This window comes from Acinetobacter sp. YH12227 (assembly GCF_013417785.1).
Classification (GTDB): Bacteria; Pseudomonadota; Gammaproteobacteria; order Pseudomonadales; family Moraxellaceae; genus Acinetobacter; species Acinetobacter gandensis.
On sequence record NZ_VPDH01000002.1, the window covers coordinates 1 to 97,985 of the forward strand.

General features: G+C 41.0%; 87 protein-coding genes, 4 tRNA genes and 1 pseudogene. 42 read left to right on the forward strand and 50 right to left on the reverse strand.

Annotated elements, in window-relative coordinates:
* The first annotated feature begins 259 nt into the window (after nt 1–259).
* Both FTV09_RS00480 and FTV09_RS00485 read left to right on the forward strand, forming a co-directional pair.
* Nucleotides 260–811 (forward strand): hypothetical protein, encoded by a 552-nt coding sequence (locus FTV09_RS00480; protein ID WP_180056242.1) that lies wholly within the window; start codon nt 260–262, stop codon nt 809–811.
* A gap of 133 nt (nt 812–944) precedes the next feature.
* Nucleotides 945–1,301, forward strand: coding sequence for a DNA transfer protein p32 (locus FTV09_RS00485; protein WP_180056243.1), 357 nt, complete (start codon nt 945–947; stop codon nt 1,299–1,301).
* A 48-nt stretch (nt 1,302–1,349) separates the two neighbouring features.
* Here FTV09_RS00485 and FTV09_RS00490 read toward each other — a convergent pair whose 3' ends face one another.
* Nucleotides 1,350–1,832: a DUF4442 domain-containing protein gene (locus FTV09_RS00490; protein ID WP_067761339.1), complete on the reverse strand. Its 483-nt coding sequence runs from the start codon at nt 1,830–1,832 to the stop codon at nt 1,350–1,352.
* Between the two features lie 127 nt (nt 1,833–1,959).
* Here FTV09_RS00490 and FTV09_RS00495 point away from each other — a divergent pair, with 127 nt between their 5' ends.
* The 6 genes from FTV09_RS00495 to FTV09_RS00520 all read left to right on the forward strand — a co-directional run bounded on the left by FTV09_RS00495 (nt 1,960) and on the right by FTV09_RS00520 (nt 8,226).
* Nucleotides 1,960–2,841: an alpha/beta fold hydrolase gene (locus FTV09_RS00495; RefSeq protein ID WP_067761336.1), complete on the forward strand. Its 882-nt coding sequence runs from the start codon at nt 1,960–1,962 to the stop codon at nt 2,839–2,841.
* Between the two features lie 98 nt (nt 2,842–2,939).
* Nucleotides 2,940–4,307, forward strand: coding sequence for a Na+/H+ antiporter family protein (locus FTV09_RS00500; RefSeq protein ID WP_180056293.1), 1,368 nt, complete (start codon nt 2,940–2,942; stop codon nt 4,305–4,307).
* 332 nt (nt 4,308–4,639) lie between these two features.
* Nucleotides 4,640–5,239, forward strand: coding sequence for an OmpW family protein (locus FTV09_RS00505; RefSeq protein WP_180056244.1), 600 nt, complete (start codon nt 4,640–4,642; stop codon nt 5,237–5,239).
* 169 nt (nt 5,240–5,408) lie between these two features.
* On the forward strand, nt 5,409–5,756 hold the full coding sequence (locus tag FTV09_RS00510) for a lysozyme inhibitor LprI family protein (protein WP_180056245.1): 348 nt from the start codon (nt 5,409–5,411) through the stop codon (nt 5,754–5,756).
* 111 nt (nt 5,757–5,867) lie between these two features.
* Nucleotides 5,868–7,787: a molecular chaperone HtpG gene (htpG, locus tag FTV09_RS00515; protein ID WP_180056246.1), complete on the forward strand. Its 1,920-nt coding sequence runs from the start codon at nt 5,868–5,870 to the stop codon at nt 7,785–7,787.
* A gap of 250 nt (nt 7,788–8,037) precedes the next feature.
* Nucleotides 8,038–8,226, forward strand: a complete 189-nt coding sequence (locus tag FTV09_RS00520; protein WP_067761329.1) for a hypothetical protein — start codon at nt 8,038–8,040, stop codon at nt 8,224–8,226.
* A gap of 62 nt (nt 8,227–8,288) precedes the next feature.
* On the opposite strand, the gene FTV09_RS00525 is transcribed toward FTV09_RS00520, so the two are convergent.
* From FTV09_RS00525 to FTV09_RS17965, 5 genes are all read right to left on the reverse strand, one after another.
* The gene (locus FTV09_RS00525; protein WP_180056247.1) at nt 8,289–9,443 is read right to left on the reverse strand and encodes a hypothetical protein; all 1,155 of its coding nucleotides are present in this window, start codon (nt 9,441–9,443) and stop codon (nt 8,289–8,291) included.
* A gap of 88 nt (nt 9,444–9,531) precedes the next feature.
* Nucleotides 9,532–10,962 (reverse strand): hypothetical protein, encoded by a 1,431-nt coding sequence (locus FTV09_RS00530; RefSeq protein WP_180056248.1) that lies wholly within the window; start codon nt 10,960–10,962, stop codon nt 9,532–9,534.
* 11 nt (nt 10,963–10,973) lie between these two features.
* A complete protein-coding gene (locus FTV09_RS00535; RefSeq protein WP_067761320.1) occupies nt 10,974–11,153 on the reverse strand; it encodes a hypothetical protein in 180 nt (59 codons plus the stop codon).
* A gap of 351 nt (nt 11,154–11,504) precedes the next feature.
* Entirely contained in the window at nt 11,505–11,696 is a 192-nt protein-coding gene (locus FTV09_RS00540) for a hypothetical protein (protein WP_067761317.1), read from the reverse strand.
* Between the two features lie 234 nt (nt 11,697–11,930).
* On the reverse strand, nt 11,931–12,179 hold the full coding sequence (locus tag FTV09_RS17965; RefSeq protein ID WP_067761314.1) for a hypothetical protein: 249 nt from the start codon (nt 12,177–12,179) through the stop codon (nt 11,931–11,933).
* Nucleotides 12,180–12,406: 227 nt separating this feature from the next.
* Here FTV09_RS17965 and FTV09_RS00550 point away from each other — a divergent pair, with 227 nt between their 5' ends.
* Nucleotides 12,407–12,607 (forward strand): dodecin family protein, encoded by a 201-nt coding sequence (locus FTV09_RS00550; RefSeq protein WP_067761311.1) that lies wholly within the window; start codon nt 12,407–12,409, stop codon nt 12,605–12,607.
* A gap of 83 nt (nt 12,608–12,690) precedes the next feature.
* Here the strand turns inward: FTV09_RS00550 and FTV09_RS00555 are convergent, their stop codons facing one another.
* From FTV09_RS00555 to ompR, 5 genes are all read right to left on the reverse strand, one after another.
* On the reverse strand, nt 12,691–13,377 hold the full coding sequence (locus FTV09_RS00555) for a DsbA family oxidoreductase (protein WP_067761306.1): 687 nt from the start codon (nt 13,375–13,377) through the stop codon (nt 12,691–12,693).
* A 199-nt stretch (nt 13,378–13,576) separates the two neighbouring features.
* The gene (locus FTV09_RS00560) at nt 13,577–13,996 is read right to left on the reverse strand and encodes a GNAT family acetyltransferase (RefSeq protein WP_180056249.1); all 420 of its coding nucleotides are present in this window, start codon (nt 13,994–13,996) and stop codon (nt 13,577–13,579) included.
* A 126-nt stretch (nt 13,997–14,122) separates the two neighbouring features.
* Nucleotides 14,123–15,640 carry an acetyl-CoA hydrolase/transferase family protein gene (locus tag FTV09_RS00565; RefSeq protein WP_067761300.1) on the reverse strand — a complete coding sequence of 506 codons (1,518 nt, stop codon included), beginning with the start codon at nt 15,638–15,640 and terminating at the stop codon, nt 14,123–14,125.
* 206 nt (nt 15,641–15,846) lie between these two features.
* Nucleotides 15,847–17,307 carry an ATP-binding protein gene (locus FTV09_RS00570; protein WP_180056250.1) on the reverse strand — a complete coding sequence of 487 codons (1,461 nt, stop codon included), beginning with the start codon at nt 17,305–17,307 and terminating at the stop codon, nt 15,847–15,849.
* Between the two features lie 275 nt (nt 17,308–17,582).
* Nucleotides 17,583–18,347 (reverse strand): two-component system response regulator OmpR, encoded by a 765-nt coding sequence (ompR, locus tag FTV09_RS00575; protein WP_067761296.1) that lies wholly within the window; start codon nt 18,345–18,347, stop codon nt 17,583–17,585.
* A 329-nt stretch (nt 18,348–18,676) separates the two neighbouring features.
* On the opposite strand from ompR, the gene FTV09_RS00580 reads away from it, so the two are divergent.
* Nucleotides 18,677–21,034 carry a Tex family protein gene (locus FTV09_RS00580; RefSeq protein ID WP_180056251.1) on the forward strand — a complete coding sequence of 786 codons (2,358 nt, stop codon included), beginning with the start codon at nt 18,677–18,679 and terminating at the stop codon, nt 21,032–21,034.
* Nucleotides 21,035–21,342: 308 nt separating this feature from the next.
* On the opposite strand, the gene FTV09_RS00585 is transcribed toward FTV09_RS00580, so the two are convergent.
* The 7 genes from FTV09_RS00585 to FTV09_RS00615 form a co-directional block, all read right to left on the reverse strand.
* Nucleotides 21,343–21,657 (reverse strand): hypothetical protein, encoded by a 315-nt coding sequence (locus FTV09_RS00585; RefSeq protein WP_067761284.1) that lies wholly within the window; start codon nt 21,655–21,657, stop codon nt 21,343–21,345.
* A gap of 74 nt (nt 21,658–21,731) precedes the next feature.
* Entirely contained in the window at nt 21,732–22,811 is a 1,080-nt protein-coding gene (locus FTV09_RS00590; protein ID WP_180056252.1) for a patatin-like phospholipase family protein, read from the reverse strand.
* Nucleotides 22,812–22,915: 104 nt separating this feature from the next.
* The gene (locus FTV09_RS00595; protein ID WP_180056253.1) at nt 22,916–23,326 is read right to left on the reverse strand and encodes a hypothetical protein; all 411 of its coding nucleotides are present in this window, start codon (nt 23,324–23,326) and stop codon (nt 22,916–22,918) included.
* A 190-nt stretch (nt 23,327–23,516) separates the two neighbouring features.
* A complete protein-coding gene (locus FTV09_RS00600; protein ID WP_180056254.1) occupies nt 23,517–25,136 on the reverse strand; it encodes an AarF/ABC1/UbiB kinase family protein in 1,620 nt (539 codons plus the stop codon).
* Between the two features lie 18 nt (nt 25,137–25,154).
* Entirely contained in the window at nt 25,155–25,823 is a 669-nt protein-coding gene (locus FTV09_RS00605) for an SCP2 domain-containing protein (protein WP_067761269.1), read from the reverse strand.
* Nucleotides 25,824–25,839: 16 nt separating this feature from the next.
* Nucleotides 25,840–26,784: a bifunctional demethylmenaquinone methyltransferase/2-methoxy-6-polyprenyl-1,4-benzoquinol methylase UbiE gene (gene ubiE, locus FTV09_RS00610; RefSeq protein ID WP_180056255.1), complete on the reverse strand. Its 945-nt coding sequence runs from the start codon at nt 26,782–26,784 to the stop codon at nt 25,840–25,842.
* Nucleotides 26,785–27,011: 227 nt separating this feature from the next.
* The gene (locus FTV09_RS00615; RefSeq protein ID WP_067761263.1) at nt 27,012–27,725 is read right to left on the reverse strand and encodes a hypothetical protein; all 714 of its coding nucleotides are present in this window, start codon (nt 27,723–27,725) and stop codon (nt 27,012–27,014) included.
* A 209-nt stretch (nt 27,726–27,934) separates the two neighbouring features.
* On the opposite strand from FTV09_RS00615, the gene FTV09_RS00620 reads away from it, so the two are divergent.
* Nucleotides 27,935–29,353, forward strand: coding sequence for a phosphate--AMP phosphotransferase (locus tag FTV09_RS00620; RefSeq protein ID WP_067761260.1), 1,419 nt, complete (start codon nt 27,935–27,937; stop codon nt 29,351–29,353).
* Between the two features lie 71 nt (nt 29,354–29,424).
* On the opposite strand, the gene FTV09_RS00625 is transcribed toward FTV09_RS00620, so the two are convergent.
* A complete protein-coding gene (locus FTV09_RS00625; RefSeq protein ID WP_180056256.1) occupies nt 29,425–29,946 on the reverse strand; it encodes a hypothetical protein in 522 nt (173 codons plus the stop codon).
* Nucleotides 29,947–30,125: 179 nt separating this feature from the next.
* Between FTV09_RS00625 and FTV09_RS00630 the strand changes: the two genes are divergently transcribed.
* From FTV09_RS00630 to FTV09_RS00655, 6 genes are all read left to right on the forward strand, one after another.
* The gene (locus FTV09_RS00630; protein ID WP_180056257.1) at nt 30,126–33,923 is read left to right on the forward strand and encodes an exodeoxyribonuclease V subunit gamma; all 3,798 of its coding nucleotides are present in this window, start codon (nt 30,126–30,128) and stop codon (nt 33,921–33,923) included.
* The gene (locus FTV09_RS00635) at nt 33,920–37,690 is read left to right on the forward strand and encodes a UvrD-helicase domain-containing protein (protein ID WP_257222750.1); all 3,771 of its coding nucleotides are present in this window, start codon (nt 33,920–33,922) and stop codon (nt 37,688–37,690) included. Before FTV09_RS00630 ends, FTV09_RS00635 begins: the two co-directional genes overlap by 4 nt.
* 194 nt (nt 37,691–37,884) lie before the next feature.
* The gene (gene recD / locus FTV09_RS00640; RefSeq protein ID WP_180056295.1) at nt 37,885–39,600 is read left to right on the forward strand and encodes an exodeoxyribonuclease V subunit alpha; all 1,716 of its coding nucleotides are present in this window, start codon (nt 37,885–37,887) and stop codon (nt 39,598–39,600) included.
* Between the two features lie 859 nt (nt 39,601–40,459).
* Nucleotides 40,460–40,729, forward strand: coding sequence for a 30S ribosomal protein S15 (gene rpsO, locus FTV09_RS00645; protein ID WP_067761248.1), 270 nt, complete (start codon nt 40,460–40,462; stop codon nt 40,727–40,729).
* A gap of 274 nt (nt 40,730–41,003) precedes the next feature.
* Nucleotides 41,004–43,091: a polyribonucleotide nucleotidyltransferase gene (gene pnp / locus FTV09_RS00650; protein WP_171256641.1), complete on the forward strand. Its 2,088-nt coding sequence runs from the start codon at nt 41,004–41,006 to the stop codon at nt 43,089–43,091.
* A 94-nt stretch (nt 43,092–43,185) separates the two neighbouring features.
* Nucleotides 43,186–44,454, forward strand: coding sequence for a magnesium transporter CorA family protein (locus FTV09_RS00655; RefSeq protein ID WP_180056258.1), 1,269 nt, complete (start codon nt 43,186–43,188; stop codon nt 44,452–44,454).
* Nucleotides 44,455–44,497: 43 nt separating this feature from the next.
* Here FTV09_RS00655 and FTV09_RS00660 read toward each other — a convergent pair whose 3' ends face one another.
* The 10 genes from FTV09_RS00660 to FTV09_RS00705 all read right to left on the reverse strand — a co-directional run bounded on the left by FTV09_RS00660 (nt 44,498) and on the right by FTV09_RS00705 (nt 54,062).
* Nucleotides 44,498–44,947 carry a DUF2147 domain-containing protein gene (locus FTV09_RS00660; protein ID WP_180056259.1) on the reverse strand — a complete coding sequence of 150 codons (450 nt, stop codon included), beginning with the start codon at nt 44,945–44,947 and terminating at the stop codon, nt 44,498–44,500.
* 170 nt (nt 44,948–45,117) lie between these two features.
* Nucleotides 45,118–45,381: a YdcH family protein gene (locus FTV09_RS00665; RefSeq protein WP_180056260.1), complete on the reverse strand. Its 264-nt coding sequence runs from the start codon at nt 45,379–45,381 to the stop codon at nt 45,118–45,120.
* Between the two features lie 71 nt (nt 45,382–45,452).
* A complete protein-coding gene (locus FTV09_RS00670; protein ID WP_180056261.1) occupies nt 45,453–45,791 on the reverse strand; it encodes a chaperone modulator CbpM in 339 nt (112 codons plus the stop codon).
* Between the two features lie 10 nt (nt 45,792–45,801).
* Nucleotides 45,802–46,752, reverse strand: a complete 951-nt coding sequence (locus FTV09_RS00675; RefSeq protein ID WP_180056262.1) for a DnaJ C-terminal domain-containing protein — start codon at nt 46,750–46,752, stop codon at nt 45,802–45,804.
* 142 nt (nt 46,753–46,894) lie between these two features.
* Nucleotides 46,895–47,359 (reverse strand): DUF2147 domain-containing protein, encoded by a 465-nt coding sequence (locus FTV09_RS00680; protein ID WP_180056263.1) that lies wholly within the window; start codon nt 47,357–47,359, stop codon nt 46,895–46,897.
* Between the two features lie 187 nt (nt 47,360–47,546).
* On the reverse strand, nt 47,547–48,008 hold the full coding sequence (locus tag FTV09_RS00685; protein WP_180056264.1) for a DUF2147 domain-containing protein: 462 nt from the start codon (nt 48,006–48,008) through the stop codon (nt 47,547–47,549).
* Nucleotides 48,009–48,292: 284 nt separating this feature from the next.
* Nucleotides 48,293–48,748 (reverse strand): DUF2147 domain-containing protein, encoded by a 456-nt coding sequence (locus FTV09_RS00690; RefSeq protein ID WP_180056265.1) that lies wholly within the window; start codon nt 48,746–48,748, stop codon nt 48,293–48,295.
* Nucleotides 48,749–48,994: 246 nt separating this feature from the next.
* Nucleotides 48,995–49,870 carry an Hsp33 family molecular chaperone HslO gene (gene hslO / locus FTV09_RS00695; RefSeq protein ID WP_180056266.1) on the reverse strand — a complete coding sequence of 292 codons (876 nt, stop codon included), beginning with the start codon at nt 49,868–49,870 and terminating at the stop codon, nt 48,995–48,997.
* Between the two features lie 50 nt (nt 49,871–49,920).
* Nucleotides 49,921–51,762 (reverse strand): monovalent cation:proton antiporter-2 (CPA2) family protein, encoded by a 1,842-nt coding sequence (locus FTV09_RS00700; protein ID WP_180056267.1) that lies wholly within the window; start codon nt 51,760–51,762, stop codon nt 49,921–49,923.
* A 77-nt stretch (nt 51,763–51,839) separates the two neighbouring features.
* Nucleotides 51,840–54,062, reverse strand: coding sequence for a primosomal protein N' (locus FTV09_RS00705; RefSeq protein ID WP_180056268.1), 2,223 nt, complete (start codon nt 54,060–54,062; stop codon nt 51,840–51,842).
* A gap of 150 nt (nt 54,063–54,212) precedes the next feature.
* Between FTV09_RS00705 and gspF the strand changes: the two genes are divergently transcribed.
* The 4 genes from gspF to FTV09_RS00725 all read left to right on the forward strand — a co-directional run bounded on the left by gspF (nt 54,213) and on the right by FTV09_RS00725 (nt 57,069).
* Complete coding sequence (gene gspF / locus FTV09_RS00710; protein ID WP_067761214.1) at nt 54,213–55,418, forward strand: type II secretion system inner membrane protein GspF; 1,206 nt, start codon at nt 54,213–54,215, stop codon at nt 55,416–55,418.
* Nucleotides 55,419–55,444: 26 nt separating this feature from the next.
* Nucleotides 55,445–55,882, forward strand: coding sequence for a type II secretion system major pseudopilin GspG (gene gspG, locus FTV09_RS00715; RefSeq protein WP_067761211.1), 438 nt, complete (start codon nt 55,445–55,447; stop codon nt 55,880–55,882).
* A gap of 283 nt (nt 55,883–56,165) precedes the next feature.
* Nucleotides 56,166–56,501, forward strand: coding sequence for a hypothetical protein (locus FTV09_RS00720; RefSeq protein WP_067761210.1), 336 nt, complete (start codon nt 56,166–56,168; stop codon nt 56,499–56,501).
* A 229-nt stretch (nt 56,502–56,730) separates the two neighbouring features.
* Nucleotides 56,731–57,069 (forward strand): tRNA-binding protein, encoded by a 339-nt coding sequence (locus tag FTV09_RS00725; RefSeq protein ID WP_067761208.1) that lies wholly within the window; start codon nt 56,731–56,733, stop codon nt 57,067–57,069.
* A gap of 98 nt (nt 57,070–57,167) precedes the next feature.
* On the opposite strand, the gene lnt is transcribed toward FTV09_RS00725, so the two are convergent.
* A complete protein-coding gene (lnt, locus tag FTV09_RS00730; protein ID WP_180056269.1) occupies nt 57,168–58,727 on the reverse strand; it encodes an apolipoprotein N-acyltransferase in 1,560 nt (519 codons plus the stop codon).
* The gene (locus FTV09_RS00735; protein ID WP_067761204.1) at nt 58,724–59,563 is read right to left on the reverse strand and encodes an HlyC/CorC family transporter; all 840 of its coding nucleotides are present in this window, start codon (nt 59,561–59,563) and stop codon (nt 58,724–58,726) included. The genes lnt and FTV09_RS00735 overlap by 4 nt, the downstream gene beginning before the upstream one ends.
* Nucleotides 59,564–59,797: 234 nt before the next feature.
* Between FTV09_RS00735 and tusA the strand changes: the two genes are divergently transcribed.
* From tusA to FTV09_RS00755, 4 genes and pseudogenes are all read left to right on the forward strand, one after another.
* The gene (gene tusA / locus FTV09_RS00740) at nt 59,798–60,052 is read left to right on the forward strand and encodes a sulfurtransferase TusA (RefSeq protein ID WP_067761197.1); all 255 of its coding nucleotides are present in this window, start codon (nt 59,798–59,800) and stop codon (nt 60,050–60,052) included.
* Between the two features lie 148 nt (nt 60,053–60,200).
* Nucleotides 60,201–62,956, forward strand: a pseudogene (locus tag FTV09_RS00745) (type VI secretion system Vgr family protein).
* A complete protein-coding gene (locus tag FTV09_RS00750) occupies nt 62,956–63,741 on the forward strand; it encodes a lipase family protein (protein ID WP_180056270.1) in 786 nt (261 codons plus the stop codon). Before FTV09_RS00745 ends, FTV09_RS00750 begins: the two are co-directional and overlap by 1 nt.
* Entirely contained in the window at nt 63,738–64,253 is a 516-nt protein-coding gene (locus FTV09_RS00755) for a hypothetical protein (protein WP_180056271.1), read from the forward strand. The genes FTV09_RS00750 and FTV09_RS00755 overlap by 4 nt, the downstream gene beginning before the upstream one ends.
* 198 nt (nt 64,254–64,451) lie before the next feature.
* On the opposite strand, the gene FTV09_RS00760 is transcribed toward FTV09_RS00755, so the two are convergent.
* Nucleotides 64,452–66,164 carry an electron transfer flavoprotein-ubiquinone oxidoreductase gene (locus tag FTV09_RS00760; protein ID WP_180026642.1) on the reverse strand — a complete coding sequence of 571 codons (1,713 nt, stop codon included), beginning with the start codon at nt 66,162–66,164 and terminating at the stop codon, nt 64,452–64,454.
* Between the two features lie 194 nt (nt 66,165–66,358).
* Between FTV09_RS00760 and FTV09_RS00765 the strand changes: the two genes are divergently transcribed.
* The 5 genes from FTV09_RS00765 (at nt 66,359) to FTV09_RS00785 (ending at nt 70,794) form a co-directional block, all read left to right on the forward strand.
* A complete protein-coding gene (locus FTV09_RS00765) occupies nt 66,359–66,967 on the forward strand; it encodes a DUF1285 domain-containing protein (protein ID WP_180056272.1) in 609 nt (202 codons plus the stop codon).
* Between the two features lie 48 nt (nt 66,968–67,015).
* Nucleotides 67,016–67,900: a glutamate racemase gene (gene murI, locus FTV09_RS00770; protein WP_067764041.1), complete on the forward strand. Its 885-nt coding sequence runs from the start codon at nt 67,016–67,018 to the stop codon at nt 67,898–67,900.
* 121 nt (nt 67,901–68,021) lie between these two features.
* The gene (locus tag FTV09_RS00775) at nt 68,022–69,050 is read left to right on the forward strand and encodes a DUF4062 domain-containing protein (protein ID WP_180056296.1); all 1,029 of its coding nucleotides are present in this window, start codon (nt 68,022–68,024) and stop codon (nt 69,048–69,050) included.
* A gap of 65 nt (nt 69,051–69,115) precedes the next feature.
* On the forward strand, nt 69,116–70,129 hold the full coding sequence (gene hemH / locus FTV09_RS00780) for a ferrochelatase (protein ID WP_180056273.1): 1,014 nt from the start codon (nt 69,116–69,118) through the stop codon (nt 70,127–70,129).
* A gap of 20 nt (nt 70,130–70,149) precedes the next feature.
* Nucleotides 70,150–70,794 (forward strand): MBL fold metallo-hydrolase, encoded by a 645-nt coding sequence (locus FTV09_RS00785; RefSeq protein WP_180056274.1) that lies wholly within the window; start codon nt 70,150–70,152, stop codon nt 70,792–70,794.
* 102 nt (nt 70,795–70,896) lie between these two features.
* On the opposite strand, the gene FTV09_RS00790 is transcribed toward FTV09_RS00785, so the two are convergent.
* A complete protein-coding gene (locus tag FTV09_RS00790; RefSeq protein WP_067764029.1) occupies nt 70,897–71,082 on the reverse strand; it encodes a DNA gyrase inhibitor YacG in 186 nt (61 codons plus the stop codon).
* Between the two features lie 84 nt (nt 71,083–71,166).
* On the opposite strand from FTV09_RS00790, the gene FTV09_RS00795 reads away from it, so the two are divergent.
* From FTV09_RS00795 to FTV09_RS00805, 3 genes are all read left to right on the forward strand, one after another.
* On the forward strand, nt 71,167–71,817 hold the full coding sequence (locus tag FTV09_RS00795; protein WP_180056297.1) for an SAM-dependent methyltransferase: 651 nt from the start codon (nt 71,167–71,169) through the stop codon (nt 71,815–71,817).
* A gap of 6 nt (nt 71,818–71,823) precedes the next feature.
* The gene (locus FTV09_RS00800) at nt 71,824–73,029 is read left to right on the forward strand and encodes a TIGR03862 family flavoprotein (protein WP_180056275.1); all 1,206 of its coding nucleotides are present in this window, start codon (nt 71,824–71,826) and stop codon (nt 73,027–73,029) included.
* Between the two features lie 116 nt (nt 73,030–73,145).
* Nucleotides 73,146–73,556: a GFA family protein gene (locus FTV09_RS00805; protein ID WP_180056276.1), complete on the forward strand. Its 411-nt coding sequence runs from the start codon at nt 73,146–73,148 to the stop codon at nt 73,554–73,556.
* Between the two features lie 158 nt (nt 73,557–73,714).
* Here FTV09_RS00805 and FTV09_RS00810 read toward each other — a convergent pair whose 3' ends face one another.
* Nucleotides 73,715–74,290, reverse strand: a complete 576-nt coding sequence (locus FTV09_RS00810; protein ID WP_180056277.1) for a hypothetical protein — start codon at nt 74,288–74,290, stop codon at nt 73,715–73,717.
* A 19-nt stretch (nt 74,291–74,309) separates the two neighbouring features.
* The gene (locus FTV09_RS00815) at nt 74,310–75,086 is read right to left on the reverse strand and encodes a class I SAM-dependent methyltransferase (protein WP_180056278.1); all 777 of its coding nucleotides are present in this window, start codon (nt 75,084–75,086) and stop codon (nt 74,310–74,312) included.
* A gap of 84 nt (nt 75,087–75,170) precedes the next feature.
* On the opposite strand from FTV09_RS00815, the gene FTV09_RS00820 reads away from it, so the two are divergent.
* The 4 genes from FTV09_RS00820 to FTV09_RS00835 all read left to right on the forward strand — a co-directional run bounded on the left by FTV09_RS00820 (nt 75,171) and on the right by FTV09_RS00835 (nt 78,332).
* Nucleotides 75,171–76,478: a hypothetical protein gene (locus FTV09_RS00820; RefSeq protein ID WP_180056279.1), complete on the forward strand. Its 1,308-nt coding sequence runs from the start codon at nt 75,171–75,173 to the stop codon at nt 76,476–76,478.
* 118 nt (nt 76,479–76,596) lie between these two features.
* A complete protein-coding gene (locus tag FTV09_RS00825) occupies nt 76,597–76,788 on the forward strand; it encodes a hypothetical protein (RefSeq protein ID WP_245668218.1) in 192 nt (63 codons plus the stop codon).
* A 109-nt stretch (nt 76,789–76,897) separates the two neighbouring features.
* Nucleotides 76,898–77,851 (forward strand): 2-hydroxyacid dehydrogenase, encoded by a 954-nt coding sequence (locus tag FTV09_RS00830; RefSeq protein WP_180056280.1) that lies wholly within the window; start codon nt 76,898–76,900, stop codon nt 77,849–77,851.
* A 100-nt stretch (nt 77,852–77,951) separates the two neighbouring features.
* Nucleotides 77,952–78,332 (forward strand): hypothetical protein, encoded by a 381-nt coding sequence (locus FTV09_RS00835; RefSeq protein WP_180056281.1) that lies wholly within the window; start codon nt 77,952–77,954, stop codon nt 78,330–78,332.
* 82 nt (nt 78,333–78,414) lie between these two features.
* Here the strand turns inward: FTV09_RS00835 and FTV09_RS00840 are convergent, their stop codons facing one another.
* From FTV09_RS00840 to glyQ, 8 genes are all read right to left on the reverse strand, one after another.
* Complete coding sequence (locus FTV09_RS00840; RefSeq protein WP_180056282.1) at nt 78,415–78,924, reverse strand: hypothetical protein; 510 nt, start codon at nt 78,922–78,924, stop codon at nt 78,415–78,417.
* A gap of 112 nt (nt 78,925–79,036) precedes the next feature.
* On the reverse strand, nt 79,037–79,579 hold the full coding sequence (locus FTV09_RS00845; RefSeq protein ID WP_180056283.1) for a hypothetical protein: 543 nt from the start codon (nt 79,577–79,579) through the stop codon (nt 79,037–79,039).
* 210 nt (nt 79,580–79,789) lie between these two features.
* Nucleotides 79,790–80,437, reverse strand: a complete 648-nt coding sequence (locus tag FTV09_RS00850) for a hypothetical protein (protein WP_180056284.1) — start codon at nt 80,435–80,437, stop codon at nt 79,790–79,792.
* A 352-nt stretch (nt 80,438–80,789) separates the two neighbouring features.
* Nucleotides 80,790–81,179, reverse strand: coding sequence for a hypothetical protein (locus FTV09_RS00855; protein WP_180056285.1), 390 nt, complete (start codon nt 81,177–81,179; stop codon nt 80,790–80,792).
* A gap of 72 nt (nt 81,180–81,251) precedes the next feature.
* Nucleotides 81,252–81,689 carry a hypothetical protein gene (locus FTV09_RS17970; protein WP_005102960.1) on the reverse strand — a complete coding sequence of 146 codons (438 nt, stop codon included), beginning with the start codon at nt 81,687–81,689 and terminating at the stop codon, nt 81,252–81,254.
* Nucleotides 81,690–81,710: 21 nt separating this feature from the next.
* Nucleotides 81,711–82,202 (reverse strand): hypothetical protein, encoded by a 492-nt coding sequence (locus FTV09_RS17975; RefSeq protein ID WP_257222751.1) that lies wholly within the window; start codon nt 82,200–82,202, stop codon nt 81,711–81,713.
* Nucleotides 82,203–82,270: 68 nt separating this feature from the next.
* A complete protein-coding gene (glyS, locus tag FTV09_RS00865; protein WP_180056286.1) occupies nt 82,271–84,340 on the reverse strand; it encodes a glycine--tRNA ligase subunit beta in 2,070 nt (689 codons plus the stop codon).
* Nucleotides 84,340–85,323: a glycine--tRNA ligase subunit alpha gene (gene glyQ / locus FTV09_RS00870; protein WP_067666981.1), complete on the reverse strand. Its 984-nt coding sequence runs from the start codon at nt 85,321–85,323 to the stop codon at nt 84,340–84,342. The genes glyS and glyQ overlap by 1 nt, the downstream gene beginning before the upstream one ends.
* Before the next feature lie 200 nt (nt 85,324–85,523).
* Here glyQ and FTV09_RS00875 point away from each other — a divergent pair, with 200 nt between their 5' ends.
* Entirely contained in the window at nt 85,524–86,036 is a 513-nt protein-coding gene (locus tag FTV09_RS00875) for a hypothetical protein (RefSeq protein ID WP_180056287.1), read from the forward strand.
* 258 nt (nt 86,037–86,294) lie between these two features.
* Nucleotides 86,295–87,407, forward strand: a complete 1,113-nt coding sequence (locus tag FTV09_RS00880; protein ID WP_180056288.1) for an HPP family protein — start codon at nt 86,295–86,297, stop codon at nt 87,405–87,407.
* Nucleotides 87,408–87,513: 106 nt separating this feature from the next.
* Here FTV09_RS00880 and FTV09_RS00885 read toward each other — a convergent pair whose 3' ends face one another.
* On the reverse strand, nt 87,514–87,771 hold the full coding sequence (locus FTV09_RS00885; RefSeq protein ID WP_067763974.1) for a PspC domain-containing protein: 258 nt from the start codon (nt 87,769–87,771) through the stop codon (nt 87,514–87,516).
* A 316-nt stretch (nt 87,772–88,087) separates the two neighbouring features.
* Here FTV09_RS00885 and FTV09_RS00890 point away from each other — a divergent pair, with 316 nt between their 5' ends.
* Nucleotides 88,088–88,750, forward strand: a complete 663-nt coding sequence (locus tag FTV09_RS00890; protein ID WP_180056289.1) for a hypothetical protein — start codon at nt 88,088–88,090, stop codon at nt 88,748–88,750.
* 91 nt (nt 88,751–88,841) lie between these two features.
* Here the strand turns inward: FTV09_RS00890 and FTV09_RS00895 are convergent.
* The 6 genes from FTV09_RS00895 to FTV09_RS00920 all read right to left on the reverse strand — a co-directional run bounded on the left by FTV09_RS00895 (nt 88,842) and on the right by FTV09_RS00920 (nt 95,140).
* Nucleotides 88,842–88,917 (reverse strand) — tRNA-Lys (locus tag FTV09_RS00895).
* Nucleotides 88,918–89,175: 258 nt separating this feature from the next.
* Nucleotides 89,176–89,251 (reverse strand) — tRNA-Lys (locus FTV09_RS00900).
* 49 nt (nt 89,252–89,300) lie between these two features.
* Nucleotides 89,301–89,376, reverse strand: a tRNA-Lys gene (locus FTV09_RS00905).
* A gap of 21 nt (nt 89,377–89,397) precedes the next feature.
* A tRNA-Lys gene (locus FTV09_RS00910) sits at nt 89,398–89,473 on the reverse strand.
* A gap of 140 nt (nt 89,474–89,613) precedes the next feature.
* Entirely contained in the window at nt 89,614–91,455 is a 1,842-nt protein-coding gene (locus FTV09_RS00915) for a long-chain-acyl-CoA synthetase (protein WP_180056290.1), read from the reverse strand.
* Between the two features lie 187 nt (nt 91,456–91,642).
* Nucleotides 91,643–95,140: an Rne/Rng family ribonuclease gene (locus tag FTV09_RS00920; RefSeq protein ID WP_180056291.1), complete on the reverse strand. Its 3,498-nt coding sequence runs from the start codon at nt 95,138–95,140 to the stop codon at nt 91,643–91,645.
* 759 nt (nt 95,141–95,899) lie between these two features.
* On the opposite strand from FTV09_RS00920, the gene FTV09_RS00925 reads away from it, so the two are divergent.
* Entirely contained in the window at nt 95,900–96,868 is a 969-nt protein-coding gene (locus FTV09_RS00925) for an RluA family pseudouridine synthase (RefSeq protein ID WP_180056292.1), read from the forward strand.
* 183 nt (nt 96,869–97,051) lie between these two features.
* A complete protein-coding gene (locus FTV09_RS00930; RefSeq protein ID WP_067763964.1) occupies nt 97,052–97,720 on the forward strand; it encodes an HAD-IA family hydrolase in 669 nt (222 codons plus the stop codon).
* The last annotated feature ends 265 nt before the right edge of the window (nt 97,721–97,985 follow it).

A 97,985-nucleotide genomic window follows, 5' to 3' on the forward strand; every position in this document is an offset into this window, starting at 1 on the left:
GAAAGTGAAGGTAGGGTTTGTTTTAATGTTAAATCTAGATTCTGAGATAAATTCATAAAAAAAGAGCGTATTTACATACGCTCTTTTTACAGCATTTTAACTTTTTTTGCTTAACTGACTGGCATTACACCTTCGGGTGGCTTTTTTTATGCTGATTATTTGAAAATTAAAGCTTTCCTAATATCGTTTAATTTCCTATAGTAAAAAAGTACATAACAAATTTATTGATATTTAAACTTAAACAATATGGGGTCTTTAAATGAAACTAACCTATAAATTTTTAGCTGTTTCTGCTTTGTTCACGTCTTTTGCAGCGATTGCTGCACCGATGCCCAATTCAATTGTTGTGCAGGATAAAGCAATTGTGCCGGTACTAAAAACAGAGGTTATTCGTCGTGTTGCTGGGCAAGAGCCTGTGCGTCAGGTGACTGCTACCGTATTGGAAATGAGCAATAAAGGCCAAGACATTGTGGCACGTGAAATAGAGCTTTCAGATCACCAAGGCGAGTTTTCCGAAAAGCAATTGTCGATTCCTGTGGTACAACGTGGTGGTGTCATTGTGCCAACCTCTAAAATTGAAACCAAAACAACAGTGAAGCAAGAAGGGCAAGTGATTCGCCAAACGACCAATATTGATGCTGAAGGCGTGGAGTTTAAAAAAGGCCAAGCGCCTATTAAACGTACGCTTCAATTGGAGCAAGCAACCCAGCCTGAAACCAAAGCTAAAATTTCACATGCAGTTTTGACTGAAAATGGCGAAACAACCAAAGATTTGTTGATTGTAGATGAAAATCCAGAAAGTGCTGAATAGTTTCTAAGCTAGAATATCTGTACGCATTTTACAAAATGCAGCATTTATGTCTAGAGACTTAACAAGCTCTTTGGAATTGTTTCATACAATGAAATTAGACTGAAGTGAATTAAAGAAGACAAGGATCATCGCAATGAAAAAACTAATGAGCGTATTTGCAGTAGCGACTATGTCGACCATGATGCTTGCTGGTTGTGAGAGCATGAGCCCAAATGAACAGCGTATTGGTGCAGCAGCACTTGGTGGTGCTATTGGTGGTGGCGTTGGTAACAATGTTGGTGGTGGTACAGGCGCGGCGATTGGTGGTGGTGCAGGTGCTGCCGTGGGAAGTAAAACCCAAAATGGTTCAAACCGAAATGCAACCTATAGTGGCGTAGGTGGTGCGATTGGTTCAGCTGTCGGTAAAAGCATTTTTGGTGGTAATACCGGTGCTGCAATTGGTGGCGCAATCGGTGGCGGTGCAGGTGCTGCGATTGAACAAAACCGTTAATTCAACGTTATTATTTTAAAAAAAGGCGCTTATGGATTAAGCGCCTTTTTATTTGCGCGGCCGTGGCTGTTTACGACGGATATATAATGTTTTTTGCACTTCAGCAATACGCACGCCAGCCTCATCAAAAATATTTAAGGTGTAATTTCGTAGAACCGGAGCATGATTTTCCGCCAAGTTTTTTATGTGTGAGACTTCATTTGGATCAAGTTGAATATCGGCATAAACCATACCGCGACCAGGTGATAAAAACTGAATAGTTGCAGCTTTGTCCCAAACAATATAACGAGAACCTAAATGATGCATAAGCAAGAGCATATAAAATGGGTCGACCATCGAATATAGGCTGCCACCAAAATGGACACCAACGATATTTTGGTTTTTTCGTGTTAGTGGCATTTTGACGCGGATATGATGATTTGCTAGGTCAATTTTATCAATCGAAATCCCTGCACCTTTATATGGGGCATAATGATTCAATAAAAATTTAGAGACAATTGGCATTGTCATTATTTTCTGGATTATGCTCATAGCGGTCAATTTCTTTTTATGTTGAGCTCATCATACTAAATGAGTTTTAAAAATGTGGCATTGATCACATTGCCCGCAATCCTAAATAAAACGTCAATGCGAAAGTCACAATAAAAGGACAACAAAAATGCAAGTACAAACTCAGTGGGTCAATACGACCGATCAACAGCGGCTTTTTGTAAAGTTATGGGGCAATGAGGCTAACCCTGCACTCGTCCTGGTTCATGGCTATCCGGACAATCAGGAAGTGTGGGAGCCTGTGATTCAGCATCTGATTCATGATTTTTATGTCATTAGCTATGATGTGCGTGGCGCAGGGCAATCTTCCGTGCCTCGAAACATTCGAGATTATCGTTTGGAGCAATTATCACTTGATTTGGATAGCGTCACTCACGCTGTATTAGGTGAACGTTGTTTTCATTTGGCTGCGCATGATTGGGGTTCTATCCAATCTTGGGAATCGGTGACTGAGCCAAAATTTCGCTCACGTATTTTGTCTTATTCAACTATTTCTGGTCCATGTCTGGATCATGCGGCTTTCTGGATGCGTGAACAGTTTAAACAGCATAAGACCAAGTTCTTTAAACAGATGACCAGGTCCTGGTATATCGCGGTATTCCAGTTGCCTTTTATAGCGCCTACCGCATGGAATTTCTTTAATGCAGAACGTTGGGGCAAAATGATCAGTCAGCTGGAACAGCAGGAAAATCTGCCGCTAAACCAGAATATTGTCAAAGACGGAAAATATGGCGTTAATCTGTATCGGGCGAACTTTTTACCGCGTTTATCTCGACCTAGACAGCGTTTTGCAGTCTGTCCGGTACAGGCAATTGTGCTCAAGAAGGACCAGTTTGTTGGCCCAGATCTGATTGATGAAATGCCAAAATGGGTAAAAGATTTTTCCCGGGTAGAATTAAATGCCAATCACTGGGCGATTTTGAGCCAGCCGGAACAGGTGGCTCATCTAATCCATAATTTTATTCAGCAGAAATTAACAGCGACCACTTAATACGGAGATTGGGAACGTGACTCGGCAAGGGATAAGTGGAAGAATTTTTATCCGGATTTTCTGATAAAATAGCCGTTTTCTCTCATTCCCAATTCATTATGTTCGCAATTCTTGCTGCTATTGGAGTCATGTTTGGACTCTCATTGGCACGTGTACCTGTGGTTTTTGCCCTGGTCATTGGTGCTGTTACGGGTGGTTTGCTGGCAGGTCTTGGCCTCCAGGGAACTTTAGACGCATTTAACAATGGTCTGGGCGGTGGCGCTAAAATTGCCTTGGCTTATGGCATCTTGGGTGCCTTTGCTTTGGCCTTGGCACGTTCCGGTTTGCCTGACTTGCTGGCCTATAAAATGATCACTACCTTAAAAGGTGAGGCATCAGAAAAGGCACAGAGCAAGGTTAAATATCTGATCTTCTGTACAGTCGCATTGGCTGCCGTTTTCTCGCAAAACGTGATTCCAGTGCACATCGCCTTTATTCCGGTTCTGATTCCACCGTTATTGCTGGTATTTAACCATCTGAAGCTGGATCGCCGTTTGGTGGCCTGTCTGCTGACCTTTGGTCTGGTGGGAACATATATGCTGGTTCCAGTCGGTTTTGGTGCCATCTTCCTGAATGATATTCTGGGCCATAACATCAATACCTTTGGTAAACCTTATGGCTTTGAGATTACTTATGACCAGATTCCCGCTGCGATGGCAATTCCGGTCTCAGGTATGTTCGTGGGTTTGCTGGTAGCCATGTTTATCAGCTACCGTAAGCCACGTCTTTATAAAGATATCCATGTGGAACAGCAGCAAAGTATCTCTGCTGAACTGGGTGTAGAACAAAAATCAGCGAAACCACAAATTGCCAAACTGACCATCTGGATGGCAGCGATCGCGGTGATTGCAACTCTTGTGGTACAGCTCTATTCAGATTCGATGATTCTTGCCGGTCTGGTCGGTGTCGCAATCTTGAGTTGTGCCGGAATCTTTAAATGGAAAGAAGCAGATGATGTGATCATCACCGGTATGCGTATGATGGCTCTGGTTGGCTTTATCATGATTGCCGCGCAAGGTTTTGCTGCCGTGATTGAGGCAACAGGACAGGTTCCTGCGCTGGTTGAAGCGTCGGTTGACTGGATTGGTAATAGCCAGGCACTTGCAGCCTTTTTAATGTTGTTGATTGGTCTGCTGATTACTCTGGGTATCGGTTCATCCTTCTCTACCATTCCGATTCTGGCGATTATTTATGTACCGCTCTGCATTCAATTTGGTTTTAGTCCTGCAGCAACTATTGCGATCATCGGGACTGCGGCTGCTTTGGGCGATGCCGGTTCTCCAGCATCAGATTCAACTTTAGGCCCAACATCCGGTCTGAATATGGATGGCCAGCATGACCATATGAAGGACAGTGTGGTTCCAACCTTCATTCATTTTAATATTCCGCTTATCATTTTTGGCTGGATTGCAGCCATGGTTCTGTAAGTTCTTTTTAATCTGCTCTGATATAAATCGGAGCAGATTTGCCTAGATTTAAAATAAATTATAAGATGTATTTAAAATATATATTTAAATAAAAAATTAATATAAACCTGATTATTTTACTCTGAATATTATTATTTTAATCTGATTAATTTACTGGGTATTTAAAACCAACCAATATGGTTGATTTAAAATAAATGTATAATAATTACATATACTTAAATAATAAATAAAAATTAGTTTTAAAACCTCTATTGCATATTAATTTAAGCCATGTTTATTATTAATTAAGGTTTATTTTTCTTGATAATTATTCTTCCCATGGGGTATTCAAAATGTTAAAGCAAGTTGCTCTAATTGCATTAATGGGTCTTTCAGCATCTGCAATGGCAGGTGAGTGGCAAGTTAAAGTTGGTGCATCAGCATTAGCTCCGACTGAATCAGTTTCATTAGGTGATTTAAAAGTTGAAGCTGATAATGAATTAGCATTTACACCATCTGTTGAATATTTCTTTAATGACAATATTTCTACCGAATTACTTCTTGCTGCTCCAATCAAACATGATGTACTTGTGAATGGTGGAGAAGCTGTAAGTATTAAACACTTGCCACCAACATTGACTGCTAAATATCACTTTAAAAACTCAACTCGCTTTACGCCATATATTGGTGTAGGTGGCACAGCATTTATTGCTTGGGATGAGTCAGGTATTGCTAAAGATGTGAAAGAAGACTTTGGTTTTGCAGGTCAAGTAGGCTTCAACTACCAGCCAGCAGATGCAAAAAATTGGGGTATATTCTTTGATGCTCGTTATGCTCAGTTAAGCCCAGAGGTAACTCTAAATGCTGATACCGCTGCAGCATTAGGAGTTGAAAAATTTGATCTTGATATTGATCCAGTGATTTACACTTTGGGTTATAGCTACAAATTCTAATTTTTAGTTTGTGCTTAAAACCCTGCTTTAAAGCAGGGTTTTTTTGTAAAAAAAAACATGTAAACACAAAATATAATTGAGCTGATTGGGAATACTCAACTAAAGTAGATTTGTGAGATTGCAATGAATAATCAATAATTTTTAAACTTTAGAACTTAGGATGAATAAAATGAAACGGATGATTCAATGGGGAATACTACTGAGTTCTGCTTATCTTGTGTTTCCTGCACAGGCAGCAAGTTTTGATTGTGCTAAAGCAAAAACTATAACTGAACATGCGATTTGTGAACATCGTGTGATTAATGATGCGGATGTCAAAATGGCAACCACCTATAATATTATCCGTCATTTGGTGCCAATGGGGACGCGCGGTGCCATTCAAGATCAGCAGATCAAATGGATACAATTGCGCGATCAATGTCGAGACAACCTGAGTTGCTTAACGGATGTTTATAAAATGCGTCAACAAAAGCTCGATCTATATATGAATCGAGTGTATAAACAGGGGCCTTTTTAAATTCATTTGAATTTCAATATAAAAAAATCTTTCAACCCCATTGAAAAAAAATCAAGTCACTCCATTCATATAGGCAGTTAATAATTTTACTCAGTATGAACGGAGAGACTGATGAGCGAACAACAATCTCAAAAACATAGCTTCCAAGCGGAAGTGGCTCAGTTACTGCATTTAGTAACACATTCTTTATATTCAAACCCTGAAATTTTCCTTCGCGAGTTGGTATCAAATGCATCTGATGCCTGTGATAAATTACGTTTTGAAGGCATTAACCACCCTGAATATTATGAAAATGATCCAGATTTACATGTCCGCATTCATTTAAATAAAGAGCAGAAGACGATTACCATTTCTGATAATGGTATTGGTATGACACAACAAGAAGCGATTGATCATTTGGGAACGATTGCCAAGTCAGGCACTAAAGACTTTATGTCGAAGCTGACGGGTGATCAGAAATCAGATGCACAATTAATTGGCCAATTTGGTGTGGGTTTCTATTCGGGCTTTATTGTTGCTGAAAAGATTACGGTGGAATCACGTCGTGCTGGGGTTAGTGCCGCTGAAGGGGTACGTTGGGTTAGTAATGGTACAGGTGAGTTTGATGTAGAACCAATTGATAAGGCTTCACGTGGAACCGACATCATTTTGCATTTACGTGAAGATGCTTTGGATTATTTAGATCGTAACAAAGTAAAGCAGATCATTAATAAATATTCTGATCATATTAGTTTGCCAATTGAAATGCAGAAAGAAGTTTGGCAACAAGAGGAAGCTGCCGAAGGCGAAGAAGCAAAACCGGGTCAATATGTACTAACAGATGAATGGGAAGCGATTAACTCAGCAAGTGCATTATGGACGCGTAATAAAAATGAAATCAGTGAAGAACAATATACTGAATTCTATAAGAATCTAAGTCATGACTATGAAGCACCACTTGCATGGGCACATAACCGTGTAGAGGGAAGTACGGAATATACGCAATTACTGTATATTCCTGCACGCGCACCAAGCAATATTTTCACTCGTGAAGCTAAAGCAGGTATTAAGCTGTATGTGAAACGTGTATTTATTATGGATGATGCGGATAATTTAATTCCGAATTATTTACGTTTTGTGCAGGGTGTTGTGGATAGTGCAGATTTACCTTTAAACGTGAGTCGTGAGTTATTACAAGAAAGTCGTGACGTGAAAACGATTCGTGAAGGTAATGCACGCCGTATTTTAACGGTGCTAGATGGTTTAGCGAAATCTGAAGATGTTGCTGACCAAGAGAAGTTTGCAAAATTCTACGCCGAGTTTGGTTCAGTCTTGAAAGAAGGCTTAGGCGAAGACATGGCGAATCGTGAGCGTATTCTAAAATTATTACGCTTTGCGTCGTCGAATAATGATGAAGTGAAAACATCATTTGCAGACTATAAAGCCAATATGAAAGAAGGCCAAAAGGCGATCTACTATGTGACGGCTGATAGTTTAAATGCTGCGAAAAACTCACCACAACTTGAACTGTTTAAGAAAAAGGGCATTGACGTACTGCTCATGACCGAACGTGTTGATGAATGGGCAATGGAATTCGTTTTTGAATTTGATGGCACACCATTACAGAACGTATCGAAAGGTGCAGTTGATTTGGGTGATCTACAAGATGCTGAAGAGAAGAAAGCACTTGAGCAAGCTGCTGAGCAGTTTAAACCTGTTGTTGAAAAACTTTCGGATGCGTTAAAAGATAAGACCTCTGAAGTCCGTGTAACAACACGTTTGGTAGACTCTCCTGCGTGTTTGGTGGTGGCTGAAGGTGAGTTGTCACCGCAACTGGTTCGTATGCTGAAACAAGCAGGCCAAGCGGTACCTGAATCAAAACCTGTTTTAGAAATTAATCCATCACATCCATTGGTACAAAAATTAGAAGGTTCAGCGCAATTTGATGATTTGGCAAATGTGATCTTCGATCAAGCGTTGATTGCTGAAGGCGGCTTACCTGAAGATCCGGCACAGTATATTAAACGCATTAACAGCTTATTATTAAAATAAGCAAGTCAAAATGAGAAAGCCTCCTATAGGAGGCTTTCTTTTTATCGAGATTAAATTTTTCGATGAAAACGATAAATAAATACGTCCAAGTTTTAATTCTAAAAACAAATTAAAAAAATAAAAACAATCTATAATAGCGATTATTAAATATTGGGAATTTTTTTGATGAAAACTTTTGTATCTCTCGTTGTCGTATCAATGTTATCTGTCGTTATGATGCAATCGGCTTTGGCTGAGAGCAGTAAAAAAAATGATGCGTAATGATCGTGTACAAGTGACAAAACATGTCGCACATTATGACATCAATCCATTTGTGGATAGCCGTCGTGTCATTCGTAATGATCGTGTTCAGTACAATATGCCGAAAGTAGAAAAAGTGGCTGAAAAGAAACAGCGTATTATGCGTAATGATCGCGTGAGTGTAATTAAGGCGATTTAATGTGTTGCAGTTAAATGTGTATTCAAGCCCATCTCTAAGTGATGGGCTTTTTTATGGGGCAATTAAAACAAGGCTTCTAAACGAACTAGGGCACCGAGGTAGTGACTCTTGTCTTCACGATGGTCATTTAAATAATTGAGATCACCTTGTATATAGAACCATTCACGCAAAAATGGTTGGCGCCACGATATGTAAGGTCCCCAGCTATTTAGACGCAGTTGATCATTATTATAAAATCCACCTGTATACAGGCCGTAGTTGAAGCGATTGCCTTTAAAAAACTGGTGTTGGCGATAACTGAAATTGTCCCATTTTAAATCATCATCCTGAGTATCGGCATAGGTCAGATTGAACTGATTTGAAATGAAAGGTTCACCTGGGCGAGTATGGGTCAATTCAAGATTGGTACGTAGATAATTTTCACTATCAATACCATAACGATAAATTTGTTCGGCTAGAAAACTATAATCATTATCTAATTGCCATTTTTTAGCTGCTTTTAAGCGGACATATAAATCATCACCAGAACGTAAACCTAGATCAGCGTCAGTTTCGAAGGGTAGTCGATCTGAAATTTCTGACCAACGTAAAGCCAGTGAACTGTTATCTTCACGGGTTTGCTTATTGTCATAATTTTTATCACTACGCCCCGCAGGGTTTTCATTGGTAATTGCAGTATTATTTTCTAATTCATTATCAAGTGAGTCATCACCAAAGACCACACTCAATTTTTTTTCTAAAGTGGGAAGCTTAATTTTACCGCGAATACGTGGCTTAATTTCGTATTCATCGTGCTTATTCCAACTGTTGTCTAAAATCACCCTAAGGGTAGCATTGGCTGGTTTATCAGGCTCACTTTGACCAAACCAGTTATCCATACGAACGGCCGTTCGATCTGCCCAATTTCGGACTTTTTTCTGTTGTCGATCTGTCCAGCTATTATTTTCAGTTTGGTTTGTATTCGGTACGATTGCGTGATCAGATTGGCCTGGCAAGAACGTTGGTGAGGCATCAATCCAACGTGGAATTTGGTCGAGTAAATCGTAATTCTTCGGTGTATTTATGCTGTCTGTGTCAGCACTATCCTTAGATTCAGCATCCGTCACAGGTAGCGTCGCTGTGCTGATTGATTCATTTGCCCAAATACTTTGGTAAGTAAGACCCAGAGAAACTGTCAGTAAAAAAGTCCTAACAAAGTGCTGTTGTTTTTTGTGCATATGTTTTGGCTCTTATTAAGTGAATCTGCTTCTGTAGTTTTGTAAAATTTGTATAAAAAAAGCAAGTTAAACTACAAAACCACTGCAATTATTCCTGAATATGCGCCTTTAATGCGGTATAGAGCTGTGTGACCTGGATGGGCGGCGTTAATTGTTGAATGACATGCTGAATTGTTTGCCAGTTGATACCTTGTTGACGGTTTAGCAACAAATAAGGATAAGCGTGTTCAACCTGCGATAAAGTCATGCGCTTTTCACCATGGATAAGCCGAATTTTATTACGTTCTTGAAGCAGTAAGACAGGCGTTTCAAAATCTGCGTCCATTTCATCAAAATGCAGAAATTTTTGAGTGTGAATATAAGCCGCTGGAATAAAAGGAAAATAATGATCTTTGTTCCATAGCAATTCTGCATTTTGATAATGCTGATACAGCTGCTCGGTTTGATCGATAAAAATATCCAACTCTGTATTCGAAATGACTTTCAAAGAAGCTATGTAGTGACTATTTTGCTCAGCAAACAACGATGCGAGACGGATCGCTTCCATTTGGTTCTCTGCCCCTAAAAGAACGAGATATTTTATAAATTGTGACTGTTTATCTAATTGTTCCGCAATATAGCAGGGGCATGCTTCCCATGAATTGAACTCAGAAAGATGCAAGACGAAATCTATATATGTCCCTAATTCATTTTGTGATGATACATCTAACGCAAAAATTTGCTGTGTATTTAAAACATCATGAACAGGGGGGATTAGCTGCGCGTGTAAAGCACCAATATGAATGAACTCAGGGAAAGTCTGTGTTGTGTGGGCTAATGGGGTGAGTGCTAAGTTATCAAAGGCAGTCTGTTCTTCGATATGATGATTCTCTCTTGCAACGTGTACTTGTTGTTTTTGAGCTAAGGTTTCATTAGCAAGATTGTACTGCGTTTCAATTTCGTCTTTTATAAGGATAGCGGGCTGCATAGACCTTAATTCAAGTTCATTTTGTTGCTCAATTAGACGATCATGCTTCAGTGTTTGTTGATCAATTCGAAGCGGTACAGCAAGGCTACTGATCTCGTTATCCGTGGCCAGACAACGATAGATTTGCTGCTGTTCCAGCAACCAGTCATAGCATCTGCTGAAATCGCCCCATTCACTGATTAATGCTGTACGTGAGGGTGCCGGTATCAGCCAAATTTGCCAGCCTAGATTTTCTTCATGCATGAAAGCCCAGCCCGCGTCTGCTTGCGCATAAAGTGCATTTTCAAGCATTTCATGCTCTAAGAAATAGCCTCGGAAAGAGAGTGCAAAAGGGGTCTGTAGGGCAAATGTTTGTGCTGCAACTTCAGGTTGTGTCAGAGCTTTATATTCAAGTATTTGCTTTTGAAAAATGGGTTCATCACAGCAAGCAAAAATGTCATGTATGCGCTTTTTAGAAATCGCAGTTTCATACAAACTCAATGAACGATGCTCGAGTTTGTAAGTCAGATCATGAATTTCTTTGATCAATTGCGCTTTTATGAGTGCATCCATTTTATATCGTCCTAAATGACTTTTTTTGCTTTTTCTAAATATTTAGCCAACACAATATTGGTGGCAAGATCCACTAATTTATATTCTGAAGAATTGGGATCATTATATTTTTTAGCCAAAGCTAATAGCTGGTCAATATCTATGGCCTGAGCTGAAATTTTTCCTTGTATAAGTGCTTGAAGTTCTTGCATAGGGCAATGCTTATGAATAAAAAATTAAGAATATTATTATTTTTTGATTATAGGGATTTCATTAAAAAAAACATGGAAATAATTGTCAGCTTCTAGCAATAAAATTCAAGTAATGACAAATAATGCTCATTTTGAGCAAAAAAAATTCTAGTAAATGGTGTATGTTGCTTTTAAAGCCATTACTAGCTTGGTGAAAAGGCCTCACTTTGGGTAATTCTAAACAAAACGTTTGATCTTAATTTTGGTTATTTTTAATTAAAACTGATCAATCTTATGAATAAAAAATTCAGGCATAAAAAAGCCGATTACATTGAATAATCGGCTTTTATTGCATGAAAATTCTGCTAAATATTATGCAGCTTTTTCAGCAGTTGTTGCACCTTGAGTTGCTTCTTCAGTTGCAGGTGCTTTAGTTTCAGCATTTGCAGTTTCAGTACTTACTGCTTTTTTAACTGGAAAATCTGGTACATAAACGATTTGCGCAGCAACGTTAGCAGATAGAGCTAAAACAGCAACAGCTAAAGCACATTTAAGAGCGTTCATAATGTATTCCTAACGATCATTTCGTCTGACCAAAGTCAGACTTGGGAGAAAATTGATATCTTTAATTTACGTGAAAATAATATCAAAAAATAATCAACTAGAAATGATCGAATCGGCAACAAACGACAAACGGCATAAAATAAAATTATATAAAACAATTGATTAGAGCTATTACTCTAACCTGTTTATACGTATTCAAGCGCGTAGAACTAATAGGGACGTGCTTAAAAATTTTTAATTTTTAATACACTTTTTCTCATAAATTTTCCCTGCAATACCACCGATAATCGCACCACTGAACGTGCCAAAAACGGGGAGTACACTACCTGCGACCGCGCCAACCAGCGCACCTTTTACTGTTGGTGAAAAGCGTGATTTTTTAGCCTCAGCCGTAGTTGAGGTCGGTATATCGAGCGGTGTGGTTGCGGAATAAGGGGTTGTTGTCGGAGTTGGATTGTTCGTGCTTTGATTTTCAATGGTCATGGTGTCGCTCCAAAACTTGATGAAAGATTAATGATTAGCCTAACCTGCTCTTAGTGAGATAAGTATTTGTCGCATGTAAAGCAACGTTTTTGTTTGTAAGACAAAAAATGAAGCTGCATGTGTAAGGCATGTAATATTTTGATGTTTTAGTGTTTAAAAAATAACCAATTAGCATGACTTGATCTTATGATGAAGGTTCAAAAATCATAACAATGAGGATTATTAAAATGTCGGTAGCTAAAGTTGTTGAAGTCAATGCTAGTAGTACAAAAAGCTTTGAAGATGCCATTCAAACTGGTATTAATAAGGTCACTGAGACGGTTAAAAATGTACAAGGTGCATGGATTAACGAACAAAAAGTCGTGGTGAAAGATAATAAGATTGCTGAATATCGTGTGAATTTAAAAATTAGCTTCTTGGTTGAATGATGGCGAGTAGTGCATATAAAAAAAATCCCCAATTGGGGATTTTTTTTGCTCATCAATTTATTAATACTAATAAATTTTAAGCCTTATTTTTCAGGTGTTTCACAGCTGTCATCAGAACAAATTGGCGTTGGTTTCTGTTCTGGTAATTCAGCAGCTTTTTCTAAAACTTGTAAGAAAACTTCTTTAGGCTGTGCACCAGCTAAAGCGATACGTTGTTCAAAAACAAAGAACGGAACACCCGTAACTTTAAGCTGATCACGCGCGACTTCTTCATCGTATTTGACAAAATCAGCATATTCATCTGAATCAAGTAAGTCATCAACTTCAACTGGGTTTAAACCAATACGTGAAGCCACATCTTCTAGAGTTTCACGTTCACCAATTGCTAAACCTTGAGTCATATAGCTATAGAAAAAAGCCTCTTTAGCTTCATTACCCAAGCCTTTACTTTGTGCAAGATGAATTAAACGATGTGCATTAAATGTGTTACCAGAATTTGCATTTTCCCAGTTAAATTCAATGCCTTCAGCTTTTGCCATTGCAGCAATATTACGTTGCATTTCTTCGACTTCTTCAATGCTACGTCCATACTTTTGCGCTAAACGCTCAGTATTTGAAATCTGTAAGCGAGCAGGGGCATCCGCATCTAATTGGTAGCTATGCCAAAATACTTCAAGCTCAACGCCTGCTTCTTCAGCAGCGGATTCAAGGCGTTTTTTGGCAATATAACAAAATGGGCAAACCACGTCAGACCAAATATCTACACGCATGATAAATCTCTATTCAATGTTCTTTGGGAGTTATGGGGGCAAATCCTAAATTTTAAAGCCAAGGAATGCAAACCCTTTTTGATCTTCGGCTCATATCATGAAAATGTTAAATGCATCCATTTCTACAAACATAGCGATTACATTTGCAGGTCAATTTTGTGATGCAAGGGAAGTGTGTTTAAACAAAATGAGACCGGCTTCAATCTTGAATTAGGCGCTTGCCTAAACAAATGACGTCAATTTCGTCATAGCCCAATTGTTCATAAAAGCTTTGTACATCAATATTATTTTTACGTATAAGCAGTTGTAGTTTTGGGCAACCTAATGCAATTAAACGTTTTTCTAGTTGTTGCACTAATGCCGTTGCAACACCATTACGTTGAAAATTAGGATGTACAGCCAAGTAATTAACCCATCCGCGATGACCATCGTAGCCACCCATAACGGTTGCAATCAGTTGGTTATCTTTGACCGCCAATAAAAACAGTTGATCGCGCTGCGCCAATTTACGAAAGATATCTATTTCAGGGTTATTCCACGGACGGGTCAATCCGCACAGTTCCCAAAGTGCAATGACATCATCTAAATCGGATTCTAAATAGGGGCGAATAATAAACATAATTATAGTTTTGCATTTATTTTGACCAATTTAGATTAATCGAGTTTTGCGCCCTTGATAAGCTATATAGAAAAATAAAAGCCATAAAAAAAACGCTCCGAAGAGCGTCTTTTATACAACTGTCAATTAAGCAGTTTTAACTTCAGGTTGAGCTGCCAACATGTGACCGTTCTCTTCGAAGTTGATGTGCCAAGAAAGCGCTTCACGAAGCAGATGAGGTGTTTGACCGCCTTTTGCACATGCGCGATCGAAGTAATCGTTCAACGCATCACGGTAGCTTGGGTGAGCACAGTTGTCGATTACAGCACGAGCACGTTCACGTGGAGCAAGACCACGTAAGTCAGCAAGACCTTGTTCAGTTACAAGGATATCAACATCGTGTTCAGCATGGTCAATATGAGAAGCAAATGGAACAACAGATGAAATGTCACCGCCTTTCGCAATTGATTTAGTCACGAAGATTGCCAAGTGTGCATTACGTGCGAAGTCACCTGAACCACCAATACCGTTCATCATTTTTGTACCGCAAACGTGAGTTGAGTTCACGTTACCGTAGATATCAAACTCAAGTGCAGTGTTGATACCGATAATACCTAAACGACGTACAAGTTCTGGATGGTTCGAAATTTCTTGTGGACGTAATACAAGTTTGTCTTTGTATTGTTCAAGGTTATTAAATACTTTTTCGCCATATTTAGCAGAAAGCGTAATAGAAGAACCTGAAGCAAATTTCATTTTGCCTGCGTCGATCAATTCAAATGTACAGTCTTGAAGTACTTCAGAGTACATGATCAAGTCTTCAAAGTTAGAATCTTTAAGACCAGTCAATACTGCGTTTGCAATTGAACCGATACCTGCTTGTAATGGACCTAGGTTTTTCGGTAAACGACCTTCTTCAACTTCTTTTTCAAAGAAAGCGATCAGGTGGTTTGCAATACCTTGAGTTTCATCATCAGGTGCAGTCACTGTAGATGGAGAGTCATGCAATTCGTTGTTAAATACGATACCTACAATTTTTGAAGGATCGATGTTGATTGCATGTGTACCAATACGTTCGTCAACATGAGTCAATGGAATCGCTTGACGTGTTGGACGATATGTCGGGATGTAGATATCGTGTAAGCCTTCAAATGCAGGGCTTAGATTTGTATTGATTTCTACAATTACTTTTTCAGCAAAAATAGCAAAGCTAGCAGAGTTACCTACTGAAGTTGTGGGAATGATACCGCCATCTTCAGTGATAGCAACAGCTTCAATAATCGCAACATCAGGCTTTTTAAGCTGAAGGTTACGCATTTGTTCAACCGTTTCAGACAAATGCTGATCAATGAACATCACTTCGCCTTTGTTAATGGCTTTACGTAAAGTGTTGTCAACTTGGAACGGTAAGCGACGAGCAAGAACACCTGCTTCAGTCAATTTTTTATCTAAGTCATTGCCTAGAGACGCACCCGTGATCAAAGTGATTTTCAACGGGTTCGCATGCGCTTGTTCAACCAATGCTAAAGGCACTGCTTTTGCTTCACCTGCGCGGGTAAAGCCACTCATGCCTACAGTCATACCATCTTTGATAAATTCAGCAGCTTGTTTAGCACTGATTACTTTATCGTGAAGTGACGCTAAACGGATGCGATCTAAAGACATCTTATACTCTCGTGAAATTCCTAAAACTGATACGGATTGTACCGATCAAAAAAGCCATTTTGCATACCTGTTAGGCTAAGGTCTAATTTTTTGAAAAAATGTGGGTATAAGATATTTTTATGGTTTTTATTTTATTGATTATTAAAGTAAAAAAATACAACGGTTAATCGTTAAACAAAATCGTTTGTCTTTTTTTTGAACGCTTGTTAAAAGCGTTCAGTCAAAGTTTGTTTGATTTTTTCTAATGGACTGTTGTTTAAAATTTCATCATTTTCTAATTTATTGATTGGTAAGGAAATGATCGCTTCTAGTCCACCTTCGGCACGATTGTGAATTGAAAGTTCACCACAATGGATGTCTACAATTCGTTTTACAATGGCTAAACCTAGACCACTTCCTTGGATGGTTCGAGCATCATTTCCACGCACAAAAGGTTGCATTAAATCTTCAATTTGATCTTCAGGAATCCCTTCACCATGATCAGCAACACGAATTTTAATATGATCGCCTTCATATTCGGTTGATAGTTCAATCGGTTCGGCACCATAACGCTTCGAGTTATTAATGAGATTACCAATTAAACGTTTTAAAGACAGGGTTCGTGCCTGAATAATTGGTAAATCCTGTGGCTCAAAACGAATATCCAATGGTTTAAATTGAATGACTAATTCCTGTAGTACGGCATTCAAGTCGGTATCTTGAGGCGTTTCATCTGAACCATCACGCATATATGAAATAAATTGATTCAAAATGGCATCCATATCTTCAACATCATAAATCAGCCCTTCTTTTAAGAAGTCATCATCGGGCATCATTTCTGCGCTGAGTCGAATGCGTGTCAGTGGGGTGCGTAGGTCATGAGAAATGCCGGCCAACATAATGCGGCGGTCGCGTTCTGTCTGCTCTAAGGTATACACCATGTGATTAAAGGCTTGGTTAACTTCACGAATTTCCTGTGGGCCATGGTTGGTTTCTAAATATGGTGCAGTGCCATGCTTACTATAGCTATTCGCGGCATCTTGTAAGCGTTTGAGTGGACGGTTGAGCTGACGCACTAAAGTTAAAATAATCGCGGCAGCAATCAGCGGAATTCCAAGTAACCATCCGAGAATTAGTTCAGCACTATAGTTCGCATAGGTTTTTAATGGTTCACGGACCCAGTTCCCGTTCATTTCGGGAGTTTGAATCCAAATGCGTGGGTCGGGCTTAAATTGGAAATACACGGTGGCATTGTCAATACGCATTTCCTTGGCTAATTTTTTCTCAATTTGATTGGTAAAGAATTCAGCAATAACTTTGTCTTTAACGTTCGGAAACTCTTTAGGATCGGTGACATATTCAATGCCAACACGATTACGCATCCAGTCATCGACATCAACTTCGGCATTATTGTGAAAAATACGTAGATCGGGGTTGTTAATGATTTCCAATTCAACTGCTAAATAGCGTGCATGTTGTTGAATTTCAGGGAGGTAAAGTGTACGCCAGAAGAACCATAAAGACATGAACAGGCTAAAAAACACCACAAACAAGACCAATACGGTGGTGCGCATGGCTGCCGAACGAGGTTTAATTTTATCGAGGAAGCGTTCCCAATGTGTCCGTTTTTTTTCGGAGTAGGCAACGTAGTCGGTAAATTCCTGTGGGTCGATTGGTTCTAGTTTCACGCATTATCCTAGAGCAAAATTTAAAGTGTTAGAACAATAAACCATGTCCGATACGCGCTCAGGTCATCCGCAACTGTTTGAGGCAGGAGGTGTTTAATATATAAAGTTTCTGCGATGATTTTATCTATGTGCAGAAAATGGACGAGTTTTGCGGATGACAATGGTTTTGCTTACTTTTGCCGAAACAAAAGTAAGGCGAACCACAGGTTATTGCATATCTATTAGGTTTAATGAAAAGACTCCGTCGTGTTAGCGACATTTATCTTTGTTTAATCTTATTCCGCACCATCTGGAACAAATACATAACCTACACCCCATACGGTTTGGATATAACGAGCACGGGCAGGGTTCTCTTCCACCAAGCGGCGTAGGCGAGAGACTTGAACGTCAATTGAACGCTCCATTGCACCCCATTCACGACCACGTGCAAGATTCATCAGTTTGTCACGAGTGAGTGGTTCACGTGGGTGTTGAACGAGAGCTTTAAGAACCGCAAATTCACCGGTCGTTAACGTTACCACTTGGCCTTCACGTGTTAATGTGCGGGTAGACAAATCCAGTGACCATGGACCGAATGAAACCACTTCCATTTGCTGGCTTGGTGCACCAGGAACTTCACGTACTTGACGACGTAATACCGCACGAATACGTGCTAAAAGTTCATTTGGGTTAAATGGTTTAGGTAGATAGTCATCTGCGCCAGCTTCTAAACCGGCAATACGGTCTGAGTCACTGCCACGTGCAGTCAACATAATGATAGGTGTATCAATATTTGATTGACGTAAGCGACGACAGATACTTAAGCCATCTTCAACGGGTAACATGAAGTCAAGCACAATCAAAGAGAAAAGTTCGCGCTGTAACAGACGATCCATTTGAGTCGCATCATGTGCGGTTTTAACCACAAACCCTTTATCTTCTAAGAAGCGTTGTAAGAGCGTGCGCAGACGAACGTCGTCATCGACAACCAAAATGCGTTCAACTCGGTCGGTTTCGGCATGTACGGCATCTGTTTTTTCAGCAGGTACAACTAAACTCATGACGTGCTCCTTTATTGTCATCGTAAACAAAAAGTAGATTTCACTTGAGTATACGATTCATTTATATAAATTTACTATGCTCTAAAGCAACAAATATTGCAGTTAAAATCAAGACATAGATACCAAATGTATACATGTTAAGCGGTTTAAGTTCTGTACGCTGGATTCGCTAATTTGCTGTTTCATAGTCAGTTTAGTAAAAAAATGTGTCATTGCTATGGATTGGCAATAAAAACCACGCATAAATTTATAAAAACAATTGTGGATTTTATGGTCTTGGTCTTTATAATCATGGCTTTTAGAACTTATCCTTGCAGGGATCTAATACGATGACTGACTTAGTTCAGCAGTTGGCAAAAGAAATTGCCGTACGTCCAAATCAAATTGAAGCTGCCATCAAGCTTATTGATGAGGGTGCCAGTGTTCCATTTATCGCTCGTTACCGTAAAGAAGTGACGCAAGGCTTGGACGATACTCAATTACGTCAGCTTGATACACGTCTTGCCTACCTGCGTGATTTATTCGATCGTCGTGAGAAAGTGATTGAGTCTCTAAAAGAACAAAACAAGTTATCTGATGACTTACTTGCACGAGTAAATGCAGCAGAAACTAAAAATGCATTAGAAGAAATTTACGCACCGTATCGTCCAAAACGTACCAGTAAATCATTTAAAGCAAAAGAAGCGGGTTTAGGCTCAATCGCTGAAAAAATCTTTAATGAAGCGATCGATCCTACGGAAGCTTTGGCAGGCTTTAGCCATGAAGATTATGCAGATGTTGAAAGTCAACTTGATGCGATTCAACACATTTTAATTGATGAATGGGCGCAAAATATTCCATTAACCACTGAACTCAAAGCAACATTTGCAAAAACAGCAATGTTAAAAAGTTTAGTGGCAAGTGATGAGAAAAAAGAAGTTGGTAAAAAATTCCGTGATTACTTCGATTTTTCTGAAAGCTTAAATAAAGTGCCGTCACATCGTTTATTGGCGATGCTACGTGGCCGTCAAGAAAATGTCCTAGGCTTAAAAGTCGATGGTGAAGATGATGCACCATTGGCACGTATTGAAACTGAATACAATGTTGAAACTGCACAGCCTCAAGCACGCGCAGATTTCTTAAAACAAACAGCAAAACTGTTCTGGTTGGGCAAAGTACGTCCTGCTATTGAGCATTCATTATTGACTGAAAATCGTTTGGCTGCCGAAGCTGAAGCGATGGATGTATTTGCTGAAAACCTACGTCATTTATTACTTTCTGCACCAGCAGGCGCGCGTACCACTCTGGGTGTTGACCCTGGTATCCGTACGGGTGTGAAATTGGCCGTTGTGAATGCATCAGGTGATGTACTTGCACACAGCACTATTTACCCATTTGCCCCGAAAGAAGATAAAGCTGGTTCAATTGCAGAGCTTGCGCGCCTTTGCCGCGAATTCAATGTTGAATTAATTGCGATTGGTAATGGGACTGCAAGCCGTGAAACTGAAGCGGTTGTGGCTGAAATGATGGCTGCGAATACGGATTTGAATTTGATTCGTGTGTCTGTCTCTGAAGCAGGTGCATCGGTTTATTCAGCATCTGAATTGGCTTCTCAAGAATTGCCAGAGCTCGATGTTTCGATTCGTGGTGCAGTGTCGATTGCTCGTCGTTTACAAGACCCATTGGCGGAGCTTGTGAAAATTGATCCGAAATCGATTGGTGTAGGTCAATACCAACATGACGTGAACCAAACAGGTTTAGCAAAAACACTAGAAGCAGTAGTTGAAGACTGCGTGAACTCAGTTGGTGTAGATGTGAACACAGCATCATCTGCAATCTTGGGTTATATCGCGGGTTTGAATAAATCAATTGCACAGCAAATTGTGGATTTCCGTAAAGAAAATGGTCGTTTTGACAACCGCCAAAGTTTGAAAAAAGTTCCTCGTTTAGGCGAGCGGACCTTTGAACAAGCAGCAGGCTTCTTGCGTATTCAAGATGGTTCTGAGCCACTTGATGCTTCTGCTGTTCACCCTGAATCTTATGGTTTAGTAGAAAAAATTGTGGCAGCGAAAGCAACCACAGTCAAAGATATTATTGGTAATACTGAAATTATTCGCCAAGTAAACGCCGAAGAATTTGTGAATGACCAATTTGGTCTACCGACAATTCAAGACGTTTTATCTGAACTTGAAAAACCAGGCCGTGACCCACGTCCAGAGTTCCGCACGGCTAAATTCCGTGAAGACATTACTGAAGTTGGTCAATTGACGGAAGGTTTACAGCTTGAAGGTGTGGTTACTAATGTAACCAACTTCGGTGCATTTGTTGATGTAGGTGTTCACCAAGACGGTTTAGTTCATATTTCAGAGCTTGCAAATGAATTTGTGGCAGATCCACATAAAGTGGTGAAACCAGGTCAAATTGTACAAGTTCGAGTGTTAAACGTTGATGTTGAACGTAACCGTGTGAACTTGTCGATGCGTGCTGAAGGCGCTGTTGCGGCAAAACCACAACGTCAACCACGTCGTGATAATGCACAGCAAGAGCAACGCGGTGAGCGTAAGCCACATGCGAAACGTCCACAGCAGTCTCGTCCTCAAGGCGACCGCCCACAAGGCAAGAAACATCAAGCGGCTAAACCACAAGAAAACAAAATTGGTGGTTTGGGTGCATTGTTATTACAAGCAGGGATTAAAGGTTCGAAGTAATCTTTAAGTTCTAAAAAAACCTCCCTAATGGGAGGTTTTTTTATATAAGTGCCATAGCAATGATATATGAGTCTAATCTTAAGATTAGCAATAAAGTATAAAAATCACACAATAAGTCTATAAATATTACCTTTCTAAAAATTGGATTGTCCGACAATATTGTTCTCGCCATAACGCGGTTACAAAGCTTTAGGTCATTATTTTTTTAAATCTAATTTTTTTAAATTTATTATAAACGGTTAACTATGACTTCAAAAACATACATTCAGAGGCTTCATCTAAATGACTTTTTATTGAATCATTGAGACCTACCGAATCATCGGAACAATCCAACTGGTAATAATCAGTAAAATACCGAAATGCCCCATCTTACGGGTAACATAAACCAATTTAGAAGGGGTTTGCTCTAGTTGTTTCGCATAATCTTCAATACTAATGCCTTGTTTCGCATTAGAAGTGAAGAGAAACACCGCTAAATCAATACAAATTAGAATTGTACCTACATCGGCAACGACTTCCATTAAATCGTATTGACCACTGATGAGAGCTGTAGAAACTTGATAGCCAAGGAAGAGTGCAAAAGCGACGCAGGCATACTGCAAAACAATTAAAAATATCCGCATAAATCTTAACTAACATACTGACCTAAATAATCTAACGGTATTATAACGCCCATTTGTACAGAATACTGTAACGCTTAAAGTGCTTGCATAAACGCAGGGAAATTCTGCTTTTCAACCATTTCTAAAAATTCATCGCCCATACGCTGACTTTCAGCAACACATTGATTCCACATCTGAATACGTTGCTGGTTGTCTAAACCTTTGAGGGTAAAGTCTTTACGGTCAGGTAAACGACCTAATGGTAAGCTTGCAAGATATTCCTGTGATGGAGAGAGTAAAAGGGTACGTGCTTGATTGTCAGGATTAGCCTGACGTTTAAATAATTTATCAAACCAGCCCGGTGTAATGCTGTCAGTAAAATGTGGATACAACACTATGCCTTGGCTTTGGAAGGGTAAATCTATGTGGTAATCAATTAAGCCACCATCTCTATAACAGCCTTGTGGAGCATCTGGAATGTCACGAATTGCGGCCATGACACCTGGAATGGATGCTGAAGCCATCAGCCAAGGCGTGACACTGTCTGGTGTAAGCGAGTGATAGTGTGTAGTAAAGCCATCATCATCAATTTTAAATTGTGGACCTGATTGTGGTTGGCTAATTACACGTTGCATAAAGTGACGACTGTGCTTACGGGCTACGGCAGTCGTACCGACAATCCCTGCAACCGAGGCCAGTAAAGGCAAAGCTTTATCACTTTGGAAGATATGTTGAGCTTTGACAGAAATGACGGTGAGATGATAGTCAGGATGATTGACCAACTCGCCTTCTTTGCCTTGAATGAGATCAATCAACATACCACGGCAAATATCACTCACTTCTTGACGACTCATTTTTTTATGAAAGTGTAGGTGGGTATAGAGCTCAGACAAGCGCTTTGTGCCTTCAGTTGCGCCCCATGCCGCAATACTGGCAAAACGCCAACTGCCAATAGATGAACCAATTAAAGTACGCTTCTGTGCTGCACGTGGTAAAAAGTCAGCAAATATCGCCTGATCTAAGCCTTGAATGCCAATACCTTTTGGGCCACCCGCTGCACCAGGAATAATATCTATGTGTGATGCTTGTAAGCCTTCTTGTTCAACCAACTGACGTGCTAAGTGGCCAGCACGGATATTCAGCGAAGGTGGTCTTTTATGCAAAATTTGGGTCATGGCAGTAAACTAAAAATACAGTCGTACAGTTATTTTAGTCGCTTTTAAAATTGGCCCAATGGCTGAAACTTACCACTCATGACTTATCAGTCATGTAGATGTGTTTAATAGCGCTGTTGTAATAAAAGTTCGTTATGTCGATGGAGTTGAAACAGGCTCAAGCAGACAATCACCCAAGTAGCCATCGGAAATACTGCCCACATAAATAGATTAAGGATAAAAAAGACTGTGCCTGCACATAACCAATAATTTAACCCCGACATGAGTTTGTGCTGTGGCAAAAAAACAAGGAATAAGCAGGGAAGCAGGTTAAAGAGAATGATCCACCAAAAAGCTGAACTGTGCTGCATTCGATACATGGTGGTATTGAGTGCAGGTTGCCATGCAATCAAGGACAGATACATATTCAAATGTACGAATACATCAAGCAGGGTCGAAAAACTATATAGCAATGCAGTGGCGCACGCTCTGAGTGGATTTCGACCATACAGCACCCCTAAATAACTGTATGACATAGTTAACCTGCGATCTTGATTCTAAAGGTTCTAATTTTTTTAAAGTTAATAAGTATTTAAACGTTTTTAAATAATTTTAGAGTCATGGTATTGCACCTTGATTTATCAAGGCGCTAAACAGATTGAAGCAAATTTATGTCTATATTCAAATCACTATTTTAAGTGATTTTCCGAGACATTTTAGAATATTTTATTTAAATACACGCCACACAGCTAATACGCTTGAAAGTGCAATTAAAACAATCGAAACATACCACGGCGAGATAATGGCAATCGATAGGAAAATTGCCATGATGCTGCCAAATACCCAACTACGCTTTTGCTGATGTTCCACTTGTAGGCGCATGCTTTGTAGTTCATTGAGTTGTTTTGCATGCCATGCCGACTGATTTTTCAAGCCATTGAGGCTATCAATCATCAAGGTTGGTAAATCTTGTGCACCGAGTAACAGGTCGGGAATTTTTTGTCCAAGTTCTTTAAGATTTTTCTGCGGATTCATTTGGGCTTTAATCCAATCCGTCAAGATTGGTTTAGCCAAACTCCAAATGTCTAATTCAGGGTAAAGGTCTGTGCCCAAGCCTTCTACATGTACCAAAGTTTTGAGCAACAACATCAATTGTGGTGGAATTTCCAGATGGAAACGACGGGCAATATCCATCACTTGAATCAGGATGCCGGCAAAGTCCAGTTCGTGCATTGGTTTAGAAACCATTGGCCCGACGGTGCGGCGCATTTCACGCGCCAAAGCATCTTGATCTGTACCCGGTGGAATCCAACCCGCTTGATGCACAATTTGAATCAGCTGCATAAAGTCGCTGTTCATCACTGCAAGCAACATGCGTGCAACGGTCATTTGGTCGTGCTTCGACAGCTCGCCCATAATCGCGCAGTCCAATGCAATAAAGCGTGGATTACTTGGATTAATAGTTTCAACAAACACGTTACCCGGATGCATATCCGCATGGAAGAAGTTATCGCGGAACACTTGGGTAAAGAAAATAGTCAGCCCTTTTTCCGCCAAATCTTTACGATCCATGCCCAAACGGTCAAAAGTCGCAATATCTGAAATTGGCACACCGGTAATGCGTTCTTCAACCATCACATCACGGCTGTCCATATAGACTTCAGGTACATACATCATGCTTGAACCCGTGAAGTAATGACGCATACGGCGGGTATTGTCTGCTTCTAAAGTCAAATCCAATTCATTCAGAATAATTTGACGATAGTCCTGAATAATTTCAGATAAATGTAATGCGCGTGCTGCTTCTAAACGTTTCTCTAGGAACTGGCCGAGCCATTCTAAAATTTCAAAATCTTGCAGAATTTGGTTGCGAATATTCGGACGAGTCACTTTGACCACAACTTCACGACCATCATGCAGCGCTGCGGTATGCACTTGAGCAATAGATGCAGCCGCAAGCGGTTGTTCGTCAAAGCGGGCAAACAAGGTATTTACATCGGCCTTGAGTGATTCTTGAATACGCATTTTTGCGACATCATTACCAAATGGTTTGACTTGATCTTGTAATAAAACAAGCTGTTTTAAGACTTCGGGTGGAATCAAATCACGACGGGTCGATAAAAGCTGTCCGAGCTTAATCGCAAGCGGGCCCATTTCTTCCATCGCCTCTTTGAGTTTGAGCGGATTTTTACGCTCACGGCTCGACCATGCCGCAGGGTGCATGCGAATGATGGACAGAATATGACGGGCTTTTTCAGGTAATTCTTCCGCAGGAAACAACGTGTCGAGTCTATAGTGCGCGGCAATGCGCCAAAGGTCGAGTAAACGTGAAACGTGCGGAATCATATATGTAATTACCTAGTCTTAAATGTTGTCTTGTAAGGAATCAATTTGATTTTGCAGTTGCTGAATTTTAGCTTCTGCACGGTCTAAATTTTGATTCAAAATACGGGTGTCTTGATTCAGGTCGTCCATCTGCCAGCGTGGGGCAAGCAAGCCTGAATCTTCTTTTAATGCGTCTTCAGCAAAGAACAAATGGCTTTGTAAAGTACGTTTAAGATGTTTCGGTGCAAGTTGCAGCTTGCCAATTTCATGAGCAAGGCTCGGGCCAATCCATGGACTTAAATGTGCAGCCAAATCCGGTTCAGCTTGCTGCATGATGCGCTGAATATCTTGCAATAAGTGATAATCACCTTGCAGTGGAATATTGCCAACATCTTCAGCTAACAGCAGTTTTAACAATTCAATCACGGTTTTGACATGCAGCGTCGCTGTGGCTTCTGTAATTTGCTTTTGCTGTTCAAACGGACGCTGTTCGAAGATGGATGCGGCTTCAGTATGGCCTGTTGGTGTAGGTTCTAAGCGAACTTTTTCTTGGTCAAAGAATACATCCACTGATAGCTGTGGTGAGTCGATCACCACACGCAGCATTTTGCCTTGCAATTCATTGAGCTGGATGCGGGTAATCGCATCCAAATCAATCACATGATGAATTAATCGTTCAACTGCACCGAGTGCTAGAATCGACCACATAGTTCAGCCTGCGGTATTAAAGTTTGAAACCACGGTGTACCGCAACGATACCACCTGTTAAGTTGTGGTAGTCGCAGTTTTGGAAGCCTGCATTTTCCATCATGCCTTTCAGGGTACGTTGGTCTGGATGCATACGAATTGATTCTGCAAGGTACTTATAGCTTTCTGAATCGTTTGCAATCAGCTTGCCCATAATTGGTAGCGCAGTGAATGAGTACATGTCATAGAGTTTTGAGAATGGCTCAAACACAGGTTTTGAGAACTCTAAAATCAATAAGCGACCACCTGGCTTAAGCACGCGGTACATGGCAGCAAGCGCTGCATCTTTGTCTGTCACATTGCGTAGACCAAATGAAATAGTCAATAGGTCAAAGCTGTTGTCTGCAAATGGTTCTAGCGTTTCAGCATTGGCCAAAACGAAATCAACATTGGTACAGCCAGCATCAATTAGACGATCACGACCAACATTCAACATTGATTCATTAATATCTGACAGTACGACATGACCTGTTGGGCCGACTTCACGACTGAAGACTTTAGCCAAGTCACCAGTACCACCTGCGATATCAAGCACGTGTTGACCACGACGAACACCCGACATATTAATGGCAAAACGTTTCCAAAGACGGTGAATACCAAATGACATTAAGTCATTCATGATGTCGTATTTGCTTGCAACAGAGTGGAAAACTTCAGCTACTTTTTGTGCTTTATCTTCACTGTTTACGGTTTGATAGCCGAAGTGCGTTGTTACACCGACGTTGCCGGTATTAGCACCACGTGGCAAATTGTATTTAGGTACTGAACCAGTCACAGGCGTATCGGTTAGGCGTTGTTCTAAAGATTGTTGCTGACCTTGTGCTGTCCCTTGTGGTAATGGCTCAGTTAAGAATGGACTCGCTTTGTCTGTATTTTGTGCCGACTCAGGTGTAGGGGCAGGCGTTTGATTCTCGTTAGACATTAGAGTCACTCCTAACATATAAATAGGGTTAATGTTGCTTTGCAAGCATGATGACAGATTCTCTGTGCTTATACAGCAGTCATATTGCATTTGTTATGAATAATATACAGAAAAAATAAGGATCTGCTGTAATTGCTTTGCAAATCCCCTATAAAAAATCTGAATTCTACTGCTGCACTTTGCGTCTTAGCATAACCCATGCTGCGCCAAAGTGCAGGCATTTTGCCTTATGCCGCAGGGCGAAACGGGTTTGGATCACCAGCATGCACACGCTGAACAATTTGACGTTCTACCGCGGTAAATTCACGGACAAATTTTTCTGCGGACTTCAGTGGTTTCATGGCAAGGAAGCCGTCTTGCATAAAGTCATACATGATTTCAAAGTTGTATTTGCTGGCTGCACCTTTACACATTTTGAACGCTGTATAAACCATAAATGAACGCATATATTTATCGAGGTTACGACCTAAATCATCAAGCAATTGTAATTGTAATAAACGGTCTTTTCCTTGATCTAACTTTAAATAGGTAAGGCGCATCATCTCATCTGTTAAGGGGGGATTTGATGGATAATCTTCTAACAGTTGCATTGCCACTTGCTCATCTAATTGCACCGCTAAAATGGCCAATTGCACACCAGATGTGCCAGTTTTAATGGCGTTATCAGGAATGAGTTTTTCTGCTTTGTGTGCATAGCGGGTCAGACGTGCAATCTGTTGTGCTAACGCATCGAAGTCGGGGCCGCCATATAAACGATTAATAAAATATTCCGACATTAACACATTGTGCTTTTCTGCAAATTGTTTGGCATGGGTGTGTTGCATACGCTGCTTTTGCCACTGCTGCACATCTTGTAAACGCGCTAAAATTTCTGGCTTTTTGTGATAATTCAATTGGTAATACAATTCAAGTAAATCATCTAGTACCGCAAGTTTGGACATTCGGTGTCTCAATTATTTTTTCAGATGAATGAATCTTAGTAGGTGTTTCGGCTTCCTGCTATGACAAACTGATCAAAGAGCGATACAAACTGGGTCAGTTTGTTGCAGAAATAGCCAGTTTAGGCGTACTTAATTTGACATGAAATGCATTGTTGCAAATTTAAAGGCGTGGTTATACTGAAATCAGAACGAAAATAAACAGGTTAATCATGCGCGAAGAAGAAACAGAATTTCAATTAATGGATGAAGAACAACTCTCTGTTGATTTAATTGAAGCCCAGTATCAACTGAAAAATACCAGTCGTCAGCCGAATGCGAAAAGTGTACTGATTTTAGTGAGTGGAATTGAGTTGGCGGGTAAAGGTGAAGCAGTTAAACAACTACGTGAATGGGTTGATCCACGTTACCTGCGGGTAAAAGCCGATGCGCCAGTTATGTTTAATCAGAAACAAACCTTTTGGCAGTCCTACGCACGTTTTATTCCTGCAGAAGGGCAGATTATGGTGCTGTTTGGCAATTGGTACAGTGATTTGCTCAGTACCGCCATGCATGTTTCTAAGCCCTTGGATGAAACGCTATTTGATGACTATGTTGAAAATATGCGAGCGTATGAACAAGACCTGAAAAATAACAATGTCGATGTGATTAAGATTTGGTTTGATCTGTCTTGGAAATCGTTGCAGAAGCGTTTGGATGATATGGACCCAAGCGAAGCGCGTTGGCATAAATTGCATAGCTTAGACTGGCGTAATAAAAAACAGTATGACAATTTACAGCGCTTACGTCAGCGATTTACAAACGATTGGATAATCATTGATTGCGAAGATGAGCAGGTACGTGATCAGCAATTTGCGCAGCATATTTTAACGACGTTGAAGCATTGTCCAGTGCATCCGAACAAAGCAGTCGGGCGTTGGAAACAAGCGAAGATTCCTGAAGCATTATTACAACCCAGTACGGAAGTTGCTGATGCGGCAGCCTATAAGCAAGAACTGAAAAAGCTCAGTCGTAAAGTTGCTGAAGCGTTACGCTTTGATAGCCGCAATGTGGTGATTGCATTTGAGGGCATGGATGCAGCCGGCAAAGGTGGGGCAATTAAGCGCATTGTGAAAAAACTCGACCCTCGTGAATATGAAATTCACACTATCGCCGCACCTGAAAAGTATGAGTTGCGTCGACCATATTTATGGCGTTTTTGGAATAAAATTTTGCCAGAAGAAAAGATCACTATTTTTGACCGCAGTTGGTATGGTCGCGTTTTGGTTGAGCGAATTGAAGGCTTTGCTAACGATGTGGAATGGCAACGCGCTTATGATGAAATTAATCGTTTTGAAAAGGACTTATTTGACAGTCAAACGGTGGTCATAAAGTTTTGGTTGGCCATTAGTAAAGATGAACAGGCGCTGCGTTTTAAAGCACGTGAGGAAGCAGCACATAAGCGTTTTAAAATTACTCCAGATGATTGGCGTAACCGCGAGCGGTGGGATGATTATTTGAAGGCCGCGGCTGATATGTTTGAGCGAACCAATACTGCATATGCGCCATGGCATATTGTTTCGACCAATGATAAACACAGTGCTCGTTTAGAAATTTTGCAAACCATTTTAAAGCAATTAAAAGCGGATTAAGTTGAAGCGTGTACACTTAATATAAACCCCGCACATGGCGGGGTTTATATTGTTAAATAGATCTATCCGTCTTAGCCATTTTGTGGGGTGGGTGTCGGTTGATTTGGAAATTTTTGTTGAATGCGTTTAGCCAGTTGGTAGCTTTCTTCAACATGGGTTTCAGCGACTTTTTTCATCACAATATAGCCCAAAGTGGCTGCTATGGCCTGGCCGCCGAGTGGAATAAATTTCGTCACTTGTTTGGTGATGTACTTCGCTGCAATATTGTTGAGTGATTTCTTCATGGCAGTTCGTGCAACCACGAGACCAGAGAACTCGACACCACGTTTACGTAGCTCACTCCAGTGAATTTGTTTGGTTTTGGGGTCATAGACACTGATTTGTTCAGGTGCTAAACCAAAGCGATTGTTAATTTCTGGAATTAACTGTGACAAGATGCCAACGTCAATCACCACATCTAAAAATGGCACAGGAATAATCGCAGCGCCTGCAGAAAAGTAAGCACGTTTTTTGACGAGTTCAAGGCATTCGGCACGAATAATTTCCAGATTTAGGTTGGGATCAATTGATTCTGGAATGTTGTCTATTTTCATAAGCAGATACCCTTAAAGCAATATTGGATTTTTTCTCATAAAGTATCATTAAGATACTTGTTTAAAAGCATTTTTTGCAATCTATTATCTTGTCAAAGTCGCATAGACAGTCGAAGATGTATAGTAAATAATCATTGTTATTTTGTAGTAGTTGGTCACGTAGGCGGTATAGGTAAAACATGGCAATACACGTAATTCAAAGTCAGCGCATCGAAGTATTGGTGGATTGTCTGATTGATCAGCTCAAAACCCAGCAATCAACCAATGCGCTGTCTGTGTTACAAGAGCGCCATATTGTTGTCCCCGATCAAGCTATTGCCACGTGGCTAGAACAGCAGATTTCAGAAAAAATCAGCATCAGTGCCAATATCCAGCATCACCGCAAAATTTTAGGCTTACAGTGGAAAGCCTATGAGTGGGCGCTACCGACCAAACAAGATCGTGAGCGGATTAAAGGGATTAACACGCCGCCTTTGATTATGCAGTGGCGTATTTATCATGGCCTAGCGCAATTCATTCAATCGGATAGCCTGGACACCGCAAATACACCTGCCGATTTACAGGTGTTGTTGCAACGTGTGTATGACAATAGCTCCAGTTTATCTGATCCTAATAAACGAAAAAGTAAACGTCAGGAAATGCTGTATTGGATTGCAGCGCAAGTCACACGATTATTTACAAACTATGCAACCTATCGTGGCAGTTGTATTCATACCCCAGATGAAGGTGTAGAAACATGGGTATGTCCACATTGTGATACCGATTGGCTCAGTGCGTGGACAAAAAATAAGCCACTCGATGTATTGCAATTAACTGGATTTAAGCCTGATCAAGCAGCGGAATATTTACCGACTCAAGCTGCTCAATTGGAGCAATGGCAACGCTGGCTTTGGCATGCATTGTTCCAAAAAGACTTTAATGATCGGTTTGAGATTGATAACAAATTTTGGCAGGCGCTACGCCAAGCTGAATACCATCATCAGCAGCAACTAGAGTTCTCTTTAGGGGATGGTTCTGTCGATGAAGATGATGAACGTCACCAAACCTATAATGGCTTACCTGCACAAATTTTTGTTTTTACCACCTTGGAATTACCGCCTGCACAGTTGAAATTTCTGTATCGACTTGGTGAGTTCACAGAAGTTCACTTACTTTATTTCAACCCATCGCGTGAATATTGGGCAGATATGGTCGATCCGGTGTGGAAAGACCGCTATAACTTGAAATTACAGCAGCGTTATATTGAGCGAAACCCTAAGGTGACGACGGAACAAATCCAAGCCTATTTAAATACCACCAATGCAGAGCTACGTGAGTCACAACATTCGCTGTTAACCCGTTTAGGGAAGCGTGCGCGTGATAATTTTGCCTTATTGGTGAATATGTCAGGTGGTGAAGGTTGGGAAGATGTTTTTCCTGAAGATGAACCCAATACATTACTGGGGCAGATTCAGCATGACATTATGACTTTGCAAGAGCCAGAAAAACATGGCTATGCTTTAGCGCAAGAAGATCAATCCATTCAATTCCATGTTTGTCATTCTAGTTTGCGTCAACTGGAAGTGTTGCGAGACCAATTGGTACGATGGTTGGCAGCAGGAACACCTGAAGCACCTCGTCATCCGAGCGATATTTTGATTTTGGTGCCGAATTTAAAAGAGCTGGAACCACATATTCGTACGGTGTTTTCAACGACCCGTGGTATTGCACGCACGGCTCAAGATTTGCCATATATTCCAGTGAAAATTGCTGGGGTGATTAGCCAAGATGTAAATAATGCGTGGCAAGCTTTTGTTGGGCGTATTGAAATTAGCCAAGGGCGATTTAGCGCTGAAGACTTTCACGATTGGCTGAATTTAAATGCAGTACAGCATTATTATCAACTTGATCATGTGCAAATGGAACGCATGATGGAATTGTTGATCAATGCTGGTTTCCGTCGTGGCTTAGACGAACAGCATATGCAGGCCTATTTGGCTGAAAATGATCAGGACTATCGCTACACCTTTAAATTTGCCTTAGATCGTTTGGTTTTGGGAGTGGCGATTCCGCAGCATATGGTTTTTGGTGGCACCTTGAGTTTTGCAGGCGTTTTAAGTGCCGACTTTGAATTGGTGCAGACACTTATCCAAATTTATCAAGATATTGCAGAACGTCGAGAGTGGTTAAATCCACAGGCAACAACATTGCCATGTCATTCAGTGCAACAGTGGCTTGAACATTTAGATGCAGATTTGAAGCCTTTTGCTGAAACAGGTGGCCGTGCTTTTGAGGATATTCGTAAAGTATTACGCGCAGTGACACAGCGACTACATAATGCGCAAAGTGAAAAAGTGGGTTCATTGCCAGAGAGTTTTGATTTGCCTTTGATGCTGATTTTAAAAGAAATACAGCAAAGTTTAGAGGCTTCGGCTGAGCAGGCTGAACCGACCGGATCAGTTACTTTTGCCGATATTGGTAAAGTGCGCCAAGTACCGTATGACTTGGTGGTCTTGATGAATATGGATAGTGGCAAGTTTCCACGCCGTGATCAGCAAGTGCCTTTTGATTTGATGGAGTTGCTTAAACCGGTCTTGGGTGATCGTTCACGCTTAGAAGACGATAAGGGTGCATTTCTAGACGCCTTATTATTTGCACGGCAGTCGCTCTGGCTGTTCTATAACGGCTTCGATGTCAATGATGGTGAAAGCCGTGAGCCGTCTTCGGTTTTATATGAATTTAGCCAATTTTTAGCCAAGATGATCTGTCCTCAAACATTAGATCAGCCGCATGAAGCTATGCTGGATTTAGAGGGCTTACGGATACCTCAGCAGCTTGAAGCGCTCTATCACGTTCATCCCTTACAACCGTTTGATCCGAAAGGTTTTCAGCCAAGTAAAAGTTTACGTTTTCAAGACCAATGGTTTGCGGTGGCGGAGCAAATTCAGCACAGTGCTGGCCCACGTCAGCCTTGGATTAACCGTGATTATCCAGTCGTGGAAGATACTGAAATACGAGTGTTGGATGGGCAGGAGTGGATTAAAGATGTAGTATTTCCTGCACGTTTGTACCTAAAAACACTTGGGGTGGCCAGTGTTTACACGGGTGATCAATTGCCGCAGCAAGAGCCTCTATTGCTCGATAAATTGCAGCAATATCATGTGCGTGAACTACTACAAAAACATTATGTTCAGCCCAATGCAGTACTTCATACCACAACACAAACAGATGATGAAACAGACGGCCGAATTGAGCCAGATATTGCGTTGTTCCAAGATGTGCTGCCTGTCGGACATACCCGCACAGGTACATGGAAAATTAGCTTAGCAGAGCAAGCACAATTAGTGCAGCGTTTGGATGGTCGTCAGATCACTGCGACCACACAGCAAAACTTAAATATTGAGGACAATTTACTCTTAAGTATTCAAGTACCTGAAGATCAGCATACAACACTTTGGTTGAGTTGCATGGCCTCGAGTGCCAAGCCGAAGCGCCAAACCCAAACGTGGTTGGAATATTTACTTTGGCTAAGTTATTTGGACTTAGGTGAAGATGGGGCGCAATACGTCCGTGAGGTGATTTGTAATGATAAAACCATCATCTGTCATGGCTTGAGTTCTGCACAAGCCAAACAGCAATTAGCAAGTTGGTTCGGTTTGTGGCGGCATGCACAAAAACGTCCTGTGATACTGCCGGCGGCACTGATTCGTCAAGAAAAGACCCAATGGGTAGAAAATGAAAATGGACAGGTTGTTCCAGACAATCTGCAAAAATTACAAGATAAATGGCTGAATAATCATAGTTTTGGTATTGAGCTAGAATCTGATGAAGCCAATTGTCACCATCGCGATTGGCGCTTTATTTTACAGCAGCAGGCAGCGGATGAATTATTTCAATTGTCCAGCACATACTATGCTGAACGCCTATATCAGGTCATGGATGATGAACAGGATGGAGTGAAAAAACTAGAGCTGATTAAGCCTGAGGGTAAAAAATGAATATGCCGCAGCACAATATCAACGTTTCGACCAACCCGATTGCGGATATGCATTTCACTGGTCTGCATTGGATTGAAGCCTCAGCTGGGACTGGTAAAACTTATACCTTATCAAGCTTAATGGTGCGTATTTTTCTCGATCGATATCTGCCAAATCAGGTGATTGCGACGACATTTACCCGTAAAGCTACAGCTGAATTAAAGGCACGTGTTCGTTTACGCACAGAAGAAACCCGTGATTTTATTTATGGGCTACTGGCCACTTCTGCGTCTGAATTACAAACCTTACAGCAAACGATTAGCGATCCATTGTATCAGCAGGTATTAAAAGATCATGGGCATCATTTAGACTATGCATATCATCGTTTAAATGTAGTACTACAACAGTATGAAGAGCTGTTTGTCGGTACGCTCGATAGTTTTAGCCAAAAGTTATTACGTGAGTTTGCTTTTGAAAGTGGTCGTATTGAACAGGTACAAATTAGTGATGATGAAGACCTGCATATTGAGCGTTTAATTCACGATTTATTGCGTGATTGGATACAGCAGCAGTCTGCACATTTAATTGAGTATTTGATGCTGAATAATCAGCTCAAAGGGCCAGACTATTATTTGAGTGTGGTGAAGGAAAGCTTAAATTTCCCTTCAGTTGATTTGCGCGTACCTGAATTACCTGAAAATACGCTTCTGCATTTTGAAAATATCTGTCAACAATTGGTGCAATTGCTGCCAAAAGCCAAAGAGGAGTTAGCAGGCTGTTTTGATGCTAATAGCGAATATAAAAATTATGTCGAAGCGAAACGATTTACTAAAGGCTCTTTTTTCACGCTATTTAATACTGAATTACCAACCTTCTTGCAACATTTTGAACAGCAGGGAAGCCAAGCTGTCCTTGCAGAAACGACTTCCTTGCAATCGATTGTAAAAGGTGTTCGTAAGTTGTTTTTTGATCCTACCAAAAAATTTTGGAAGGATCGTGCTTTTAAAGACAAAGTCGTTGAGGAACAACCGAATGTGCAAACCACGTTTTATCAACATGTGTTTGTACAGCAACTTCGTGCCTTTATTGAAGCGTTTGATCATCTCAATCAAGCGGAACAATATCTGAATTTCTATTTGGCGCAGGAAGTGAAAAAGCGTCTACCACAAGTTCTTCAGCAAGCAGGTGAAACCACATTTTCTCAGCAAATCCGGACTTTGTCGGATGCATTGCAACAGACTTCAGCAGCAGGGAAAGATAGCTTTGCTGCACATGTCTTGGCTCGTTATCCTCTGATTTTAGTGGATGAGTTCCAAGATACCAACCAAGATCAAGATGACATGCTGTCGAGTATTTGGCGGGAAAAAACGCGCTTACAGCAAGGTTGTATGATTATGGTTGGAGATCCCAAGCAGGCGATTTATGGTTTCCGTGGTGGTGATATGTTGACTTATCGTAAAGCACGACATGACATACAAACCAAGGGTGGATGTTGTTATACCTTAAATAAAAACCATCGCTCAGTGAAAAACTTGGTGGAAGTGGTTGATGCCTTGTTTCATCGGCAGATGGACTTTGGTGAACAGGTCGAATACACCCCAATCCAAGCCGGTGAACGTGAACATCCACCCTTAATTGATCATCAACAAGTCAATCCACAGCCTCTACGTTGGTTACAGCTTGAAGAAGATTCGAACGAAGCAGATCAAGTGGCTTGGCAAATACAAGCCTTACTTAATCAGGCACAGCAGGGACACTTATATTTTCAGGAAAAATCCGGTGCTCGGGCGCTGCAAGCGGACGATATTGCAGTATTGGGACAAAACCATTTTGAATTAGAACAGGTGCAAAAGGCGCTGCAACATTTAGGCGTTCCTTGCTACAAAGCCTCTCGTGAAAGCGTTTATAAGAGTGCAATAGCGCAAGATGTTGCCGCATTGCTGACAGCCATCTTAAACCCTTACCAAGAATCCAAAGTGAAACGTGCCTTACTGAGTCGCTTATTGGGCTACGATTTAAAAGCACTGGTTGAATTAGAACAGCAACCTGACGGTTTAACCCGAATAATTGAGCAGCTTGAACAGATCCGCCTGATTTGGAATGAGCAAGGTTTTCGTAGCGCATGGAATAGCTGCATGACTCTATTTCAAGTGTGGACACGGTTGGTAGCCGGTCAAAGTCGTGACAATGAACGTACTGTAGTGAATCTGCGGCATCTGACCGAATTATTGAGTCAGCAAAGTGAGCATTACACCGGTGCGCATAAGCTGTATCAGTGGTTTATTCGGCAGATTAATTTAGGCATTAATAATGAAAGTACCCAAGAGCGCAAACTGACGGGAAATTTAGGTGTGCAGCTCATGACTATTCATGCCTCAAAGGGCTTGGAATTTGGTTGTGTATTTCTGTTAGGCGCCAATGCAGGTTTAAGTGAAAAAAGCAGTCTGAATTTTTCTTTAAAGGAAAATCATAAGAAAAGCCTTGGGCTCGAACGCGTGATTGCGGTCAAAACATCTGATTTACCTGAAGATGACCGACAGCAGCATGAAGCACGAAATGAAGCAGAACATCATCGCCTTTGGTATGTGGCGCTTACCCGCGCCAGTTATCGTGTTTATGCGGTGCTTAGACACTTATCAGATGAGAAAAAGCAACAAGCGGCAGAGCGTTCAGGGCTGACTTTTTGGCGTGGGTTAACCGCGACATCCTTCAATCATCATGAAAGTTGTGAGGCTGAAGTGCTCAAAGCTGCTTTGGATCACATGATTCTGCTGAAAGAAGAAACCATAGCACTACAGGCAGATGTGATACCTGTAGGAAATTTTTACCCACGAGAGAAAACCAGCTTTACTGCGTTAACGCGAACTGAACATAAAGTTTATGCGCAGCGAGATCAACTTGCAGCTGTAATCACCGAGACGGATGAGAGTGCGGCAGATGAAGTGGAACAGGCTGAAATGCAAATCGCAACGCATTCTGAACCCATTTCATGGATTAAGAAAAACTTTCCAAAAGGCACAAAGCCAGGGAGCTTTCTGCATAAACTCATGGAAAAAGTCAAATTCAGTACCCCTGACGATCGTTTGGCACAATCCATTACGACCCGTTTTAAAAGTGATGTGGAGTTTGATTCGCCCCACATGCTACAAAAACTGATTAAGCAATTGGGGCCAACAGGAAATGATGAGCAAGACATTGAAAATGTAGTGAATCTAATGCACGAATGGTATTCACAAATCATTCACACACCGCTGCATGGCGGCTTTAGTTTGAGCCAATTGCAAGATGGTGAATACCGTTCAGAAATGGATTTCCACATGAGTTTGGCGGATCGGGCACTTGGAATCCGCAAAATTCGTACATTGTTTGAAAGCTTACAAGAAGCGGATTTGAACATTCAAGACTTGAATGATGTGTTTACTGCACGTTATCTAACTGGTTCAATTGACTTGGTTTATTTTGATGGTCAGCGTTATCACATTGCCGATTATAAGAGTAATTATTTAGGCGAATCTACTGCGCAGTATGACAGTCAGCATATACGTGAAAGCATGAGCCATTCTAGCTATTGGCTACAGGCTGCATTGTACTTGGTGGCTCTACATCGCTATTTAAAAGTGGTGATGAAGGATTACAATATGCGTCAGCATTTGGGTGGAGCGAGCTATTTATACTTGCGTGGTATGGATGGTCAAAGCAATGCAGGAGTGCATCATTGGAAACCAGACGATGCATTCATTGAAAAATTAGATGAAATTTTAAGTGCAAAAGCTGAGGTTCAGGCGTGAATAAATCCCTTGGCCAGCAAAATAATGAAATGAAAACAATAGATTGCTCTGTGGATAAGTTTGAGGATAACTGTGTGGAAAATGATCAGAAAAGCTTATCTGTACAGGGTTTGAGCACGACAGAGAAAAATTCATTAAAAAGCACGGTTTTAAGCGCTAAAAATGTGCTTGATCCGGCTGAAAATAACCTCGTTATGCCAGATTGGATCGCCTATTTACTGCAGCAATTTGCATCGGATATTAGCGATCAAGCCCAAGCCACGCAGTTAATTCAACAGTTAATGCAAGCAATTGAAAATGGCGACAGTTGTATTCAAATTAATACTGCACAAGTCAGTTGCTTAAAGCATTTGGCTCAGCCTGAAAGTATCGCCTTGAAACAACCGAGTCCTTTTGTTTATGATGATCAATACCTGTATTTATATCGTTATTGGTCACTTGAGTATGCTTTGGCAGTGCAAGTAAAACGGCTAAAACAACAGCCAACTCAAGCACTGGCTGCTGATATTGCGAAAGATTTATTAACAGATACGTTTCAGGTTCAAGCGCTGAATATGGTGTATCAGCAGCATTTAAATATTATTACCGGTGGGCCTGGTACAGGAAAAACCTATACCTTGGCACGTATTATTGCCGTATTAAATGAAGCCAATCCAACTCTACGTATTGCTATGGCAGCTCCAACAGGGAAAGCTGCACAGCGTATGGAAGAAGCTTTGCAAGCAGCATTTAAAGATCCTGCATTACAGCACTATTCAATATTAAAGAAAACCTTAAAGCCAGTGACCCTACATCGCTTACTCGGTTTAGGCACTCGTTATATCCCTCGCTTTAATGAACGTCAGCGCTTACCTTATGATGTGATCGTGGTTGATGAAGCCTCAATGCTCGATTTAAGTTTGGCGCAAATGTTATTCGCTGCTGTACCAGATCAAGCCAAGCTCATATTACTGGGTGATGCGGAACAATTGGCTTCTGTGGATGTGGGTGCCGTGTTGGCAAATTTACAAGATGTTGATGCCTTAGCAGAAAATCGCACTCATTTAAAAAACAGTCGCCGTTTTGTTTCAGATGCCGCCATTGGTAAGTTTGCAGCCTTTATTCAAAGGCAAGCTGAACAGCAAAGCACGACACAAGTCCTGACTCAATTTGAGCACGATGTGGTTAAGCCAAGTACATTAGTTCCTGTGCCGCTGCGCGCCGAAATGTCAGATGTGATTCAATTGGAATACTTACCCGAAGATACACAAGAGAATATCCAATGGGGCAAGTACTATGATCAGTTGATGTATGGCTTTCAGCCCTTTGTCGAGATTTTAAAGCAGGCACCGCAGCAAAAAGATCAATTTGATCAATGGCTAAAGCAAGTAATTCAAAATTTTGATCATTATCGTATTTTATCTGCGATTCGATTTGGCAAGTTGGGCTTACATGAGCTTAATCAGCAAATTGAGCTGCGAGTATTGGATGCACTTGGGATATTAAAGCAAGGGGACTGGTATGTGGGGCGTCCTGTGATGATGACCTATAACGATTATCAACTCGGTCTGTCGAATGGTGATATTGGCATTTGTTTACAACGACCATCAGAAAATTCAGCCCAATTTGAAGTCTATTTTCCAAGTTTAAATAAGTGGGTCATGGCGACACGGTTACCTAAAAATATTGAAACTGCCTACGTACTTACCATTCATAAGTCGCAAGGTTCTGAATTTACCCATACAGCTGTGGTGCTAGAAAATCATGCCACAGCTATGATGAGTAAGGAGCTGATTTATACGGGGATCACCCGTGCGAAAAAAGTTGTCAGCCTTTTGGTTGCAAAAGAGGCTTTTGCAAAAGCGCTCACCAAACGTACAACACGGAGTAGCGGTCTTTTAGAAAAAATTAACAATCAGTTATCTTTATAAAGTATAGGCAAAATGTATCGGTCTTTGTAAGAAAATGCTTACATTGATTCAAGAGATTTGCGCATGGAGCTTTTGTACTGTTTTTGAGAAGATGACTTCACACAAAAAGAACTCAACACGGACAGTTGAGTAAAATCGCATAAATATAATGATAACGTCAAAAGACAGCGAACTTACAGTGAAGTAAGGAAAGAGGAAACTTACAGCCGCTAAGCCTTGTAGTTTTGGGAGAGACTACAGGGCTTTTTTATGTCTGAAAATCACGATATGTCTCAATGTAACATTGGTTTAATACTGTTTAAGTTTTGTACGAAATGGCTTACATATAGATACGTAAAATACGACTTTTAACTTCAAGGAGTTGTGGCAAAATCTACCACATAAGGAAGTGTGAGTTAAAACATGGAATGTTTAACATAAGGACGCGAAAAAGCGCCATATAAAACAATAAATAATAAAACAATAATTAAAAAAGAAGAAACTACAGCGCAAAAAAGCCCGAGCCTAGCTCGGGCTTTTTTTTAACCTGAGCCATTAGGAGTGGATATGGAGTTTAAGTGAGTAAAAAGAATTCACCATTAAATGGCAAAGTCTTTGGAGCGATATATTTTTTAATTCAGCTTAGAATTATATTTATATAAAAAACAATAAGAAAAGCTGATGTGGTGTGCAGAATAAATGACTCAAGCGCTGAGCCTAAATTTATAGTTAAAAATCCCTGTGCTGATGGTCATCTCTTTTTGCAATCAGACCCATTTTCCCTTACTATAATGCACTTGCTGTAGTGATGCACGGCAGTCAGCTGATTCATCAGTTGATTCGTATCAAATTTTAACCTTAAGCATCTCGGAGAAATCGAATGGCTTTAACTAACGCAGATCGCGCAGAGATCATCGCTAAATTTGCTCGCGCTGAAAACGACACTGGTTCACCAGAAGTTCAAGTAGCTCTTTTAACTGCTCAAATCAATGATTTACAAGGTCACTTCAAAGAGCACAAACACGACCACCATAGCCGTCGCGGTCTTATCCGTATGGTTAACCAACGTCGTAAGCTTCTTGACTACCTTAAAGGTAAAGACGCTACTCGTTACAGCGCTTTGATCGCTGCTTTAGGTTTACGTCGTTAATTCGATTTAAACTTTTATTTTCGGATTATTGCATGCTAAGTGCTGTATTACTGAAAACTAAAGTCTATCCAGCTTTGGCTGGATAATGGAGAAGGGGCGATGATTCGCTCCTTCTTTGTGTCTTAAATTCAAATTTTACTCTTTTTGGGTAATTAATTGTCTGGTGAGGTCGGCTTCTAAGCTTTGTCATTTAAAACTATGTTGTGAATGCCAAACCTTAGGGGTCTCCACTAGAATAATTGTTCAAAAGAACTAGGAAAAATAAAACATGTCGATGTTTAATATTATTCGTAAAGAATTCCAGTTTGGTCAGCACAATGTTGTGTTAGAAACTGGTCGTGTTGCACGTCAAGCAAACACAGTTGTGATTACTATGGGCGGCGTACAAGTCCTTGTTGCTGTTGTTGCTCAACCAAAAGCAAAAGCAGGTCAAGACTTCTTCCCATTGACTGTTAACTATCAAGAAAAACAATATGCAGCGGGTCGTATCCCAGGTGGTTACGGTAAACGTGAAGGCCGTGCGTCTGAAGCTGAAACTTTAATTTCACGCTTAATCGACCGTCCAATTCGTCCATTGTTCCCAGAAGGTTACTTCAACGAAATCCAAGTAACAGCAACTGTTATTTCTTCTGACAAAACGATGGATGCTGACATTGCTGCAATGTTGGGTACATCTGCTGCGTTATCGATTGCAGGTACGCCTTTCCGTGGTCCAATCGGTGGCGCGCGTGTTGGTTTGATCAATGGCGAATACATCCTTAACCCGAACCACGAACAGTTAAAAGAATCTGATCTTGACCTTGTTGTTGCAGGTACAGAATCAGCTGTATTGATGGTTGAATCTGAAGCGAAAGAACTTTCAGAAGACCAAATGCTTGGTGCTGTATTGTTCGGTCATGACGAAATGCAAATCGCGATCCAAGCGATCAAAGAATTTGCTGCAGCTGCTGGTGCGGTTGAGTCAACTTGGGTTGCTCCCGTTAAAAACGAAGAACTTCTTGGCAAATTAAAAGAAGCATTCGAAGCGAAAATTTCTGAAGCATACACAATCGCTGTTAAGCACGATCGTTATGCAGCACTTGATGCACTTCAAGAAGAAGCTTTGGCTCAATTCGTTCCTGAAAATGACGAAACTGGTATTGCTGACGAAGTAAACGAATTATTCGAAGACCTTAAATACCGTACAGTTCGTGACAACATCTTGTCTGGTAAACCACGTATTGATGGTCGTGATACAAAAACTGTTCGTGCAATCGACGTACAAGTTGGCGTTCTAGACCGTGCTCACGGTTCTGCATTGTTCACACGTGGTGAAACTCAAGCATTAGTAACGACTACACTTGGTAATACTCGTGATGCGTTAATGGTTGATACCCTTGCTGGTACTAAAACTGATAACTTCATGCTTCACTACAACTTCCCTGCATACTCAGTAGGTGAAACTGGTCGTGAATCTGGTCCTAAACGTCGTGAAATCGGTCACGGTCGTCTAGCACGTCGTGGTGTTCAAGCTGTTCTTCCTGCAGCTGACCGCTTCCCGTATGTCATCCGCATTGTATCTGACATTACTGAATCTAACGGTTCATCTTCAATGGCTTCTGTATGTGGTGCTTCTCTATCACTTATGGATGCAGGTGTTCCACTTAAAGCACCAGTTGCGGGTATCGCAATGGGTCTAGTGAAAGAAGGCGAGCGTTTCGCAGTGCTTTCTGACATCTTGGGTGACGAAGATCACCTTGGCGACATGGACTTTAAAGTAGCAGGTTCTGCAAACGGTATTACTGCGCTTCAAATGGACATCAAGATCGAAGGTATTACTGAAGAGATCATGGAGTCTGCATTGAACCAAGCGTATGCTGGTCGTATGCACATCCTGAACGAAATGAACCAAGTGATTTCACGCGCTCGTCCTGAAATCTCTATGCACGCGCCTACATTCCAAGTGATTAACATCAACCCGGACAAAATCCGTGATGTAATCGGTAAAGGTGGTGCGACGATTCGTGCTATTACTGAAGAAACTAAAGCTGCAATCGATATTGAAGATAACGGTACAGTTCGCGTATTTGGTGAAACTAAAGCGGCTGCTTCTGCTGCTGTTGCGAAAATCCAAGCGCTTACTGCTGAAATCGAACCAGGTACAATCTACACTGGTAAAGTAATTCGTATTGTAGAATTCGGTGCGTTTGTAAACATCCTTCCTGGTACTGATGGTTTACTTCACATCTCTCAAATCTCTAACGAACGCATTGCGAACGTTTCAGACGTATTGTCTGAAGGTCAAGAAATCAAAGTTCAGGTTGCTGACGTTGATAACCGTGGCCGTATTAAATTGACTATGAAAGACATCGAACAAGCTTAATGCTTTGAGTGATGTTTAAAGTCTAAAAAAAAGCCCTCTTTTGAGGGCTTTTTTTATGGCATTATGCAAATGTAAACACAATAAAAAATGAGTCATGCAAAGCTACTATTTTTTTCAGCATCCGACCGCTTCACATATTTATGTCCAAGACCAAGCGCAGCGCGAACAGCAAGCCGATCAAGAGCCAGAATTTATTTGGATTGATTGCACCCGTGAAGATGTGGTGAATCGACCAGAAGCTTGGCAAAATGAAATTTTTCAACAGTGCCAACTACGCGTCAATGAATACCATTTACGCGATATTTTAAATTTAGAACATCCATGTGCTTTTGATACTTTAGATGACTATGATCTGCTGATTTTTCGCAAAATGATTACGCCAGATGATCAAATCGTTGCTGGTGAACAAGCGCTAGAAAAGCATGAGCGAGTTTTTGGTTTAGCGACAACACCGATTAGTTTTATGCTGACCCCGCAAGTTTTAATTACCATTCGCGAAAAAGGCAATAAAGCCATTGAGAGTTATTTACAGCGAATTGAAACGTTGATTACCCGACCGATAGATGAGCAAAATAAACCGCGAAAGCTGGCTACTACACCGCTCGATTTGGCGCTGCGATTACTCAACAATATGGTAGATGGTTATTTAGATTTAAGGGTGCCACTCACGCGTCGTGTAGAATTTTGGCAACAAGAACTATTGCAAGGACATCGACGTTTTACTAAGTGGCATCAATTGCTACAAGAAAATATGGCCTTTCAACAGGTCGAAAATCTGTGTGAAGAGCAGATCGAGACTTTACAAGAATTACGTGATGAAATTGTCGATAATTACCCGCATCTAAAGGGTAAAAAACGTAGTGAAAAGCAGGACATTATGTTGGTACGCGTGGATGATTTGACCAGTCATATTGAACGGATTCAAAAACATACCACACGTTTACGCAGTGCAGTTCAGGCTGCAATCGATTTACACTTTTCGGCAGTGGCCAACCAAACCAATGAAAATATGCGGATTCTGGCGATTATTACCGCCATATTTGCACCACTGACTTTATTGACAGGTATTTATGGAATGAATTTTGAGTTTATTCCAGGCTTAAAATCACCGACAGGCTTTTGGTTGATGTTGGCTATCATGCTCATCACCACAATATTGCTGCTGTATTATTTCTATCGACGACATTTGGTTGGGCGTGGGGAAAAGAGCGTGATTGATATGTTGGCACAGCAACATGGCGATCAACATATGAATTTATTTTGGTTTATGGACTATGAACCCATTAAGCAGACGGTGAAGGGAACAGTGAAAGGCACGGTCAAAACCATGAAAGAAATTGAAAAGCTGACGAAAATAAAATAATTGTTCGTCAGCTTGCTGACTTGATTGAGTGCTTAATACATTTTTATTCTGCGCGAATCCATGTCGTACTTCGCCCAAGGGCAGATACGCCAATATAGCCACGCATGGATAAACGTTTACCTGTACTACTGAGTTTGGCTTTACCTTTATAGACATTCCCTGACAACGGGTCGAGTACGGTGCCACCGCTATATTCCAATGGGTTTTTGCTGTCTTGCTTAAAACCACGCATAATTTCTAAGCCGACGAGAGGTGTGTTTTTTAACTTGCCTTTACATTTTACGCAAATTTCAACTAAGGGCTTATAGGGTAGCGGTCGGATCGCCGTTAGCTTCCCACTATAAGTTCCATCTGCATTTTTGACGACAGTGACATCACCCCGAGAATAACCCGTTTGGTCATCAATTGTTTTCCATACCCCAGTAATATCATTTGCCTGTAATAATCCACTGACACAGAGCAATGAACCAAACACGATACGACGTATTGACATGAATTCTTCCTTTTATATGTTTGTTCTTATTAAGTAAGGTTGGCAAGCAGCACAAGTGAATTCATCGTGACAACAGTCTCAGTAAGTACTGATATTATCGTGTCATGTAGAATTGCCTGTGCCGCGCAAAACATGCATCATTTTGGGAACTCCTTCAAGTGCATGAATATTTAAGGTATATCATTATTTTCGCTACTTTTGAGTAAACGATAAATTTCATCTTTTAATTTCAGTTTTTTACGCTTAATACCCTCAATATCACTGTTGTGATGATTCACAGGATCAAGCTCAAGCTGAATAATCTCACGATCTAATTCATCATGTTCTTCGAAGATTCGTGCGAAGTGAGGGTTTTCATCACGTAATTGTGTGACTAACTCTCGAAACTCTGGAAACATGTTTTTGACTTTTTTATTGCAATCTCTTGTTTTCATGATGGTCGACAGTTCTCTCTGCAGGTAAAAAAAGAAGAACGCCCTGCAATGCAGAGCGTTCGTGTGATTTCTTAGTGTGTTTGAAATTGTTGATGTTTTACTTGGCGACGTAATTGTTGTACTTCATCAATTAAGTCCAACATCATTGCGACGGCAGTGAAACTGGCATCGAAGTCGCGTTGTAGCCGGTACGCTCGCCGCGCTCTAGAAATATCATCACCAAAAAATTGATGAATACGTTCTTCGGAACGGCTAGGCAAAATATCATATTCGAGTAGTTGGAGTACCCATTCAGGGCTTTGCCCACAGGCAGAGGCAAAGTGCTGTAGATCAAAACTCTTTTTCTCATCTACAATTTCAGTCTGTTTACAACCGTCACAGACAATTTCACGATAATGAATGGTGGTCATAACGCTCTCCTTAAGACTGTCTTGGGTTAAATGACGGAAAGGCCTCAGCAAATGCGCTATAGGCTTGTTGCTGTTGTTCAGTTTGGGCAGGAGGTATCACTATATTTAAGATCAGGTAAAGATGACCAGGTGTTTTATTTGGTATCCCTTTGTCTTTTAATCGTAGCTGCTGACCCTCACGTGCATTTTTAGGAATTTGGAGCTCGAGTGTTTTTTCATCGGGTGTCTGAATTTCAATTTTTTGCCCAAGTGCTGCTTCCCAGGGACTAATATTCAATTGTTGATAAATATCAGAACCTTCAACTCGAAGTTTTTCAGTGTGCTTATAGAGGATTTCAATATATAAATCGCCAGACGCGCCACCGTTGTAACCACTTTGACCTTGTCCAGCTAAACGAATCTGTTGACCCGATTTCATTCCCGCAGGAATTTTAACAGCCAAGGTTTTGCGCTGGACTTCCGGCTCACCATAGGCATTCAAACTTGGAATTTGAAGTGTTATGGTCTGATTCGCACCATGATAGGCCACATCAATATCAACTTCTAAGCTGGCATGTTGGTCTTCACCACGAAAGCTCTGAGCTTGGCGTTGATTACGTTGATATTGATAATCTGCGCCACCAAAACCTTGGCCAAAGCGTCCAAAAATATCTTCAAAGCCACTGAAATCAGCACTTTGCCCCTGTGATCCCGCTTGGCGGTAAAATTGTGATTGATCAAAGCCTTGCGCATTGCTAGTGAAACCCTGTGGATGGTCAAGCTCAAAGTCATACTGCTTTTTCTTTTCAGTATCACTAAGTGTGTCATAGGCAACATTAATGGCTTGCATCCGCGCTTCGGCATCCGCTTCTTTACTGACATCAGGATGGTATTTCCGCGCCAGTTTGCGATAGGCTTTCTTAATTTGATCGGCTGAAGCATCACGTGCTACACCGAGAGTTTGATAGTGATTGTCAGGCATACTCTCTGTATAAATATTGATTATGTTTTAATCAATATAAGAGGGTTCATCAAACTGCAACAGTCCATATTTGCAGCTTATTGTTTCAAAACATGACAACAAAAAAGCCCCGATACGGGGCCTTTTAAAATATTGTTTGAAATTAATATTTTATCCAAGTCACACTACGACCAATGACTGAAACCCCAACATATCCGCGTAAGGTTAAGTGACGACCGGTGGTACTGAGTCGTGCTTTACCTTTGTAAATCTTACCGCCAATCGGGTCGAGTACTTTACCATTTTGGTATTCACGCGGATTCTTAGGGTCTTGTTTAAAGTCCCATATAAAAGGTAAGCCGATAAATGGTTTATTCTTCAATTCACCAGGGCAGTTTGAGCAAATCACCATTTTATCTGTGCCCGGTACGTTGCGTGTGGTCACAATAACACCTTCATAGGTACCATCCGCTTTTTTACGAATTTCTACATCTGCACGTGAATAGCCTGTACGATCATCAACGGTTTTCCATTTACCGACTAAGGGATCATTTTCAGCAGCAATTGACAATGCTGACAGAGCAGAAAATACAAAGCCTACTAAAAATTGTTTATAGATTTTGTTCATTTCATCCCCTGAAAATTCAGTTTTATGTTTTTAGAGTAAGTCGCCTAATTTATATATAAAAATATATTAAATCAAATTGATAGGTGTGATTTAATTGGCATTATTTGGTTGAATATTGCAATAATATAGAGTTTTTGCTCGAATTATTTTGCTAAAAAAGCCCTCAGACACGAAGGCTTAATCAATTTTAGTTTTTGACCCAAGTGACATTTCTTCCGAGCGATGAGCCTTCTAAGCGACCATGGATCACCAGATGCTTACCATTACTCATTAAACGAGCGCGCGCATGATAATGTTGTCCTGATTTTGGGTCGAGTATGACGCCACCAACAAAGCTATTTTCTTGGCTTGGATCAGCAGTAAGTCCTGTCATGGTGGTTAGGCCGATCAGAGGCTGATTTTTTTGTCGACCACTACATTTAGAACAGATATCGTAGTGGGTTGCACCAGGGATATTACGGGTATTGATAATGGTTGCACTATAGTGATTGTCTTTGTCTTTACGAATGACTACATCTGACAATGAATAACCTGTCCGATCATCAATCGTTTTCCATGTACCGACTAAGGGATCACCTGCCGCAAATGTACTCAAACTTAAGGTTGTACATAGGCCAAAGAGGAGAGTGGAAATTTTGTGAGATGTCATCGGATGTACCCCATAAATAAATGCCTAACAATATAAAGGCATAAAAAAATTATGGAATTAATATAGCCTGAATAATTTGAAAATTGCTACTCATGCTATGAGAAATTTAATTTATTTTTCACTCAATTGTGTTAATCAATTATTTAATTTCTATAAAAATATGAATTTAATCACACTAGTAATTTAGTCGGAATTTACCGCGTTTAGATTTAAGTTTGCCGTAGCTTCTTGCTCTGGAGTTCAAGTTGTTACGGCAATGAAAGCCTGAATAATGCAATTAATACTTATTCAATTCGTATCCATGACACTGTGCGTCCAAGTAGCGTTGTCCCGACGTAGCCTCGGAGAGTCAGGACATTACCACGTGCATTGAGCTGGCCTTTACCTTGATACGTATGGCCTGACAGTGGGTCGATGACTTTACCATTGATGTATTCGTTGTCCTTTTTACCACTAAGTTGGAAGCCCGATAAAATCGGTAAACCAAGTAAAGGCGCATTTTTCAATTTACCTTCGCATTTTTCACAATGACTGATTGCGGGGCGGTTGGGTATCGCATGTACTTTGGTGATTTTTCCGCTATAGCTACCATCTTTGAGTTTACTGATAAGCACTTCGGCACGGGCATAGCCCGTTTTATCATCAATCGTTTTCCATTTTCCAGCTAGATCTGCTGCTTGCACAGAGACTGTGCTTGAGAGTGCTAAACTGAAAAGTAGAGGGATCGTTCTCTTATCCATTTTATTGTCCATTTTTTTTGCTATTTTTTTAATTTTGAAATTCAGCATGTATTGATTTTAGTGGCTAAATTTCATGCGCGATTCTACAAGAATACATTTAGATATCAAGATCTGTTCGTCACTTTATGATTTAAGTAAATGGCATATGTATGGTCAACTTCTAGATGGATGACACTGTAGTCCATAAAGATGTGAAATAAAAAAAACACCCCGAAGGGTGTTTTTTATTTGGACTGAGTAGGTGAATTAACTTAGATGTTCACCAAACAGAGATAAGGCTTCTTCGGCGGTAAAGGTGTACTTGGTGTTACAGAATTGGCAATCCATTTCAATTGGATTCTGATGTTCTAAGGTTTCACGTACAGCACTGACACCAATTTGTTCAAGCGCAGTGGCACAGCGCTCCTTCGAACAAGTACAACCAAATTTTAATGCTTCAACTTCAGGCAGACGAACTTCTTCTTCATTGTACAAACGGTATAAAATTTCGTTGGCTGGCAGGGTAGTCAATTCTTCCGCTTTTAGTGTTTCTGTCAACATGGTAAGACGAGGCCATAAGTCTTCGTCTACACGGCGTTGTTCTTCTTCACTGTTGCGAGGTAACAATTGAATTAATAAACCGCCAGCTAATGTGTTGTCACATGCCAAGACAATACGTGTCGGAATCTGCGCAGACAAATCGTAATATTGCATTAGGCAGCCAGCGAGTGTTGGCTTATCTAAAGGAACGATCCCTTGATAACGTTCACCAAATTCAGGTTCGATATTAATAAATAAAACTGGGTTTACCAATGATTTCAGCACAATACTGCTGTCATCTGCTGCTTGGAAATGAGGATCTTCTTCATAGTCTGCAAGGGCACGTACTTCACCAAGGTGATTACATTCAGCCATCGCCCATTTAAATGTACCAGCAGCTTGGATTTGCAAGCTAATACGACCTTTAATTTTGAGGGTACTTGCCAATAAAGCAGTTGCACAAAGCATTTCACCTAAAAGAACTTGAACCGCAGGTGCATAGTCACGTTGCGCAAAAATTGTATTCAAGGTTTCTTCAAGATGAACCACTTCACCACGTACAGGGCTATCTTCGATAAAAAAGCGTTGGCGTAAATCAGACATAAAATTCTCCATAACCCAGCATTAATGGTGACGATATTGTAAAACACAAGTCATTCATTATCATCTCTTGTGACGTCAATTCGGTGACGGTGTAAGCCACGCTGCAAATCTACACCTGTTGGCTGTTCACGAGCCAATGCATCACTTTCAAATAGATGTTCAAGCTCTGCTAACGCATTACGATGGGTTTCATAAATTTTCTGTTCATCAGTATAGAACTGTTGTTGCTGGGCTAATAGTTTGTCATCGTAATCACGGAATAATTCAATACTCTTATAGGCATCATCTTCACTGACCCCTAAATCACACAGCATGTGATAGGCCATGCCTAAAGATGATAAATAGGTTTCACGCCAAATATGTTCAATGCCTAAATCACGTAGCAGATGTACTTGATGACGGTCACGTGCACGAACCAAAAGTTTTAACTGCGGATAGTTGAGACGAATATGGCGTGCCACATTCATTGAATCTTCAATATCATCTATGGCAAGTACGAATATCTTGGCATGTTCAATTCCGGCAGCACGTAAAATGTCGGGCTGGGTGGCATCGCCATAATATAGGTGTCCGCCATAGTTTCGTACAAAATCGACTTTATCAAGATTACTGTCGATTGCGGTAAATGATAGGTGCTGTAAGTGGGCGACGCGGGCAATGATCTGACCAAAACGACCAAATCCTGCGATGATAACAGGATTATGTTCATCTGGAATTTCATCGTATTCAGGTACGGTTTTAATGCTAAAACGCGGCAGAATTTGTGATTGCATGAGCCAATAGAGCATTGGCGTTAGCACCATCGACAAGGTCACGATCAAGGTTATGGGCTGCAAAATGGCTTGCTGAATCACGTTTTCACTTTTTGCCACGTTCAGCACGACAAAAGCAAATTCACCGCCTTGTGCTAAACATGTTGCTAACAACAAACTGTTGCGCCATGAATTTTTCAAATAACGGGCAATGGCAGTCAGTGAAATCATTTTGATGAGCAGTAAAGCCAGCGTCCCCCCAATAATCAACCAAGGCATATCGATAAATAAAGATAATTCAGTGGTCATACCAACGGTCATAAAAAATAGACCGAGTAGCAAGCCTTTAAAGGGCGCAATACTGGCCTCTAGTTCGTGGCGGAATTCTGAGTCCGCAAGTAACACACCTGTGAGGAAAGCACCCAGTGTGGTACTGATGCCAAGTACATCCATCAGACCGACCACAGCCAAAACAATGAACAAGCCGACGGCAGTGATCAGTTCATGTGCGCCACTTTTAGCCACAAAGCGAAAGAATGGGCGCATCAGATAACGGCTAAACAAAAACAAGCCACTAAAGGTGGCGACTATCGCTGCAAAATAGGCGATGCCGTGATGGGATGATTCTGTGCCTGCCAATAGTGGAATTACAGCAATTAAGGGAATTGCCGCCATATCTTGAAACAGCAAAATCGAAAATGATTGCTGCCCGTAGGTGGTATTGAGTTGTTGTTTTTCACTCAGCATTTGTAGAACAAAAGCGGTGGACGACAGTGCTAATGCAAAACCAATCACTACACTCGCGGCAATACCTTGCTGTAAGGCAAAGAAACTCACCACTGCAAGTACAATACCGGTAATACCGACTTGTAAACTGCCCATGCCAAAAATTGCGCTGCGCATACTCCACAAGCGTTGCGGGCGTAGTTCTAAGCCAATCAAGAACATCAACAAAATCACCCCAAATTCGGCCAGTTCTTGAATAGCTTCAGGGTCACTTGCTATGTTAAATACATCGGGGCCGAGCAAAATACCAGTAAACAGATAACCTAATACGGTGGCGATCCCGAAACGCTTGAGTAAAGGAACAAGCAGTAGGGAGGCGCCAAGGAAAATTGTAATCTGTAACAGTTGAGACATTTGCCAGTCCTAGGGTCATGTGTAGCAGCTTTTATCAGCTCAGTATGACTGAACTGATGTTTATTCAGTGTACTCGTTTAGCTCAGTTCTTGTGGGTCTATATCTAAACTGAGCTTCATGTTTGATGGCTTGTTATGCAATAGGTTTTGCCACCAATAGCGTAAGTAATAATGTAGGCGCGCACGGTCTTGCGACAAAAGCACCATATGTGCTTGATAGCGTCCAGCTTTGCGTTCCATCGGTGCAGGAATGGGCCCCCAAATATCGATGATATTGTCGGAATCTTGACGTAGCTGTTGGGCATGTTGCTGTAAAAAATCCGTATTCACTTGTTGATCTTTGGACTCACAGCGAATCAAGGCGGCATAACGAAATGGGGGCATCAAGGCCATTTCCCGTTCTTTCATTGTTTCCTGTGCAAATTTGCGATAATCCTCGTTAACCAGTGTGTTGAGTAAGGGATGCTCGGGTCTTAATGTTTGTAGGAATACATCGCCTTTACGTTCGCCACGGCCGGCACGCCCTGTGACCTGCACAATCAGTTGAGCAGTACGTTCTATGGCACGAAAGTCTACGCTGAGTAGACCTGAGTCTATATCTAAAATTGCTACCAACGTCACGTAAGGGAAATGATGACCTTTGGCCAGCATTTGCGTACCAAGCAAAATTGCAGGTTCACTTTTTTGAATTTTGTCATAAATCTTTTGCCAACTACCAACGCGGCTGGTCGAGTCACGATCCACTCGAATGACGTCATGTTCAGAAAATAGCTCATTTAAACTTTCTTCAACTTTGGCTGTGCCCATCCCAATAGATTTGAGCTCCTGATGATTACACTGTGGACAGTGATCTGGCATACGGTGAATGGTGCCGCAGTGATGACAATGTAAATGTTGATAAGGCGTACGGTGAATCGTGAAATTGGCATCGCAATGTGGGCATTTGGCTTGCCATGCACAACTTTCACAAATCAGTACAGGTGCATAACCACGGCGGTTTAAAAACACCAATACTTGCTCTTTTTTCTCAAGACGTTTACGAATTTCACCAATCAAAAGTTGGCTAATGCCATGCTGTTTTTGCGCAACTTTTAAATCTAATATATGCATTTTGGGCATCACTGCGGTGCCTGCACGTTGATTGAGTTCCAAAATTGTCATCTTGCCTTGTTTGGCAAGGGCATAGCATTCAATACTAGGTGTAGCAGAGCCTAGAATGACAGGGCATTGCTCTAAATGCCCACGGAACAAAGCAACATCGCGTGCGTGGTAGCGGAAGCCTTCTTGTTGTTTAAAGGAAAGGTCGTGCTCTTCATCGAGTACAATCAAACCTAGATTTGGCAGCGGCGTATAAATGGCTGAACGTGTACCCAAAATAATAGAGGCTTTACCCGTTTGTGCGGCTTGCCATGCTTGCATACGTTTTGAATCGTTTAGCCCCGAATGTAATAAGGCAATATTGCAGTGGAAGCGGGACTGAAAGCGGCTAATCGTCTGTGGAGTAAGTCCAATCTCAGGAACTAAAACCAATACCTGTTTTCCTTGTTTTAGTACCTCTTGCATAATCTGTAGATAAACTTCAGTTTTACCACTGCCGGTTAAGCCATCGAGCAGGAAGGCCTGATATTTTTTACGTGCTTTTAATACGGTATCAATGGCTTTTTTTTGGTCAGGGTTTGCCGTAAGTGGCATTTGCGCCATGCTCATCGGCATCGGGCTAAAGTCTTGTTCTGCTAATACACATTCGCAGATGCCTTTTTTCTCTAAGGCTTTGAGTGTTGCTGTTTCCACACCTGACAGATTTAAAAGATTTTCACCTGTGCCTGTGGGATGTAATTTTAGTATTTTATACGCTTCTTGCTGACGCTCTGAACGTTTAATTTTGGCTTCAGCATTATGGTCAATCAGGTTCCATGTCCGTGCCAATAAGTTATAAGGTTTGCCTTGGCGCAGCAGCGTCGGTAAGGCACTTTGCATCACCTCACCAACTGGAAACTGGTAATACTGCGCTGACCATGTCAATAAACTTAAAACTTTCTCATCTAATATTGCTTGGTCATCGAGTAATTCTGTAATGGCTTTGAGTTTAAAGCTGGAATCAAGCGGGGCATCGGGTGCAATTTTTTCAACAATAATGCCAGTCAAATTTTGTCGACCAAATGACACAGCGACACGTGCACCAACCTGTGCATGTTGATATTGCTCTTGACTTAAGCTGTAATCAAAACAGTCATACAGATAAACCGGAACAGCAACACGGATACGGTAAATAGGCTGAGAAATGTTCGCTGAATTTGACATAAAACGTGGATAAGTTCCTGATTAAATTTCGTCGAGATCGTAAAAGAGTTGTGTTAGAGTGAGCTCATATTTTATATCTAAGAATATGAATGATTTTGATGGTCAGACGCAACTGCGCTGATGGATATTTTGGAAAATTAGAGCATTACAATGCCTGCATATCAGTTTACCGCCATAGATGCTTCAGGGAAGCAGCAGAAGGGTGTGCTTGAGGGTGATTCTGCACGACAAATTCGTCAGCAACTTCGAGACCAGTCGCTTATACCCGTTGCTGTCGATCCAATTGAGCAAAAAGACAAACATCATCAGCAAGGTTGGTTTCAAAAGGGTCTAACCGCCTATGATTTGGCATTGTTGACCCGTCAACTTTCTGTGTTAGTGGCAGCTGCGATTCCTTTAGAAGAAGCAATTCGTGCTGTAGGCAAGCAAAACGAAAAAGCCCATGTGCAAAATTTATTAATGTCGGTTCGTTCGAAAGTACTCGAAGGTCATTCATTGGCCAATGCACTACAACAGGCAGGGCGCTTTCCAGACCTTTATATTGCCACCATTGCCGCAGGCGAACGTTCAGGGCATCTTGATTTAATTTTAGACCAACTTGCGGATTACACTGAAAACCGCTTCGCCATGCAAAAGAAAGTGCAAGGCGCGATGATCTATCCCATTATTCTAATGTTGATGTCTTTCGGTATTGTGATGGGTCTCATGACCTATGTTGTACCTGATATTGTCAAAACATTTGATCAAAGCAAAGATACCTTACCATGGATTACCGTGGCGTTAATGAAAGCCAGCGATTTCATTCGCATGGCCTGGCCATTTTTATTGGTGGGTAGTGTGCTGGGTATTTTTCTGTTGGTACGTTTTTTAAGAACAGCAGCAGGGCACTATGCCTTTGATCGACTGACCTTAAAATTACCATTATTTTCTAAATTGTCGAAAGGGATTAACGCGGCACGTTTTGCCAGTACGTTGTCTATTTTAACCAAGTCGGGCGTTCCGCTGGTCGATGCACTCAAGATTGGTGCAGCCGTCAGTAATAACTGGGTGATTCGAGACTCTGTCAATTTAGCTGCAGAGAAAGTAACTGAAGGTGGTAATTTGGCAACACAGCTTGAGCGAAGTGGTTATTTTCCACCGATGATGGTACAAATGATCAAAAGTGGCGAAAGTTCAGGCGAATTGGATCGTATGCTCGAACGTGCATCCACCATGCAAGATCGCGAAGTCACAACCCTGATTTCAACCTTATTGGCACTTTTGGAACCATTGATGTTGGTGTTTATGGCCAGCATTGTTTTGGTGATTGTGATTGCAGTGATGCTTCCAATCGTAAACATGAACAATATGATTTAGAGCTTGCTTAAACAGAGATATGTAACATGCAGCAGAAGATTAAAAATATGAAGCAACAAGGTTTTACGTTAATTGAAGTCATGGTGGTGATCGTCATTTTAGGCGTTTTAGCTGCATTGATTGTTCCAAATGTGATGGGCCGTGGTGAAAAAGCCAAAGTCGATACCTCTGTCATTACCTTGAAGTCTGTTGCAGGGGCGTTGGATCAGTACAAAATGGATAATGGTAAATTTCCATCGATGCAAGATGGTGGTTTAAATGCCTTAATTACCAAACCAGAGTCTGCAAAAAATTGGTTACCAGGTGGCTATGTTAAAGGTGGCTACCCGAAAGACAGTTGGGATAACGATATCCAATATGTGATTCCGGGATCGGAAGGTCGCCCATATGATCTTTATTCGTTTGGTGCAGATGGTCAATCCGGTGGTACCGATAATGATGCAGATATTTTCTATAAGCATTAATTGAGAATAATTATAGATTCAGGTTTTATGGATTTAATCACTTCACTTAATTGGTTGATTCAATTTTGAGTGAAGTGATAATAAATCTTAATTATACTTATAATGTTAAATTATTGAATTTTATTAAAATAATATAATAACTTAAAGTTGATATTTATAATAAGAATTATTCCCAATTTTATTGATTACAATTATCGTAAAATATGGAGAAATATGGACTTTTCATTTAAATAAAACCACGCATAATATCTCTTATGGTACTTATTTAGCCATGGAGGATAGAATGAAAGCATTATTGTTAACGGATGAAATCAACCAGTTTCATTGGTCAATGCTGAAATCTGTTCTTTTGATTTTAAGCATATTGCCGTTGAGCCAAGGCATTGTTCATTTGTGGCAAAGCACAGAGGGCAGTAGCCAAATTATGGTGGGCTTTTTTGCAATTAGTCTCATGAGCTCATTACTGGCTTTAAGTTTTTGGTCTGCGCTAAAAGCAACAGTTGCGACACTGAATGAACAGCACCATTCTGCGCTTGAACAAGTTATTGTTCGTATTTACAGATATATTCCTATGTTATCACTTGCAGCAATGATGTCGTATTTAGTCACTCAATTTTAAATTCAGCATTGCACCAGTCTTAAGTATTGACCCGTTTAAAAACCAGAGATCGCTCTGGTTTTTTTATGCCAATTAAAAGCTCTATTCAATTTAATATTTTGTTTCAAAGGTGCGATGACGAACCGCTGTTTGTCTGTATTGAAGGATGCTTTGTCTATGCTTATGGATGGCGTTGAATTTATTCACACTTATACTGTTCCATCACAATAATAAACAGTGCGTGGATCTGATGGAAACAATAGATTGGCAGGATTTTTTTAAAGTTGAGCTTCGTGTAGGGCGCATTGTGCAAGCTGAGGTTTTTGAGCAAGCGCGTAAAGCTGCATATATTTTGCATGTCGACTTTGGAGAAGTTATCGGGATTAAAAAATCCAGTGCGCAAATTACGCAGTTATATCAGCCTGAACAATTGATTGGGAAATTGGTGGTCGCAGTGATTAATTTTCCTAAAAAACAAATTGGGCCAATTCAGTCCGAATGTTTAGTCACAGGTTTTCATAATATGGATGGTCATGTGGCGCTTTGTGTGCCCGATCAAGATGTTCCCTTAGGTGCGAAATTACTTTGAAACCAATAGTTTTGAATAAATGAATAAAAAAACCGAGCATCTGCTCGGTTTTTTTATTCATTTATAGCTTATTAAACAAATAAGCTTTCACATAATGATTAACGACGTGATTTGAAAGATACATCTACTTTACGTGGACGGTATATCCAGCCAAGTACCAATAAAAGTAATGAGAAAATCAGCACTGGCCAATCACTTAAGCGGGTATAAAGAGTCTCACCTTGCATTGCAGGAAGTTCACCGCGTAACACCGCATCCTTATCCATTGGTGCGCGTTTTACGATATGACCATTATGATCGATAAACGCAGTAATACCCGTATTGGTAGCACGAATAAACCAACGGCCATTTTCTTTGGCGCGCATTTGTACCATTTGTAAGTGTTGATGTGGACTGGCGGTGCCCGTAAACCATGCATCATTTGAGATGGTAACGAGGAAATCGCTCTGACTTGCATTACGACGCGTTAAGTTTGGATAGGCCACTTCATAGCAGATCGCAGTACCTAAATCATGACCTTTTACCTGTAATGGTTTTTGATCACTAGCACCGCGCGAAAATCCACTCATAGACGGATCATTTTGCAATGCAGGTAAAACCCAACTCAACATACCAGAGAGGGGAATATATTCACCAAAAGGTACGAGACGCTGCTTTTTGTATAGACCAGAAGCTTCATCACCAGTAGCTAAAATACTGTTGTAGTACATTGGGTGATTATTTTGCTGCGATTCAGCCAAATCCCAATAAGGGATGCCTGTCACCCATGCTGTCCCAGTTTTAGTTGCTTGCATATTCATTGCATCTAAAAACGGTTCAATGTCAGTTTGGAACATTGGAATAGAGGATTCAGGCCAAACGATTAAGTCTCGGCCCCATTCTGTACGGCTGAGTGAAGCATATTTAATTAAGGTGTCAGTTTGCTTCTCAATGAGCCATTTTTCATCTTGTGGGATGTTACCTTGAATTAAAGATACGCTGATTGGTTTTTCAGCTTTTGGTTGCACAAACTCCAGTTGTGCTGCACCCCATGCACCTAAAAGTACTATGGCAGAAGGGATAATCCAGAAGATACGTTTACGTAAAATTTCAACCAATGCGCAGGCTAACAGGATGACGACAAATGAAACACCGAAAATTCCGAATAAGGGCGCATAACTATCAAGAAAACGTTCAGTAAAAGCGTAGCCTGCAAATAGCCAAGGGAAGCCAGTAAAGACCCAAGTTTTACTCCACTCAAAGAATACCCACAATGGTGCAAAGGTCAGAGGAGTTTCTGGGAAAAAACGGCGATAGACCCAAGTTTGCACTGCGGTGAATAGCCCCATAACCAATGCCATGATCGCAATCATTAGGACACTAAGTACAGCATTGGTATCGCCATACACATGTATGGATGTATAAAGCCAAAAAGCACCGACAAACCACAGTCCAAAGCCATAAGCTAAGCCTATGAAAAAGGACTGTTTCGCTGTTCGTTTACTGAGGCAAGCATAAAGTAGGGCAGGTGACAGAATTGCCAACCACCAATAATGATAAGGTGCCAGCGACAAGCTGGAGATGGCACCTGAAAATAAAGAAATAAGTAAAGGGTAGATGATGGGCAGCTGTTTTTTTTGTTGTGATGAGTTTAACAGCTTATCAAAATAGGTTCTCATTTACGGACAGCTCGGATCAGATGAATAGTTCGTGCATCTGCTTCCAAAATGGTAAATTCCCAATTTTCAAGTTCAATCACTTGACCTTGTAAATCACTCACGAGACCCATTTCTTGAAGCAGTAAGCCGCCCACAGTTTCTACTTCATCATCAGAAAATTCAGCATCTAAAACATTGTTGAAATGTTCGATTGGTGTAAGTGCTTGAACTAACCATGTGTTTGCACTGAGTGGATCATCGTCAGGAATAATGAATTGGGCTTCTTCATCAACTTTGTCGTGTTCATCTTCAATTTCACCGACAATTTCTTCCAAAATGTCTTCTAAAGTCACCAGTCCTGAAGTTGTACCATATTCATCAATAACAACAGCAATATGGGTTTGAGTATTTTTCAACATACGTAAAACTTGGTCAGAACGAGCACTTTCAGGGACAAATAAGGGTTGGCGCATCAGGGCGCGAATATCCACTTTGGTGGTGGGTTCGGTCAAAAATGGCAACAAATCTTTGGCTAACAGGATGCCCACGACATTGTCGGGTTGATCTGCAGAGAACACGGGAAAACGAGAATGTGCTGATTCTACGAGGACGTGCAAAATGTCGAGTAGTTGATCATCTTCTTGTAAGCTGATCATTGCCGTGCGCGGCGTCATCACTTCACGAATTTTTGTTGCTGGTAAATCCAGTACACCTTCAAGCATTGCCACCGTATCGGGTTCTAAAAAGCGACGTGAATCTTGTACCAATTTTAACAGTTCGTCACGGGTTTCTGGTGCAGTACCCAGCCATTTACGTAAGCCGCGCATGCCCCACGACGGGCCTGATTCCTCTTGCATGATCTTTCCTGAAGACTCTTACTATCTAAAAATTATGATTTTATCATACCGTAGTCTAGACAGTTGTCTATCTATTAATGTGTGAAATCTATTTACCCATCGTTCATATTTAATTTATGTGATTGAGGTTGAGTTGTACTATTTTCTGAATGTTGTAAATCCTCTCAGCTTGATCGGAAAAAATAAATGGAAACGGTTATAATCATGACCTTATAAAGTTTTGGTTTTGTATACATGTCTGAATTTGGTGAAGTTAAAACTCAATTAAATACGCGTGGTTTACGCTGTCCTGAACCTGTAATGATGTTGCATCAAGCGATTCGTAAATCTAAATCAGGTGATATTGTTGAAGTTTTTGCGACTGATAATTCAACATCATGGGATATTCCAAAGTTCTGTATGCATTTAGGACATGAGCTTTTACTTCAAGAAGAATATCTTGACGAAAATGGCAATAAAGAATTTCATTATTTGGTGCAAAAAGGATAATGAGTACTCTACAGCTTGTTCTATAGTGGTTTGAGCAAGCTGATCCAGTTACATAAGACTAAAAAAATCGCAGGCTAGATGCGCTTCGTCGCTGTTATAATTTTGCCGTAATAATCATGAATAACTATTAAATTTTTTAATTTTTACTATGCTAAATACAATTACTAATATTTTGGATCAGTTAGGCCTATCTGCCCAAAAACGCGCTATTCATGTTCAATTTTCCAATCCTGCTTTGAACGCAGAGATTTTTATTCAACGTATTGATGGGGAGCATGTATTGAATCAGGGCGTGCAAGCGACTTTGATTTGCCTATCCACCAATGCCCTTATTCCATTAAAACAATTTATTGGCGCACAAGTCGCAGTTGATCAAGTGACCGATCAAGGCGAACTCTTTCGTACCACGGGTATTATTACTGAAGCCACCCAAGGGCAGAGTGACGGTTCACTCACGCTATATAAACTTAGTTTAGAAGACGCAACGTCGCTATGGCATAAACGCCGCAACAGCCGTGTGTTTATGAACAAATCGGTGCGTGATGTCAGCGAGACTCTGTTTAAAGAATGGCAAAGCAAAAGCCCGCTTTTCGCAGCAAGTCTAACGCTTGATCTAAGCGGTTTAAGTGAGAACTATGATGTTCGACCATTCATTATGCAGTCGAATGAAACAGACTATGATTTTTTAACGCGGCTATGGCGCAGTGAAGGTATCAACTGGCTCATTGATGAAGCGCAGCTGAAAGTGCCACATTCCTCAGCCCCAATTGAAAAACAAAAACTTCGCCTGATCGATGATAATAGCCAATTTCAAGCACTCAGCCGTCGTAGTATCCGCTTTCATCGCTCTAGTGCCACAGAAAAACAAGACAGCATTACCAGCTTGATCAGTGAACGGAGTATTCAACCGACTGCGGTACATGTGCAGCGCTGGCAAGCTGATGGGCTTAGTCAAGAAGAAGGTGCTGGTTCAGTCCAAAGCAAACATCAGCATAGTCAAAGCCATGACAATGCCAGTTTAAGTCTTGAACAAGCATGGCATGTCAGCCCAGCATGGATGCAAGATTTAAAAGGCGAAGATCAAGCTACCGCTTCATCTAACAGCCAAATTGAAAAACTGAATCAGAACTTAACACGCTATAACGAATTACAATCCAAACAATTCGCTGCACAATCGACAGTGCGTGATGTTCAAGTTGGCTATTGGTTTGAACTGAATGAACACCCAGAAATTGATCAACACACTGGCGCAGATAAAGAGTTTCTAATTACCGAAAAGAAATTCTATAACCAAAATAACTTACCCAAAGATCTCGCCGAACAAGTCAATCAACTGATTGAACAAAGTCAGTGGAAGATTAAACCGATCCATGAACAGGCAGAACGGCAAGCCAATAACTTAATTCTGCAACGACGTAATATTCCTACGGTTCCTGCATATAACCCACTCGAACACCGTCCAAGTACCCATCCGCAACGCGCCAAAGTGGTTGGGCCAAGTGGTGAAGAAATCCATGTCGATGAATGGGGACGAATTAAAGTTCGCTTCTTATTTACCCGAGGTGATGACCACAGCCATGATGGCGGTGCAGGCAGTAATAACAATGATACGGATTCTGCATGGGTAGATGTGCTTACCCCATGGGCCGGTGACGGTTATGGCGCACGCTTCTTACCGCGTATTAATGAAATCGTGGTGATAGATTTCTTTGACGGTAATATTACCGACCATTTGTGGTGGGGCGCATCCATGAAGCACAGCGCAGTCCGACGCAATTTGATAGTAAAGGTAAACTGCCAGACACCAAAAAACTGGCTGGAATAAAAAGTAAGGAAGTCCAAGGGGAAGGCTTTGGACAACTGCGCTTTGATGACACCACAGGACAAATTTCGACACAATTACAAAGCACCCATGGTGCCACTCAGCTCAACCTCGGTAACCTCAGTCATCCCAAAGAAACCGCAGAAAGTGCAGGACGAGGTGAAGGTTTTGAACTGAGAACCGACCAGTGGGGCGCAGTACGTGCAGGACAGGGGCTACTTGTCAGCACACACCCACAACAACAAGCAGCAGCAATGCACCTCGACGCACAAGCTGCAAAAGAACAAATCGAAGCCAACTTAAACAGTAGCAAAGCCTTAAGTGAAGTGGCGAAAAATCAACAAACTGACCCACTTGAAGTATTGGATAATCTGAAAAAATTCCTTGGACAAATCGAAAAAGGAAGTAAAGAAAAAGCCGATGCCTTTAAACAAGCCTTAATGATTTTATCTGCACCGAACTCAATTGCTGTGAGTAGTCAGGAAGATATTCATCTTTCAGCAGATGGGCAGATCAGCCAAAGTGCAGGCGATAGCATCAACCTCAGTAGTCAAAAATCCTTGATTGTTCATGCACAAACTAAGATCAGTCTATTTGCAGCACAAGAGGGATTCCGTGCGTATGCAGGCAAAGGCAAAGTTGAAATCCAAGCTCAAGGAGATGGGGCAGACTTGATTGCACGAAAGGGTATTCAAATTATTTCGACTGAAGATAAGGTTGAAATCAAAGCGAGCAAAAAAATTGTTTTAGTTGCGGGTGGTAGTCAGATTGAAATTAGTAGTGCGGGTGTATTACCGACAACTAGCGGTAAGTTTGAAGTGAAGGCGGGGCAGCATAATTTTAAACAGGGTGCAAAAGTAAATAAGCCGCTTCCATTTTTGCCTGAAAAAGAAAAGCAAAAATATGGCGTATGGTTTGATGTGATGGATCATCAAGGAAAGAAACTTGCTTCAGGTACGGAATATATTATTTACGATGAAACAGACAAAGAAGTTGAACGTGGAAAATTAGATAAATCCGGTCTTGTTAGGTTAGAAACTGAAGAATTAAATAAACAATATAAAATACATGTGGTGATGTGATGGGATTAGAAGAACAAGCCTATGCTGACTTAGTTAGGACAACTATGGGAAATGTAAACCCTACACCACCTGTAGTTCCTGTTCAGCTGGTGGTATATACACATAGTTATACCGCATTTATTGGTGGAGCATCTGATAAATACTCTTTTGCTCCTAACGATCTGCCTATTAATATAGGAGGTAGAGGCTTAGGACCTAATAGATTTGTTGGTGAATATTTTGATGAGTTTGATTTATCACAAAAGAAGAAATTTAAAAATGCGACGATTGAATATTACGGGTATGAGGAAGCATATACTGGCATGAAAGCTGGAGGGAAAAAATTAGATGCATTTGACAATATTAAAAAATTCTTAGAAAAAAAACCGAATACTCAGGTAAATATTATTGGACATAGTTTAGGTGGATGGAACGCAGCTGGCCTAGCAGCTGAACTAGTGAAGAAAAAGATATGTAAAGTTAATTTACTTATAACAATTGATCCTGTTGGAACTTTATTATCGTATAGTGCATTAACTCCAGTAAGTGCTCGAATCTATTTTAGAGAACCTTCACCAAATTGTAATTATTGGGTAAGTGTAACATGCGAGCCAAAGTCGTATGATAGTAACGATGCTGTTGCAGATTCAGGAGGGCAGTGGAGGGATAAACCCAGAGAGAGAGCAAATGTTTTTTATTCTACAAAATATAGTCATGCTGAATTTAAGGAAATGATGAAAGAAAAAATATTTATGGGCCAGTCTGCTGAAGATATGATGTTCACTCAATTGAAGAAAATAAAATGAAAAAAAAATACATTTTGGCTTTTGTTGTATTTATTTTGGGTTGCCAAAATGCTAATCATCAAAGCTTAGATAGAAAAATTACTGTTAATCCTTCTCTTAAATTAAGCTACAGTATTATCGGTTCAGAAGAAAAACCTGCATTAGCAGTTACAGGAAATTTAATAAGTTCAGTTTCATTAAAAGAAGTTTTGATAAAAGAACAATTCGACTTTGCACGTATTGAGTGTGACAAGTTGAATGAGTTCAAACCTTATGCGTATTTAAAAGTAAAAGATGAAAAAAGAAAGAAGAATACTTTTCAATCGGATTTTTTGTTGAAAATATGTCCGGAAGATGATGCTAATAGTGAGCATTGTGTTAAAAATATTGAAGATTTTAGGAATAGAATAAAAACAAATTTAAGTTGTGAAGTCGTTTTTGGTGGAATGACTAAATCAAAAATAATTATTTCAAATCGATTTAAAATCGATAAGAATCAAATATTAAATGCAGAGGAGTATGCATTGGAATAAGCATATTCTTATGGAGTAGAAGCTAGAATTAGAATATTTATTGTTAGATTATGAATTTTTGGTATTCAAATATTATTTATAATTTAACTATTCAAATTTGACGAATTCTAACTTTGAATAAATTATTTTAACTGAGAATAAACCCGCACTAAGCGGGTTTATTTTTATATCAAAAGAGATTACATGTTCGGGTACTAATTACATGTTCGGGTAATTAGGACCACCGCCACCCTCAGGTGTTACCCAAGTAATGTTTTGAGACGGATCTTTGATATCACACGTCTTACAGTGAACACAGTTTGCTGCGTTAATTTGGAAACGCTTAGAACCGTCATTCTCTTCCATAATTTCATAAACACCAGCAGGGCAATAGCGCTGAGCAGGCTCATCCCATTTTGGTAAGTTCACATTTACAGGAATAGAAGCATCTGTCAGTTTCAAGTGAGCAGGCTGGTTCTCTTCGTGAACGGTATTCGATACGAATACTGAAGACAGACGGTCAAATGTAATTTTACCATCTGGTTTTGGATAATTCGGTTTGAAGTTCGCAGCATCGACAGTTTTTAAAGCGCTGAAGTCTGGCTGTAAGTCATGTAGTGTAAATGGCACTTTAAAGATGTTTTGATCAACAAAGTTGAACGCACCACCCATCCATTGACCGAACTTATGCATAGCAGGGCCGAAGTTACGAGAGTTATATAACTCTTCTTTCAACCAACTGTTGTTAAACTTGTCAGTATAAGCAGTTAACTCTTTAGTGAAGAAGTCTTCACCTTCAGTCACACGTGCAATGGCAAGGTCGCCGCCTTTTTCCACACCCGCAGCAATCGCTTCAAATACAGCTTCACCACAGAGCATGCCTGATTTCATCGCTGTATGAGAGCCTTTGATTTTCGCAAAGTTTAGGAAGCCTGCGTCATCACCAATTAAGCTACCGCCTGGGAAAGTGAATTTAGGTAAAGAGTTGAAACCACCTTTTACAACTGCACGTGCACCATAAGAAATACGTTTGCCACCTTCAAGATATTGCTTGATTAGTGGATGTGTTTTCCAACGCTGCATTTCCATAAATGGATACATGTGTGGATTGGTATATGATAAGTCAACGATCATACCCAACGTCACTTGGTTGTTTTCAGCGTGGTATAACCACCAACCACCTGAAGAACCTGTTTCACTTAAAGGCCAACCTGCACCGTGCATCACCAGACCTGGCTTGTGTTTAGCAGGGTCGATTTCCCAAAGTTCTTTAATACCAATACCGTAATGTTGCGGATCAGCATCTTTATCTAAGTTGAACTGAGCAATCAGACGTTTACCCAAGTGACCACGACAGCCTTCAGCAAATAATGTGTATTTCGCATGCAGTTCATAGCCAGGGGTAAAGTTGTGCGTTGGTTCGCCATCTTTACCAATACCCATGTCGCCAGTCTGAATACCTTTCACAGTCCCGTCTTCATGGTAAAGAATTTCAGACGCTGCAAAGCCTGGGAAAATAGACACTTCTAATTCTTCAGCTTTAGCACCTAACCAGCGAACCACGTTACCTAACGAAATAACATAGTTACCATCGTTATGCATGGTTTTTGGTACCATCCAATGCGGTGCTTCTTGTGATTTTTCATCAGACAATAAGAAGAAGGTTTTATCTTCAGTTACAGGCACATTTAAAGGCGCACCTTGTTCTTTCCAGTCTGGGAACAATTCATTCATTGCGCGAGGTTCTAGCACAGCACCGGATAGAATGTGCGCACCAACTTCGGAGCCCTTTTCCACGACACAAACGGACAGATCGTTTAGGTTATTTTCAATTGCAAGTTGACGAATTTTAATCGCAGCAGATAGGCCGGCAGGACCTGCACCGACGATAACTACGTCAAACTCCATCGATTCACGTTCGATGTGTTCCATGTAGGACTCCTCATATTTCGGAAGGTGGCATCCATTTAACTCATTTAAATGGTGCTGCCATGAGTGTTCTTAATGCCCAGACACAATTTTTCTATCGTGTCTTGAATATTGTGGGCTAGTATAGTTTTAAACCGAGTTCTAGCCAATTGGCTGAATCATATTATTTTTCCGTCACTAAGGTATTTATTAGGCGGATGAAGCAGCAATTGATCGGAAACCCGACGAAAAAAGTCATTAATAGGGATGATAGAAATTTAATGAACATTGCACAATACTTAAAAGATGGACAGTCCGGTCACAAAAGGTCAATCCCACCATTAGATCAATGGCATCCAAAGCATTGTGGTGCAATGGATCTGAAGGTTTTAGCCAATGGAGAATGGTGGCACGATGGTCAATTGATCAAACGCCAAGCGCTTATTGACTTGTTCTCGACAGTACTATGGAAAGAAGACAGCAAGTTCTATTTAAAGACCCCAGTCGAGCAGATTGAAATACAGGTAGAAGATGAGCCTTTATTTGTTAATCAAGTCGATATGCTTGAGCTAGAAAATAAGCGCTATATCCAGTTTACGACCACAACACAAGACGTGATTGTTGTGGATGATGAACATCCTATTTTTATGCGTGAATATCAAGGTGAATTGCGCCCCTATGTACATGTGCGTTTTGGAATTAATGCACTGATCCAGCGTGCCGCATTCTTTCATTTGGTTGAGATGGGTGAACTGCTTGAAAATGAAAAAGGTGAATCCATTTTAGTGTTACAAAGTGGTGATTTGAGCTTGCAATTAGGCACCTGAGGTTTAAGCTTTCCACCTTGTCATTCTGAACAACATATAAGTGATCCTATGACCGCCATTCACCCCATTTACCCACTGGATGTACCCATGCCGAAAGCTGGCGCAGATGCACCGATCGGTTTATTTGATTCGGGGATTGGTGGCTTATCTGTGGCCTTGGAAATTGCGCGCTATTTGCCGAATGAACGTATTGTGTATTATGCCGATACTGCACATGTACCCTATGGGCCACGTGATGATCAAAATATACGTGAATTGACTGCACATGCCATAGAGTGGTTATACCGCCAAGGCTGTAAAGTCGCTGTCGTGGCATGTAACACGGCATCTGCCTTTAGTTTGGATTATTTGCGTGAACATTATGGGGAGAACTTCCCCATTATTGGTTTAGTTCCTGCGTTAAAGCCTGCCGTTCTGCAAACAAAAAGTAAAACAGTGGCTGTTCTTGCAACACCTGCGACATTTCGTGGAAAGTTGATTAAAGATGTGATGCATCGTTTTGCTGAGCCGGCAGGGGTCAATGTTCTGACTGTTACCAGTTTGGAATTAGTACCCTTTGTAGAAGCAGGCGCGCAGATGAGTGAGGCTTGTCTTAACACATTAACTGAGGTTTTACAGCCAGTTGTAAATCAAGGTGCAGATTTTTTAGTGCTTGGATGTACACATTACCCCTTCCTAAAATCGGCAATTCAGTATATTTTTGGTCAGAAGCTGACATTAATTGACTCAGGTTTTGCAGTTGCACGACAAACAGCCCGAATTTTGATTAAAAATGAGTTATTATTTGATCAGAAACGAGAAAATTGTTTGCGTATAGAATGCTATGTCAGTGGCAATAATGCGGAAAATTTAAAACCGGTTGTGGCGCGCCTGATTCAAGATGATATTTCTTGGAACATTGCCAACATCGGACTTATAAGTTCAGAAGACTAAATCAGTCATTTTGGACAACGTTAAATGAAAAAATTAGTTTTATATTGGGGTAGTCATGTCGCATTTTCCAGCTAAGATCAATTCGATGCTGAGTGCGTTATGCAGCGGGAGAGGATCACTAATGCTCGATAAGCGTTATCAAGTATTCATTTCCACATCTGGTAGCGAAATGCAGCCAGAACGGATTATTTTGGCTCAGACGCTTGTGGGAATGGGGTTTTTCTCATGGGGGCTAGAACAACGCACACCATTGAGCACTGCTTTTGCACGTCGTCAAATTGACGATTGTGACTATGTGATGATTTTATTGGGCAGTCAATACGGTGAGCAGTCTGTGTCTGGTGTGGGCTATATGCACCTTGAATACATCTATGCGGTGACCAAGCAAAAACCTGTCATTGTGTTTATGCATGATGATCCAGATTCACGTGATGATGCGTTACATGATGCTAAACCTGAACTTCGTGAAAAATTTAAAGGATTTAGAAAACTATTACAAAATGAAGTCGATCAAGTTTTTACCTATCGTAGTTTGCGTGATTTAGAAATGGCAGTTCGATTGAACATGCCACAAATGCTAGAACGCTATCCTGTTACAGGTTGGGTACGCCCACAGAATACTCAAGCTTTACATGATGAAATTGATCGTTTAAAAGCCCAGTTAGTTCAACTCGAAACAGAGTCTGGAAAACGCGAAGTTGATCCGTTCTTATCTTTACCAAAAGTGTCGATGCATGAACTATTTTCATTTGAATACCGCATGCACGCTTATCAAGATGGTAATTTCAAAGAATTAAAAGTACAGAAGAAAATGACGTGGGCGCAGCTTTTGTCGATTTTAGGCGCAACCTTTGTTAATCCAACCCCTGAAGAATTCTTCTCTAAACGTATGAATGAGTTTTTGAATGAAACAGGTTTGGATGATGCACGTATTGAGATGCCACGTGCACATGCGGTTGCGCGGGCACAAGTGAATATTCGTGCTTTACACAGCATTAAAAGCCAGATGCGGCAGAATGACTGGATTGTGCCCAATGGCCGAGATGACCGTCAGCGGATGTTGTGGCAAGTGACCAGTAAAGGTCAAAAATTGTTAGAAAGTAATTTGCTAGATAATGATCGAGTTTTTCAATTTAAATCTGCATATTAATCTATTTTATTAAATAGATAAAAAGCTGCTACATTAGCGTCATTCAAATTGATGGAATAAGCGTAATGTTGCCTGCCGAAAAAGCTAAAGTCACCATTATTCTGGCGAATCTAGGTACGCCTGATACGCCAACTGTGCCCGCAGTGCGTCGTTTTCTGCAACAGTTTTTGTCGGATCAGCGGGTGATTGAAATCCCGAAACCGATTTGGCAAATCATTCTACGTTTGTTTATTTTGCCATTTCGCCCTAAACGTGTTGCACATGCTTATGACATGGTTTGGGGTAATGATTCGCCCATGCGTGAAATTTTATTTGAGCAAGTTGCCGCAGTAAAACAGCATCTCACAGCAAAATATCCAGAATTTGAACTGAATGTGATTCCGGCCATGACTTATGGTAATCCAGGGATTTCTGCCGCTTTAGCGCAATTGGCTGAGCAGCCTCAAGACCATATTCTATTATTTCCGTTGTTTCCACAGTATTCAGCAACATCTACGGCACCTTTATACGATGCCATTGCTAAATGGATTCCACAGCAGCGTAATTTGCCGGGTCTGAGCATTATTCGTGATTATTACCAGCATCCTGTGTTTATACATGCCTTGGCGCAAAGTGTGCGTGATTATCAAGCTGAACATGGTGTACCAGATAAATTGTTGATGTCATTCCATGGTATTCCACAGCCTTATGCCGATAAAGGCGATCCCTATGCAGACCGTTGCCGTGTGACGGGTCATTTGGTTGCAAAAGCCTTGGGTTTAACTGCTGAACAGTATGAGATTAGTTTCCAATCGCGTTTTGGTAAGCAAGAGTGGGTGAAGCCTTATACCGATGCCACCTTAGAAGCATGGGGGCAACAAGGTGTCCAATCGGTTCAAGTGATGAGCCCCGCATTTTCAGCAGATTGTTTAGAGACCTTAGAAGAACTCGCATTGCAAAATGCAGAAATTTTCCAAAATGCGGGTGGTGGCCATTATGGTTATATCCCTGCATTGAACTCACGTGAGGATCATGTTGGATTGCTCAATTTGTTACTTCAAGCTAATCTTGATGCCTTAAAGCAAACATTAGCCCATTAACGCCTTGAGGTTGTCGCCCTATGTTGCAAGTTAAAATCGTTCCCGTCACGGCATTTCAACAAAACTGTTCCATTGTTTGGGATTCCGAAACCAAAGAAGCCATTTTAATTGATGCGGGTGGGGAAGCTGAAAAGCTGAAAGCGGAAGTTGAGGCTTTGGGCTTAACGGTAAAAGCATTGTGGCTGACGCATGGGCATTTAGATCATGCAGGTGCAGTGGGTGCATTAACCGAAGCGTGGAATGTCCCTGTGATTGGCCCACACAAAGAGGATGCTTTTTGGCTCGACATGATTCAAGACGTATCAGCAAAATATGGCTTTCCGATTCCTGAAAATGTCAATGTGACCCAGTGGTTAGAAGGTGGCGAAACACTGAAGTTGGGCGAAGAAGAGTTTGAAGTGCGTTTTGCACCAGGGCATACCCCAGGCCACGTCATGTTCTATAACGCTAAATATGGTGTGTTATGGACGGGTGATGTGTTGTTTAAAGGCTCTATTGGTCGTACTGACTTTCCGCGTGGCAATCATCAGCAGCTATTAGACTCGATTCAACGCGAATGCTTTAGTTTACCAGACGATACTCAGTTTATTTCTGGACATGGGCCAATGAGTACCATTGGCTTTGAAAAGCAGCACAATCCTTTTGTTGCAGGAAAAGCCGGTTAATCAATACGTTTTAACTTGATTCGGTAAAATAAAAAAAGGTCTACGTGGTTAGACCTTTTTTTATTGGAACTTTTTTTATATTTAAATCTGAGCTAAACGTATTTAGAACTGATCTTCCTCACGGCCACCATCAGCTTGAGGCGCATCTTGGGTTGGCAGGCGATATTCGTCATTGGCCCAAGCACCAAGATCAATCAATTTGCAGCGATCTGAGCAGAATGGGCGGTATTCATTGTCTTCCCATGTGGTGAGTTTGCCACAGCGAGGGCAGTTCATGGTGGTTGGCATGGGGCAACTCCAGCGAAAATGGATGATTCAATTAGGCAAAAACAGTCGCAGTTGTTAGACTTATGCGGTTCTGTTTAGTTTGATCTGTTTATGCCTATTCGTCAATTTCAAGCGCAGCGTATGCATGCTCCCCGTGGTTTTCAATCCATTCAGCCAACTCCAATTTGTGTGGAAATCGGTGCAGGCAAAGGAAAGCACGCTTTATTGTTCACTGCACAACATCCTGAGTTTCAGTTAATAGCAGTAGAGCGCACCCGTGAAAAATTTGTGGCGATGCAAAAACAGCATCAAATTGAAGGGCAGCAAAATCTTAGCCCTGTACATGCAGATGCGATTCCTTGGGTGGTGCATGCCTTGCATCCTGCGCAAGTGCAACAGTTTTTTATTCTGTACCCAAATCCCGAGCCGCATAACCCTGCACAGCGTTGGTTAAATATGCCGTTCTTTGAGTTTTTGTTGTCACGCTTGCAGCCAGGTGGTCAAATTACCTTGGCGAGTAATATTCCTGAATATATTGAAGAAGCACAGCAGCAATTGATTGATGTATGGAAATTGCCATTCGTTAAGGAAAAAATTGCAGCCACTTCAGCACGCACGCATTTTGAAATTAAGTATTTGGAACGTGGTGAGTTGTGTCAGCAGTTAATCATTACCAAACCGGCTGACTATGTAACACGTTTTGATGATTTTCAGCCTTTACAGGGACAAAATCCTGTCAAAGAACAGGCGGAATAATTGGGCATGACTCAGCGTATTGCAATTATTGGTGCAGGTCCGGCAGGCTTGATGGCGGCTGAAGTCTTAAGTCAGAATGACTATGAGATACATGTTTATGAGCAAAAGCCTTCAGCGGCGCGTAAATTTCTCATGGCAGGTAAAACGGGGTTAAATATTTCCCATGCCGAACCTATAGAACAATTTGTGCAGCGTTATGATCAAGTCGATTGGCTCAGTCCATGGGTGAAACAATGGGATGCGTTGTGGATTCAAAGTTGGATGAAAAGTCTGGGGATTGAAACCTACATTGGTTCATCGGGTCGCGTATTTCCGATTGAGATGAAAGCAGCCCCTTTACTGCGAGCATGGTTGAAGCGCTTGGCCGCACAGGGTATTAAATTTCATTATCGTCATAAAATTTTAGACTTGCAGAATAATCAACTACGTATTCAAAATTTACTTGAAGATCATGCAGTACAGACTGAAAAATTTGATGCGATTGTGATGGCTTGTGGCGCCGTGTCATGGTCGCAATTAGGTAGTGATGGTGCGTGGCAAAAATGGTTAAGTAAGGATGAGATTGAGCCATTCCAAGCGAGCAATGCCGGTGTGGAATATCCATGGTCTGCATTTATGCAGCCTGTTTTTGGGCAGCCATTAAAGCGCGTTCATGCTTGGGTTGGAGACGCTGCCGCGACCCAAGGTGATATAGTGATTTCACATTATGGTTTGGAAAGTGGTTTAATCTATAAGCAAGGTCGAGCGCTACGTCAACGCTTCCGAGATGCGCTGCCGATGCAGTTGTCACTGGATTTGCTGCCTGACCAAAGCATTGAGCAACTGGCAAAAAAATTACAGCCTTCTAAAAAACAGTCGTTGAGTAATGTTTGGCGTAAAGCCGGTTTAGATGCTGCTAAATCTGCTGTCGTTCGCGAGTTGGTGCCGAAAAATCTATGGAATGATCCAATGGCTTTGGCGCAAAAGATTAAGCATTTAACGCTTACGCTAACAGGATTTCGACCAATTGAAGAAGCGATTAGTTGTGCTGGCGGTGTGAAACGTGATGCTTTAAGTACGCAATTACAATTAAAGACCAATCCGCATGTATTTCTCTGTGGGGAAATGTTGGATTGGGATGCGCCCACAGGTGGATATTTACTTACGGCATGCTTTGCAACGGGTCGTGCCGCAGGGCAAGGTGTACATCAGTATTTAGCTCATTCAGTTTAGGATTGTTCAACTGGATTGGGTTTAATTGTTTTGCCTAAGGCATCCATAAATTGTCACAAATGCGTCGGAGCAGTGTGCTATGTTGATGCTTCCCTTAAGCAAATGACATCAAAATAATGCGCATAGAACAACAATATACGGGCAGCTGTTTATGTGGTGCGGTCTGTTATGAAATCAATGGGCCCATTGGTGAAATTGTAGAATGTCACTGTTCACGTTGTCGTAAAGCCAATGGAACAGCCTATGCAACCAATGCTCCAATAGCCAAAGCAGATTTCAAAATTGTGTCGGGCGAAGATGTACTGAAAAAATTTCAATCCACAGCGACCACTCAGCGCTGCTTTTGTGGGGAATGTGGTTCACCTATTATCAGTATTAAAGCCGATACACCAGATTACTATCGCTTACGGATAGGAACACTGGATACACCCATACAGCAAGTACCAGTCTGCCATATATTCGTTAGCTCAAAAGCAGAATGGGACTGCATTCATGATGATTTACCGCAATATGCAGAGCGTCCTTAATGTCCTTGCGCTGTATTTCTAAATAAAAAGGGTTCATGTGGAACCCTTTTTATTTAAGTCATTTTGATAATTTGAATTTATTGAGCTTGCGCTGTATTTCTAAATAAAAAGGGTTCATGTGGAACCCTTTTTATTTAAGTCATTTTGATAATTTGAATTTATTGAGCTTGCGCAGGATGTTTAAGCTCGGGATATTGTTCCTGCCAATGCCCTAATTGTTCCTGAGCATGAATGAACTGACCTAAGCCTTTGATGCTTTCGCTTTGTGGAACGCCTTCAGAGGCTTTATCTGTGGGCTGTTGCTTGAGCAGATTCGCTTGATTATCCCAATATTGGTACATCAAACCCTGAATATAGCGGCCTTGCTCGGTTTTTAAATCAAGTGCTTTAAGCATGGTGAGCGCAGATTGGATGTTGTCCTGTTTACGCTGTAAAGCAAACTCTGCTGTTAATGAGCCTTCATCTTTCATACGCATTAACTCATCTTCCATGTCATCGCTCACGGCAGTAAAACGGGTATCAAAATCCGTCAGTGCCTGAATGTCATATTTATCATCTGGCGTTTTGGCAAAGACTTTCACTGGGTCTGCGTTGAGCTCTTGCATAATTTGATCATCCGCAGAAATGTCAGCATTTTGCTGTTCATTTTCTGAAGATTTTTGACAAGCAGTTAATCCGAATGTACTACTCAATAACATGATCAGTGCGAGTTTTTTTAACGGCAGATTCGACATAGTATGATTTCCTTGAGGATTAACTTATTTTTTTAAAGACATAGACATGAGTGATATAAGGGAAAACAATATCATCATGGGCAGTTTTTCCCGTGTATTGTTCAACGATTTGTTCAAATTGTTGCTTTAAGCGTTGTTGCTCTGCGCTTGGGAGGGCAGCAATAAAACTGGTCGAAAGTAAACGATTTGAAACTACTTGTTCGACTGTACCTTGATGCGGTTGTTTAAATGTGGTTTCAGCGCTCAATTGAAAAGTCGTCTGTTGTTCAAAGGCTTTTCGCCATTCACCACTATGATAACGTGGTGTATCTCCTTCAAGTGCATTGACAATATGTGCCAACGCATTGACCCAATCAACGCTGATATCTCGTTGATTCCAGATTAGTACTAAATAGCCTTCTGGCTTTAGTACACGCGCAATTTCATGTAAGGTTTCGCGGTTAGCAAACCAATGAAAAGATTGGGCACAAAAAACTGCGTGGATGCTCTGATTATTGAGGGGAATATTATCGCTGCGTGCAGCGAGGGTTTCGATATGTGGATGTTTTTTTTGCAATTCAGCTAACATTTCAGCCACAGGTTCGACGGCGGTGATGTGTTGGCTGAGTGGTTGGATATAATTCAGGAATTTTCCAGTCCCTGCGCCTAAGTCGAGTAAACGCGCATGCTCAGACAGATTTAAATGTTGTTGAAGCCATGGCGTTATAGCCGCTGGATAGTCAGGGCGAGCCTGTTGATACAGTTCAGCTGCTGAACTGAAGCCCTGTTGTGCGGCAGGATGTAGTGATTGTGTCATATTCTGCACTTTTTTATCTGTATGGCCTCTATAAAATAGCATATTCGCAGCATGACAACTTTGAAACTGACAGGAAGGAACCGCGTGACGCAACAAGGAACTGAGCAAACCCTCGTAGAGAAGCAGATCATATTTGAAGATGAACAAATTCGGGTGATCTTTCAACCTGGAAGTTCCAGTGAACTGATCTTTTCATTTGGTGATTTGATTACCCGTGCTAAAGGGCTAAGTATCAATGCTGAAAAGTCATTACAAAAGTATGATTTTAATGTCATTGGTGTCATGCCAAAGCAAAAGTCATGGTTTCCAGCAGCGTCTATGCAGAACATGTTTGCCGAAATTCAGCACATCCTTGAGCAGTTTACAGTTCGTATTGCTTATGGTGGCTCGATGGGCGGCTATGCGGCCATTAAATACGCGAAATTATTTGATTTTCAGCGTGTGGTCAGTATGGTGCCGCAGTATTCGATTGACCCTGAAGATATTGTTGATACACGCTATGGCATGTTCTTTCAGCCGAGCTTAAATGCCAATATGCGGATTCAAGCCGACGATGTTTCGACTGAGCGTGAATATATTGTGGTCTATGACCCTTACTGCCCAGAAGATCGTGCACATTTTGAAAAATTGCAGGCACTGATTCCGCATGTACATGTGCTGCATTTACCATTTACCGGACATGATGCAATTGCTGTACTTGCCAGTTCCGAGCTACTGAATGACTTTTTACGTCACCCTTTTGATGCGCAGTATTTTTATCAAAAAATGCGTAAAGTGAAAAAGAATAGTAAATTTTATTATCGTAAAGTGATTGAAAATTTACTTTCGCGCCATCGTATTGCCTTAGGTCAAATTCTAAAAAATAACCATTTTCAGCTCGATCCGCAGTTTTTTGATGCTAAACAAAAGCAGACTTTGTTGCGTGCCTTATTTAATAATAAACAGGTAAGTGAGCAGGATTTAAATAAACTCGGGATTAACACTTTTATGCCACAGGAAAGCCGTAGCTTACTGTTGGATCAATATGCGCATGGCCTGGTATTTAATGTCATTAGTCAAAAAATAGAATGTTATGCCGCAGGTGTGATCGAGCTGAATCATAAATTTTTGATTCCACTGCAAGCCAAAGGTACGGGTTTGGTTTATGTTTATTTACAAGATGAACGCTACATGGTGGTCATGAATGATCGTCAGGTCATGAAGTTAATTTCTGCACAGGAGGATTTGCCTTCAGGGATGCATCCTGTGCTCATGCAGAAATATGCAGGCTACTACACGGTGAACTATAAACAATTGTTACTCAGCAGTGATGAATATGGGCAAGCTGTATTTACTGAACAATCTGGATCACAATGCCAGTTTGTGACTGAGCTGGAAGACAGTCAAATTTAAACTTTTGATCAAAAAGCCCCTATTGCTTATTTTTTATAAGGGATTATGATGAATGACAGGTGGTATAAAAATTACTCATACCATCCCATTCATCATAAGGAATATGAGGGGTATCAGTATGCAATCTGCACAGATGCTTGCTGTATTGTTCATTGCGTCACTGGTGACAAATCCAGTGTATGCACAGGGTTTTAGTTCAACCATTTTAATCTTTAGCAGTGGCATGATGGTCTTAGCCATTTTAACCATTTATGTGGTGCTGAAAATAAGAAATTCACTCCGACATCATCTTGATAAACCCGCGAAATAGCGGGTTTTTTAATATCTGTACAGACTGCGAGTCATTGAAATAATGGCATGAGCAGGGTTTAATAATGACAGATCTAAAACGAGAAAAGTGCAGCAAACAAGGAGCGGGCATGAAAGCAGTATTTCTAGATTATCAATCATTAGATAAAAATGATTTGGATTTTCGTACCCTAGCAGCACAGTTTGATCAATGGACTGTTTATCCTGCAACTTCACCGATTGAAGTCGCAGAACGTATTGCTGATGCTGAGGTGATTATCACCAATAAAGTACAGATCAATGCCGAGCACATGCAGCACAATCCACAGCTTAAAGTTATTTTGATCTCTGCAACAGGCACCAATAATGTGGATCTTGAATTTGCACGTGAGCAAGGCATTGTGGTGTGTAATTGTCAGGGATATGGAACTGCCGCAGTAGCACAACATACCATCATGCTGATGCTAAATCTGGCAACATCTTTACTGAAATATGACCGTGCAGTACGTACGGGTGAATGGAATAAATCCACGCAGTTTTGCTTGATGGATTACCCAATTATGGAGCTTTCGGGCAAAACCTTAGGCATAGTCGGTTATGGTGAGTTAGGACAGGCCGTTGCAAAGCTCGCTGAGGCTTTCGGTATGCAAGTTAAAATTGCGGCTTTACCAAACCGTCCTGCACGTGAGAAAAGTGTTCCTTTTGCTGAGCTGTTACCACAGGTTGATTTTCTGTCTTTACACTGCCCATTAAGCGATGAAACGCGTGATTTAATTGGCCGTGAAGAACTTGAAAAAATGAAGTCCTCAGCCTTTCTAATTAACTGTGCGCGGGGTGGCGTCGTGAATGAGGCCGCTTTGGCAGATGCTTTAAAAGCTGGGGAGATTGCTGGTGCAGCAACCGATGTCTTGACGGTTGAGCCACCCAAGCAGGGCAATCTTTTACTTGACCCAAGTATTCCAAATTTAATTATTACTCCACATAGTGCATGGGGCAGCGTCGATGCACGACAACGCATTGTGCAGCAATTGGTGGAAAATGTAGAGGCCTTTAAAGCGGGGATGGTCATTCGGCAGGTGAATTAAAATGAGTTTAAGGAACCTTATTTTTGAACAAAGCTCTATATAAATAGGGATGTCTATGCAGGTCGATCTTGCCAATAAAAAAAGTTTAAGATTATTTTGCATGCTGATTCTCTTTACCGCATGCATCTCTTGGGCATGGTACAGTTATGTACTAAATATCAGTGAAAATTATTTATTCCAGAACCCCGATTTTGAAGTTCATAAATTTATGCCGACCTTACAAGTTGTGCTGGTTTCGGTATTTTTTATTGCGCATTTCGTCTTAGCACTTATTGATTTTTTAAATCGCTATTGGTATTGGGGACTATGGCTTGTTGTAGTACCTATTATTGTGGGACAGGTCTATTTTTCTGTCTTTGGATTGGTTGCTCATATTGATCATTTATCAGTCTGGGTTGACTATCCATTTTGCCTGTTGATGCTTATTCAAATCTGTACAGCATCGTTTGTACGTAGGCGATATCTCAAACCTGCTCCTTAATGCTTAATTTAATAGCTAAATTTGAGTTGATGAAATTCACCTATTCGCTAGGTAGATCTTAGAGAATATGTAAAGGAAGCTTCTAGCAATTTTTCAAAAATTTAGCATTGAAATGCTTTAGCAATTGTCTAAACTCGAGTTGAGTCTGAGTATTGTTTGGCATCATGATTCGTAAATAACTTTTTTCGAGTTTAAAAGGCTCTTTGGTATTGGGTACAGGATTAAAGCCACCATTTGGGTAGATCAAATTTGTCTCATAGGCACGTAAAATCTGATCATTGTGAAAATAATAACTTGTTAGGGATTGATTGGATTCTCCAAAAAGAAAAAGATTAATTTTGCATTGACCATCAAGTTGATACAGCGTCGCTTCATTGCCTTCAGTCGATTTGTATTCTTCGTCATCTAGCATCTCTAAGGCTTGTAATAATTTACCTTCGGCATCATGGTTATATTGGTATGAATCGTACAATTGGGGAAAAATAGTCTGCAACTGTGGATAACTTTTCAACAATTGTGGAAAACGTTGTAAGCCAATCACAGAGCCAACGCAGAGCAGAATACCAAGCAAGATACCAAATAAAATTCGCATTTTTTTTCTCATTAATTCATTGTTTTTATAGGCATAGGCCAAAGACCAAAAGCATTCAATTTTGGTTTTAAAAAAGCCCAACCAAAGTTGAGCTTTTAAATGTACTGTTAAATTATAAATCAGTCACTGGATACGTCGTAGACGTCGAACTTGATGGATAGCTACTTTGTGGATATTGATTACTATTTTGTCCCGCATTGTTGCTTGGCGTGGTATTGATTTGACTGCCAGAAGATGACTCACTTAAAGATTGCTGCGTAATAGGTGCAGGCTGACTGCTTTTGCCAGTAATGGCTTCACGTGTATCTTTAAGTTTTTCATTTACGTTTTGAGTGACGTGCTGTGCGCCTTGATCAACTTGCTGCACTGTATTATTGGTCGCTGTTTTGGTGTTGTCCCATGCTTGGTCAACCGACGGCTTGATTTTTGAAATGCCACGTTCAGTCATTTCACCAATGTTTTTAGCTGCGCCAACCACACCTTCTTGTGCTTTATAAGCCCATACATGTAATAGGTTTGGGTTCTCACCATAAGGTGTGACCAATTTTTTAGTGTCGCTTTGCGTACCTTGTTGTGTATTTGCATCTAACTGAGCCCATAAACTGGGTGCAGCCAGCGCTAGGCTAAGGCATAAAGTCGTTTTCAATAAATCCATTATGGCTTCACCTCTGAATTTTATAGATTTTCTAACTGATGAATGGTTTTAACGTATTATAGAAAAAAACGGAATAGAAAAAAGCCAAGGTAGCAAAATCAATACAGCTTTAAACAAGAACGGTGTATGGAGCATTTCAGCATAAAAAAAGGCTCACGCGAAAGTGAGCCTCCTCTCTGGAGGGAGAGTATTTTGAAAGCCTAAAGATGCTTATTTATGCGCACCAATAGAGGCTTCATGTGAACTATGAACTTCTGCTTGAGCGACAGGCGTATTCAGCTGAACATTGCTGCCACCACTGACATTGGCTTGTTGACCTTTTTGGAAATTATCCTTGGTTTGCTGCCATTTCTCACTTGCAAATTGACGACTTTGATCCGCTTTTTCACCTAAATAACTTTTGGTTTGATCTACTTTATTGTCAACTTTGGCTTTACGCTCATCCATTTTTGCTTTGTCTTTTGCTGCCTTTTCATCAAGCTGTGCTTTACGTTCATCTAGCTTGGCTTTGTTTTGTTCATTTTTGGCATCAATTTTAGCTTTAGATGCTTCGGCTTTTTCATCTTTAGACTGTTTTAGTTCAGCCCATTTGTCTTTGGCATCTTGCTTTTTGTCTGCACTAAATTCTTTGGTGTCTTGCCATTTTTCTTGAGTGAATGTTTTGGTCTTATCGACACCTTTTTCAATTTTATCACCTGCTTTATGTGCAGATTGATTAATGTCTTGTTTTAAATTTTGTAGAACACTCGGTTGTTGAGCATCTACTTTAGCATCCACTGATGCTGTCGTATTAGCAAATAGTGGTGTGGTTGCAAATAGGGCTGCAGTTATCAGCGTTGTTTTAAATAAAGGTTTCATCTTTTAAATAATCCTCTTTTATTGAACTCTGCTGTTGCACTCAGCGTTCGGGGAGATGGAACAGCAGCCATACTAAGAGGTATTTTTTTCAAAAGGTGCTTTTGTGCGGCAAGTCACACAATGTGATAACAGCTCAGATACGATTTTCAAAGTCCTGTGAATAATCGTAACGATGCCACAGAGTTGTAAGTTTTTGAAATTTGAAGCGGACTTATGTTTTTTATTGGTGTCAAATCAGCGGGTTTATTTACGAGTTATATATTGGATGGGTACTTATTTTTGCACAATTGCAGGGTTAAACGTTGCCATGATTAAACCATGCCTAAGCAATTAGACATGGTTTGTAAGTGGTTTAGTTACATTGAGCAAGTGCATCTTTGGCAAAATGACCACGCAATGCAAGGAAGTTTTTCTGTACATCGGCTGCATTTAAATCAAAATTGTGTGCTGAGCTTGTGCCATCTTTAGCGAAGGTTGCTGTACCGCCAGAAATCAGCGTTAAACCTTTAAATGACCATTGTTCAACCGATTTTGCTTCTTCTAAATTGCCTGTAAATTCGATTACGCATTTATCCACAAATTTAGTGAGTTTTGCTTTGTTATCCATGGTATCTGGATAGACATCAATGTTTTGAACTTCTTGTAATACACCTGTTTCAAGTTGTGGAATTGTTGGTGCAGATGTACATGCAGAAAGTGTTAGACCCGCAAGACCAGTCAAAAGGAATGCTTTCAATTTCATAAGTTTCATTCTTGTTGAGTGTTGTTAGATTGAGTATAGGGAATTGGGTGAAAATTGGCTATAGCTCAATGATTAACGATTCCAATCCTGCGTACGAATACGACCAGTTTGATAATAAATTGAGACTAATTCAATAAAATTTTTAAAGTCGGAATTTTCATTTAAAATTCGATTTATTGATTGCCAATCCACTTCTGGTCTCCGGCGAGCAGGAAGCAAAATTTCGCTTTCAGTAGGATTTTCAGGAATTAAAATTATTACACCAATACCATGGAGGGCTGAGAGCATACGAAGTTCTTCTTCAACTTCATTGGTAGAAATTGAGGTCGCAACTAAATATCCTTCATTTGCCCAACTAGAATTACTTACTGCTTGGAAAAAACTACTTCTAATATTTGAGTTATTTAGTTCTTTTTTTACCTCGAATGACCAAAGTCGAACATTTTGTCCAGAACTATGCTTTACACAAGTTTTAACTAGATCATTCCATTTATTATCTAATGCTTGCATTGCCACAATATCTGGATGTAGTCATTGATTACCATTTTGTCCTCTAGTATTTGATGATCTTTTTTCATCAATTCTTAATGTAAGCAAATTGAGTTCTTGGGATAGGTATTCTATCAATACAGGATATAAGTCATATTCTGAAAATATTTTTTCTTGAATCGATGGGGGATTATTGTCTTCTGCATTAATAATTAATGAATTATGGAAGTCAATTCCTTTTACTGGTGAAAGATTTGAAGTTGGTTCATACCAATATTGGCGTGGACTTGGTTTTTCTTGATATTTTACACAAGGATTATTTTGAATTAAGTCTGGGAAAATACTATATAACTCTCGAATAACTTGTTGTTTAAAAGCACTTTCATTGTTTTGAAATTTAATATTATTTCTTTTCTCAATATAGTCTTGAGGATATGTAGCAATTAATTTATCAGCAATAAATCTAGCTGTAAATTTTTGGTTAGGATTAGATTTTAAAAATTCTAATGCTTTTTGTGCTTGTGATAATTTCATATTATTGAGAAAAATAAAAAAACCCCACTATTTCTAGCAGGGTTTTACTTTTATTTCAAATGTCTGACTTAGTGCTGTAATACCGAAATATCAGCCACTTTGGTAAACAAGTTACGAAGCTGTGCAAGCATACGTAAACGGTTTGCTTTCAGGTCAGCATCATCAGCCATGACCATTACCCCGTCAAAGAACGCATCGACTGGCGCACGAAGTGCAGCTAAAGCTGAAAGGGCAGCCGTGTAATCTTTGGCAGCAAACAACGGCTCAACCACAGGCGTAACTTTTGCAAGTTCAGCGAACAATGCTTTTTCAGCATCTTCAACCAAGTTTGCTTCAATCACTTGACCTTCTGGCGCAGCTTCTTTTGCAAGAATATTGGCAACACGTTTGTTGGCAGCGGCAAGTGCAGCAGCTTCAGGTAAGTCACGGAAATGATTTACCGCATTTACACGTTTGTCAAAATCAAGTGGCGATTTTGGAGACAACGCTTGAACTGCTTGAATCACATCAACTGCTACGCCTTGGTCTTCATATTTCGCACGGTAACGACCTTCAAGGAATGCAACTGCATCGTTTAAAGTCTTGTCGTGATCTTTAATCACATCGCCATAAGCAGCAAGTGCAAGTTTGATTAGATCTTCAATCGAAACGTCTAAATCATTTTCAGTCACAAGACGTAAAATACCAATCGCAGAACGACGTAGTGCAAACGGGTCTTTAGAACCTGTAGGCGCCTGACCAATACCAAAAATACCTGTGAGCGTATCTAAACGGTCTGCAAGAGCAAGCGTTGTACCTGTCTTGGTTTTTGGTAACACATCACCCGCGAACTTAGGCAAGTATTGCTCACCTAAAGACTCAGCAACTTCATCATTTTCACCTTCAATACGTGCATAGTAAGTACCTGCAATACCTTGAAGCTCTGGGAACTCACCCACTAACTCAGAAGTTAAGTCGCATTTAGCAAGTAGCGCTGCTTTTTCAGCATCTGCTGGGTTTGCACCTGTGATAGCAGACAAAGCCACAGCCAATTTTGCAATACGTTCAGACTTGTTCCATAGCGTGCCAAGTTCTGCTTGGAATACCATGTTTGCCAATTTTTCTTTACGAGATGCAAGCGGTTGCTTTTGATCTTGTAAGAAGAAGAATTCAGCATCTGATAAACGTGGACGAACCACTTTTTCGTTACCTTCAATAATTTGACACGGGTCTTTCGACTCAATATTTGAAACGGTAATGAAGTATGGTTGAAGCTTATTGTCGGCATTTACTAAGCAGAAGTACTTTTGGTTGTCCTGCATCGTTGTAATCAACGCTTCTTGCGGCACAGCAAGGAAACGTTCTTCGAAGCTTGCACGAAGCGCAACAGGCCATTCAACTAAAGCAGTCACTTCGTCACGAAGGTCGCTAGGTACAATCGCAATCGCATTTACTTCATCAGCCAACGCTTTTACTTGTTGGTCGATGATCGCTTGACGCTCTTCAAAGTTTGCAATCACTTTCGCTGCACGAAGTGCATCTAAGTAAGCATCAGCATATGCCAATGTAATCGCTTCAGGCGCATGGAAACGGTGACCATAAGTCACGTTACCCGCTTGGTGATCTTGAATGGTTGCATCAATGACATCGTTGTCTTTCAACAACACAACCCATTTTACAGGACGTACAAACTCAGTACGGCTTGCCGCAGAACGCATGCGTTTTGCGATAGGTAGGTTATCTAAAGCGTGTTGTAAAATTTGCGGTAAAAGCACATCAAGGCTTTGACCTTTTACATCTTTTAAGTAGCAAACTTTTTCAACTTTACCCGCTTGGAAAGTCGATACTTGATCAACCGTGATGCCTTGACCACGCATAAAGCCTTCTAAAGCTTTAGTTGGTTTACCTTCAGCATCAAATGCTGCTTGTTTAGCAGGGCCATCAAAACGTTTTTGTGTGTCTGCTTGTGCAGCATCAACATTGACAATTTTCAATGCAAGGCGACGTGGTGCTGCATAAGCTTCAATCGCATCAAATGCAAGACCTGCGTCTTTTAAACCTTTTACCGTTTCTGCATGTAGCGCATCACGTAATTTTTTTAAACTTTTTGGTGGAAGTTCTTCGCAGCCTAATTCGAACAATACTGTATGTTTAGACATTATTTGCTCTCCTTAGATTCTACTTTTGCTTCAGCTTCAACTTGAGCTTTAAGTTGAGCAAGGACTTCGTCACGTAAAGCAGGTTCTGCCATTGGGAAGCCAAGCTTCGCACGCGCAGCGACATAGCTTTGGGCAATAGCACGAGCCAATGTACGTACACGTAAAATGTAACGTTGACGTTCAGTTACTGAAATTGCGCCACGTGCATCAAGTAAGTTAAAGCTATGAGATGCTTTAATCACTTGTTCGTATGCAGGAAGTGGAAGTTCAGCTTCCATCAAGCGAGTTGCTTCAGCTTCATAGAAGTCAAATAGCTCAAACATTTTTTCAACGTTGGCATATTCAAAGTTGTAAGTGGATTGTTCAACTTCGTTTTGGTGGAATACGTCACCGTAAGTTACTGTACCGAATTGACCTTTGGTCCAAACCAAATCGTACACTGAGTCTACACCTTGCAAGTACATCGCAAGACGTTCAAGACCGTAAGTGATTTCACCTGTGACTGGGTAGCATTCAACACCACCGACTTGTTGGAAGTAAGTGAACTGAGTCACTTCCATACCATTTAACCAAACTTCCCAACCAAGGCCCCAAGCACCCAGTGTTGGAGATTCCCAGTTGTCTTCTACGAAGCGAATGTCGTGAACAAGGGTATCAATACCAATCGCTTTTAGAGAATCTAAGTACAACTGTTGGATGTTGTCTGGGTTTGGCTTCAACACGACTTGGAATTGGTAGTAGTGTTGTAGACGATTCGGGTTCTCACCATAACGACCATCTTTAGGACGACGAGAAGGCTGAACATAAGCCGCGTTCCAAGTTTCAGGGCCTAAAGCACGTAGGAAAGTTGCAGTGTGGAATGTACCTGCACCCATTTCCATATCGTAAGGTTGAAGAATGACGCAGCCTTGTTCAGCCCAGTAGTTTTGTAAGGCAAGAATTAAGCCTTGGAAGGTATCAATATGCGATATGGCGCGACTCATGGTCATCCACTTAAAATTAGATAAAAATTGTGCTCAATTATAAGGATTTTGGGGGTGTGTGGCAAAGGGTTAATCGCTCTTGAACCAAGCTTTGATGTTTTAATGATGTGCAGAATTTTATATTTTCCAATTGTACATAATAAAAACGTAGTTACTTGTGGCATAAAGTGGATGAATAAATTTAATGATGAGCGATAACAATGTTTAAGAAGTCTTTTATTGTGATAAGTATGGTGCTATCTGCCTGTAGTACGACGCCTGTAGCTTTGTATTCAGATTCATCACTTCACGCTTCAAAAATTGCGACCATTACTAATTCTTGCAACGTGGAATGTAAGAAGGTGATTAAGCAGCAGTTAGTGGTTAGTTCAAAGTATCAAATGAGCGAAGGTCTTTTGCTTGAGGTCAATGGTCAGCAGGGGACTCGAAAAGTCACACGAGGAATGGCCTTTGACTCACCTATCCACGGTCGGTTTACCACCGCTGTAGAACAGGGGAAAACTGAGCTCGTCATTGATCATAATTCACAGCTAATTATCGCTCGTCCAGCTCGATTCACAGTTGATTTATTGGGTGGGCATAATTATGTGATTGGACGTATTCGAGTTGAACGAATCCCTTCGGCTTATTATGAGTGGTTTCCTATTGTGTATGATGAAACAGCTCAGAAAATTATTTATGGAAGTGAAGATTTGATTGATAAAGATGAATAAGCTGACCGCCTAAATGTTCTTTTACTTTAGCAGGTACAGATGTGAGTGCTGATAGATTTTTTATTTTAAGTATCAGTAAAAACATGATGAGCCTTTTAGGCTCATTTCTTGTGATAAAACTACGCAAGTAAGCGGCGTATTCAAATTGAAAAGGATCAAAAGTAAAATTTATAAGATAAAGATGTAAGTTGAATACATCTTATTGTTTGCATGCCTTTATAATTGCAACATCTCGCAAAATAACAAACAAGGTATCTCGTGTTTCACGCAAAATCAGCTTGGCTCAACACGCTAAAACCGAATTTTAAAGTTCTTCCACTCAAAGACCGCATACTTTGTGGGGTGGGGGCTTTATTGGGTTTAGGTTTATCTTCTTTTATTAGTTGGTTAGCGCTAGGTGACTTAAATGTATGGTATATCGCCCCGATGGGTGCTTCATCTGTGTTGCTCTTTGCTGTACCTGCTAGTCCATTAGCACAGCCATGGAATATGGTTGTTGGCAATACGCTTGCGGCTTTGATTGGCGTGACCTGCGCCATGTTTATACCCAATTTGACCGAAGCTTTTAGTATTGCGGTTGCTTTAGCCATTGTTTTAATGATGACCACAGATTCTTTGCATCCACCAAGTGGGGCAGTGGCGATTACAGCCGTTTTGGGTGGTGAGGCTGTTCATGATTTAGGTTATGCCTTCTTATTCTATCCAGTGCTTTTAAATTCAGTATTGTTGATGGTGGTTGCAATTATTTATAACCGATTATTGGGCAAACAATATCCACAAAAAACACAAGTGAATACACGCACGGCAGATCCAACACCAACTCAAAAAGTCTCGATTCAACCGGCAGATATTCAGCAAGTGTTAGAGCAGCAAAGTCAGCTTTTAGATATTAGTGAATATGATCTACAAAAAATCATTTTAGAGGCACAGCAGTTAGCCAGCCGTCGTGGTACGAGCCAATTTAGTTGTCGAGATATTATGAGCCAGCAGGTGATTTATTTACGTGCAGAAGATGATATTCAATCTGCACTAGATAAATTTAAACAAGTGAATTTAATGAGTTTGCCTGTGGTTAGTGATTTAGATCGATTGGTAGGCAATTTAGCTTTATACGATGTAGTGGAATGGTTTAAACGTGCGGCAGATCCAAAAGCAAGTTGGGAAAATCATGTTTATCAAATTATGAATCCTAAAGTGGTTACCGTTCAGCCGGATCAACCCATTCAAGATTTGGTGCCTTATTTTGTTGAGCGTTCATTTAACTATATTCCTGTGGTCGAGCAGAAAAAATTGGTGGGTATGATTAGTCGCGCCGATATGATTGCCGCCTTGTCTCAACAATTGAACGCACTACAGCAATATAATCATTAGCCGTAGATTCACTGAATTTAAGTATTTTAAAGCTAAATTTTGGACAAAAAAAAGCTACGGAAACTTGGGGAAGAGACCGTAGCGACCAAACTGAGGTCAAGGGATATTAACGTCTGTCATCATTCACAGTACGCATAGAGTCTGAATAGCGATTGGTCGAGTATAGATTGTCTTGTGATTTAGGCATCACTAACCAAAGTACCAAATACACCAAAATACCTGGGAAAGCAGCACTTAAACACGAAACAAATATAAAGATAATACGCAGTAAATTAGCGTTCCAACCAAAACGTTCAGCAATACCTCCCATCACACCAGCAATCATGTTAGAGCGGTTTGAGCGATATAAACCAACATTGGCCATTCAGTTCTCCTTTGAAATCGAAAATGAATCATCAATTGACCCATACAATATAGATGGTGATTCAGTTAACGATTTAAAGAGCCATGATTCGAAAAAAAGTAAAGTTATGTAATCTTTTGCCAGTCCTTGATAAGTTTGCCTTTAGAATGAGCCAAACAAGAGTGATCTTAATTAAAGATCAATGATAACAATGAGATATAGCTAACATTTATTAAAATATATGTGTACAGTTGTAGAGAAATCGTTACAATATTGATCAAGTATTAATTTAATTCATTCCAAAGATTGAAATTGGTTCTGACTAATGATGAAAAAAATGGCTACTCAGCCCAGATCAGTATCTTTTTCTTTATATGCTGTAATCGCTTTATGCAGTGGATTTGGTGTGGCGTGTAGTTCTTCAAATACGCCTGAAAATGCCGAAAAAAATTCAACGAATAATCAACCAACTGAAGAAATACAGCCAACCCATGCAGAGGCACAGTCTGATCATGGCAAAAAACTGACTGAAATTGCTGGTCAAGCAACAATACCGCATGATAGTGGTTTAGATCCTGTACCTGTACCTGAGCATGCCAAAGTATTTATTGGCCGTTTTCATGCCAATGTAAAATGTGATGATAATTTTATTCCTTGTATGGAAGGCAATGCAGATTTCATTCTAAATTTATTGTCTGATGGAACAGTACACCGCAGCATTATTCAATTTGGCAAAGTCTTTGCTGATAAAGCGCCACAGCCAGGAAATAATGTCAATTATCGGAAGGACACTTGGACCGTCGATCAAGCACATCAAGAACTGGTAGTACATCGTAAAGAAGGTGTAAATTTTTATTATAAAGTCATTGATGAAAACAGAATTGTGATGGATTTAGATAAAATTCGTAAGGGGATTGAACAAGAAGACCGAAATCAAGAACTCTTTTCGCAAGGTTATCCTGAGCCGCAACAAGCATACGAATTGGTCAAAGATCAATAATAATGAACTAAATTTGAGTTTAAAAAATATTGATGTAAATGAGAGCGGCGTTCAAAGCATTGAATGCCTTTTTTTTTGAAGCTTAAATAATTGGTGGGTTGTGTGGGGTTCGAACCCACGACCAATAGATTAAGAGTCTACTGCTCTACCAACTGAGCTAACAACCCTGAGAAAATTTTAAAATAAGATTTTAAAATTTTTGCAAGATAAGCGAAGCGTGTCGTTTTGAATACTAGAGAATATTTGTCATCTAATATTTTTAAGTCAAATACTTAATCTAGTCAGACAAGAATGATACTTCGCAACATCGATATAGCAAACAACGAGAATGGCGAATCAAAACCGCAGGGAGATGGTTTGTCTTGGTCGGAACTTGCAGGTTTCATATTCTTCGCATGCCGGAAGAAAGAAGCCCTAAGAAAGAATGGTGGGTCGTCCGCGACTCGAACGCGGGACCAATAGATTAAAAGTCTACTGCTCTACCAACTGAGCTAACGACCCTTAGGGGGTATCTACAAGATTGTATTCTAAAACTGATGTTTTAAAAAGATGGTGGGTCGTCCGCGACTCGAACGCGGGACCAATAGATTAAAAGTCTACTGCTCTACCAACTGAGCTAACGACCCATCTTGTGGTATCGAAGGAAATGGTGGGTCGTCCGCGACTCGAACGCGGGACCAATAGATTAAAAGTCTACTGCTCTACCAACTGAGCTAACGACCCATTTCGCTTGATGGTGCGTATTGTAGCAAGATCTGCTTCAAGCGCAAGTAAAAATTCATAAACTTGCTTTTGTTTGATTATAAATACAACAAAGTAGCTCATTTTAGCGGATATCTGTCGCTAAAATGAGCGCTATTTGCTTAAAAACGGTATTTATATGCCTGAATATTGGCATAAATTTCAGGAGTTAAATCACAGTAAGCCGTTGCGTTTGGCAGCAATACCAATAAACGATCATCAGTTAGCTTAGGATCAAATGCCTGTTCTTTCAGCTTATTTTTTTGATATTTGAAAGTCCCCGTGGTTTCTACTTGCTTTTGAATACGTAAAAATACTGGAACAGCATATGCTGGGAGTGATTTCTTAAACAAGTTAACCATGGCGCTACAATCTTGTTCGTTTAATTCAGCTGCATCGGTGAGGGTAATCGCTGCCATACCTGCGCGGCCATTGGTGTCAGGGATTTCAACGCCATACACGACTGCTTCAGCAATTTTTTCATATTCACTGACCATATTTTCCACTTCAGTGGTAGATACATTTTCGCCTTTCCAGCGGAAAGTATCGCCTAAACGGTCGACAAATTGAGCATGTCTAAAGCCGATGTCTCGTACCAAATCACCTGTGTTGAAGAATGAGTCACCGTGTTTAAATACGTCTTTCATCACCACAGACTTATTCTTTTCGGCATCAGTATAGCCATCGAATGGAGAGCGACGCGTGATTTTCCCGACCAATAAGCCCACTTCACCTTTTTTGACTTTTTTGCACCAGCCTTTGGCATCACGTACAGCTTCATTTTTTTCTTTGTCAAATTGAATAATGGCATACGGGGTAGGCGAAAAGCCGACAGTATTGTCAAAGTTAAATACGTTACTAAAACCAACATTGCCTTCACTTGATGCATAGAGTTCAAGTACTTCTTCTACGCCAAAGCGTTCTTTGAATTTGTCCCAAATGTTTGGTCGCATACCGTTACCAATCATTTTTTTCACACGATGGCCTTTTTCAAGCTCCGAAACAGGCGCGTCCATCAGGTAGCGGCAGAGTTCACCGACATAACCAATCGCTGAAGCATCAAATTTCTGTACATCTTTCCAAAACGATGATGTTGAAAATTTACGACGTAGCGCAAGGGTAGCACTACCTGCAATGACACCACACCAGCACACCACCGTACCTGTTGCATGATAAAGCGGCAACGTTACGTACATCACATCATCTTTATTGAGATTTAGGACGTGGCCATAAGTACCATACGCCAAAGTCCAGCGGCTATTGGTGAAGATAACGGCTTTAGGTAAACCTGTGGTGCCCGAAGTATAGATGTAGAACAAACCATCTTTACCTTTCACGCTGGCAGTGGTTGGAGTGTTAAATTTTGGAAATTGATCAATTGTTTCTGCAAGGTTAATAAAGCCTTTAGGCGCTTTACCTGCATCAATACGTGTGGCTTGGTCGGCAAACCAATGGAGGCGATCTGCTGCAACGGTTAAATCGTCACGGACATCTTGAACAGCTTGACGGCATTCTTCACCGACAATTACCGCAATTGGCTTCACCAAGTTAATGCTGTGTGTAAGGACTTTACCGACTTGAGCTGTATTGACTAAAGCACTCGTCACACCAATTTTTGCGAGGCCGACAATAGTTGCCACGAGTTCAGAGCGGTTTTCAATCATTACCGCAATCACATCACCTTTTTTAGCACCAAGGGATAAGTAGTAATGACCGATTTGGTTGGCCCATTCATTGAGCTCGTTATATGTATATTTTTGATCTTCAAAATACAGTGCAAAACCTTCGGGATTGCGTTTTACCGCTTTTTCAAAGGCGATGCCTAAGCCAGCAGGGGTGTTTGGGGTACGTAAATAGGCTTGCTTAAGACCACTCAACAAGTTGGGTACTTTGCTAATAAACGCGGGGATTTTTGCTGCGACGTCAGCAATCCCAATAAGGTCGTGTTGTGTAGTTTGGCTCATGTGAATCCTATTTATTTTTCGTAATCCGATACGGTTTATTTCTTTGCAATAATTTTGCAGCAATTTCTACAATTGTCTTTTAATCGTTTCGATCTAGTGCAATCAACCTAATTTGACAAAAGTATCAAAAAAAAACCAGTCACCGAAATGACTGGATTTTTTTAATCACCTGCAAAAAAGCAAATTATTACTCAGCTGCGGTGTTCGCTTTCTTAGGTGGGCGACCACGAGGACGACGCGGGCGAGCTGGTTTTTCACCTTCTTCGTTTGCATTGTCTTCAGTTGAGCTATCGGCTTTCTTTTCAGTTTCAATAACTTGAGCCGGTTCTTCAGCTTTTTTTGCTTTTGGCGTCGGTGCTTCTGCAACCGGCGCTTCAACTTCAAGTTCAGCTTGAACTGGTTCACTTGGCGCTTCTGTTGCTACTTCAGCTGGTGTTACATTTTCTGTAACAGCTGTAGTCGCTTCAGTCACTACTGGTGCTTCAACCACTTCCGAAGGTGTTACTTCAGTTGTTGTTTCAGCAGGTGCAGCAGCTTCAACCGCCTTCACATGATCTTGCTTCGCTTGTTCAGCTGCAAGTTTTGCTAAACGACGACGTTCACGTGGGTCATTTGCAACGCGATTGTCAGACGCTGGCTTTGGCGGAGTTAAATCCAACATAGGCGCAGGTTCGGCTTGCGGTGCTGCTTTTGCTACTTGCACATCACGGGTAACAGGCTTTTTCTCTACCGCTACTTCAGTCTGAGTTGCTTGATTTGCAGCATATTCATCTGCAAATTTTTGTAACGCGCGGTTGAAGGTTGGAAGTAGTCCAAATTGCTCGATCAATACTGAACAATCTTCTCCATATACATGGCGAATCAAGCTGCCCACATTGTATTGAGCAAGTTCAGGGATTTGCGATGGCGCAATTTTTGGAGCCTGTGCCTGTTGAGCACGTGCTGCACGTTGTTCGCGGCGGCGTTGACGTGGGTCATTGCTGGCACGACTTGGTTTTTTCTCGTTTGCCTTGTGTTGTGGCTCTGATTTCTCAGCTTCCACAGCAACAACAGGTTGTTCAACAACAGCAGCAGCTTCTACGACAGGAGCAGGAGTTGGCTGTTGAGCCTGTTCAACAGGCGCTGGATTTAATGCAACGATCTTACTTTGTGCTTGATCTACATTGACCACCAAAGCAGTTGCCATAACGTCTTGTTGAGGTGCATTCACTAACTCAACTTTCGGCTGGCGGTTGTGCTGTGTCGGAGCAGTTTGCTGTTCAGCAGCAACTTCCTGTGCAATCGCTTGTTCATTTAACACGCTTTGATCGCGTTGGCGATTTGGGCGGTTCGGGCGTTGCTGGTTGTTGCGGTCACGACGTGGAACAGACTGCGTTTGTTCATTGTTTTGAACATCTTGCTGTGTGTTTTCGTTGTTGTGCTGACGGCGAGAATTGCGACGATTTTCACGTTGGTCTTGACGGTTGTTGTCTTGACGCTCTGAACGTTGCTCTTGACGGTTGTTGTCTTGGCGCGATTCATTGCGTTGCTCTTGGCGATTGTCATGACGCTCAGAACGTTGTTCTTGACGGTTGTCTTGACGTGATTCATGACGATCTTGACGGTTGTCTGAACGTTGCTCTTGGCGCTGTTCATGGCGATCTTGACGTGAAGGTTGTAACACTTCTTCATGAACTTGATGTGATTGAACATCTTGTTCACGTGCTTCTTTGTGCTTGTTTGGACGCTTCTTGTTGTGACGTTTTTCTTCACGTTCAGCTTTTTCTAAGCTGTCACGTTCTTGTTTATGTACAACAGATGAAGGTGCAAGATAAGCATTACTATCGGCAGTTGCTACAGATGCAGCAGCATTAATCTGGCCGAATTGACCACGGCTAGATGCACCGTTGTTTACCATTTGCTCAATCGCTGCGGCTGCATTGTTTGCAGTGCGAGATTGATCAACGGTCGCTGCTTGTTTTTGAACAAACAAGTTTTCAAGCCAAGCGCATGGGCTGGTTGATGCTGTAGGTGCAGGAGCTGCGACTTGAGCAGGCGCTTGCTGAGCTACATTTTGTTGTTGATGCTTGTTCTTCTTATGGCCTTTTTCTTGTTGTGGTGCAGGTGCTTGTTGTTGCGCAGCAGTCTGTTCTTCACCTAAGTGCCATTCAGATGCTTCGTAGCCCAACTCTTTTTCACTTGAACGTGTAGCTTCAGTACGTTCATAGCTGGTTGGTGCAAAGCCTTCAGGATTATACGAAATTTCGTAATGTGGTGTTTCTAAGTGTGGGTGAGGAAGCACAGTCACACGTACATTTGAAGTTTGCTCTAAATAAACAAGGCTGTGACGCTTTTCATTCAATAAGAATGCAGCGATTTCAACAGGAACTTGTACTTGAACTTCACCATGACGTTCACGTAGTGCAATTTCTTCCACTTTGCGCATGATTGAAAGTGATAGAGAGCGTAGGTCACGTACCATACCTGTGCCATGACAGCGAGGGCAAACATAACCAGTGGCTTCTTCAAGTGATGGGCGTAAGCGTTGACGGCTCATTTCCATTAAACCAAAGCGAGACAATTGGCCGAATTGAATACGGGCACGGTCGCTTTGTGTTGCTTCACGAAGTTTTGCTTCAACCATACGTTGGTTGCGGTCTTTGGTCATGTCGATGAAATCGATCACAACTAAACCACCGATATCACGTAAGCGTAATTGGCGTGCAATTTCTTCAGCAGCTTCAAGGTTGGTATTGAGTGCAGTATCTTCTACATCGCTACCACGAGTTGATTTTGCTGAGTTGATGTCAATTGAAACCAATGCTTCAGTTTGGTCAATCACAATTGAACCACCTGAAGGTAATTTCACTTCACGCTCATAAGCTGTTTGAATTTGGCTTTCAATTGCAAAGTGTGCAAATAAAGGCTCATTCAAGGTATAGGTTTTAAGCTTGTCGAGTTGACGTGGCATAACTGCTTTTACGAAGTTATACGCCTCGTTATAGGCTTGTTCTGAGTCAATTAAGATTTCAGCAACGTCATCACGTAAATAGTCACGAATAGCACGTGTAACCACGCCTGCTTCTTGGTGAACCAACATTGGTGATGGGCCAGAGTTTGAAGTACTTTGGATTTGTGCCCAAAGGTCTAGCAAATGCTGTAGGTCAAGTTGTAGTTCTTCTTGTGAACGGCCAATACCTGCAGTACGAACGATCACGCTCATGCCACGAGGGACATTTAAAGACGCCAACATTTCTTTTAATTCTTCACGAACTGAACCAGAAATTTGACGGCTAATACCACCACCTTTCGGGTTGTTTGGCATTAATACCAAATAACGACCAGCGAGTGAAATAAATGTTGAAAGTGCAGCACCTTTGTTGCCACGTTCTTCTTTTTCCACTTGAACAAGAAGTTCTGTACCTTCAGTGATCAATTCGCGGATATTAGAAGTTTGGCGAGGATCTGCTTTGTAATAAGAATTAGCTATTTCGCGCATCGACAGGAAGCCCTGACGACCTGCACCATATTCAACGAATACAGCTTCTAAAGAGGGCTCTACACGGGTCACATGACCTTTATAGATATTCGATTTTTTTTGTTCACGGGTACGATTCTCTAAGTCAAAATCGTAAAGACGCTGACCAGTGACAAGTGCAACGCGAATCTCTTCGGCATGTGTTGCATTAATCAACATACGTTTCATGGGTGTAACACCTAATAGTGATACACAGGAGAACATCGCTTGATTCGTAGCGAGCATCACACATCATGGATCAATGTGCTCAGATCACAAAAAGTGTGTACTGAGCATTTTTACCGGCCTTCTTTTGGTGGGCAACGGTTTTTGATTCACGTATTGATGATGGCAATACGGCTTCAATCTTTTAAACGATTAAAGTCACCTGACTCTTTCACTGGCGGACAAACGGTGCATTGGATGTGAGTAACTTTCACTGTCACATTGCTCGAAGAGCATCCATTCATATCTGATAGAGCGTCTTGATACGGAATTATCGTCGTACCTTTACAAACTGTGCAGATCCAATGCATCAAACGTTGTGGCCTGAAGATATTTCAGGGAGCGACTGGTCTGATGTGTATCAGTTTACGTTTAAAAACCAACCTTGGTTGGCGCATATTTTTTTGCGGCAAACTGTTTTATGTACCTACGGTACAATTAAACGCAACAGTTTGCTGTTTTGCCGATATAATAAGCCTTCGGCGTCGGCATAATTCTTTTGGGACCTTTCCGAGCTAAAATGAGTAATGTGTTGAAAGTTCAAATGCAGTGAATACTGAAAATGAATCAACTTTTACTCAGTTACGGTGGTTTCCGTGCGCTGACTATATCAAACCTTGCATCATCTGCCTATGGGCTAAGCTTATGTTTCTTGCGAAAAGTATAGCTTAAATGATCATTTTTTATTCAATTTTAGTATTTTTTTTAGGTCACAGTAACTGTATGAATTCTACGCAAGAATGGCAAAGCGTCACCTGGTTTGAAGTGGACGAGCATCAGGCGGGTCAACGTATTGATAATTTCCTGTTTAGTCGTCTTAAAGGTGTGCCTAAAAGTCGCATTTATCGCTTGATTCGTGAAAGCCAAGTACGTGTAAACAAGAAACGTGTAAAAGCAGAAACCAAATTAAATATTGGCGATCAAGTCCGTGTTGCGCCAATACGCTATGAGCAAAAAGATGAAACGGCGGCACCCGTATCTGACAAAGTTGCGCAAAGCCTGCTTAGTCGTGTGGTGTATGAAGATGAAGGCTTAATGGTCGTGAACAAGCCTTCAGGTATCGCTGTACATGGCGGTAGCGGTGTGGCTTATGGTCTGATTGAAGGCTTACGTGCGGCAACAGGTAAAAAATATCTTGAACTGATTCATCGTATTGACCGCGACACTTCGGGTCTGGTGATGATTTCTAAAAAACGCAGTGTGCTAAAAAGCTTGCAAGACATGCTACGCGAACACAAAATCCAAAAAACCTATGCGGCTGTAGTAAAAGGCGTGGTGAGTTTGGATAAGCAACTGATTGATCAACCTTTGCATCGTTATGAACTTGCTAATGGTGAGCGTCGTGTACGTGTGTCTAAAGAAGGGAAAGAGTCAAAAACCCAGTGGAATGTTAAAGAGCGCTTTATGCATGCCACATTGGTATATGCATCTCCACTTTCAGGTCGTACCCATCAGATTCGTGTGCACGGTTTAAGTATTGGTCATCCATTGGTGGGTGATGAAAAATACGGCCATGAAACTGAATATCGTGGCCCGAAGCCACGTCGTTTGTGCCTACATGCAATGCGCTTAGAAATCCCTGGTTATCAAACGATTGAAGCGCCTTTGCCTGAAGATATGCAAAGCATTGTGGCTCAGCTACGTGCACAAAAGGCAGACAAGGTAGTGAAGTCTATAGAAGATGATGAGTAAGTTTTAATCTATCTTGTATGTTGATGCTTATGAAAGTTTTCATCTTTAATTAAAGAGGGGCTAGGGGAGATGTTGTGAATTGACCTCTCCTAAACCTTCACTTGCGCTTCAATTTAAAAGCATTGCTTTAAATCTTGCTCAGGAGAGGGCTTTAATAGCTGAATCAAATATTAGGAACCTTATATGAACTCACCTGTAAAACTGGTCATTTTCGATTGGGATGGCACTTTATTTGATTCAGTTGGTCAAATTGTCTCGAGCTTAAAGTTTGCAGCTCAAACTTTTGAACAACCATTAACAGATGCCGATGCGAAAAGCATTATTGGCTTAGGTCTGCCTGAAGTGGCACAGCGATTATTTCCGACTGTGCCTGAGCTGCATCACGACATTTTGCAAAGCTACTCTGAGCATTATGTGGCGAACTCTAAGGGCGATATGTGGTTTACAGGTGTCGCTGAAATGTTAAATGAACTGAGAGCTGCAGGTACACAATTGGCTGTTGCCACAGGCAAGAGTCGCAAAGGACTGGATCGTGTATTGGCGCAAACCAATAGTCGTGATTTATTTGTTACTACACGTGCTGCAAGTGAGACTAAATCTAAGCCAGATCCACTGATGCTTGCGGAAATATTAGCAGAAACAGGCATCGCTGCTGAGCAGGCTATTATGGTGGGGGATACATCCTACGATTTGGAAATGGCGCGTAATATTTCGATGCCGCGTATTGGAGTGTCCTACGGAGTACATAGTGTGGAAACGTTGAAAAGTTTTCAGCCATTGTCGATTGCGCATGATGTTGCAGAGTTGCAACAGTTGTTATTGCAGTACGTAAGTTTGAGTGAAGCTGTATAAAACAAATATGTTGATCTTTAATTCAGTGTGAAAAGGAAAGTTCGCTTTCCTTTTTTTGTTTGAGACTGGCGATGACTTACTGAAACAAAAAGGAAGTATCGTTAACATCCCTTAAATCAAATTTTTTAAAACTAGGGTCTGTTGACATTTACTGTGCAAAAAAAATAGCGAGAAAGTAGAATTTAATCGCCAAACCAAATCTACTCCTCGCTATGCCTCGTACAATGTTGACTGATCAACACTGGTCTAAGTTAGAAAACATTTT

Bases quoted from the DNA above. Each gene is read 5' to 3' on its own strand.
- FTV09_RS00550 (WP_067761311.1), top strand. From the start codon at position 12,407: ATGTCGGTAGCTAAAGTTGTTGAAGTCAATGCTAGTAGTACAAAAAGC.
- FTV09_RS00500 (WP_180056293.1), top strand. From the start codon at position 2,940: ATGTTCGCAATTCTTGCTGCTATTGGAGTCATGTTTGGACTCTCATTG.
- FTV09_RS00625 (WP_180056256.1), bottom strand. From the start codon at position 29,946: ATGAAAATAGACAACATTCCAGAATCAATTGATCCCAACCTAAATCTG.
- FTV09_RS00890 (WP_180056289.1), top strand. From the start codon at position 88,088: ATGGCTACTCAGCCCAGATCAGTATCTTTTTCTTTATATGCTGTAATC.
- FTV09_RS00495 (WP_067761336.1), top strand. From the start codon at position 1,960: ATGCAAGTACAAACTCAGTGGGTCAATACGACCGATCAACAGCGGCTT.
- FTV09_RS00595 (WP_180056253.1), bottom strand. From the start codon at position 23,326: ATGTCATACAGTTATTTAGGGGTGCTGTATGGTCGAAATCCACTCAGA.
- FTV09_RS00705 (WP_180056268.1), bottom strand. From the start codon at position 54,062: ATGTCAAATTCAGCGAACATTTCTCAGCCTATTTACCGTATCCGTGTT.
- FTV09_RS00825 (WP_245668218.1), top strand. From the start codon at position 76,597: ATGCAATCTGCACAGATGCTTGCTGTATTGTTCATTGCGTCACTGGTG.
- FTV09_RS00480 (WP_180056242.1), top strand. From the start codon at position 260: ATGAAACTAACCTATAAATTTTTAGCTGTTTCTGCTTTGTTCACGTCT.
- FTV09_RS17970 (WP_005102960.1), bottom strand. From the start codon at position 81,689: ATGCAAGCATTAGATAATAAATGGAATGATCTAGTTAAAACTTGTGTA.
- rpsO (WP_067761248.1), top strand. From the start codon at position 40,460: ATGGCTTTAACTAACGCAGATCGCGCAGAGATCATCGCTAAATTTGCT.
- FTV09_RS00805 (WP_180056276.1), top strand. From the start codon at position 73,146: ATGCGCATAGAACAACAATATACGGGCAGCTGTTTATGTGGTGCGGTC.
- FTV09_RS00775 (WP_180056296.1), top strand. From the start codon at position 68,022: ATGCTCGATAAGCGTTATCAAGTATTCATTTCCACATCTGGTAGCGAA.
- FTV09_RS00830 (WP_180056280.1), top strand. From the start codon at position 76,898: ATGAAAGCAGTATTTCTAGATTATCAATCATTAGATAAAAATGATTTG.
- FTV09_RS00540 (WP_067761317.1), bottom strand. From the start codon at position 11,696: ATGAACGCTCTTAAATGTGCTTTAGCTGTTGCTGTTTTAGCTCTATCT.
- FTV09_RS00850 (WP_180056284.1), bottom strand. From the start codon at position 80,437: ATGAAACCTTTATTTAAAACAACGCTGATAACTGCAGCCCTATTTGCA.
- FTV09_RS00760 (WP_180026642.1), bottom strand. From the start codon at position 66,164: ATGGAACACATCGAACGTGAATCGATGGAGTTTGACGTAGTTATCGTC.
- FTV09_RS00925 (WP_180056292.1), top strand. From the start codon at position 95,900: ATGAATTCTACGCAAGAATGGCAAAGCGTCACCTGGTTTGAAGTGGAC.
- FTV09_RS00855 (WP_180056285.1), bottom strand. From the start codon at position 81,179: ATGAAATTGAAAGCATTCCTTTTGACTGGTCTTGCGGGTCTAACACTT.
- FTV09_RS00585 (WP_067761284.1), bottom strand. From the start codon at position 21,657: ATGCGGATATTTTTAATTGTTTTGCAGTATGCCTGCGTCGCTTTTGCA.
- murI (WP_067764041.1), top strand. From the start codon at position 67,016: ATGACCGCCATTCACCCCATTTACCCACTGGATGTACCCATGCCGAAA.
- FTV09_RS00810 (WP_180056277.1), bottom strand. From the start codon at position 74,290: ATGTCGAATCTGCCGTTAAAAAAACTCGCACTGATCATGTTATTGAGT.
- recD (WP_180056295.1), top strand. From the start codon at position 37,885: ATGCCAGATTGGATCGCCTATTTACTGCAGCAATTTGCATCGGATATT.
- FTV09_RS00525 (WP_180056247.1), bottom strand. From the start codon at position 9,443: ATGCACAAAAAACAACAGCACTTTGTTAGGACTTTTTTACTGACAGTT.
- hslO (WP_180056266.1), bottom strand. From the start codon at position 49,870: ATGTCTGATTTACGCCAACGCTTTTTTATCGAAGATAGCCCTGTACGT.
- FTV09_RS00660 (WP_180056259.1), bottom strand. From the start codon at position 44,947: ATGTCAATACGTCGTATCGTGTTTGGTTCATTGCTCTGTGTCAGTGGA.
- FTV09_RS00605 (WP_067761269.1), bottom strand. From the start codon at position 25,823: ATGTGGTCGATTCTAGCACTCGGTGCAGTTGAACGATTAATTCATCAT.
- FTV09_RS00685 (WP_180056264.1), bottom strand. From the start codon at position 48,008: ATGACATCTCACAAAATTTCCACTCTCCTCTTTGGCCTATGTACAACC.
- glyS (WP_180056286.1), bottom strand. From the start codon at position 84,340: ATGTCTAAACATACAGTATTGTTCGAATTAGGCTGCGAAGAACTTCCA.
- FTV09_RS00840 (WP_180056282.1), bottom strand. From the start codon at position 78,924: ATGCGAATTTTATTTGGTATCTTGCTTGGTATTCTGCTCTGCGTTGGC.
- FTV09_RS00580 (WP_180056251.1), top strand. From the start codon at position 18,677: ATGACTGACTTAGTTCAGCAGTTGGCAAAAGAAATTGCCGTACGTCCA.
- FTV09_RS00505 (WP_180056244.1), top strand. From the start codon at position 4,640: ATGTTAAAGCAAGTTGCTCTAATTGCATTAATGGGTCTTTCAGCATCT.
- FTV09_RS17975 (WP_257222751.1), bottom strand. From the start codon at position 82,202: ATGAAATTATCACAAGCACAAAAAGCATTAGAATTTTTAAAATCTAAT.
- FTV09_RS00765 (WP_180056272.1), top strand. From the start codon at position 66,359: ATGAAGCAGCAATTGATCGGAAACCCGACGAAAAAAGTCATTAATAGG.
- FTV09_RS00665 (WP_180056260.1), bottom strand. From the start codon at position 45,381: ATGAAAACAAGAGATTGCAATAAAAAAGTCAAAAACATGTTTCCAGAG.
- gspF (WP_067761214.1), top strand. From the start codon at position 54,213: ATGCCTGCATATCAGTTTACCGCCATAGATGCTTCAGGGAAGCAGCAG.
- FTV09_RS00600 (WP_180056254.1), bottom strand. From the start codon at position 25,136: ATGATTCCGCACGTTTCACGTTTACTCGACCTTTGGCGCATTGCCGCG.
- pnp (WP_171256641.1), top strand. From the start codon at position 41,004: ATGTTTAATATTATTCGTAAAGAATTCCAGTTTGGTCAGCACAATGTT.
- FTV09_RS00615 (WP_067761263.1), bottom strand. From the start codon at position 27,725: ATGTCCAAACTTGCGGTACTAGATGATTTACTTGAATTGTATTACCAA.
- glyQ (WP_067666981.1), bottom strand. From the start codon at position 85,323: ATGAGTCGCGCCATATCGCATATTGATACCTTCCAAGGCTTAATTCTT.
- FTV09_RS00655 (WP_180056258.1), top strand. From the start codon at position 43,186: ATGCAAAGCTACTATTTTTTTCAGCATCCGACCGCTTCACATATTTAT.
- FTV09_RS00735 (WP_067761204.1), bottom strand. From the start codon at position 59,563: ATGCAAGAGGAATCAGGCCCGTCGTGGGGCATGCGCGGCTTACGTAAA.
- FTV09_RS00725 (WP_067761208.1), top strand. From the start codon at position 56,731: ATGGAAACAATAGATTGGCAGGATTTTTTTAAAGTTGAGCTTCGTGTA.
- FTV09_RS00815 (WP_180056278.1), bottom strand. From the start codon at position 75,086: ATGACACAATCACTACATCCTGCCGCACAACAGGGCTTCAGTTCAGCA.
- FTV09_RS00835 (WP_180056281.1), top strand. From the start codon at position 77,952: ATGCTGATTCTCTTTACCGCATGCATCTCTTGGGCATGGTACAGTTAT.
- FTV09_RS00530 (WP_180056248.1), bottom strand. From the start codon at position 10,962: ATGGATGCACTCATAAAAGCGCAATTGATCAAAGAAATTCATGATCTG.
- FTV09_RS00750 (WP_180056270.1), top strand. From the start codon at position 62,956: ATGGGATTAGAAGAACAAGCCTATGCTGACTTAGTTAGGACAACTATG.
- htpG (WP_180056246.1), top strand. From the start codon at position 5,868: ATGAGCGAACAACAATCTCAAAAACATAGCTTCCAAGCGGAAGTGGCT.
- FTV09_RS00800 (WP_180056275.1), top strand. From the start codon at position 71,824: ATGACTCAGCGTATTGCAATTATTGGTGCAGGTCCGGCAGGCTTGATG.
- FTV09_RS00700 (WP_180056267.1), bottom strand. From the start codon at position 51,762: ATGTCTCAACTGTTACAGATTACAATTTTCCTTGGCGCCTCCCTACTG.
- FTV09_RS00785 (WP_180056274.1), top strand. From the start codon at position 70,150: ATGTTGCAAGTTAAAATCGTTCCCGTCACGGCATTTCAACAAAACTGT.
- FTV09_RS00885 (WP_067763974.1), bottom strand. From the start codon at position 87,771: ATGGCCAATGTTGGTTTATATCGCTCAAACCGCTCTAACATGATTGCT.
- FTV09_RS00670 (WP_180056261.1), bottom strand. From the start codon at position 45,791: ATGACCACCATTCATTATCGTGAAATTGTCTGTGACGGTTGTAAACAG.
- FTV09_RS00630 (WP_180056257.1), top strand. From the start codon at position 30,126: ATGGCAATACACGTAATTCAAAGTCAGCGCATCGAAGTATTGGTGGAT.
- FTV09_RS00875 (WP_180056287.1), top strand. From the start codon at position 85,524: ATGTTTAAGAAGTCTTTTATTGTGATAAGTATGGTGCTATCTGCCTGT.
- FTV09_RS00680 (WP_180056263.1), bottom strand. From the start codon at position 47,359: ATGAACAAAATCTATAAACAATTTTTAGTAGGCTTTGTATTTTCTGCT.
- FTV09_RS00720 (WP_067761210.1), top strand. From the start codon at position 56,166: ATGAAAGCATTATTGTTAACGGATGAAATCAACCAGTTTCATTGGTCA.
- ubiE (WP_180056255.1), bottom strand. From the start codon at position 26,784: ATGTCTAACGAGAATCAAACGCCTGCCCCTACACCTGAGTCGGCACAA.
- FTV09_RS00845 (WP_180056283.1), bottom strand. From the start codon at position 79,579: ATGGATTTATTGAAAACGACTTTATGCCTTAGCCTAGCGCTGGCTGCA.
- FTV09_RS17965 (WP_067761314.1), bottom strand. From the start codon at position 12,179: ATGACCATTGAAAATCAAAGCACGAACAATCCAACTCCGACAACAACC.
- FTV09_RS00490 (WP_067761339.1), bottom strand. From the start codon at position 1,832: ATGAGCATAATCCAGAAAATAATGACAATGCCAATTGTCTCTAAATTT.
- lnt (WP_180056269.1), bottom strand. From the start codon at position 58,727: ATGAGAACCTATTTTGATAAGCTGTTAAACTCATCACAACAAAAAAAA.
- FTV09_RS00485 (WP_180056243.1), top strand. From the start codon at position 945: ATGAAAAAACTAATGAGCGTATTTGCAGTAGCGACTATGTCGACCATG.
- FTV09_RS00560 (WP_180056249.1), bottom strand. From the start codon at position 13,996: ATGTTTATTATTCGCCCCTATTTAGAATCCGATTTAGATGATGTCATT.
- tusA (WP_067761197.1), top strand. From the start codon at position 59,798: ATGTCTGAATTTGGTGAAGTTAAAACTCAATTAAATACGCGTGGTTTA.
- FTV09_RS00755 (WP_180056271.1), top strand. From the start codon at position 63,738: ATGAAAAAAAAATACATTTTGGCTTTTGTTGTATTTATTTTGGGTTGC.
- FTV09_RS00675 (WP_180056262.1), bottom strand. From the start codon at position 46,752: ATGCCTGACAATCACTATCAAACTCTCGGTGTAGCACGTGATGCTTCA.
- FTV09_RS00520 (WP_067761329.1), top strand. From the start codon at position 8,038: ATGATGCGTAATGATCGTGTACAAGTGACAAAACATGTCGCACATTAT.
- ompR (WP_067761296.1), bottom strand. From the start codon at position 18,347: ATGAGTTTAGTTGTACCTGCTGAAAAAACAGATGCCGTACATGCCGAA.
- FTV09_RS00915 (WP_180056290.1), bottom strand. From the start codon at position 91,455: ATGAGCCAAACTACACAACACGACCTTATTGGGATTGCTGACGTCGCA.
- FTV09_RS00555 (WP_067761306.1), bottom strand. From the start codon at position 13,377: ATGCGTGTAGATATTTGGTCTGACGTGGTTTGCCCATTTTGTTATATT.
- FTV09_RS00790 (WP_067764029.1), bottom strand. From the start codon at position 71,082: ATGCCAACCACCATGAACTGCCCTCGCTGTGGCAAACTCACCACATGG.
- FTV09_RS00510 (WP_180056245.1), top strand. From the start codon at position 5,409: ATGAAACGGATGATTCAATGGGGAATACTACTGAGTTCTGCTTATCTT.
- FTV09_RS00535 (WP_067761320.1), bottom strand. From the start codon at position 11,153: ATGCAAGAACTTCAAGCACTTATACAAGGAAAAATTTCAGCTCAGGCC.
- FTV09_RS00920 (WP_180056291.1), bottom strand. From the start codon at position 95,140: ATGAAACGTATGTTGATTAATGCAACACATGCCGAAGAGATTCGCGTT.
- gspG (WP_067761211.1), top strand. From the start codon at position 55,445: ATGCAGCAGAAGATTAAAAATATGAAGCAACAAGGTTTTACGTTAATT.
- FTV09_RS00620 (WP_067761260.1), top strand. From the start codon at position 27,935: ATGCGCGAAGAAGAAACAGAATTTCAATTAATGGATGAAGAACAACTC.
- FTV09_RS00930 (WP_067763964.1), top strand. From the start codon at position 97,052: ATGAACTCACCTGTAAAACTGGTCATTTTCGATTGGGATGGCACTTTA.
- hemH (WP_180056273.1), top strand. From the start codon at position 69,116: ATGTTGCCTGCCGAAAAAGCTAAAGTCACCATTATTCTGGCGAATCTA.
- FTV09_RS00690 (WP_180056265.1), bottom strand. From the start codon at position 48,748: ATGGATAAGAGAACGATCCCTCTACTTTTCAGTTTAGCACTCTCAAGC.
- FTV09_RS00565 (WP_067761300.1), bottom strand. From the start codon at position 15,640: ATGTCTTTAGATCGCATCCGTTTAGCGTCACTTCACGATAAAGTAATC.
- FTV09_RS00590 (WP_180056252.1), bottom strand. From the start codon at position 22,811: ATGACCCAAATTTTGCATAAAAGACCACCTTCGCTGAATATCCGTGCT.
- FTV09_RS00635 (WP_257222750.1), top strand. From the start codon at position 33,920: ATGAATATGCCGCAGCACAATATCAACGTTTCGACCAACCCGATTGCG.